This is a genomic window from Variovorax paradoxus, from assembly GCF_009498455.1.
Classification (GTDB): Bacteria; Pseudomonadota; Gammaproteobacteria; order Burkholderiales; family Burkholderiaceae_C; genus Variovorax; species Variovorax paradoxus_H.
In genome coordinates, this window is record NZ_CP045644.1 from 1 (window position 1) to 114763 (window position 114763).

General features: G+C 67.6%; 90 protein-coding genes, 1 tRNA gene and 14 pseudogenes. 46 read left to right on the forward strand and 59 right to left on the reverse strand.

What is annotated here, in order from left to right; all coding sequences use genetic code 11:
* Positions 1-86: 86 nt before the first annotated feature.
* The 4 pseudogenes from proB to rplU all read right to left on the reverse strand — a co-directional run bounded on the left by proB (position 87) and on the right by rplU (position 3023).
* Positions 87-1222, reverse strand: a pseudogene (gene proB, locus GFK26_RS00005) (glutamate 5-kinase).
* Positions 1223-1302: 80 nt separating this feature from the next.
* Positions 1303-2369: pseudogene (cgtA, locus tag GFK26_RS00010) on the reverse strand (Obg family GTPase CgtA).
* Between the two features lie 72 nt (positions 2370-2441).
* Positions 2442-2644, reverse strand: a pseudogene (locus GFK26_RS00015) (50S ribosomal protein L27).
* 68 nt (positions 2645-2712) lie between these two features.
* Positions 2713-3023 (reverse strand): annotated as a pseudogene (gene rplU / locus GFK26_RS00020) (50S ribosomal protein L21).
* Positions 3024-3266: 243 nt separating this feature from the next.
* Between rplU and GFK26_RS00025 the strand changes: the two are divergent.
* The 10 genes and pseudogenes from GFK26_RS00025 to GFK26_RS00070 all read left to right on the forward strand — a co-directional run bounded on the left by GFK26_RS00025 (position 3267) and on the right by GFK26_RS00070 (position 12616).
* On the forward strand, positions 3267-4196 hold the full coding sequence (locus tag GFK26_RS00025; protein WP_153285800.1) for a polyprenyl synthetase family protein: 930 nt from the start codon (positions 3267-3269) through the stop codon (positions 4194-4196).
* A 51-nt stretch (positions 4197-4247) separates the two neighbouring features.
* Positions 4248-4324 (forward strand) — tRNA-Pro (locus GFK26_RS00030).
* Between the two features lie 114 nt (positions 4325-4438).
* Complete coding sequence (pilB, locus tag GFK26_RS00035; RefSeq protein ID WP_101488972.1) at positions 4439-6172, forward strand: type IV-A pilus assembly ATPase PilB; 1734 nt, start codon at positions 4439-4441, stop codon at positions 6170-6172.
* A 24-nt stretch (positions 6173-6196) separates the two neighbouring features.
* Positions 6197-7428: pseudogene (locus GFK26_RS00040) on the forward strand (type II secretion system F family protein).
* A pseudogene (locus tag GFK26_RS00045) lies at positions 7428-8394 on the forward strand (prepilin peptidase). The pseudogenes GFK26_RS00040 and GFK26_RS00045 overlap by 1 nt, the downstream one beginning before the upstream one ends.
* Positions 8395-8407: 13 nt before the next feature.
* Positions 8408-9020, forward strand: a pseudogene (gene coaE / locus GFK26_RS00050) (dephospho-CoA kinase).
* Between the two features lie 77 nt (positions 9021-9097).
* Positions 9098-10591 carry an MBOAT family O-acyltransferase gene (locus tag GFK26_RS00055; RefSeq protein WP_153280310.1) on the forward strand — a complete coding sequence of 498 codons (1494 nt, stop codon included), beginning with the start codon at positions 9098-9100 and terminating at the stop codon, positions 10589-10591.
* Position 10592: 1 nt separating this feature from the next.
* Positions 10593-11624, forward strand: a complete 1032-nt coding sequence (locus tag GFK26_RS00060) for a hypothetical protein (RefSeq protein WP_153280311.1) — start codon at positions 10593-10595, stop codon at positions 11622-11624.
* 30 nt (positions 11625-11654) lie between these two features.
* A complete protein-coding gene (zapD, locus tag GFK26_RS00065) occupies positions 11655-12410 on the forward strand; it encodes a cell division protein ZapD (RefSeq protein ID WP_153280312.1) in 756 nt (251 codons plus the stop codon).
* Entirely contained in the window at positions 12407-12616 is a 210-nt protein-coding gene (locus tag GFK26_RS00070) for a DNA gyrase inhibitor YacG (protein ID WP_153280313.1), read from the forward strand. The genes zapD and GFK26_RS00070 overlap by 4 nt, the downstream gene beginning before the upstream one ends.
* Positions 12617-12636: 20 nt before the next feature.
* Here GFK26_RS00070 and GFK26_RS00075 read toward each other — a convergent pair whose 3' ends face one another.
* The 6 genes and pseudogenes from GFK26_RS00075 to secA form a co-directional block, all read right to left on the reverse strand.
* On the reverse strand, positions 12637-14604 hold the full coding sequence (locus tag GFK26_RS00075) for an acyltransferase family protein (RefSeq protein WP_153280314.1): 1968 nt from the start codon (positions 14602-14604) through the stop codon (positions 12637-12639).
* Between the two features lie 20 nt (positions 14605-14624).
* Positions 14625-16591, reverse strand: a pseudogene (locus GFK26_RS34640) (acyltransferase family protein).
* 7 nt (positions 16592-16598) lie between these two features.
* Positions 16599-17043 (reverse strand): annotated as a pseudogene (locus tag GFK26_RS00085) (NUDIX domain-containing protein).
* 8 nt (positions 17044-17051) lie between these two features.
* Positions 17052-17922, reverse strand: a pseudogene (locus tag GFK26_RS00090) (ATP-binding protein).
* Positions 17919-19148: a bifunctional glutamate N-acetyltransferase/amino-acid acetyltransferase ArgJ gene (gene argJ, locus GFK26_RS00095; RefSeq protein ID WP_153280315.1), complete on the reverse strand. Its 1230-nt coding sequence runs from the start codon at positions 19146-19148 to the stop codon at positions 17919-17921. Before argJ ends, GFK26_RS00090 begins: the two are co-directional and overlap by 4 nt.
* Positions 19149-19176: 28 nt before the next feature.
* Positions 19177-21962 (reverse strand): annotated as a pseudogene (secA, locus tag GFK26_RS34535) (preprotein translocase subunit SecA).
* 202 nt (positions 21963-22164) lie between these two features.
* On the opposite strand from secA, the gene GFK26_RS00105 reads away from it, so the two are divergent.
* Entirely contained in the window at positions 22165-22473 is a 309-nt protein-coding gene (locus GFK26_RS00105) for a DciA family protein (protein ID WP_056578205.1), read from the forward strand.
* 19 nt (positions 22474-22492) lie between these two features.
* Here GFK26_RS00105 and GFK26_RS00110 read toward each other — a convergent pair whose 3' ends face one another.
* From GFK26_RS00110 to GFK26_RS00125, 4 genes and pseudogenes are all read right to left on the reverse strand, one after another.
* Positions 22493-23407, reverse strand: coding sequence for a pyridoxal-phosphate dependent enzyme (locus GFK26_RS00110; RefSeq protein ID WP_265590119.1), 915 nt, complete (start codon positions 23405-23407; stop codon positions 22493-22495).
* Between the two features lie 421 nt (positions 23408-23828).
* Entirely contained in the window at positions 23829-24521 is a 693-nt protein-coding gene (locus GFK26_RS00115; protein ID WP_228121856.1) for a hypothetical protein, read from the reverse strand.
* An 80-nt stretch (positions 24522-24601) separates the two neighbouring features.
* Positions 24602-25606 (reverse strand): annotated as a pseudogene (locus GFK26_RS00120) (response regulator transcription factor).
* A gap of 20 nt (positions 25607-25626) precedes the next feature.
* Entirely contained in the window at positions 25627-28428 is a 2802-nt protein-coding gene (locus GFK26_RS00125; protein WP_416222533.1) for an ATP-binding protein, read from the reverse strand.
* Positions 28429-29354: 926 nt separating this feature from the next.
* On the opposite strand from GFK26_RS00125, the gene GFK26_RS00130 reads away from it, so the two are divergent.
* Genes GFK26_RS00130 through ureC form a run of 4 tightly spaced genes read left to right on the forward strand, consistent with a single transcriptional unit; the run spans position 29355 to position 32321 of the window.
* Entirely contained in the window at positions 29355-29657 is a 303-nt protein-coding gene (locus tag GFK26_RS00130) for an urease subunit gamma (protein WP_101488960.1), read from the forward strand.
* 32 nt (positions 29658-29689) lie between these two features.
* Entirely contained in the window at positions 29690-30286 is a 597-nt protein-coding gene (locus GFK26_RS00135) for a HupE/UreJ family protein (protein WP_153280316.1), read from the forward strand.
* A gap of 7 nt (positions 30287-30293) precedes the next feature.
* Positions 30294-30599, forward strand: coding sequence for an urease subunit beta (locus GFK26_RS00140; RefSeq protein WP_101488958.1), 306 nt, complete (start codon positions 30294-30296; stop codon positions 30597-30599).
* Positions 30600-30602: 3 nt separating this feature from the next.
* A complete protein-coding gene (ureC, locus tag GFK26_RS00145) occupies positions 30603-32321 on the forward strand; it encodes an urease subunit alpha (RefSeq protein WP_153280317.1) in 1719 nt (572 codons plus the stop codon).
* Positions 32322-32324: 3 nt separating this feature from the next.
* Here ureC and GFK26_RS00150 read toward each other — a convergent pair whose 3' ends face one another.
* Entirely contained in the window at positions 32325-32729 is a 405-nt protein-coding gene (locus tag GFK26_RS00150; RefSeq protein WP_153280318.1) for a type II toxin-antitoxin system death-on-curing family toxin, read from the reverse strand.
* The gene (locus GFK26_RS00155; protein ID WP_153280319.1) at positions 32726-32953 is read right to left on the reverse strand and encodes an AbrB/MazE/SpoVT family DNA-binding domain-containing protein; all 228 of its coding nucleotides are present in this window, start codon (positions 32951-32953) and stop codon (positions 32726-32728) included. The genes GFK26_RS00150 and GFK26_RS00155 overlap by 4 nt, the downstream gene beginning before the upstream one ends.
* A gap of 72 nt (positions 32954-33025) precedes the next feature.
* Between GFK26_RS00155 and ureE the strand changes: the two genes are divergently transcribed.
* From ureE to ureG, 3 genes are all read left to right on the forward strand, one after another.
* The gene (ureE, locus tag GFK26_RS00160) at positions 33026-33628 is read left to right on the forward strand and encodes an urease accessory protein UreE (protein ID WP_153280320.1); all 603 of its coding nucleotides are present in this window, start codon (positions 33026-33028) and stop codon (positions 33626-33628) included.
* Positions 33629-33776: 148 nt separating this feature from the next.
* A complete protein-coding gene (locus GFK26_RS00165) occupies positions 33777-34448 on the forward strand; it encodes an urease accessory protein UreF (protein WP_153280321.1) in 672 nt (223 codons plus the stop codon).
* A gap of 21 nt (positions 34449-34469) precedes the next feature.
* A complete protein-coding gene (gene ureG, locus GFK26_RS00170) occupies positions 34470-35120 on the forward strand; it encodes an urease accessory protein UreG (RefSeq protein ID WP_153280322.1) in 651 nt (216 codons plus the stop codon).
* 37 nt (positions 35121-35157) lie between these two features.
* Here the strand turns inward: ureG and GFK26_RS00175 are convergent.
* A pseudogene (locus tag GFK26_RS00175) lies at positions 35158-36034 on the reverse strand (pirin family protein).
* Positions 36035-36185: 151 nt separating this feature from the next.
* Here GFK26_RS00175 and GFK26_RS00180 point away from each other — a divergent pair.
* Positions 36186-37151: a LysR family transcriptional regulator gene (locus tag GFK26_RS00180; RefSeq protein ID WP_153280323.1), complete on the forward strand. Its 966-nt coding sequence runs from the start codon at positions 36186-36188 to the stop codon at positions 37149-37151.
* A gap of 11 nt (positions 37152-37162) precedes the next feature.
* On the opposite strand, the gene GFK26_RS00185 is transcribed toward GFK26_RS00180, so the two are convergent.
* Entirely contained in the window at positions 37163-38170 is a 1008-nt protein-coding gene (locus GFK26_RS00185; protein ID WP_153280325.1) for a bile acid:sodium symporter family protein, read from the reverse strand.
* A gap of 70 nt (positions 38171-38240) precedes the next feature.
* Here GFK26_RS00185 and GFK26_RS00190 point away from each other — a divergent pair, with 70 nt between their 5' ends.
* Positions 38241-39167, forward strand: a complete 927-nt coding sequence (locus GFK26_RS00190) for a LysR family transcriptional regulator (RefSeq protein WP_153280326.1) — start codon at positions 38241-38243, stop codon at positions 39165-39167.
* Here the strand turns inward: GFK26_RS00190 and GFK26_RS00195 are convergent.
* Both GFK26_RS00195 and GFK26_RS00200 read right to left on the reverse strand, forming a co-directional pair.
* Positions 39127-39549, reverse strand: a complete 423-nt coding sequence (locus tag GFK26_RS00195; RefSeq protein WP_153280327.1) for a response regulator — start codon at positions 39547-39549, stop codon at positions 39127-39129. The genes GFK26_RS00190 and GFK26_RS00195 overlap by 41 nt on opposite strands.
* Before the next feature lie 109 nt (positions 39550-39658).
* Positions 39659-40645: a quinone oxidoreductase family protein gene (locus GFK26_RS00200; protein WP_153280328.1), complete on the reverse strand. Its 987-nt coding sequence runs from the start codon at positions 40643-40645 to the stop codon at positions 39659-39661.
* Positions 40646-40754: 109 nt separating this feature from the next.
* On the opposite strand from GFK26_RS00200, the pseudogene GFK26_RS00205 reads away from it, so the two are divergent.
* A pseudogene (locus GFK26_RS00205) lies at positions 40755-41665 on the forward strand (DMT family transporter).
* Positions 41666-41684: 19 nt separating this feature from the next.
* Here the strand turns inward: GFK26_RS00205 and GFK26_RS00210 are convergent.
* The 4 genes from GFK26_RS00210 to GFK26_RS00225 form a co-directional block, all read right to left on the reverse strand.
* Positions 41685-42476: an SDR family oxidoreductase gene (locus GFK26_RS00210; RefSeq protein WP_153280329.1), complete on the reverse strand. Its 792-nt coding sequence runs from the start codon at positions 42474-42476 to the stop codon at positions 41685-41687.
* Positions 42477-42518: 42 nt separating this feature from the next.
* On the reverse strand, positions 42519-43382 hold the full coding sequence (locus tag GFK26_RS00215; RefSeq protein WP_153280330.1) for a DMT family transporter: 864 nt from the start codon (positions 43380-43382) through the stop codon (positions 42519-42521).
* Between the two features lie 109 nt (positions 43383-43491).
* On the reverse strand, positions 43492-45105 hold the full coding sequence (locus GFK26_RS00220) for a gamma-glutamyltransferase family protein (RefSeq protein ID WP_153280331.1): 1614 nt from the start codon (positions 45103-45105) through the stop codon (positions 43492-43494).
* A 15-nt stretch (positions 45106-45120) separates the two neighbouring features.
* Positions 45121-46095, reverse strand: coding sequence for a Bug family tripartite tricarboxylate transporter substrate binding protein (locus tag GFK26_RS00225; RefSeq protein ID WP_153280332.1), 975 nt, complete (start codon positions 46093-46095; stop codon positions 45121-45123).
* Between the two features lie 353 nt (positions 46096-46448).
* Between GFK26_RS00225 and GFK26_RS00230 the strand changes: the two genes are divergently transcribed.
* Together GFK26_RS00230 and GFK26_RS00235 are read left to right on the forward strand one after the other, a co-directional pair.
* Positions 46449-47726, forward strand: coding sequence for a porin (locus GFK26_RS00230; RefSeq protein ID WP_153285802.1), 1278 nt, complete (start codon positions 46449-46451; stop codon positions 47724-47726).
* A 30-nt stretch (positions 47727-47756) separates the two neighbouring features.
* Positions 47757-49094, forward strand: coding sequence for an amidohydrolase (locus GFK26_RS00235; protein ID WP_153280333.1), 1338 nt, complete (start codon positions 47757-47759; stop codon positions 49092-49094).
* 71 nt (positions 49095-49165) lie between these two features.
* Here the strand turns inward: GFK26_RS00235 and GFK26_RS00240 are convergent, their stop codons facing one another.
* From GFK26_RS00240 to GFK26_RS00270, 7 genes are all read right to left on the reverse strand, one after another.
* Positions 49166-50677, reverse strand: a complete 1512-nt coding sequence (locus tag GFK26_RS00240; protein ID WP_153280334.1) for a tripartite tricarboxylate transporter permease — start codon at positions 50675-50677, stop codon at positions 49166-49168.
* 19 nt (positions 50678-50696) lie between these two features.
* Complete coding sequence (locus GFK26_RS00245; protein WP_153280335.1) at positions 50697-51185, reverse strand: tripartite tricarboxylate transporter TctB family protein; 489 nt, start codon at positions 51183-51185, stop codon at positions 50697-50699.
* A gap of 135 nt (positions 51186-51320) precedes the next feature.
* Positions 51321-53108, reverse strand: a complete 1788-nt coding sequence (locus tag GFK26_RS00250; RefSeq protein WP_153280336.1) for a GspE/PulE family protein — start codon at positions 53106-53108, stop codon at positions 51321-51323.
* Between the two features lie 17 nt (positions 53109-53125).
* Positions 53126-53908, reverse strand: a complete 783-nt coding sequence (locus tag GFK26_RS00255) for a spermidine synthase (RefSeq protein ID WP_153280337.1) — start codon at positions 53906-53908, stop codon at positions 53126-53128.
* Positions 53908-54450, reverse strand: coding sequence for a DNA-deoxyinosine glycosylase (locus tag GFK26_RS00260; protein ID WP_153280338.1), 543 nt, complete (start codon positions 54448-54450; stop codon positions 53908-53910). The genes GFK26_RS00255 and GFK26_RS00260 overlap by 1 nt, the downstream gene beginning before the upstream one ends.
* A gap of 105 nt (positions 54451-54555) precedes the next feature.
* Positions 54556-55041 carry a hypothetical protein gene (locus tag GFK26_RS00265; protein WP_153280339.1) on the reverse strand — a complete coding sequence of 162 codons (486 nt, stop codon included), beginning with the start codon at positions 55039-55041 and terminating at the stop codon, positions 54556-54558.
* 131 nt (positions 55042-55172) lie between these two features.
* The gene (locus tag GFK26_RS00270) at positions 55173-56033 is read right to left on the reverse strand and encodes a TatD family hydrolase (protein ID WP_153280340.1); all 861 of its coding nucleotides are present in this window, start codon (positions 56031-56033) and stop codon (positions 55173-55175) included.
* A gap of 88 nt (positions 56034-56121) precedes the next feature.
* On the opposite strand from GFK26_RS00270, the gene GFK26_RS00275 reads away from it, so the two are divergent.
* The 4 genes from GFK26_RS00275 to GFK26_RS00290 are packed head-to-tail and all read left to right on the forward strand — an operon-like array spanning position 56122 to position 60176.
* Positions 56122-57120, forward strand: coding sequence for a S1C family serine protease (locus tag GFK26_RS00275; RefSeq protein WP_153280341.1), 999 nt, complete (start codon positions 56122-56124; stop codon positions 57118-57120).
* Positions 57121-57140: 20 nt separating this feature from the next.
* The gene (locus tag GFK26_RS00280) at positions 57141-58166 is read left to right on the forward strand and encodes an AAA family ATPase (RefSeq protein ID WP_153280342.1); all 1026 of its coding nucleotides are present in this window, start codon (positions 57141-57143) and stop codon (positions 58164-58166) included.
* A complete protein-coding gene (locus GFK26_RS00285) occupies positions 58147-59142 on the forward strand; it encodes a DUF58 domain-containing protein (protein WP_153280343.1) in 996 nt (331 codons plus the stop codon). Before GFK26_RS00280 ends, GFK26_RS00285 begins: the two co-directional genes overlap by 20 nt.
* Positions 59139-60176 carry a VWA domain-containing protein gene (locus GFK26_RS00290; protein WP_153280344.1) on the forward strand — a complete coding sequence of 346 codons (1038 nt, stop codon included), beginning with the start codon at positions 59139-59141 and terminating at the stop codon, positions 60174-60176. The genes GFK26_RS00285 and GFK26_RS00290 overlap by 4 nt, the downstream gene beginning before the upstream one ends.
* Here the strand turns inward: GFK26_RS00290 and GFK26_RS00295 are convergent.
* Positions 60160-60753: a TetR/AcrR family transcriptional regulator gene (locus GFK26_RS00295; RefSeq protein ID WP_153280345.1), complete on the reverse strand. Its 594-nt coding sequence runs from the start codon at positions 60751-60753 to the stop codon at positions 60160-60162. The genes GFK26_RS00290 and GFK26_RS00295 overlap by 17 nt on opposite strands.
* Before the next feature lie 153 nt (positions 60754-60906).
* On the opposite strand from GFK26_RS00295, the gene GFK26_RS00300 reads away from it, so the two are divergent.
* A complete protein-coding gene (locus tag GFK26_RS00300; protein WP_228121857.1) occupies positions 60907-61710 on the forward strand; it encodes an SDR family NAD(P)-dependent oxidoreductase in 804 nt (267 codons plus the stop codon).
* On the opposite strand, the gene GFK26_RS00305 is transcribed toward GFK26_RS00300, so the two are convergent.
* Complete coding sequence (locus GFK26_RS00305) at positions 61692-62342, reverse strand: TetR/AcrR family transcriptional regulator (RefSeq protein WP_153280347.1); 651 nt, start codon at positions 62340-62342, stop codon at positions 61692-61694. The two genes, GFK26_RS00300 and GFK26_RS00305, sit on opposite strands and share 19 nt — an antisense overlap.
* A gap of 71 nt (positions 62343-62413) precedes the next feature.
* Entirely contained in the window at positions 62414-63016 is a 603-nt protein-coding gene (locus GFK26_RS00310) for a phenylacetic acid degradation protein PaaY (protein WP_101493132.1), read from the reverse strand.
* A gap of 149 nt (positions 63017-63165) precedes the next feature.
* On the opposite strand from GFK26_RS00310, the gene GFK26_RS00315 reads away from it, so the two are divergent.
* The 15 genes from GFK26_RS00315 (at position 63166) to GFK26_RS00385 (ending at position 78148) form a co-directional block, all read left to right on the forward strand.
* Positions 63166-63969 (forward strand): enoyl-CoA hydratase-related protein, encoded by an 804-nt coding sequence (locus GFK26_RS00315; RefSeq protein ID WP_153280348.1) that lies wholly within the window; start codon positions 63166-63168, stop codon positions 63967-63969.
* A gap of 1 nt (position 63970) precedes the next feature.
* Positions 63971-64420, forward strand: coding sequence for a hydroxyphenylacetyl-CoA thioesterase PaaI (gene paaI / locus GFK26_RS00320; protein ID WP_099795401.1), 450 nt, complete (start codon positions 63971-63973; stop codon positions 64418-64420).
* Positions 64421-64433: 13 nt separating this feature from the next.
* Positions 64434-65744 (forward strand): phenylacetate--CoA ligase PaaK, encoded by a 1311-nt coding sequence (gene paaK / locus GFK26_RS00325; protein WP_153280349.1) that lies wholly within the window; start codon positions 64434-64436, stop codon positions 65742-65744.
* 42 nt (positions 65745-65786) lie between these two features.
* Positions 65787-66797 carry a 1,2-phenylacetyl-CoA epoxidase subunit PaaA gene (paaA, locus tag GFK26_RS00330; RefSeq protein ID WP_153280350.1) on the forward strand — a complete coding sequence of 337 codons (1011 nt, stop codon included), beginning with the start codon at positions 65787-65789 and terminating at the stop codon, positions 66795-66797.
* Positions 66794-67090 carry a 1,2-phenylacetyl-CoA epoxidase subunit PaaB gene (gene paaB / locus GFK26_RS00335; protein ID WP_056578133.1) on the forward strand — a complete coding sequence of 99 codons (297 nt, stop codon included), beginning with the start codon at positions 66794-66796 and terminating at the stop codon, positions 67088-67090. The genes paaA and paaB overlap by 4 nt, the downstream gene beginning before the upstream one ends.
* A gap of 16 nt (positions 67091-67106) precedes the next feature.
* Entirely contained in the window at positions 67107-67886 is a 780-nt protein-coding gene (paaC, locus tag GFK26_RS00340) for a 1,2-phenylacetyl-CoA epoxidase subunit PaaC (RefSeq protein ID WP_153280351.1), read from the forward strand.
* Positions 67883-68413 carry a 1,2-phenylacetyl-CoA epoxidase subunit PaaD gene (gene paaD, locus GFK26_RS00345; protein ID WP_153280352.1) on the forward strand — a complete coding sequence of 177 codons (531 nt, stop codon included), beginning with the start codon at positions 67883-67885 and terminating at the stop codon, positions 68411-68413. The genes paaC and paaD overlap by 4 nt, the downstream gene beginning before the upstream one ends.
* Positions 68414-68425: 12 nt before the next feature.
* On the forward strand, positions 68426-69520 hold the full coding sequence (gene paaE, locus GFK26_RS00350; RefSeq protein WP_153280353.1) for a 1,2-phenylacetyl-CoA epoxidase subunit PaaE: 1095 nt from the start codon (positions 68426-68428) through the stop codon (positions 69518-69520).
* A 52-nt stretch (positions 69521-69572) separates the two neighbouring features.
* Positions 69573-70718, forward strand: coding sequence for an ABC transporter substrate-binding protein (locus GFK26_RS00355; RefSeq protein WP_099795395.1), 1146 nt, complete (start codon positions 69573-69575; stop codon positions 70716-70718).
* Positions 70719-70943: 225 nt separating this feature from the next.
* Positions 70944-71972 carry a branched-chain amino acid ABC transporter permease gene (locus GFK26_RS00360; protein WP_153280354.1) on the forward strand — a complete coding sequence of 343 codons (1029 nt, stop codon included), beginning with the start codon at positions 70944-70946 and terminating at the stop codon, positions 71970-71972.
* Entirely contained in the window at positions 71969-73867 is a 1899-nt protein-coding gene (locus tag GFK26_RS00365; RefSeq protein ID WP_153280355.1) for an ABC transporter permease subunit, read from the forward strand. The genes GFK26_RS00360 and GFK26_RS00365 overlap by 4 nt, the downstream gene beginning before the upstream one ends.
* The gene (locus GFK26_RS00370; protein ID WP_153280356.1) at positions 73864-74595 is read left to right on the forward strand and encodes an ABC transporter ATP-binding protein; all 732 of its coding nucleotides are present in this window, start codon (positions 73864-73866) and stop codon (positions 74593-74595) included. The genes GFK26_RS00365 and GFK26_RS00370 overlap by 4 nt, the downstream gene beginning before the upstream one ends.
* Positions 74596-74748: 153 nt before the next feature.
* Positions 74749-76800: a phenylacetic acid degradation bifunctional protein PaaZ gene (gene paaZ, locus GFK26_RS00375; RefSeq protein WP_153280357.1), complete on the forward strand. Its 2052-nt coding sequence runs from the start codon at positions 74749-74751 to the stop codon at positions 76798-76800.
* A complete protein-coding gene (locus GFK26_RS00380; RefSeq protein ID WP_101493120.1) occupies positions 76800-77558 on the forward strand; it encodes an SDR family NAD(P)-dependent oxidoreductase in 759 nt (252 codons plus the stop codon). The genes paaZ and GFK26_RS00380 overlap by 1 nt, the downstream gene beginning before the upstream one ends.
* 29 nt (positions 77559-77587) lie before the next feature.
* Positions 77588-78148, forward strand: a complete 561-nt coding sequence (locus GFK26_RS00385; protein WP_153280358.1) for a methyltransferase family protein — start codon at positions 77588-77590, stop codon at positions 78146-78148.
* Here GFK26_RS00385 and GFK26_RS00390 read toward each other — a convergent pair.
* From GFK26_RS00390 to GFK26_RS00405, 4 genes are all read right to left on the reverse strand, one after another.
* A complete protein-coding gene (locus GFK26_RS00390; protein WP_153280359.1) occupies positions 78129-78746 on the reverse strand; it encodes a flavin reductase family protein in 618 nt (205 codons plus the stop codon). The genes GFK26_RS00385 and GFK26_RS00390 overlap by 20 nt on opposite strands.
* Positions 78747-78850: 104 nt before the next feature.
* Positions 78851-79327, reverse strand: coding sequence for a hypothetical protein (locus GFK26_RS00395; protein ID WP_153280360.1), 477 nt, complete (start codon positions 79325-79327; stop codon positions 78851-78853).
* A 47-nt stretch (positions 79328-79374) separates the two neighbouring features.
* On the reverse strand, positions 79375-80100 hold the full coding sequence (locus GFK26_RS00400; protein WP_153280361.1) for a DUF6585 family protein: 726 nt from the start codon (positions 80098-80100) through the stop codon (positions 79375-79377).
* 207 nt (positions 80101-80307) lie between these two features.
* A complete protein-coding gene (locus tag GFK26_RS00405) occupies positions 80308-81294 on the reverse strand; it encodes a LysR family transcriptional regulator (protein ID WP_153280362.1) in 987 nt (328 codons plus the stop codon).
* Positions 81295-81391: 97 nt separating this feature from the next.
* Between GFK26_RS00405 and GFK26_RS00410 the strand changes: the two genes are divergently transcribed.
* Positions 81392-82312 (forward strand): class I SAM-dependent methyltransferase, encoded by a 921-nt coding sequence (locus GFK26_RS00410; protein ID WP_194273997.1) that lies wholly within the window; start codon positions 81392-81394, stop codon positions 82310-82312.
* On the opposite strand, the gene GFK26_RS00415 is transcribed toward GFK26_RS00410, so the two are convergent.
* The 6 genes from GFK26_RS00415 to GFK26_RS00440 form a co-directional block, all read right to left on the reverse strand.
* Positions 82284-82466, reverse strand: coding sequence for a helix-turn-helix domain-containing protein (locus GFK26_RS00415; RefSeq protein ID WP_153280364.1), 183 nt, complete (start codon positions 82464-82466; stop codon positions 82284-82286). The genes GFK26_RS00410 and GFK26_RS00415 overlap by 29 nt on opposite strands.
* A gap of 101 nt (positions 82467-82567) precedes the next feature.
* Entirely contained in the window at positions 82568-82933 is a 366-nt protein-coding gene (locus GFK26_RS00420) for a DUF3325 domain-containing protein (protein WP_153280365.1), read from the reverse strand.
* Positions 82934-82937: 4 nt separating this feature from the next.
* Positions 82938-84617, reverse strand: a complete 1680-nt coding sequence (locus tag GFK26_RS00425) for a PepSY-associated TM helix domain-containing protein (protein WP_153280366.1) — start codon at positions 84615-84617, stop codon at positions 82938-82940.
* A 25-nt stretch (positions 84618-84642) separates the two neighbouring features.
* The gene (locus GFK26_RS00430) at positions 84643-84939 is read right to left on the reverse strand and encodes an iron uptake protein (RefSeq protein ID WP_153280367.1); all 297 of its coding nucleotides are present in this window, start codon (positions 84937-84939) and stop codon (positions 84643-84645) included.
* 110 nt (positions 84940-85049) lie between these two features.
* A complete protein-coding gene (locus GFK26_RS00435) occupies positions 85050-86351 on the reverse strand; it encodes an aminotransferase class V-fold PLP-dependent enzyme (protein WP_153280368.1) in 1302 nt (433 codons plus the stop codon).
* Between the two features lie 4 nt (positions 86352-86355).
* Positions 86356-87258, reverse strand: a complete 903-nt coding sequence (locus GFK26_RS00440; protein WP_153280369.1) for an amino acid ABC transporter substrate-binding protein — start codon at positions 87256-87258, stop codon at positions 86356-86358.
* A gap of 129 nt (positions 87259-87387) precedes the next feature.
* Between GFK26_RS00440 and GFK26_RS00445 the strand changes: the two genes are divergently transcribed.
* The gene (locus tag GFK26_RS00445; RefSeq protein WP_153280370.1) at positions 87388-88308 is read left to right on the forward strand and encodes a LysR family transcriptional regulator; all 921 of its coding nucleotides are present in this window, start codon (positions 87388-87390) and stop codon (positions 88306-88308) included.
* A gap of 37 nt (positions 88309-88345) precedes the next feature.
* Here GFK26_RS00445 and GFK26_RS00450 read toward each other — a convergent pair whose 3' ends face one another.
* The 9 genes from GFK26_RS00450 to GFK26_RS00490 form a co-directional block, all read right to left on the reverse strand.
* Entirely contained in the window at positions 88346-89815 is a 1470-nt protein-coding gene (locus tag GFK26_RS00450) for an N-acyl-D-amino-acid deacylase family protein (RefSeq protein ID WP_153280371.1), read from the reverse strand.
* A complete protein-coding gene (locus tag GFK26_RS00455; protein ID WP_153280372.1) occupies positions 89812-90729 on the reverse strand; it encodes a MurR/RpiR family transcriptional regulator in 918 nt (305 codons plus the stop codon). Before GFK26_RS00455 ends, GFK26_RS00450 begins: the two co-directional genes overlap by 4 nt.
* Before the next feature lie 12 nt (positions 90730-90741).
* On the reverse strand, positions 90742-92049 hold the full coding sequence (locus tag GFK26_RS00460; protein WP_153280373.1) for an amino acid deaminase: 1308 nt from the start codon (positions 92047-92049) through the stop codon (positions 90742-90744).
* Positions 92046-93032 carry an ABC transporter ATP-binding protein gene (locus tag GFK26_RS00465; RefSeq protein ID WP_153280374.1) on the reverse strand — a complete coding sequence of 329 codons (987 nt, stop codon included), beginning with the start codon at positions 93030-93032 and terminating at the stop codon, positions 92046-92048. Before GFK26_RS00465 ends, GFK26_RS00460 begins: the two co-directional genes overlap by 4 nt.
* Positions 93033-93185: 153 nt before the next feature.
* The gene (locus tag GFK26_RS00470; RefSeq protein WP_153280375.1) at positions 93186-94223 is read right to left on the reverse strand and encodes an ABC transporter ATP-binding protein; all 1038 of its coding nucleotides are present in this window, start codon (positions 94221-94223) and stop codon (positions 93186-93188) included.
* On the reverse strand, positions 94223-95062 hold the full coding sequence (locus tag GFK26_RS00475; protein ID WP_056573701.1) for an ABC transporter permease: 840 nt from the start codon (positions 95060-95062) through the stop codon (positions 94223-94225). The genes GFK26_RS00470 and GFK26_RS00475 overlap by 1 nt, the downstream gene beginning before the upstream one ends.
* 3 nt (positions 95063-95065) lie before the next feature.
* On the reverse strand, positions 95066-96022 hold the full coding sequence (locus tag GFK26_RS00480) for an ABC transporter permease (protein ID WP_153280376.1): 957 nt from the start codon (positions 96020-96022) through the stop codon (positions 95066-95068).
* Positions 96019-97215, reverse strand: a complete 1197-nt coding sequence (locus tag GFK26_RS00485; protein WP_228121858.1) for a lactonase family protein — start codon at positions 97213-97215, stop codon at positions 96019-96021. Before GFK26_RS00485 ends, GFK26_RS00480 begins: the two co-directional genes overlap by 4 nt.
* 99 nt (positions 97216-97314) lie before the next feature.
* On the reverse strand, positions 97315-98892 hold the full coding sequence (locus GFK26_RS00490) for an ABC transporter substrate-binding protein (protein ID WP_153280378.1): 1578 nt from the start codon (positions 98890-98892) through the stop codon (positions 97315-97317).
* A gap of 191 nt (positions 98893-99083) precedes the next feature.
* Here GFK26_RS00490 and GFK26_RS00495 point away from each other — a divergent pair, with 191 nt between their 5' ends.
* Positions 99084-99473 (forward strand): RidA family protein, encoded by a 390-nt coding sequence (locus GFK26_RS00495; RefSeq protein ID WP_153280379.1) that lies wholly within the window; start codon positions 99084-99086, stop codon positions 99471-99473.
* A gap of 18 nt (positions 99474-99491) precedes the next feature.
* Here GFK26_RS00495 and GFK26_RS00500 read toward each other — a convergent pair whose 3' ends face one another.
* From GFK26_RS00500 to GFK26_RS00525, 6 genes are all read right to left on the reverse strand, one after another.
* Complete coding sequence (locus tag GFK26_RS00500) at positions 99492-100112, reverse strand: ATP-dependent Clp protease proteolytic subunit (protein WP_153280380.1); 621 nt, start codon at positions 100110-100112, stop codon at positions 99492-99494.
* 76 nt (positions 100113-100188) lie between these two features.
* Positions 100189-100821, reverse strand: coding sequence for a sigma-70 family RNA polymerase sigma factor (locus GFK26_RS00505; protein WP_153280381.1), 633 nt, complete (start codon positions 100819-100821; stop codon positions 100189-100191).
* Between the two features lie 20 nt (positions 100822-100841).
* Entirely contained in the window at positions 100842-112142 is an 11301-nt protein-coding gene (locus tag GFK26_RS00510; RefSeq protein ID WP_153280382.1) for a filamentous haemagglutinin family protein, read from the reverse strand.
* Positions 112143-112242: 100 nt separating this feature from the next.
* Complete coding sequence (locus tag GFK26_RS00515; RefSeq protein WP_228122099.1) at positions 112243-113262, reverse strand: FecR family protein; 1020 nt, start codon at positions 113260-113262, stop codon at positions 112243-112245.
* Positions 113263-113361: 99 nt separating this feature from the next.
* Positions 113362-113880: an RNA polymerase sigma factor gene (locus tag GFK26_RS00520; protein ID WP_194273998.1), complete on the reverse strand. Its 519-nt coding sequence runs from the start codon at positions 113878-113880 to the stop codon at positions 113362-113364.
* A gap of 7 nt (positions 113881-113887) precedes the next feature.
* Positions 113888-114646 (reverse strand): hypothetical protein, encoded by a 759-nt coding sequence (locus GFK26_RS00525; protein WP_153280385.1) that lies wholly within the window; start codon positions 114644-114646, stop codon positions 113888-113890.
* Positions 114647-114763: the final 117 nt, after the last annotated feature.

The following is a 114763-nucleotide window of genomic DNA, read 5'->3' on the forward strand; positions in this document are numbered from 1 at the left end:
CGGTCAACGAGATGGTGCAGAACATCCGCAATCCGCTGCGCGAACTGCCGTGAAGTGGCGGCGGGGCATGGCGCCCGCCTTGGCGATCAACCGGGCATCAACACCATGTTGTCGCGGTGCACCATCTCCGGCTCGGCCGCGTAACCCAGCAGTCGCTCGAATTCCGCTGACGGCTTGCGGCACAGCAGCCGGGCCTCCACGCTCGAATAGTTGGCCAGCCCGCGGGCCAGCTCGACACCGTCGACATCGCGTACTGCGATCACGTCGCCGCGCGAGAATTCACCCGACACGCTCGTCATGCCGATCGGCAGCAAGCTCTTGCCTTCGCCGCGCACCTTGGCAGCCGCGCCGGCGTCGACGATGACAGCCCCACGCAGCTGCAGGTGATCGGCCATCCAGCGCTTGCGCGCCTGGTGCTTGGCGGTCTGCGCCACCAGCAGCGTGCCGATGGACTCGCCGCGCGTGAGCCGCAGCAGCGCGTCGGCTTCGCGGCCCCAGGCGATGACCGTCGAGGCGCCGGAACCCGCCGCACGCTTGGCCGCAAGGATCTTGGTGATCATGCCGCCCCGCCCGATGCTCGAGCCGGCGCCGCCCGCCATGGCTTCGAGCGCCGGGTCGCCTGCGGCGGCCTCGTGCACGAACTTGGCGTCGGGTCCTTGCGCGGATCGGCCGTGTACAAGCCCTTCTGGTCGGTCAGGATGACTAGCGCATCGGCTTCGACCAGGTTGGCGACCAGCGCGCCGAGCGTGTCGTTGTCGCCGAACTTGATCTCGTCGTTGACGACGGTGTCGTTCTCGTTGATGACTGGCACCACGCCCAGGCGCAGCAAGGTGACGAGGGTCGAGCGCGCATTGAGATAGCGCTCCCGGTCTGCCAGGTCGGCATGCGTCAGCAGCACCTGCGCGCTGCCGATCTGGTTCTCGCGCAGTTTGGTCTCGTACATCTGGGCCAGGCCCATCTGCCCGACGGCCGCCGCCGCCTGCAGCTCGTGGATCGCGTGCGGCCGGGTTTTCCAGCCGAGGCGCTTCATGCCTTCGGCGATCGCGCCGCTCGACACCATGACCACTTCGCGCCCGTCGCGCACCAGCTGCGCCAGCTGCCGGCACCACTCGCCGATGGCGGCTTGTCGAGGCCGCGCCCTCGTTGGTCAAAGGCTGGAGCCCACCTTGACGACGATACGGCGGGCATCCCGCAAGGCAGTGGAACCGGAATTCGAGGTCATGAAGGAAGAAGGCGTGTTTCAGGGATGCAGCCTGCGCTGCTTGCTATCCATTTTGCAGCACCGAAGGCGCCGCGACGCGCTCAGCTTCCTTCCGGCGGCAGCGGAACGAAGCGCGGATCGACCACGACGGTCTCGTGCTCGGCCACCTGCTGGGCCTTGACCTGCTGGTACACGGCCTTGATCAGGTGCTCGCAGCCTTCGCGCGTGAGCGCCGAGATCTCGAAGACCGGGCCCTTGAAGCGCAGGCGCTTGACGAAGTCCTTGACCAGCGCCGCGCGCTCGTCGCCAGGCACCATGTCGAGCTTGTTCAGCACCAGCCAGCGCGGCTTTTCGAAGAGCGCGGCATCGTACTTCTTCAGTTCACCCACGATGGCCTTGGCCTGGGCGACCGGATCGACGGCATCGTCGAACGGCGCCATGTCGACCACGTGCAGCAGCAGGCGCGTGCGCTGCAAGTGCCGCAGGAACAGGTGACCGAGGCCGGCGCCTTCGGACGCGCCTTCGATCAGGCCGGGCAGGTCGGCGACCACGAAGCTTTGCTCCGGACCGACGCGCACCACACCCAGGTTGGGGTGCAGTGTGGTGAAGGGGTAGTCCGCAATACGGGGACGGGCATTCGAGATCGCGCTGATCAGGGTCGACTTGCCCGCATTGGGCATGCCCAGCAGGCCCACGTCGGCCAGCACCTTGAGTTCGAGCTTAAGGCTCTTCTTCTCGGGCCAGCCAGGCGTCTTCTGGCGCGGCGCACGGTTGATCGCGCTCTTGAAGCGCATGTTGCCGAAACCGCCGTCGCCGCCCTTGGCGATCGTGACGACCTCACCTTCCGTGAGCATCTCGTACAGAACCTCGCCGGTTTCGGCGTCGGTGATGATCGTGCCGACCGGCATCCTGAGGACGATGTCATCGCCCGCGGCGCCGAACATGTCGGAGCCCATGCCGTGCTCGCCGCGCTTGGCTTCGTGCCGGCGCGAGTAGCGGAAATCGACCAGGGTGTTGAGGTTCGAGTCGGCCACCGCGAACACGCCACGGCCGCCGTCGCCGCCGTTGGGGCCGCCGAACTCTTTGTACTCTCATGTCGGAACGACACGCAGCCGTTGCCGCCATCGCCCGCGGCGATGTCGATGAAGGCTTCGTCGACGAACTTCATGGGATGTCCAGTTTACAATGAAGAAGCCCCGGCAATGCGGGGCCTCGGAAAGATCGAAGTGACTGGCGGGGCTTAGGCCGCGGGCGTCACGTTGACCATGTGCTTGTTCAGCGCACCCTTGTGACCGAACGACACGTGGCCGTCGACCAGGGCGAAGAGCGTGTGGTCCTGCCCACGCCGACGTTCACGCCGGGGTGGAACTGGGTGCCGCGCTGGCGCACGATGATCGAGCCTGCGCTGATCAGTTCGCCGCCGAAGGCCTTCACGCCGAGCATCTTGGGCTTGGAATCGCGCCCGTTTCGCGTTGAGCCGCCGCCTTTTTCTGTGCCATGGGATGTGCTCCTTAGCCGGCGATCGCGCCGATTTGCAGTTCGGTGAACTGCTGGCGATGGCCTTGACGTTTTTGATAGTGCTTGCGACGGCGCATCTTGAAGATGCCGACCTTGTCGTGCTTGCCGTGCGACAGTACCGTGACTGTCACCGTTGCGCCGGACACCAGGGGCGTGCCAACCTTGATTTCAGCGCCGTTTCCGACAGCCAGAACCTGGTCGATCACGATTTCTGGCCTACGTCCGCAGCAATCTGTTCTACTTTAATTTTTTCGCCGGAAGCAACGCGATATTGCTTGCCGCCGGTTTTTATGACCGCGTACATGTAAACCTCTTAGAAATGAGTCCCCGCAGCGAATTCCGCAGAGCCCAAGATTATAGCGCGCTTTGCGACCGCCCACCACCCCGACTCTGAGACGCGCCCGGGATTCGTGCACGGCTCCCTATAATTCCGGCGTTCCGCCCCCAGGGCCGCCCTCATCTTCGCAGCGCCCCGCGCCTTCGCTTTGCCAGTTCCCGCCGCCGACACCTCCCCACCGCCACCGTGCTGGACCTGATTGCCGGCGACATGGTCGAAGTCGACCGTGTGATCGCCCTGCGACTGAACACCGGCGTTCCGCTGGTCAGCCAGGTTTCGCAATACATCATCTCGGCCGGCGGCAAGCGACTGCGGCCGGCGCTCTTGCTGCTCATGGCGGGCGCACTCGGCTACACCGGCGACCAACGCTTCAATCTGGCGGCCGTGGTGGAGTTCATCCACACCGCCACCCTGCTGCACGACGACGTGGTCGACGAGTCGACTCTGCGACGCGGTCGCGCAACCGCCAACGAATCCTTCGGCAATCCCGCCAGCGTGCTGGTGGGAGACTTCCTGTACTCGCGCGCCTTCCAGATGATGTTGGATGCAAACAACATGCGCATCATGCAGATCCTGGCCGAAGCGACCAACGTGATCGCGGAAGGCGAAGTGCTGCAGCTGATGAACATGCACGACGCCTCGCTGGACGAAGCGGCGTACCTGCGCGTGATCCGCTCCAAGACCGCCAAGCTCTTCGAGGCGAGCACCCGGTTGGCAGCCGTGCTGGCCGGCACCACGCCCGAAGTCGAAGAAGCCTGCGCCACCTATGGACAAGCGCTGGGCACCGCCTTCCAGGTGATCGACGACGTACTCGACTACGCAGGCGACGCCCAGGAAACCGGGAAGAACGTCGGCGACGACTTGCGCGAAGGCAAGACGACCTTGCCGCTGATCTTCGCCATGCAACGCGGCACGCCCGAACAGAGCGCACTTGTGCGCGCTGCCATCGAGGCCGGCGACACCGCCCAGTTAGGGAAAATCGTCGAGATCGTTCGCGAAACCGGCGCGCTGGAAGCCTCGCGCGCAGCCGCAGCCGCAGAGGCCGAACGCGCAATTCATGCATTGCGCAACCTTCCATCGAATTTGCACGCTTCAGGTTTGCTACAATTAGCGGCTCAGTTGCTTGAGCGACGTGCCTGAAACACCTCCACAGAGTTGGCATCTAGGACGAGTTTTTTTCTTGCAACCAATCGGGGTGTAGCTTAGCCTGGTAGAGCGCTACGTTCGGGACGTAGAGGCCGGAGGTTCGAATCCTCTCACCCCGACCAGTTTTTCTCGACTGGTCCAGTTTTGTCAGCGCCTGTTGCTGTGTAACGATTTACAGCACAGGCGTGTTCAGCGATGATCGTGAAGCACTTTTTCACATCTTTTGCATTCGCTGAATGGCCGCTGCCGAAATTCCCGTTAAAGAAACTACGCAGATCGCCCTTCCCGGCTTGGCGCGCGCTTTGGTGTCCGCCGGCAAGCTTGCAGCGAAATCGGCCGAAGAGATCTATCAGAAGTCGCTGAGCGGCCGCACCAGCTTCATCGCCGAATTGACCGGCACCGGCGCCGTCTCTGCAGCAGACCTCGCCCACACCCTGTCGAGCGCTTTCGGCGCCCCATTGCTCGACCTCGACGCCATCGATCACCAGCGCCTGCCCAAGGACCTGCTCGATCCGAAGCTCTGCCACGCCTACCGCATCGTCGTTCTCAGCAAGCGCAACAACCGTCTGATCGTCGCCACGGCCGACCCGTCGGACCAGCAGGCTGCGGAAAAGATCAAGTTCGCCTCGCAGATGGGCGTCGACTGGGTCATCGCCGAGTACGACAAGCTTTCGCGCATGATCGAAGCCGCCGCAGCCAGTGCGGCGGAAACGATCAACAGCATCGTCGGCACCGAGTTCGAGTTCGACGATGTCACGGCCGACACGTCGGGCGACGCCAACGAGCAGGCCATCGCCGAAGTCGAAGACGCACCCGTGGTGCGCTTCCTGCACAAGATGCTGCTCGACGCAGTGAGCATGCGGGCCTCGGACATTCACTTCGAGCCCTACGAACACCACTACCGGGTCCGTTTCCGCGTAGACGGCGAACTGCGCGAAATCGCCAGCCCGCCCACGGTCATCAAGGACAAGCTCGCCTCGCGCATCAAGGTCATTTCCCGGCTCGACATCTCGGAAAAACGCGTGCCGCAAGACGGCCGCATGAAGCTCAAGATCGGTCCCGATCGCGTGATCGACTTCCGCGTGAGCACGCTGCCCACGCTGTTCGGCGAGAAGATCGTCGTGCGTATCCTGGACCCGAGCAGCGCCCGCATGGGCATCGACGCCCTGGGCTACGACGCCGACGAGAAAGAACGGCTCCTCCACGCCATCGGCCGCCCGTATGGCATGGTGCTGGTGACCGGCCCCACGGGCTCGGGCAAGACCGTGTCGCTGTACACCTGCCTGAACCTGCTCAACCAGCCGGGCGTCAACATCGCGACGGCGGAAGATCCGTCGGAAATCAACCTGCCCGGCGTCAACCAGGTCAACGTCAACGAGAAGGCCGGCCTCACCTTCGCGGCGGCGCTGCGCGCCTTCCTGCGGCAGGATCCCGACATCATCATGGTCGGCGAAATCCGCGACCTCGAAACCGCCGACATCTCGATCAAGGCCGCGCAAACCGGCCACTTGGTGCTCTCGACGCTGCACACCAACGACGCGCCGACCACGCTGACGCGCATGCGCAACATGGGCATCGCGCCCTTCAACATTGCGTCAAGCGTGATCCTGATCACTGCCCAACGCCTTGCGCGCCGGCTGTGCATGCTGTGTCGCGTGCCGATCGACATCCCGCGCGAAGCCCTGCTTGAAGCCGGCTTCAACGAGGAAGACATCAACGGCACCTGGAAGCCGTACCGCCCGGTCGGCTGTGCCGCCTGCAGCGGCGGCTACAAGGGCCGGGTCGGCATCTACCAGGTGATGCCGATTACGGAAGCCATCCAGGAAATCATCCTGCGCGATGGCAGCGCACTGGACATCGCGAACCAATCCGAAGCCGAAGGCGTGCGCTCGCTGCGCCAGTCGGGCCTTCGCAAAGTCATGCAGGGCCTCACTTCGCTCGAAGAAGTCGTGGCCTGCACCAACCTATAACGAACACACTGAACCGGAGATCGAATGGCAACAGTGGCATCCTCCCGCTCCCAGGTCACGCACAAGGAATTCGTCTTCGAATGGGAAGGCAAGGACCGCAACGGCAAGCTGGTGCGCGGCGAGCTTCGCGCCGCCGGGGAGAACCAGGTCCAGGCGGCGCTGCGCCGTCAGGGCGTGCTGGCGTCCAAGATCAAGAAGCGCCGCATGCGCTCGGGCAAGTCGATCAAGCCCAAGGACATTGCGATCTTCACGCGCCAGCTCGCGACCATGATGAAGGCGGGCGTGCCGCTGCTGCAGTCCTTCGACATCGTGGGGCGCGGCAACGCAAATCCGAGTGTGGCCAAACTACTGAACGACATCCGTAGCGATGTCGAGACCGGCACCTCGCTGTCGGCCGCGTTCCGCAAGTTTCCGAAGTACTTCGACAACCTGTATTGCAACCTGGTGGAAGCCGGTGAGGCCGCCGGTATTCTGGAAGACCTGCTCGATCGCCTGGCGACCTACATGGAGAAGACCGAGGCGATCAAGTCGAAGATCAAGTCGGCGCTGATGTACCCGACCTCGGTGGTCGTCGTGGCCTTCGTGGTGGTCGCGATCATCATGATCTTCGTGATCCCTGCGTTCAAGCAGGTGTTCTCCTCCTTCGGTGCCGACCTGCCCGCACCGACGCTGATCGTGATGGCGATCAGCGAGTTTTTTGTTTCCTACTGGTGGCTGATCTTCGGCGTGCTCGGCGGCGGCATCTACTTCTTTTTGCAAGCCTGGAAGCGCAACGAGCGCGTCCAGAAGGTCATGGACCGCCTGCTGCTGCGCCTTCCCATCTTCGGTACGCTGATCGAAAAATCCTGCGTGGCCCGCTGGACCCGCACGCTCGCCACCATGTTCGCAGCCGGCGTTCCGCTGGTCGAGGCGCTCGATTCCGTGGGCGGCGCATCGGGCAACTCGGTGTACGGAGACGCCACCGCCAAGATCCAGCAGGAAGTCTCGACCGGCACCAGCCTGACCACGGCCATGACCAACGTCAACCTGTTCCCCCCTCGATGGTGATCCAGATGACCGCCATCGGCGAGGAATCGGGCTCCATCGATCACATGCTGGGCAAGGCCGCGGACTTCTACGAGTCCGAAGTCGACGACATGGTCGCCGGCCTTTCCAGCCTGATGGAGCCCATCATCATCGTGTTCCTCGGCGTCATCATCGGTGGCATCGTGGTGTCGATGTACCTGCCCATCTTCAAGCTCGGCCAGGTCGTCTGATGCTGGTGTCGCAGGGGTTCGACACCGCGCTCGCCGGTGTGTTGGGGCTATTGGTCGGCAGCTTCCTGAACGTGGTGATCTACCGCACGCCGATCATGATGTACCGGGGCTGGCTGAGCGATGCGGTCGCCAATCTCATGTCGTCGAAGGACATGCCTTCGCTGTGGTCGCTGGTCTTCGGCCCGAAGTCGGTGCCGCCTGCGGGCCTCGAAGCGGCGGCCGACAAAGCGGCCGAAGCCCTCGAGAAGCTGCCACCCTTCGACCTTTCGCGCCCTGCTTCGCGCTGCGGTGCCTGCGGCCACCGGATCCGCTGGTACCAGAACATCCCCGTGCTGAGCTACCTTCTGCTGCGCGGCCGATGCGCCAGCTGCAAGACGTCGATCAGCCCGCGCTATCCCCTTGTCGAGCTGATCACCGGCGGGCTGTTCGCCCTGTGCGCGCATCGCTTCGGCATCACCCCGGCAGGCGCGCTCTGGGCGGCCTTCGGCGCGGTGCTGATCTGCCAGTTCCTCATCGACTTCGACACGCAGTTCCTGCCCGATTCACTGAACTACCCCCCTGCTCTGGCTGGGCCTGATCGGTGCTGCCATGGGCTGGACCGGCGTCGCCCTGAACGCCGCAGTCTGGGGCGCCGTGTTCGGCTACCTGAGCCTGTGGCTTGTGTACCATGCCTACCGCCTGGCCACAGGCAAGGAAGGCATGGGACATGGGGACTTCAAACTGCTCGCCGCACTGGGCGCCTGGCTCGGCGCCGACTACCTCATCGCGATCATCCTCGTGTCGTCGGTGGTGGGCGCCGTGATCGGCCTCGCGCTGCGTTTTGCCGGCAAGCTGGCCCACAAGGACATCCCCATCGCCTTCGGACCGTTCCTGGCCGGTGCCGGCCTGATCTGCCTCGTGGCCGGTCCCGCGGTCGTGAAGCAATGGATTCCTTTCGCCTTCCCCTTCGGCGCCCTGGCCCTCTAGGAACAGCAGCGGCATGGCAGTGAAGCGCATCGGCCTGACCGGCGGCATCGGCAGCGGCAAGAGCACGGTCGCATCGCTGCTGTTGGCCGAAGGGGCGGTGCTCGTCGACACCGATGCCATTGCGCGCAGCATCGCGCAGGCCGGCGGTATCGCGATGCCCGCCCTCGAGTCCGCATTCGGCCCTTCAGTCATTGCCCCCCGACGGCAGCCTCGATCGGGCGGCCATGCGCCAACTGGTGTTCGCCGATGCGGGCGCCAAGGCCCGCCTCGAAGCCATCCTGCATCCGCTGATCGGCACCGAGACCCAGCGCCAGGCCGCCGCGGCCGGCGACGATGCCGTTGTCGTGTTCGATGTGCCCCTGCTGGTTGAATCGGGCCGCTGGCGCGCCCTCGTGGACCGCGTGCTGGTGGTCGATGCCCGGGAAGAAACGCAGTTGCAGCGCGTCATGACCCGTTCAGGCTGGGCCCCCGAAGCCGTGCGCGCCGTGATCGCCCAACAAGCCCCGCGCAAGGCACGCCGGGCCGCCGCCGACGCCGTGATTTACAACGAGTCGTTGACGCTCGGGGAACTGGGCACCGAGGTGCGGGGTCTCTGGAAGCTGTGGGCCGCGGCCACCACGCGATAATCGGAGACCAGCCGCCCCGGCGGCTCTATAACGATTACGACAAAAAGGCGCTCGCCACTGCAGTGCCCTCCCCCGAGATGCTTTTCAACTCGTATCCCTTCATTTTTGTCTATTTCCCGCTGGTCCTGATCGGGTTCTTCCTGATCGGCAAACGCAACACCCGCGCTGCCGCCGGCTTCCTCGGACTGGCCTCGCTGTTCTTTTACGGCTGGTGGAGCGTGCAGGCCCTGCCGCTGCTGCTCGGCTCGATCTGCGTCAACTACTGGTTCGGCCTGCAGCTGACACCCGCGCCGGGCCGCAACGACCGCAAGCGCAAGACGCTGCTGATCGCCGCGCTGGTGATCAACCTGGGCGTGCTGGCCGTCTTCAAGTACGCCAACTTCTTCCTGGAAAACGTCGACGCCGGGCTGGTCGCGGCAGGTATGACGCCCATCGATCTGGTGCACATCGTGCTGCCGATCGGCATCTCGTTCTACACCTTCACGCAGATCGCCTTCCTGGTCGACTGCTGGCAGGGCAAGGTGCATGAGCGCAGCTTCATCCACTACATGCTGTTCGTCACCTACTTCCCGCACCTGATCGCGGGTCCGGTGTTGCACCACGCGCAGATGATGCCGCAGTTCAACAGCCCGGCGACCTACAGGTTCAACGCCAGCAACGTGGCGCTCGGGCTGGGCATCTTCGTCTTCGGCCTGGCCAAGAAGATGCTGATCGCCGACCCGCTCGGGCAGTACGCCGACATGATGTTCAAGGGCGTGCACGAGGGCGTGCTGCCCTCCCTGTACACCGCGTGGTTCGGTGTGCTGGCCTACACGCTGCAGATCTATTTCGACTTCTCGGGCTACTCCGACATGGCGGTCGGCCTGTCGCTGTGCCTGGGCGTGCAGCTGCCGCTCAATTTCCGCTCGCCCTACAAGTCGACCAACATGATCGAGTTCTGGCGCCGCTGGCACATCTCGCTGTCGACCTTCCTGCGCGACTACCTCTACGTGCCGCTCGGCGGCAACCGCAAGGGCCCGGCACGCCGCTACCTCAACCTCTTCCTGACGATGCTGCTTGGCGGCCTGTGGCACGGTGCCGCCTGGACCTTCGTGATCTGGGGCGCGCTGCATGGCGCCTACCTGATGGTCAATCACTTCTGGAACGCCAAGGTGCGCCGCGGCAACACCAAGACCACCTGGTACGGCCGCGTGATCGGCTGGTTCATCACCTTCCTGTGCGTGATGATCGCCTGGGTCGTGTTCCGCGCCGACAGCATGACGGCTGCCATCGAGATCTACAAGGGCATGCTCGGCCTGCACGGCGCCCCCGTGTCGGCCTTCGGCGAGTTCCGCGTTCCGTTCCGCAAGCCCGAATTCTTCCAGACCATCCTCGTGGGCCTCGTGATCTGCCTGGCGCTGCCGCCGACGATCACCCTCGACCGCTGGATTCCGAACGTCGCCGGCCTGGCCGGACGACCCCGCCTGCAACGCCTGGCCACATGGGTCACCGGACTGGGCTGCGTCTATCTTTTCGGTCTGTGCGTGTCGAAGTTCGGCAGCTACAGCCCGTTCCTCTATTTCCAGTTCTGACATGGAAGACACGAAATCGGCCAAGGTCTGGCTCCGCATCTTCGCCGCCGGCTACCTGGTGTGCTGCGCCCTGCTGGTCGTCAGCCTCTTCACGCCCATTCCGTACGGCGACCTGACCCGCATCGGTCGCATCTCGGAGCAAGAGTTCGGCTGGCACGTACCGCCTCCGCCGATCCCTGATGCCAACGTCAAGACCTGGCCAATCCAGGAATCCGACATCCTGGTGATCGGCGACAGCTTCTCGGTGCGCTACGTCTGGCAATCGGTGCTCGTGGGCGCCGGCTACAAGCTCACCACCACGCACTGGGACAACACCGGCCCGCTGTGCGAGGACTTCGCGAGCTGGCTCCAAAAGTCCGGCTTCAAGGGCAAGGTCGTCATCGTCGAAAGCATCGAGCGCCTGCTCGAAGACCGCATCGAGAAGTCCGCGGCCTGCAAGACGATGAAGCACGCCTTCAAGCCGACCCCGCCGCCCGGTGAGAATCCGTCCAAACCAGCCCCCGGCTTCCAGCTCAACTGGGACGCCCAGTTGCTCAGCGGCTGGTTCACTTATCACAACACCCGCGCCATCCTGCGCTCCGACAGCTGGACCAACACCCCCGAGCACTGGGGCCCGCTGATCGACGCGCGCAAGGTGCCCGACGGCTGCAAGCAGTTCAGCCACCGCGCGTGCGACAAGCTGCTGGTGACCGCCGAAGACCGCGTCAACGCCCCGTTGTCGGTCGAGTCGGCACGCTTCATGAAGCGCTTCGAGAACAGCGCCGCGCCCTACAAGGTGGTATGGATGGTCGTGCCCAACAAGAGCACGGTCTATTTGCAACAAAACCATGCCGATGCGTTCAGGGCCGAATTCAACCCGCAAAATATCGGGCCGGACCTGTTCGATCTTGCGGAGAAAAACCGCTTCAAGATGACGGATCTATTTCCCGCGAACGAGACCCACGTCTCGACCCAGGGTTACATTCTTTTCGGCCAGCGTATGCTGGAGGCTGTGCGTGAGGTGCTGCCGGCACCAATTGCAAAATCGCAATGAGCTCGAACCTGATCTGAAAAGCCGATACGCGTGATCCTCTACGAGTACCCCTTCAACGAGCGCACCCGCACCTACCTGCGGCTGGAGCACCTCTTCCGCCGGCTCGGTGAACTGGTGCCCTCCGAATCGCCGCTGTCCCATCACTACGCCCTGGTCACGATCTTCGAGATCATGGACGTGGCCGCGCGAGCCGACCTCAAGGCCGACGTCATGCGCGACCTCGACAAGCACAAGAACGTGTTCAACGGCTACCGGGGCAATCCGGCCATCGCCGAAGCCGTGCTCGACCAGGTGGTCGGCCAGCTCGAGCGCAACTTCACCACACTGAACGGCGTGGCGGGCAAGGCCGGCCAGGCGCTGACGGAAAACGAGTGGCTCATGAGCATCCGCAGCCGCGCCGGCATTCCGGGCGGCACCTGCGAGTTCGACCTGCCCGCCTATTTCGCCTGGCAACACCGCCCGGCCGCCAGCCGTCGCGCCGACCTCGAACGCTGGTCGAACACCCTGTCTCCGCTGGCGTCGTCGATCTACCTGCTGCTCAAGCTGCTGCGCGACGCCGACGTGCCCTACAAGGTGATCGCGACCAACGGCCAGTTCCAGCAGAACCTGCCGCAAGGCCGCAGCTTCCAGCTGCTGCGCCTGCGCATCGACCCGAAGCTGGGCCTGATTCCTGAAATCAGCGGCAACCGCCTCATGGTGTCCGTGCGCCTCATGCGGCACGACAAGGACGATCGCCTCCATCCAAGCTCGGACGACGCGCCTTTCGAGCTGACTCTCTGCGCATGACCGAGGTGAACGACAAGGGCGAGCGGATCGTCCGTTGCCCCACGTGCGGCGGCGACAGCGTCTATGCGCCGAGCAACAGCTACCGCCCGTTTTGCAGCGCGCGCTGCAAGGGCATCGACCTGGGCGCCTGGGCCAGCGAAGAGTTCCGGATGCCGACCGAGGCCCCGCCCGACGACGATCCGTTCGGCGACCCGAAGGTCCAGTAACCGCCCCGCCGCGCCGACGACTACTTGCCGCCTGCGTCCTCGTCCAGCAACGCCGGATCCATGTAGGTCGCAAAGCTGCGCGCATAGCGCGGCCGGAGGTGACCGATGTCCTTGTACGCCGGCGAACCATCGTCCGGCATGCTGCGCAGGCACTGGCCGTCAGTGCACAAGCTGGCGAACGGCGCAATCACCTGCGCGCCATTGGCTTCGGCCACCTGCTTCAGCCGCGCATTGAACTGCGCCTGGTCTTCCGGCAACGGGGCCTTGCCTTGCTCGCTGACGCGCATCCCGCCCAAGCGGCTGCCCTCGATCTGCTTGAGCGGATCGAAATCCATGCCGACCGGGTTGCCGAGCACCAGGTAGACCTTCTTGTGCGCCGCGGACAGACGCCTCAGCACCTCGCCCAGCGACTGGAGCGCCAGGTCAACGCCGTCGCCGTTCTGGAACGGGTGCACGACCTTCTTGTCGTCGACGAAATAGTTCACCGCAGGTCCGACGCCGGTGAAATAGCAGCTCCAGCAGGCCCCGAGCACCACCGAGTCGATTTCCGGTTGGAGCGCCAGATCGAGCACGGCCGCGCGCCGCGCGTCGCAGGCCGTGTCGGCACCGCTGAACAGGCCCGGCACCGGCGGGCACGATCCCTTGGTCGCAAAGTACACCGTGCGGGCCTTGTCGGGCTGCGTGCGCCCCAGCTCGAGTGCGCGCGGCGCATATTGCTCGACGTGGCTGTCGCCGATCAGCAGCACGTTGTGTTTGCCGTTGCCGGTGCGGTAAACGAACTGGCCACCGAGTGCAGATTCCTCGAAGCCCCCGTAGTAGTTGTCTTCGCGCGTCGCATCGGCCACGGCTTGCAGTGCCTGGCTGTCGTGGCGCGGCTGCGGCATGCCCAGGAACACCAGCACGCCGACCAGCGCCAGCGCCGCGCCGCCGGCGGCCAGCCCGCGCAGCATGCCCTGCGAGAGGTGCAGTTTGACAAAGCGCTCCACGAAACGGTACGTGACCCAGGCCAGGACGACCGAAGCCACCACCATCGCGATGCGCACCTGCAGCGAGGGCTCGCCGCCCGCGACGATGCGCGCATACGAAAGCAGCGGCCAGTGCCACAGGTACAACGGGTAGCTGATGAGGCCGATCCACACCATCACACGGTTCGACAGCAGGTACTTGTTCAGCACGCCGTTCGGACCTGCGGCGATGCAGCTCACCGCGCCGAGCACCGGCAGCAACGCCCACCAGCCGGGAAACGCCTTGGTGCTGCGCGTCATGAAAAGGCCCAGCACGATCAGTCCCAGGCCGACCACCGACTGCACGTGCTTCAGCATCGGCCGCGCATCCGCCGACGTCGACGTCGGCTGGAGGCGCATGACCGCCAGCAGGCCACCGGCCATCAGCTCCCACGCGCGCGACAGCGGCGAATAGAACGCCGCGGCGCGGTACGGCTGTACCGTGAGCACGTTGACCAGGAACGAAATGATGGCCACCGCCAGCGTCACCCGCAGGATCGGCCAGCGCTTGCGCCAGGCCAGCCCCAGCAGCAGCGGCCAGAAAATGTAGAACTGCTCCTCGATACCCAATGACCACAGGTGCAGCAGCGGCTTGGTCTCCGCCGTGGCATCGAAGTACCCCGCTTCACCGAGGAACACCAGGTTGGCGAAGAAAGCGGCCCCGCCGGTGGTCTGCTTGCCGAGCTGCGAGAACTCGCCGGGCAGCAGCACGTACCAGCCGAACGCCAGCGTGGCGAGCAGCACCAGCACCAGCGCGGGAAAGATGCGCCGAATGCGTCGCTCGTAGAAGTCGCGGTAGGTGAAGTCGCCCGCCGCAAGGCTCTGGAGAAGGATGGTCGTGATCAGGAAGCCCGAAATCACGAAGAAGACGTCGACCCCGATGAAGCCGCCGGGCAGCAGGCTCGGGAAGGCGTGGTACGCCAGCACCGAGCCCACCGCGATGGCGCGCAGGCCGTCAATGTCCGGGCGGTACTTGGGATGCATCGTCGGTCCGGCGGGCTCGCTCAGCGCGCCGGCTGTTGCGCGGCGGCTGGTGCGCTGCGCACCGTGCGGTCGAAATAGCTCGCCTCTTCCCGGGTGTAGCGCGGACGCAGGTGGTCAGCGTCCTTGTGTAAGCGGGGGCGCCGTCGGGCAGCGTGCGCAGGCACTGGTCGTTCTTGCACAGCACCGACATGGCGTCGATCGGTTCCGCCCCGCTCGCCTGCGCGATGGCGCGCAGCCGGTCGTTGAGCTGCTTCTGGTCGGCCGGCAGCGGCGCGGTCGGGGTCGAGGACATGGCCTCCATGTGCGTCAGGCGACTGCCTTCGATCAGCCGCTTGGGCGTGAACTCCGGGCCGCCGGGGTTGTCGAGCAGCAGGTAGACCTTCTTGTGCCGCGCGAGTTCGCGCAGCGTGAACTCCATCGACGCCAGGGAACGCTCGATGCCGTCACCGTTCTGGAACGGATGGCGCTTGTTGTCGGCGTCGCGGAAGTAGTAGTCCAGCGCGCCCTGGCCGATGAAGTAGCAGTTCCAGCAACCGCCGATCACCACCGAGTCGACCTCGGGGCCCATCGCGTAGGCCAGCATGGCATCGCGCCGTTCGGCGCAGCCGATATTCTTGTCTGCATGCACGCCCGGCACGGCCGGGCAGGCACCCTGGGTCACGAACCAGGCCGACTTGTCTGGCATCGACAGCGTGCGGGCCAGCTCCATCACGCGCGGTGCGTACTGCTGCACATGGCTGTCGCCCAGGAACAGCACGCGCTTCGGGCCACTGCCGACCTTGTAGACCAGCTGCTCGCCGATCTGATCGAGCTTGAAGCCCTCGTAGTCGCCGTCCAGCGTGGCGTTGGCCACGACCTGCAGCCGGGCGCTGTTATTGCGCGGCTCCGGCACGCCCAGAAAGATCGCGACACCCGCGGCGGCCGCCAGCACCATGCCCGCGCCCAGTGCCTTGAGCGTTCCCGCGCCGAGCCGGTTGCGTGCGAAGCGCTCGACAAAGCGGTAGGTCGCCCACGCCAGCAGCACGCTCGCCACCATCGCGCCCGCGCGATAGACCGGCGACGGGTGCAGCGGATCGGCTTCCACGATGCGCACGAAAGCCAGCAGCGGCCAGTGCCACAGGTACAGCGGGTAGCTGATGAGGCCGATCCACACCATCACACGGTTCGACAGCAGGTACTTGTTCAGCACGCCGTTCGGCCCGCGGCGATGCAGCTCACCGCGCCCAGCGTCGGCAGCAGCGCCCACCAGCCCGGGAACGCCTTGTTGCTGCGGATCATCACCAACCCGAGCACGATCAGGCCCACGCCCAGCACCGACTGCACGTGGCTGCGCCACGCATTCGGTGCCGGCGGCTTCAGGCGCATGCACGCCAGGATGCCGCCGACCATCAGCTCCCAGAAGCGGGAGGCCGGCGAATAGAACGACGCCGCGGGCAGCGGATGCACCGTCGTCACGTTGATCAGGAACGACACCGCTGCCACCGCGAGCACCACGCGCACCATCGGCCAGCGCTTGCGCCAGGCCAACCCCAGCAGCAGCGGCCAGAAAATGTAGAACTGCTCCTCGATGCCCAGCGACCACAGGTGCAGCAGCGGCTTGGTTTCGGCCGCCGTATCGAAGTAGCCCGACTCGCTCCAGAACACCAGGTTGGCGACAAGGCCGAGGCCCCACGGTCTGCTTGCCGAGTTCCGCGAACTCGTCGGACAGCAGCAGGTACCAGCCCGCGCACAGGGTCGCCAGCAGCACCACGATCAGGGCCGGAAAGATCCGGCGGATGCGGCGCGCGTAGAAGTCGCGGTAGGTGAAGTCACCCGCCGCGAGGCTTTGCAGAATGATGGTCGTGATCAGGAAACCCGAGATCACGAAGAAGATGTCGACCCCGATGAAGCCGCCCATCAGCGCGGTCGGGAACGCGTGGTACACCAGCACGGCGCCCACCGCAATGGCACGCAGGCCGTCAATGTCCGGACGGTACTTGGGGTGCATCAATCGGTCAGTGGGCCGGCGCGATGACTGGCGGCGGCACGAACGGCAGACCGCGCTCCTCCGACAGCCACTGCAGCACGGGAACGCCCCGGCAACACCGGCGCCACCTCGAGCGGCAACTGCTGCCAGGCCATGGACTGGCTCTCGCGCATTTCGAATTCGCCGGTCCAGTCCGTCACCTTGCACCAGTGCAGGCGCACCAGCGCGTGCGGGTAGTCGTGCTCCGTGACCTTCCAGACCTCGGCGCCGCCGATGGTGATGCCCAGTTCTTCCTGCAGCTCGCGGCGCAGGGCTTCTTCGACCGTTTCACCGGCCTCGATCTTGCCGCCCGGAAACTCCCAGTAGCCCGCGTAGGCCTTGCCTTCGGGCCGCGTGGTGAGCAGCAGCGCATCGTCGGCCAGCCGGATCAGCACGCCGACGGCCACTTCGGTGTGCTTGCGCGCCGATTTCACAGCCTCGCTCACGCGCCAGCCCGCCCTGCGTAGTCGCGCGCGAACTGGTAGGCCACGCGGCGCTGCGCGAGCCGCGCTCCAGCGCCCACACGAGCGCCTCAGGCCGCGCTGCGGCGATGGCCGCTTCGTCGACGCCGAACGACGAGAGCCACTGGCCCACGATCGTCAGGTATTCGTTCTGGCTGAAGGGGTAGCTCACCCAGAGGCCGAAGCGCTCCGACAGCGAAATCTTTTCTTCGATCACCTCACCCGGATGGACTTCGCCATCTTCGGTGTGGGTGTACGAGAGGTTGTCCTTCATGTACTCGGGCAGCAGGTGGCGCCGGTTGCTGGTCGCGTAGATCAGCACGTTGGGCGTCGAGGCGGCAATCGATCCGTCGAGGATCGACTTGAGCGCCTTGTAGCCCGGCTCACCTTCGTCGAAGCTCAGGTCGTCGCTGAAGACGATGAACTCTCGGGACGCTGCGAGACCACCTCGACGATGTCAGGCAGGTCGACCAGCTCGGCCTTGTCGACTTCGATCAGGCGCAGGCCCTGCGGCGCATAGGCCTGCAGGCAGGCGCGGATCAGCGACGACTTGCCCGTGCCGCGTGCGCCGGTCAGCAGCACGTTGTTGGCCGGCTTGCCTTCGACGAACTGGCGCGTGTTGCGCTCGATCTTTTCCTTCTGGACGTCGATTTCCTTCAGCGAATCGAGCGCCATCGTGGCCACGTGCTTCACGGGCTCCAGCACGCCATGGCCGGAGCTGCGGCGACGGTAGCGCCACGCGATGGAAGCGCTCCAGTCGGTCGGCGCAGCCAGCGGTTGCGGCAGGATCGATTCGATGCGGCCGATGAGCTGCTCGGCGCGCTCGATCAGCTTCTGGAACTGCTCGTTCATGACCGGTAGTCGGCGTTGATCGTGACGTATTCGTGGCTGAAGTCGCAGGTCCACACGGTTTCGGTGGCGGTGCCGCGGCCCAGGCCGATGCGCACGGTGATTTCGCTCTGCTTCATCACGCGCTGGCCGTCTTCCTCGCGGTACGACGGGTTGCGCCCGCCCTTCACGGCCACGTGCACGTCATCCAGGAACAGGTCGATGCCGGTCTGGTCAAGGTCGGCAATGCCGGCATAGCCGACGGCCGCCAGAATGCGGCCCAGGTTCGGGTCGCTGGCGAAGAAGGCGGTCTTGACCAGCGGCGAATGCGCCACGGCATACGCCACCTGGCGGCACTCGGCCGTGTCCTTGCCGCCGTCGACCTGGATGGTGATGAACTTGGTCGCGCCTTCGCCGTCGCGCACGATGGCTTGCGCCAGCAGGCGGGCCACGTCGCGCATCGCGGCCACGAGCGCCTGGCCGTCGGCCGAGTCGAGCGAGGTGATGGTCGCGTGCGCGGCCTTCTGCGTGGCGATGACCACGAACGAGTCATTGGTCGAGGTGTCGCCGTCGATGGTCACGCGGTTGAACGAGGCATCGGCCAGCTGCTTGGCCAGCGGCTGGATCAGCGACGGGTCGATCTTCGCGTCGGTTGCCATGAAGCCGAGCATGGTCGCCATGTTCGGGCGGATCATGCCGGCGCCCTTGCTGATGCCGGTGATGGTGACCGTGGCGCCGCCGATCTGCACCCGGCGGCTGAACGCCTTCGGGATCGTGTCGGTGGTCATGATGCCTTCGGCGGCACGGCCCCAGTTGCTTTCCGAGGCGTCGGCCAGCGCGGCCGGCAGGCCGGCTTCGATGCGGTCCACGGGCAGCGGCTCCATGATCACGCCGGTCGAGAACGGCAGGATCTGCTCGGGTGCCAGCTCCAGGTGGCGGGCCAGCGCGATGCAGGTCGAGCGCGTGCGCATCAGGCCGTCTTCGCCGGTGCCGGCGTTGGCATTGCCGGTGTTGATCACCATCGCGCGGATGCCGTAGTTGGCCGCCAGATGGTCGCGGCAGACCTGCACGGGTGCCGCGCAGAAACGGTTCTGCGTGAACACGCCGCCGACCGCCGAGCCTTCGTCGATCAGCACGACGGTCAGGTCCTTGCGGTTGGCCTTGCGCACGCCGGCTTCGGCCACGCCGATGCGGACGCCGGGCACCGCGAACAAGGCGGCAGGATCAGGGGCGGACAGGTTCACGGGCATGGGATTTCTCTCAATAAAAAGTGAGGCTTCAGTTCAGCTTGCCGTGGCACTGCTTGTATTTCTTGCCGCTGCCGCAGGGGCACGGGTCGTTGCGGCCGACGCGAGCAAAGGCAGCGGCTTCGGCGCTCAGGGCGCCGGTGCCGACGGCCGCGAGGCGACGCTGGTTCTCTTCGTCGACGCGCACCTCGACCTCGCCCGTCTCGGTGGGCGCGGTGTAGGTGATGTTCGAGACGTTCTCGCCGCGGCTTTCCATTTCTTCGGCCGCCTGCTCGAGCTGTTCGCCCGACTGCACGCGCACCGTCATGAGCTGGCGGGTGACTTCGTTCTTCACCGAGTCGAGCAGCTGGCCGAAGAGCTCGAAGGCCTCGCGCTTGTATTCCTGCTTGGGCTGCTTCTGCGCATAGCCGCGCAGGTGGATGCCCTGGCGCAGGTAGTCGAGCGAAGCCAGGTGTTCGCGCCAGTGGGTGTCGATGCTCTGCAGCAGCACCATGCGTTCGAACTGGGTGAAGTTCTCCTGGCCGATCAGCGTGACCTTGGCGTCGAAGCTCTCGTTGGCGTAGGCCACGATCTTCTCGACCACTTCCTCGTCGGAGATGGCTTCCGACGACTCGACCAGCTGCTTGAGCGGCATGTCGATGCCCCACTCGCTGAACAGGCTCTTCTCGAGGCCGTCGAGGTCCCACTGCTCTTCGACCGATTCGCGCGGCACGTACTGGCGCGCGAGGTCGGTGAAGCAGCCTTCGCGCAGCGCGGCGATCTGCGCCGTGAGGTCGGTCGCGTCGAGGATGTCGTTGCGCTGCTGGTAGATCACCTTGCGCTGGTCGTTCGACACGTCGTCGTACTCGAGCAGCTGCTTGCGGATGTCGAAGTTGCGCGCCTCGACCTTGCGCTGCGCGCTCTCGATGCTGCGCGTGACGATGCCGGCCTCGATGGCTTCGCCGTCGGGCATCTTCAGGCGGTCCATGATCGCCTTCACGCGGTCGCCCGCGAAGATGCGCATCAGCGGATCGTCCAGGCTCAGGTAGAAGCGCGAGGAACCGGATCGCCCTGGCGGCCCGAACGGCCGCGCAGCTGGTTGTCGATGCGGCGCGACTCGTGGCGTTCGGTCGCAATGATGCGCAGGCCGCCCAGCGACTTCACGAACTCGTGGTCCTTGGTCCATTCGGCGCGCACGTGCGCGATGTCGGCCTGCTTGGTGGCTTCGTCGCGGCCTTCGTCGGCCTCGATCGCCTCGATCATCTTCTCGATGTTGCCGCCCAGCACGATGTCGGTGCCGCGGCCGGCCATGTTGGTCGCGATGGTGATCATCTTCGTGCGACCGGCCTGCGCCACGATGTCGGCTTCGCGGGCGTGCTGCTTGGCGTTCAGCACCTGGTGCGGCAGGCCCGCCTTCTCGAGCAGGGCGTCGATGATTTCCGAGTTCTCGATCGACGAGGTGCCCACCAGCACGGGCTGGCCGCGCTCGTAGCACTCGCGGATGTCCTGGATGGCCGCTTCGTACTTCTCGCGCGTCGTCTTGTAGACGCGGTCGAGCTGGTCGTCGCGCTTGCTGATGCGGTTCGGCGGAATGATCGTGGTCTCGAGACCGTAGATTTCCTGGAACTCGTAGGCCTCGGTGTCGGCCGTGCCGGTCATGCCGGCCAGCTTGCCGTACAGGCGGAAGTAGTTCTGGAAGGTGATCGAAGCGAGCGTCTGGTTCTCGGCCTGGATCTCGACCCCTTCCTTGGCTTCCACGGCCTGGTGCAGGCCATCGCTCCAGCGGCGACCGCTCATGAGGCGGCCGGTGAATTCGTCGACGATGACCACTTCGCCCTGCTGCACCACGTAGTGCTGGTCGCGGTGGTACAGGTGGCGGGCACGCAGCGCGGCATTCAGGTGATGCATCAGCGTGATGTTGGCCGGGTCGTACAGCGACGCGCCCTCGGGAATCAGCTTCAGTTCGCCCAGGATGCGCTCGGCGTTCTCATGGCCGTCTTCGGTCAGGAACACCTGATGGGTTTTTTCGTCGACCGTGAAGTCGCCGGGCACCGTGACGCCCTCGCCCGTGCGCGGATCGGCTTCGCCTTCCTGCTTCTTGAGCAGCGGCACCACCTTGTTGATCGCCAGGTACAGGTCGGTGTGGTCTTCGGCCTGGCCGCTGATGATCAGCGGCGTGCGGGCCTCGTCGATCAGGATGGAGTCGACCTCGTCGACGATCGCGAAGTTCAGGCCACGCTGCACCCGGTCGCCGGGCTCGTAGACCATGTTGTCGCGCAGGTAGTCGAAGCCGTACTCGTTGTTGGTGCCGTACGTGATGTCGCTGCCGTAGGCGGCCTGCTTTTCCTCACGCGGCATCTGCGGCAGGTTGATGCCGACCGACAGGCCCAGGAAGTTGTACAGGCGGCCCATCCAGGTCGCGTCGCGGTTGGCCAGGTAGTCGTTCACCGTGACCACGTGCACGCCCTTGCCGGACAGCGCGTTCAGGTACACGGGCAGCGTGGCGGTCAGCGTCTTGCCTTCGCCGGTGCGCATTTCGGAGATCTTGCCGTTGTGCAGCGCCATGCCGCCGAGCAGCTGGACGTCGAAGTGGCGCATCTTCATGACGCGCTTGGAGCCTTCGCGCACGGTGGCGAAGGCTTCGGGCAGCAGGTCGTCGAGGCTTTCGCCCTTGGCGACGCGGTCCTTGAATTCCTGCGTCTTGGCGCGCAGCGCATCGTCGCTGAGCTTTTCGAACTCGGGTTCGAGCGCATTGATGCGCGTCACCGTCTTGCGATACTGCTTGAGGAGCCGGTCGTTGCGACTGCCGAAGATCTGGGTCAGGAAGTTGGTTGCCATGGGCGTGGAGAGGGGCGGGCACCTGACACGACAGGCACTGCGACCGGATTCCCTAAGATATGGTGAAAGCAGTTGGGCGCACCTTCTTCGAATGCAAGCTTGGCAAGTCTCGAAGTCGGATGGCCCCGTTCCGAACAAACGCCGACGCAAGCGTCGGCAAACCGGGCATTTTAGCTGTCTTGTTTCTAACCCTGGATTACCCATGTATCGCCGACTTCCCCCCGCCATTTCACTGCACGAAGCTGCGGCAGGCGCCCCCACCCTGGGGAGCCTGATGGCGCGCGCGCGGGACACGGCCGAGCGGCTGAAGGCCATCGAAGGGTTGATTCCGCCGGCCATGCGCGCGGCCATCCAGCCGGGGCCGGCCGAGGGCGATGTCTGGTGCCTGCTGGTCAAGGGCAGTGCCGCGGCGGCCAAGCTGCGCCAGCTGTCGCCGATGCTGGTCACGCGCCTGAAGAACCGGGGCTGGGACGTCGCGACGATCCGCATCAAGGTGTACACCGGGCGCTGAGCCCCGACCGCACACCGCTTCAAGCAACGACGGCGCGATCGGGCCAGCTCGGATCGCTCGATGCGTCGGAGGTCAGCACCAGCACGACGTGCGCATCGGCCGCGATGGTCTCGGCCTCGCGCAGTTGCCGCACCGCGCCCAGGCCCGCCGCCGCCGCCAATTCGGCGCTCACGCCGGCCGCCGTGAGCAGCCGCCGCGCCGCGCGGGCTTCGTCGTCGCCCACCACCACGGCACCGCCGCCGCTGGCCGTGGCGGCCTGCCACTGCAGATATGTGACCGTCGCGCCCGCGCTCGACAACTGCGCCGTGCGACCGGGATAGTTGCCATTGAGCGCCCCGCCCCCGAGCACGCGCGACAGCCGCGGGAACGGCTCGACCAGCCACATCCGCGGCAGGCGCGCGATGCGCCCCGCCGCCAGCAGCTCGCGAAAGCCGGCGTAGATGCCCCAGGCCATGTCGCCGCGCCCGGTCGGCACCACGACGTGGTCGGGCAGGCCGCCGTCCTGCAGGCACTCTTCGGCAATGGCCTTGTAGCCCTCCACGCCCAGCGGCGCGTTGCCGAGCGCCGGCAGGCGGTAGTTGGTCAGCGCGAAATAGCCCGGGTACTGGGAGCGCTCGCGCACGAAACCCCAGCGGCCGGTGTTGTCGGCAAACACATAACGCCGTGCGCCCAGCGCGTCGAGTTGGCGCGCGTAGGTCGCGGGCATCGCCTCGTACGTGGCCACTTCGCAGCCGAGCCCCGCCGCCCACGCGTAGTGCGCCGCCGACACCGCCGTGTTGCCCGACGACGCGAGCACCAGCGTGTGGGCGCCGGCGTCCAGCGCCTGCGCCACGCCCATCGCGGTCAGCCGGTCTTTGGGCGAGCCGGTCGGGTTGCGCGATTCGTCCTTGATGCTCAGGCGTGCCACGCCGAACTGCTGCGCCAGGTCGGGCATGTCGTGCTGTGGCGTGTTTCCCGCCGAGCGAAAAGCCCTGCAGGTACGGCATCGGCACCACGTCCGGCCCGCCGGGCCGGTAGCTCGCGCGCAGGCCGACGTGAAAGCCGGCCTGCCGGCAGGCCGGGCAGCCGTCGTTGGCCAGCGAAACCGGGTACAGCGTGTCGCAGCGCAGGCACTGCAAACCCTGCAGGCGCGGATTGCGCTCGGGCGTGAACGAGCGGCCGAGCACCCGGCCGGCCGGCCCGGCAGGAAGGTCTGCGCGGGCTCTCCGGCGGTGCGGTGAACTTGAAGTCCAGAACGGGCGATGGGGTCACGGATCGTTGACTCGTTAATAAATGTGACGGAATCTTATTCAAAATCAACCAATTTCCCGATACGGGAATTCATCCCATTGCAGTGGCTTTCAGTTTCTCTTCACTTATTTCCACGTGAACTCGTGGTTCAGCCCGATCACCACGCCGCGCGTGCCCTGCGGCCCGGTGCGCGACGTGCTGATGTCGAGGCTGATCAGCGGTGTCAGGCTGACGCGGCCGCCCACGCGCGAGGTCCACACGTCCCCGGCCCGGAGGCGCTCGGCGATCAGCGACACGGCATCGTTCAGCGCCCACTCCACCGCCAGGCCGCCGCGCGGCGCGCGCGCGCCGGTGCCCAGCGCCCAGTCGGCACCGAGGTTGGCGTGAAATTGCAGACTCTCGGTGGGCCGCCAGGTGAGCGGCACGACCAGCTGTCCACCCATGCGACCGCCGCGCCGCAGATCGGCCACTGCACCCATCGACACGGCGGCGCTGAAAGGCGCATCGGCGGCCGTGCCGGCAAAGGTCCATTTGAGTTGCGGGCCGCCCGTGACCGAGTGCACACCCTGCGCCGAGAGCCGGTCGACGTTCAGTCCCAGCTCGACTGGCCCGACCCGGCAGGCTGGCCCGACATGAAAGCCCGTCGTGACCGGCTCGGCGCCGCTGCGGCCCCACCAGGTTTCGTACTGGCACTGACCCGGATCGAGCGTGCCGGCATCGTCGACATCGAAGTGGCCGGCGGCCTGTGCGCCGAGGCCCGGCAGCGCCGCGCATGCAGCGAGCAGCAGGCGTGCGGTGCGCTTGTTGTTGTTCTTCATCTCGTGCTTCCCAGAGAGCCCTGCCTCATTCTAGGAAGCCGGAAAGTCCGCGCCATGACGCGGCGCCGCCTGCAGATCACTCAGAACTCGAACTGCGGCTGCAGCTCGCGGAGGCGCTTGATCGCCACGCCGGCCGCCGCCGTGCGCGTCTCGACGCCCAGCTTCACGTACACGCGCTCCAGGTGTTTCTTGGCCGTGGCCGGGCTGCTGCCGAGGATCTCGCCGATGTCCTTGTTGGTCTTGCCCTTGACCACCCAGTACAGCACCTCGGCCTCGCGCGCCGTGAGCTTCAGGCTCAGGCTCATGGCCTCGATCACGGCGGTGTCGGACACCTCGCGCATGACGATCATCCATTCGTCGCCGGCATCGTCTTCGCCGGTCTGGCGATGCAGCCGCAGGCTCAGGCTGCGCGCGCCCTGCGCGATGGTCAGCGCGGGCGGCTCGATGCGCGCGCGCGGGCTCCGGCGCGTGCTGGCGCAGCCAGTCGAGCACGGCCGGCGGCGTCTCGGGCGCCTGCGTTTCGCAGTAGCGCGACAGCAGGTCGCGCGCCAGCGCCGTCTGCCAGATCAGCCGCCCTCGGGCAGCCGCACCGTGATGCTCGCGTAGCCGAAGGCGTCGAGCGCATTGCGTGCCTGCCCGGCCTGGTGCGCCTCCTGTCGCGCGCGGCGGGCGCCCTGCAGATGCACGTTCATGCGCGCCAGCACCTCCTTCGGCTTGATCGGCTTGGTGACGTAGTCGACCCCGCCCGCCTCGAGCGCGGCCACGAGGTGTTCAGTCTCGGTGAGGCCCGTCATGAACACGATGGGGATGTGCGCGGTGGCCGCATCGGCCTTGAGCCGGCGCGCCACCTCGAAGCCGTCGATGCCCGGCATCATGGCGTCGAGCAGCACGATGTCGGGGCGCGCCTGCGCGGCGCGCTGCAGCGCCTGCTCGCCGTTGGTGGCGATGAGCACGGTGTAGCCCGATTCGTCGAGCGCGTCGTGCAGCACGGCGAGGTTGTCGGGCACGTCGTCGACGATCAGCACCAGGTCGCCGTGGGCGCCCTGCTGCTCACGCAGCGTGCGGGCGAGCGGTGAAGTCAGCATGGTCGGTGGAGACAAGAGAGTCATGCGGCGCCCTCGGCGGCTTCGGCCAGCGCGCGGCCCATGGCTTCGAACTGGAACTGGCGGGCCAGCGCGCGCTGGGCCTCGGTCCATGCAGCGCACTCGGGCTGCGCGGCGTCGATGTCGTCGAGCTGGTTCATGATGCCGCGAAAGTAGCCCAGGCTCACCGCTTCGTCGAGTGCACGCAGACGCGCCAGCGACGGCGGCTGCATCGCGCGCGGCGCGGCCACGGCGGGCGCAGGCCGCGCGGCGGTGTCGGTCCATGTCAAGGCGAGCCGGCGCTCCAGCCAGTCGAGCAGTTCGCTGTGGCGCACGGGCTTGACGAAGAAGTCTTCGGGCGCAATGCCCACGTCGTTGTCGAGCCCCTTGTCGAAAGCATTGGCCGAGACGATGGCCACCGACGCTTCGGCCAGCCCCAGCTTGCGCGCGCGTCGGATGGTTTCCCAGCCGTCGATGCCGGGCATCGCGAGGTCGACGAACATGGCGTCGGGCCGGTAACCCGCGGCGATGAGGTCCAGCGCGTCGTGCCCGCTGGCCGCGCTGCGCAGCTCGAAGCCCAGCGGCGCGAGCACATGGCCCAGCAGCTCGCGGTCGGCCTCCTCGTTGTCGACCACCAGCAGGCGCCGGCGCACGCCCTCGTAGCCTCGCCGTGCACGCGGTGCCGGTGCGACGCGCGCGGTGCCGGCTACCGCCTCATGCACCCGCGGCAGGAACAGCCGCACGCAGAACAGCGAGCCTTCGCCCGGCGTGCTGCGCACCTTCATCTCGCCGCCCATCAGGTCGGTCAGCATCTTCGCGATGGTCAGGCCCAGGCCCGCGCCCGGCGCCGACGACACCGCCGCGTGGCCGCGCGCAAAGGGCTCGAAGATGCGCTCGATGTCGGCGTCCGTCATGCCCGGCCCGGTGTCCTCGATCTCGATGGCGGCGAACTCGCGTGCGTAGGAAAGGCGCAAGGTCACCTGCCCCGCTGCTGTGAACTTGATCGCGTTGCCCAGCAGGTTGATGAGGATCTGGCTCACGCGCTTCTCGTCGGCGCGAACCACGTCGGGCAATGCGCCGGCCGCCTCGAAGCGAAAGCGCAGGCCCTTCTCGGCCGCCTGCAGTTCGAACATGTCGGCCAGCTCGCGCATGGCATCGGCAAAGCGCATCGGCCGCGCGTCCAGCGTGAGCTTGCCGGCCTCGATGTGGGCGATGGCCAGCGTGCCCTCGATGAGCGACAGCAGGTGCTCGCCGCCGCGCTTGATGACGGCCACCGCCTGCTGGCGGTGCGGCGGCACCGAGTGGTCTTCGCCCATGAGCTGCGCGTAGCCCAGGATGCTGTTGAGCGGCGTGCGCAGCTCGTGGCTGATGGCGCTGATGTAGCGGCTCTTAGCCTGGTTCGCGAGGTCTGCCGCGCGCCGCGCCTGGTCGGCCGCGAGCTTGGCGTGCTCGGCGATCTCACGGGCTTCTTCGGCGCTTTGCTTGGCATCCTGCAGCGCGCGGTCGGTCTCGCGGTGCAGCGCAATCTCTCGCACCAGCAGGTGGGTCTGCCGGTTCGATTCCTCTTGCGCCACCTTGCGGCTCTGGTGCGCCAGCACCAGCCACCACGCGACGATGCCCGCGATGACCAGCAGCGCCATGTAGGCCTTGAGAAACCCCGAACGCAATGAGGCCTGCTGCACGGCGGCCAGCGCCCCGGCCACGTCGGCCTGTGCCGCCAGCGCGAGCGCGCCCTCGCTCAGGGCCCGCAGCTCCTGCTGGTAGAGCACGCCGAACACCACGGCCAGCAGCGGCACGATGACCAGCATCAGCAGCAGGAAGTGCCCGAGCCCGGTGTCAAGGTAGCGCCAGCTGCGGCGCGGCAGCAGCCAGCGCAGCACGCCAGACCACTGCGCCGACAGGCTCGCGTGCGGTTTGCACAGATCGCCGCAGCGCGCATCGAGCGTGCAGCACAGCGAGCAGATCGCGCCCTGGTAGGCCGGGCAGTGCGCCATGTCGGGCCCTTCGTACTCGCGATCGCAGATCACGCAGTGCTGCACCTTCAATCGCTGGTAGCTGCCGCCGTCGTCCGACGACGATTCGACCCGCGTCCAGCGCACCTTGCGCCCGCCCGCGGCCGGCGCGAACAGCACCGAGCCGCCGGCGTCGGACGTGCGCGCGAGGTAGTACTTGCCGCCCGTGGCCCACGCCAGCAGCGGTGACGCGACCAGCGCCGTGCCGAGCGCGATCAGCGCCGAGAACGCCTGCGCCAGCGGCCCGAACACACCGAGGTGCGCCGTGATCGACAGCACCGACGCCAGCGCCATCGCACCCACACCCACCGGGTTGATGTCCCACAGGTGCGCGCGCTTGAACTCGATGCCCGGCGGCGACAGCCCCAGCGGCTTGTTGATGACCAGGTCGGCCACCACGGCCATCATCCAGGCGATGGCGATGTTGGCGAACAGCCCGAGCACGTCGCCCAGCGCCTCGAACACGTTCATCTCCATCAGCATGAAGGCGATGAGCGCGTTGAACACCACCCACACCACGCGCCCCGGGTGGCTGTGCGCCACGCGCGAGAAGAAATTGCTCCAGGCCAGCGAGCCCGCGTAGGCGTTCGTCACGTTGATCTTCAGCTGCGAGATCACCACGAACAGCGCCGTCGCTGCCACCGCCCAGCCGTAGTTCGGAAACACGTACTCGTAGGCCGCCAGGTACATCTGGTTCGGATCGACCGCGCGCTCGACCGGCACCATGTGCGTGATCGCCAGGTAGGCCAGCGCAGCCCCGCCCAGCATCTTGACCACCCCCAGCACCACCCAGCCCGGCCCGCCCGCCAGCACGCCGGCCCACCAGCGGCGCGCGTGCCCGCGGTGCGCGCCGGCATGAAGCGCAGATAGTCGGCCTGCTCGCCCATCTGCGTGATGAGCGCGATGCCGACCGTCAACGCAGCACCGAACAGGTGCAAATTGAATCCCTGCGCGCCCGGCTTCGCCCCGCTGTAGTGCGTGATACCCGCGAACGCACCAGGATCGCGCACAAGCACGAACACAAAGGGCACCACCAGCATCAGCAGCCACAGCGGCTGTGTCCACAGCTGCAGCCGGCTGATCACCGACACCCCGTGCGTGACCAGCGGAATCACCACCAGCGCGCACACCAGGTAGCCCCACACCGGCGGAATGCCCAGCGCCAGCTCGAGCGCATAGGCCATCACGGCCGCCTCGAGCGCAAAGAAGATGAAGGTGAAGCTCGCGTAGATCAGCGAGGTGAGCGTGGAGCCGATGTAGCCGAAGCCCGCGCCGCGCGTGAGCAAATCCATGTCCAGCCCGTAGCGCGCCGCGTACACGCTGATCGGCAGCCCTGCCAGGAAGATGATGAGCCCCGTCACGAGGATCGCCCAGAAGGCATTGGCGAAGCCGTACTGCACCAGCAGCGTGGCGCCGACCGCCTCCAGCACCAGGAACGACGCCGCCCCGAAGGCCGTGTTGGCCACCCGCCATTCGGACCATTTGCGAAAGCGCTGCGGCGTGTAGCGCAGCGCGTAGTCCTCGAGCGTTTCGCTCGCGACCCAGCTGTTGTAGTCGCGCCGCACCTTCACGATGCGCTGGGGCGCGTCGTCGGGAAGGAGGGGTGCGTCGGCAGGGTTCACACCGTTTCGGTGCAGCTTCCGTGCCACCGGGTACGTCATTTGGCGAACAGGGCACGACTGTTGCAAAGAGATTGCCTTGCCCATAATCACCGACCGCCACCCGACGAAGCCGCCGCCATGGAACTGACCCCGCGCGAAAAAGACAAGCTGCTGATCTTCACGGCCGCCCTGCTGGCCGAACGCCGCAAGGCACGCGGGCTCAAGCTCAACTACCCCGAAGCCATCGCGCTGATCACCGCCGCCGTGATGGAAGGCGCCCGCGACGGCAAGAGCGTCGCCGAGCTGATGAGCGAGGGCCGCAGCGTGCTCACCCGCGCCGACGTGATGGACGGCATCGCCGACATGATTCCCGACATCCAGGTCGAAGCCAGCTTTCCCGACGGCACCAAGCTCGTGACCGTCCACCAGCCGATCGTCTGAAGAACCTCCGCCACAAGAAGAAAGATCCCGCCATGCGCTTCGCAAAGACTTCCGCCCTGCTCGTCACCCTCCTGCTGCCGCTGGCCGCCAGCGCCCACACCGGCGTGGACGGCGGCGTGCACCACGGCTTTGTCACCGGCTTCATGCACCCGCTGACCGGCGCCGATCACCTCGCGGCGATGGTCGCGGTCGGCCTGTGGAGCGCGCTGGTCGCGCGCCGGGCCTGGCCCGACCTGCTGTGGGCGCCGCTGGCCTTCGCAGCCATGCTGCTCGCGGGAGCGCTGGCCGGGCTGGCCGGCGTGCAGCTGCCGGCCGTCGAGCCGATGATCGCCGCCTCGCTGCTGGTGCTGGGCCTGCTGGTCGCCACGCGCGTGCACCTGCCGGCCGGCGTTGCCATGGCCGTCGTGGGCCTGTTCGCCGTTTTCCATGGCGTGGCACACGGCCACGAGCTGGCGGGCGAACACGGCGCCGCCCTCACGCTGGCTGGCATGGTCAGCGCCACGCTGCTGCTGCACACCGCCGGCATCGCGCTGGGCTGGGCGCTGCGCCATGCCAACGCGTGGCTGCCACGCGTGGCCGGCGCTGCCGTCGTCGCCCTCGGCGCCACGCTGCTGGCCCAGGCGATCTGAGGCGGCCATGACGCCCGGCGAACTCCTCATCGACGACGGCGAGCACACGCTCAACCCCGGCCGCCGCGCGCTCACGCTGGTGGTGCGCAACACGGCCGACCGGCCGATCCAGGTCGGATCGCACTATCACTTCGCCGAAACCAACGGCGCCCTCGACTTCGACCGCGCCGCCGCACGCGGCATGCGGCTGAACATCGCCTCGGGCGCCGCGGTGCGCTTCGAGCCGGGCCAGCAGCGCACGGTCGAGCTGGTCGATTTTTCCGGCGATCGCATCGTCTACGGCTTTCGCGGCCTCGTTCAAGGGAAGCTCTGAAACATGGCCACCATCGGGCGACGCGCCTATGCAGAAATCTTCGGCCCCACCGTGGGCGACCGGGTTCGTCTCGCGGACACCGACCTGCTGATCGAAGTGGAAGCCGACTACACGCTGCGCGCCGGCGGCTACGGCGAAGAGGTGAAGTTCGGCGGCGGCAAGACGATCCGCGACGGCATGGCGCAGTCGCAGCGCACGCGCGCCCAAGGCGCCGTCGACACGGTGATGACCAACGCCCTCATCCTCGATCACTGGGGCATCGTGAAAGCCGACATCGGCCTGAAGGACGGCCGCATCGCCGCCATCGGCAAGGCCGGCAATCCCGACGTGCAACCGGGCGTGGATATCGTCATCGGCCCGGGCACCGAGATCATCAGCTGCGAAGGCACCATCGTCACCGCGGGCGGCATCGACAGCCACATCCACTTCATCTGCCCGCAGCAGATCGAGGAGGCGCTGGCCTCGGGCGTGACGACCATGCTCGGCGGCGGCACCGGCCCGGCCACCGGCACCTTCGCGACCACCGCGACGCCGGGCCCGTGGCACATCGAGCGCATGCTGCAGGCGGCCGATGCCTTCCCGATGAACCTCGGCTTTCTCGGCAAGGGCAACGCGAGCCTGCCCGATGCGCTGCACGAGCAGATCGAAGCCGGCGTCATCGGCTTGAAGCTGCATGAAGACTGGGGCACCACGCCCGCGGCCATCAGCAACTGCCTCGATGTGGCCGACGCCACCGACACGCAGGTGGCGATCCACAGCGACACGCTGAACGAATCGGGCTTTGTCGAGAACACCATTGCCGCCGTGGGCGGACGCGCCATCTGCGCCTTCCACACCGAGGGCGCGGGCGGCGGCCATGCGCCCGACATCCTGCGCGTGGTGGGCGAGGCGAACTTTCTGCCCTCGTCGACCAACCCGACGATGCCCTACACGGTGAACACGCTCGACGAGCACGTCGACATGCTCATGGTGTGCCACCACCTCGATGCCGGCATCGCCGAAGACCTGGCCTTTGCCGAGTCGCGCATCCGCAAGGAAACCATCGCCGCCGAAGACGTGCTGCACGACCTGGGCGCGATCAGCATGTTCAGCTCCGACAGCCAGGCCATGGGCCGTGTCGGCGAGGTGGTCATCCGCACCTGGCAGACCGCGCACAAGATGAAGCAGCAGCGCGGCGCGCTGCCCGAAGACAGCGAACGCAACGACAACTTCCGTGCGCGGCGCTACGTGGCCAAGTACACGATCAACCCCGCCCTCGCGCACGGCATCGCGCACGAAGTCGGTTCGATCGAAGTCGGCAAGTGGGCCGACCTCGTGGTCTGGAAGCCGGCCTTCTTCGGCGTGAAGCCCTTCACCATCATCAAGGGCGGTACCATCGCCATGGCCGCGATGGGTGACCCCAGCGCGTCGATCCCCACGCCGCAGCCGGTGCACTTCCGCCCGATGTTCGGCGCCTACGGCGGCTCGCTCGCCAAAAGCTCGCTGACCTTCGTCTCGCAGGCCGGACTGGCCGCGGGCATCAAGGAGCGCTACGGCCTGAGCAAGCACCTCAGCGCGGTGAAGAACATCCGCAACGTGCGCAAGCAGGACCTGATCCACAACGGCTACACGCCGAAGATGGAGATCGACGCGCAGACCTACGCGGTGCGCGCCGACGGGCACCTGCTGACCTGCGAGCCGGCGAAGGTGCTGCCGATGGCGCAGCGGTACTTTCTGTTCTGAATGTCAGGCGTGTTGCGACACCACGCGATCGCGAATCCATTGGGCGAAAGTTTCCTCCTCGACCTCGCCCGCAGCGAGGGCGAGCACCTGGAGCACGCACTCCTCGTCCGAGGCAGTGAACTCGAATCCGTTGAGATCGAGAAACACCTCCATCGCCACGAATGCCGTCCGCTTGTTGCCATCCACGAAGGGATGGTTGCGCGCGATGCCAAACGCGTAGCAGGCGGCCAGCGCCGCGGCATCGGGGGATTCGTACAGCGCCCGATGCTGAGGACGGCCCATCGCGGAAGCGAGCATGCCTTCGTCGCGAATTCCCGCGGGCCCGCCGTGTTCGGCGAGCTGTTCCTCGTGCACCAACGCCATGAGTTTGGCGCTGAGCCACATCCAAGGCTGGTTGGCGGCCGTCATTTAGCGAGCTCGCGCAGGACGTTGCGGCGCTTCTTCATGACGCGTCGCGCCGCTTCCATTTGCTGCTCGAATGCTTCGTCGTACGGCGTGATGTTGAAGCCGCCGTTCGAGGCCTTCGTGACGTAAAGCGTGTCGCCCTTGCCCACATTCATGCTCGACAGCAATTCCTTGGGCAGGATGACGCCAACCGAATTGCCGATCTGAGTGACTTTGATAGCGGACATGGTTTCGCTCCGAAGAACAAAAGTTATAACAAACGTTATATTAGCCGGTCAAACTTGGAGTCGCAACCCGCCATGCTCACCGCCAACAAACTCATGCCCCAGGGCCGCGGTCTCGCGCCCGTGCTGCTCAAGCGTGCCGCCACCATCGAACTCGATTGGGACGTGCGCCAGAAAAGCCGTTTCGACGCCACCGACTCGCAGGGCCGGCAGATCGGCATCTTCCTGCCGCGCGGCACCGCGGTGCGCGGCGGCGACGTGCTGGTCGCGGAAGACGGTTCGCTGGTGCGCGTGATCGCGGCGCCGCAGCCGGTGCTGCGCATCACGCACTGCACGGCCCACGGCACGCCCTTCGACCTGACGCGCGCGGCCTACCACCTGGGCAACCGGCATGTTCCGATCGAGCTCAAGCCCGATCACCTGAAGATCGAACCCGACCACGTACTGGCCGACATGCTGCGTTCGATGCACCTGATCGTCGTCGCCGTCGAAGAAGCCTTCGAGCCCGAAGGCGGCGCGTACGGATCGCAAGGACACTCGCACGGCGGCCACAGTCACGACCATGGCCATGACCACGGCAAGAGCGGTCCGAAGCCACTCGTGCTCGCCCCCGAACTGCTCGACGACGATCACGGCCACGACCACTCGCACGACCACTCTCACGGCCACTCGCATTGAAATGCCCCACCGCCCTTCCCGTGCGCAGGACACTGGGTGCTTCCCGCAGCGAAATCAAGGAGGAGGGCGAAGCCCGGGGGACATTCGCGGAGGGAAGTACCCGGTGGCCTGCGCACGCGCCCTGAACAGCGGCGCACGTTAAAAACAAATGCCCACCCCGCACAGCCTCCTACAGCTCATCTGGCTGGCCTCCCCCGCCCTGCCGGTCGGCGGCTTCTCGTACTCCGAAGGCATCGAGGCCGCCGTCGAATGGGCCGGCATCCAATCAGAAGCCAGTGCCACCGAGTGGCTCTCCGACCAGTTGCACCTGAGCTTCGCGCGCGGCGACCTTGCACTGATGGCCCAGGCCATCACCGCCTGGCGCGCGAACGACGCACAACGCCTCCGCACCCTCAACGACTGGGTGCTCCACACCCGCGAATCCGCCGAGTTCTTCCTGCAGACCGAGCAGATGGGCCGCTCCTTCGTCGAGTGGCTGAAGCTGCACCATGCCGACACGGCCGAGGTCTTTGCCGGCCTGCCTGCGACCTACCCCGTGGCCTTCGCGTTCGCGGCCAGCCGCACCGAAGCGACCGTGCAAGACGGCTGCCTCGCCTTCGCCTTCGGCTGGGCCGAGAACATGGTCGCCGCCGCCGTCAAGGCCGTGCCGCTGGGCCAGAGCGCGGGCCAGCGCATCCTCGCGCGGCTCGCGAACGAAATCCCCGCGGCCGTCGACCGCGCGATGACGCTGAGCGACGACGAGCGCCAGGCCTTCGCGCCCCTGCTGGCCGTGTTGTCGGCCCGCCATGAAACACAATATTCCCGCCTCTTCCGAAGCTGACCGAACCGGACCTTTCCGCCCATGACCTCCGCCCTGCACCACATCCCGAACCGCACCAAGAAGCTCCCGCCGCTGCGCGTGGGCATCGGCGGCCCCGTCGGCTCGGGCAAGACCACCTTGCTCGAAATGCTCTGCAAGGCGATGCGCGACAAGTACGACCTCGTCGCCATCACCAACGACATCTACACCAAGGAAGACCAGCGCCTGCTCACCGTGGCCGGCGCGCTGCCGGCCGAGCGCATCATGGGCGTGGAAACCGGCGGCTGCCCGCACACCGCGATCCGCGAAGACGCGTCGATCAACCTCGAGGCCATCGACCGCATGCTCGAAGACTTTCCCGACGCCGACATCGTGTTCGTCGAATCGGGCGGCGACAACCTCGCGGCCACCTTCAGCCCCGAGCTGTCGGACCTCACGATCTACGTGATCGACGTGGCGGCCGGCGAAAAAATCCCGCGCAAGGGCGGTCCCGGCATCACCAAGAGCGACCTGTTCGTCATCAACAAGACCGACCTCGCGCCCTACGTCGGCGCGAACCTCGATGTGATGGAACAGGACACCCAACGCATGCGCCGCCAGCGCCCCTACGTGATGACCAACCTCAAGACGCACACGGGCGTCGCCGAGGTGGTGGCCTTCATCGAGGCCCGGGGCATGCTCACCGCCGCCTGATCTTTCAATCAAGGCGGCGGCGAACCTGGCGTCGCGCTCAGTGCGCGACCGCCTCCGGCATCTGCCCGAACTTCCCGCTGCCGAAATCCTTCATCGCCTGCACGATCTCGTCGCGCGTGTTCATCACGAACGGGCCGTGGCCGACGATGGGTTCGTCGATCGGCTCTCCGCTCAGCAGCAGCACCACCGCGTCGTTGTTGTTGGCGTCGATCGTGAGCGCATCGCCCGCGCGGTCGAGCAGCACCATCTGCGCGTCACGCACCACCGTCTCGCCGTTCACCTGCACCGTGCCGCGCAGCACCACGATCGCGGCCGCATGGCCTTCGGGCACCGGCAGCGTCACCTGCGCCCCCTGGTTCAGGCGCAGGTCCCACACGTCGATGGGTGTGAAGGTGTGCGCCGGCCCCTTGTTGCCGAGGTAGTCGCCTGCAATCACGCGCACGCTGCCCGCGCCTTCAGGCAGCGGCACCGACGGAATCTGCGCATCGACGATGGCCTGGTAGCCGGGCGTGGCCATCTTGTCCTTGGCGGGCAGGTTGACCCACAGCTGCACCATCTCGAGCTCGCCGCCGTCGCGCGTGAACGCTTCGGAATGGAACTCATGCAGGATGCCCGCACCCGCGGTCATCCATTGCACGTCGCCGGGGCCGATGGTGCCGCCCTGCCCGGTCGAGTCGCGGTGCGACACCTCGCCCTTATAGACGATCGTCACGGTCTCGAAGCCGCGGTGCGGGTGCTGGCCCACGCCGCGCGGCTGCGCGGTCGGCGTGAACTGGGCGGGACCGGCGTAGTCCAGCAGCAAAGGGGCTGGCGTGGCGGCCCAGCGTGTCGTAGCTGAACAGCGAGCGCACAGGAAAGCCGTCGCCGACCCAGTGCGGGCGCGGGGCGCTGTAGGTGCCGAGGATCTTCTTCATGGGGTCTTTCCTTTCCATCTGGCGGCTCGCCCGGTGTGGGAAAGCCATGCATCAAGGATGGGGCCGCAACGATGCTTTGAGTAGATGCCAGAATTCGCCCTCATCGTTCCATCTGACGAACGATCAACGGCACGGAGGGCCCCCAAAAGCCATGCGCGACCTGAACGACCTTTACTACTACGCCCAGGTGGTCGACCACGGCGGTTTTGCCCCGGCCGGCCGCGCGCTGAGCGTGCCCAAGTCGAGCCTGAGCCGGCGCATCGCGCTGCTCGAAGAGCGGCTGGGCGTGCGCCTCATCCAGCGTTCCACGCGCCGTTTCAGCGTCACCGACATCGGCCGCCAGTACTACGAGCACTGCGTCGCCATGCTGGTCGAGGCCGACGCCGCGCAGGAGGCCATCGACCGCCTGCAGTCCGACCCGCAGGGGCTGGTGCGGCTGTCCTGCCCGTCGGCGCTGGTGTACTACCAGGTGGCCGAAATGCTCGCCCGCTTCATGACCGAATGCCCGCGGGTGACGGTGCAGCTCGAAAGCACCAACCGCCGCGTCGACGTGATCCGCGAGGGCTTCGACCTCGCACTGCGCGTGCGCTTTCCGCCGCTCGAAGACACCGACCTCGTGATGAAGGTGCTGGGCCACAGCACGCAGCGGCTGGTGGCCCACCCGCGCCTGCTCGAAGGCCTGACGGCGCCGGCCAGCCCCGCCGACATCGGCCTGCTGCCCAGCCTCGACCTCGGCCCGGCCCAGCCGCACCACACCTGGTCGCTCGAAGGCCCCGACGGCGCAAGCGCCGAGGTGCGCCACCAGCCCCGCCTGGTGACCGACGACATGGCCGCGCTGCGGCATGCCGCCCTGCAAGGTGTGGGCGTGGCCAAGATGCCGACGATGATGGTGCGCGAGGACCTGCAGGCCGGCCGCCTCGTCGATGCGCTGCCGCAATGGGCGCCGCGCAGCGGCATCGTGCACGCGGTGTTCCCGTCGCGCCGCGGCCTGCTGCCGTCGGTGCGCAAGCTGGTGGACTTCCTGGCGGTGGAATACGAGGCGCTCGAAGCCCTCGAACTTGCCGGTGTGTCGGCGTCGCCGACCGCGTCGGGGCCGACGCGGACCTCGGTCGACTGACCCCGGAAAAACTACTCGGCCGTCCGCAGCGCGGGTGCCGTGGCTGCGGCAGTGCGCCGCGCATAGCGCTGCGCCAGCACCGCGCAGACCATGAGCTGCATCTGATGAAACAGCATCAGCGGCAGCACGATCGCACCGACGGCGTGCGAGGCAAACAGCACCTTCGCCATCGGAATCCCGCTCGCCAGGCTCTTCTTCGAGCCGCAGAAGACGATGGTGATCTCGTCCTCGATGTTGAAGCCGAAGCGCCGCGCCATGAAGGTCGTGAGGCCCAGCGCGAGTGCCAGCAGCACACCGCACACCAGCAGCAGGCCGAGCAGCGCGCTCACGGGAATCTGCTTCCAGAGCCCTTCGATCACCGCCGCGCTGAACGCCGTGTAGACCACCAGCAGGATCGAGCCCTGGTCCACGAACTTCAGCACCGCGGCGCGCTTCTGGATCCACTTGCCGATCAACGGACGCGACAGGTGCCCGATGACGAACGGCACCAGCAGCTGCAGCAGGATGCGTCCGATCGCATCGAGCGAAGAAGACGACGCCACCGCGCCACCTTCCGGCAAGACCACCAGGCTCACCAGCACCGGCGTGATGAACACGCCCAGCAACGTCGACGCCGACGCACTGCAGATCGCGGCCGGCATGTTGCCGCGCGCCATGGCCGTGAACGCAATCGCCGACTGCACCGTCGCAGGCAGCACGCACAGGAACAGCACGCCCGTGTACAGCTGCGGCGTCACCAGCGGCCCCAGCACGGGCCGCAGCGCGAGCCCCAGCAGCGGGAACAGGATGAACGTGCAGGCGAACACCAGCAGGTGCAGCCGCCAATGCGTGATGCCCGCAAGGATCGCCTCGCGCGACAGCTTGGCGCCGTGCAAAAAGAACAGCAACCCGATCGCGACCGTGGTCAGGCCTTCGAAGAAATGCGCCACGCGGCCGCTGGCGGGCAACAGGCTGGCCAGGGTGACGACCGCGACGAGCGTGAGCGTGAAGTTGTCAGGAAGAAAGCGTGAACGTGCCATGGCCTGCATTGGACCGCTCGCCCATTCAAAAGAGAAATGGATTTATCGGATGGATATATGATTTGAGCGCATGAACGTCACGCTGCGTCAACTCCGTGTCTTCCGCTCGGTGGCCGAGGGCCGCAACTTCAGCCGCGCAGGCGACCAGGTGGGCCTGAGCCAGCCTGCCGTGAGCCGGTCGATCTCGGAACTCGAGGCCCAGCTGGGCCTGAAGCTGCTCGACCGCACCACGCGCGAGGTGGTGCTGACCGAAGCCGGCCACTCGTTCGCGGCCCGGCTCGACCGCGTGCTCGACGAACTCGACCAGACCCTGCAGGACGTGGCCGGCCTGGCCAGCGCGCGCGGCGGCAAGGTGCGCGTGGCGAGCAGCCCCACGCTGTCGGCCAACCTCATGCCCGACTGCATCGCGGCCTGCGCGGTGCAGGCGCCGGGCATCCAGTTTCTGCTGCTCGACCGCATCCAGCAGGACGTGCTGGACAGCGTGCGCAGCGGCGAGGTCGATTTCGGCGTGGTGATCGAGCCCTCCGAAGCCGACGACCTGCACTGCGAATCGATCCTCGCCGACCCCTTCATGGTGGTCACGTTGCCCGGCCATCGGCTGACGGAAAAAAAGGCTTCGGTGAACTGGTCGGCACTCGACGGCCAGCCGCTGGTGCTGCTCGATCACGCCTCGGGCAGCCGGCGCCTCATCGACCTGGCGCTGGAGCGGCACGGCGCGCGCTGCGACGTGAAGCAGCAGCTGGGCCATGCGACCACCGTGTTCCGCATGGTCGAGGCCGGCATCGGCATCAGCGTGATGCCGGGGCTGTCGCTGCCGCCCGAGGGGCTGGCGAGTCTGGTGGTGCGCCCGCTGGTGCCGAATGTGCAGCGCGCGATCATGCTCATACGGCGCCGCAACCGCGAGCTGTCGCCGCTCGCGCAGCGGGTCTGGCGCATGGTGCGCGAGACGGCCGCGCTCAGTGAGGCATCGGCCGCGCCGGCGACGAAGGCGCGCTGAAAAAACGCTCCTGCCGCTGGCGCACGCAGTAGTCGATCAGGTCCTCGACCTCGGTGGCCTTGTCGAACACCGCGTCGGCGCCGAGCTGCGCGCACTTGCGGCGCGTCTCGGGCGTGGCGTGGTTGCTCAGCACCACGATCTTCTGCTTCGGGTCGCGGTTGCGGCAGGCCTCGAGCACGCTGTAGCCGGTGCCGTCGCCCAGGAACAGGTCGACGATGGCCAGGTCCCACAGCGCCGGGTTGTGCGTGAGCCAGCGCGTGCCCTCGGCCTCCGACTCGGCCTGGCCGACCGGATCGATGCGCGCCATCTCGCGCAGCGTGCCCGCCAGGCTCGCACGGAGCGCGGGGTTGTCTTCGACGATGAAGGCGCGGACGGTGGTCATGGCGGGAGGTGCGAAGGGACAAGTGCAGGCTACAAATTGCGCCCGCCACAAGTCGAAGGTGTGACACCTCACCGCGCGTAGGACATCACCCGCCGGCCTCTGCGCTGGTTCAGAGCGTGAGGATGGTGCAGCCCGTGGTCTTGCGTGCCTCGAGGTCGCGGTGCGCCTGCTGCACGTCGGCCAGGGCATAGCGCTGGTCGATGGGGATCTTCACCGCGCCGCTTCGCACCACCGCGAAGAGGTCGTCGGCCATGGCCTGCGTGCTTTCGCGCGTGGCGATGTGCGTGAACAGCGTCGGACGCGTCACGTAGAGCGAGCCCTTCGAGGCCAGCAGGCCGAGGTTGATTGGCGGCACCGGGCCCGAGCCGTTGCCGAAGATCGCCAGCAGGCCGAAGGGGCGCAGGCTGTCGACGGAGCCTTCGAAGGTGTCCTTGCCCACCGAGTCGTACACCACCTTCACGCCCTTGCCGCCGGTGATCTCCTTCACGCGCGCCGCGAAGTTCTCCGTGCTGTAGTTGATGGCGTGCGCTGCGCCGTGCGCCAGCGCGAGCTTGCACTTGGCGTCGCTGCCGGCCGTGCCGATGAGCTGCAGGCCGAGCGCCTTGGCCCACTGGCACGCGATGAGGCCGACACCGCCGGCCGCCGCATGGAACAGCACGAAGTCGCCGGGCTGCAGACCTTCGGCCGGCAGCGTCTTCTTCAGCAGGTACTGCGCGGTGAGGCCCTTGAGCATCATGGCCGCGCCGGTCTCGAAGGAGATGTCGTCGGGCAGCTTGCACACGCACTTGGCGGGCATCACGCGCAGCTCGCAATAGGCGCCGGGCGGCTGGCTCGCGTAGGCGGCACGGTCGCCGGCCTTCAGGTGCGTCACGCCCTCGCCCACCGCCTCGACGACGCCGGATGCTTCCATGCCGAGTTGCAGCGGCATCTGGAACGGGTACAGACCGGTGCGCTGGTAGGTGTCGATGAAGTTCAGGCCCACGGCCTTGTGGCGGATGCGGATCTCGCCGGGGCCGGGCTCGCCCACCTCGACCTCGACGACCTTCAGTTCCTCGGGACCGCCATGGCGGTCGATACGGACGGCTTTGCTCAACATCGTTGCTGTCTCCACGCAGGGGAAAAAAGAATGGGACGGGCATCGTGCCACGTTTGCTCTTTTCGCGACGGGCCACGGGCACTGCGCGGGCCCGGTAGAGTCGGCGGCCATGTCGTCCGCATCGCACCACCGCCTCACGCCCCTCACCGCCCTTCTGCTTACCGTTCCGCCGCTGCTGTGGGCCGGCAATGCGGTGGTCGGCCGTCTGGTGCGCGCGCTGGTGTCGCCGCTGACGCTGAACTTCGTGCGCTGGTTGATCGCGTTCGTGCTGCTGCTGCCGCTGGCGGCGTGGGTGCTGCGACGGAGCAGCCCGCTGTGGGCGCACTGGAAGCGCTACGCGCTGTTGGGCCTGCTGGGCATCGGCCTGTACAACGCGTTCCAGTACCTGGCGCTGCAGACTTCCACGCCGATCAACGTCACGCTGGTGGGCTCGAGCCTGCCGCTGTGGATGCTGGCCGTCGGCACGCTGTGCTTGGCGCGCGCGCCAGCCGGCGCACGGTGGGCGGCGCGCTGCTGTCGATGCTCGGGGTGCTGTTGGTCCTGAGCCGCGGCGAGTGGCAACAGCTGCTGGCGCTGCGACTGGTGCCGGGCGACCTGTACATGATCGTGGGCACCATCGTCTGGGCCTTCTACAGCTGGCTGCTGGCGCGCACGAACGAGCCTGCCAATGTGCGCGCAGACTGGGCCGCCTTCCTGATGGCGCAGCTGGTGTTCGGCCTCGCATGGTCGGGCGCACTGGCCGCCGGCGAATGGACGCTGACCGACGCCCACATCGACCTGGGCTGGCCGCTCATTGCGGCGATGCTGTTCATCGGCATCGGCCCCGCCGTGCTGGCCTACCGCTGCTGGGGCACCGGCGTGCAACGCGCGGGGCCGCAGGCGGCGAGCATCTTCATGAACCTCACGCCGCTGTTCGCGGCCGTGCTGTCAGCGGCCTTCTTGGGCGAGGCACCGCACTGGTACCACGGCGCCGCCTTCGTGCTGATCGTCGGCGGGATCGTGGTGTCGTCGCGGCGCTGAACGCGCGCCGCTGCGTCGGTCAGTACGTGCCCGGGTAGGCGCCGCCGTCGGCGAGCACGTTTTGCCCTGTCATGTAGCCGGCCTGCATGCTGCACAGGAACGCGCAGATCGCGCCGAACTCCGCCGGGTTGCCGAAGCGCTTGGCCGGAATGTTCTTCTTGCGCGCTTCCCATACCGTGTCGAAATCCTGGCCCGACTTCTGCGCCGCGCCGGCCATCGTGCCCTTGAGGCGGTCGGTCTCGAAGGAGCCCGGCAGCAGGTTGTTGATGGTCACGCCCTGCGCCGCCACCGACGTGCGCGCCACGCCCGCCACGAAGCCCGTGAGGCCGCTGCGCGCGCCGTTCGACAAACCCAGGATGTCGATCGGCGACTTCACCGAGCTCGACGTGATGTTGACGATGCGACCGAAGCCGCGCTTGGCCATGCCGTCCACCGTGGCCTTGATGAGTTCGATCGGCGTGAGCATGTTGGCGTCGACCGCCTTGATCCACGCCTCGCGGTCCCAGTTGCGGAAGTCGCCGGGCGGCGGGCCGCCGGCGTTGGTGACGACGATGTCGAAGTCGTGGCCCAGCGCGAACACGGCCGCGCGGCCGGTTTCGGTCGTGATGTCGGCTGCCACGTGCTTGACGAACGGACCCGACGGGCCGGCCGCTGCCACCAACTGCTTGGCTGCAGCGTCGAGCGCCTCGGCGCCGCGCGCCACGATCACCACGTTGACGCCTTCGCGCACCAGCGCCTCGGCGCAGCCGTAGCCCAACCCCTTGCTCGCGCCGCACACCAGTGCGGTCTTGCCTGCAATGCCCAGATCCATGTGTTTGCTCCAGTCGATCGATCGATTGATCGTGCAGGGCGGCTAGCGCCCCTTGCGTGTGAAAACGAAGATGCCCGCGATGACGAGCACCGTGCCGGCCGCGATCCACGCGGTGAACGGCTCACCCAATATGACCACCCCCATGAGGATGGTGGACAGGGGCCCGATCATGCCGGTTTGCGCCGCAATGGCGGGGCCGATGCGCTCGATGGCCATCATCACCATGAGGACAGGCACAGCCGTGCACAGCGTGGCGTTGAGCACCGACAGCCAGATCACCTCGGGCGCCACCGCCATCGCCGCACTCATCGGCCGCGTGAGCACGAACTGCAGGATGCACAGCAGGCAGGCCACGGTGGTGGCCAAACCCACGAGCCGCAGCGAGCCCAGGCGCTTGACGAACTCGCCGCTGTACACAAGGTAGCCCGCGTAGCTCACTGCGCTCAGGAACACGAGGAACGCGCCCCATGCGGCCGCACCGCCGCCCTTGCCGTCGCCACCGGTCCAGAGCTCGTGGCCGAACACCAGCAGCACGCCGGCGTAGCTCACGACCATGCCGAACACCTGCGGGCGCGTCGGGCGGCGCCGGTACAGCAGCCAGCCGAAGAACAGCACCAGCGTGGGGTTGAGGTACAGGATCAGCCGCTCGAAGCTGGCCGAGATGTAGGCCAGCCCGGCAAAGTCGAGAAAGCTCGCGAGGTAGTAGCCCGAGAAGCCGAGCCCCAGGATGCCGAGCCAGTCGCGCGTCGTGAGCGCGGGCTTGCCGCGGCCGGCCCACCACGCCATGAGCGCGAACAGCGGCAGCGCGAAGAGCATGCGCAGCATGATGAGCGTGATGGCGTCGACGCCATAGCGGTACGCCAGCTTGACGATGATGGCCTTGCCGCTGAAGGCGATGGCGCCCAGCGTGGCAAGGACGAGGCCGGTGACGTAGCCCTTGCGGGCGGCCTCGTGGGGTGCGGGGAGTGCCGGCCGATGCGGCTGCTTTGTTCATCCCCCGATCATCCCTTGATCCTCAGTAGCCTGCAGCGAGGCCGTCGCGGCGCGGATCGCTCGCGGCCACGTAGCCTTCGACCGACGGCTCGCCCGCGCGCCAGATGAACTGGCCGGCGCCGAAGTCCTGGTAGGAGTCGTTGATCACGTCCAGGTGATGGCCCAGGTCGCGCAGGCCCTGCACGGTGTCGGCCTTCATCGCGGCCTCGACGTTGATCTCGAGCCCCGCGTTGAAGCGCCAGCGCGGTGCGTCGCACGCAGCCTGCGGGTTCTGGCCGTAGTCGAGCATGCGCACCAGCGTCTGCATGTGGCCTTGGGGCTGCATGTTGCCGCCCATCACGCCGAAGCTCATCACCGGCTGGCCGTCCTTGGTGAGGAAGGCCGGAATGATCGTGTGGAACGGGCGCTTGCCTGGTGCCACCACGTTCGGGCTCTCGGCCTTGAGGCTGAAGCCGTGGCCGCGGTTCTGCAGGCTGATGCCGAAGTCGGGCTCCACGCAGCCCGAGCCGAAGCCCATGTAGTTGCTCTGGATGAAGCTCACCATCATGCCGCTCTCGTCCGCCGCGGTGAGGTAGATGGTGCCGCCCTTGACTGGGTTGCCGGCCTTGAAGTCCTGCGCCTTGTTCACGTCGATGAGTTTGGCACGCGAAGCCAGGTACGCGTCATCGAGCATTTGCGCGGGGGTCACCGTCATCGACGATGGCTCCGACACGTAGCGGTACACGTCGGCGAAGGCCAGCTTCATGGCTTCGATCTGCAGGTGCTGCGACTGTACCGAGTCGACCGTCAGCGAAGCGATGTCGAACTTCTCGAGGATGCCCAGCGCGATCAGCGCCGCGATGCCTTGGCCGTTCGGCGGAATCTCGTGCAGCGTGTGGCCGCGGTAGTCGCGCGAGATGGGCTTGACCCACTCGGGCTGGTAGGCCGCCATGTCGGCCACGGTGAGCGCACCGCCCTGCGCCTGCGAGAACCTGGCGATCGCTTCGGCGATCTCGCCGTTGTAGTAGGCCTCGCCCTTGGTGCGGGCGATGGCCTTGAGCGCGCGGGCCGCCGCGGTGAAGCGGAACAGTTCGCCGATCTCGGGCGCGCGGCCCCACGGCAGGAAGGCCTGGGCAAAGCCCGGCTGCGACTGCAGCAGCGGCGTGGCCGCGGCCCACTTGCCCTGCACTACCGGCGGCACGAGGTAACCGCGCTCGGCGATGTCGATGGCGGGCGCCATCAGGTCGGCAAAGGGCAGCTTGCCGAAACGGTCGCTCATCGCGACCCAGCCGCGCACCGCGCCCGGCACGGTGACCGAGTCGATGCCGCGCATCGGCGGCGTGGCGGCGTCGGCGCCGTACTTGGCCTTGAAGTACTCCGGCGTCCAGGCCTTCGGCGCGGGGCCCGAGGCGTTGAGGCCGTGCAGTTCCTTGCCGTCCCACAGGATGCAGAAGGCGTCGCTGCCCAGGCCGTTGCTCACGGGCTCGACAAGCGTCATCACCGCGGCCGTGGCAATGGCCGCATCGACCGCGTTGCCGCCCTGCTGAAGCATGCGCAAGCCGGCCTGCGCCGCCAGCGGGTGCGACGTGGCGACCACGTTGCGTGCGAACACCGGCAGGCGGGTCGAGAGGTAGGGGTTGTTGAAGTCGAAGTTCATGTCGGCGTGCTCTCGTTAGTCGTTGGTGATCTTGCGATCGACGACGATCTTTTTCCATTTGGCGGCGTCAACGGCCACCATCTTTGCGAACTGCTCGGGCGTGCCCGCGTTCGCCGGCTCGATGCCCAGGCGGGCGAGCTTGTCTTTCAGCTCAGGGTCGGCCAGCGCTTCGTTGGCGGCCTTGTTCACGCGCGCCACGATGTCGGCCGGCAGCCCCTTCGGACCATAGAAGCCGAACCAGGTGTTCGACTCGAAGCCCGGCAGCGTGTCGGCAATGGGCGGCAGCTCGGGCGCGAGCGGGCTGCGCTTGAGCGAGGTGACGCCCAGTGCGCGCAGCCGGCCGTCGCGCACGTGCGGCATGCCGGTGGGGAGCGAATCGAACAGCACGTCGACCTTGCCGCTGATGAGGTCGGGCACCGCGAGCGCCGTGCCGCGGTAGGGAATGTGCGTGACGAACACGTCGGCCTGCGCCTTGAAGAGCTCCGCCGTGAGCTGCACGATGGTGCCGTTGCCGCTCGATGCGTAGTTGAGCTTGCCGGGGTTCTTCTTGGCGTGGTCGATCCACTCGCGCACCGTCCTGGCGGGCGTGTTGACAGGCACCAGCATGATGCTCGGCGCATCGCCGACGTGGGCAATGGGCGCGAAGTCGCGCACCGTGTCGTAGGGCAGCCGGGCCGTGATGGCCGGGCCGATGGCGTGCGTGCTCGTGGTCGCGAGCAGCAGCGTGTAGCCGTCGGGCGGCGCCTTGGCCGCGAGGTCGGAGCCGATGGCGCCGCCCGCGCCGGGCTTGTTGTCGATGATCAGCTGGGCGCCGAGCTTCTCGCTCATCTTCTGGCCCAGCGTTCGGGCGAAGAGGTCGGTGGCGCCGGCCGCCGGGAACGGCACGATCAACCGGATCGGACGGTTCGGATAGGGCTGCTGGGCCAGGGCAGGCACCGCGGCCAGCACCAGCGCGGCCGCGGCGAGCGCGATACGGGTGGTTCGTTTCATGGAATTCATTGTGTCCGAGGTGGTGTGTCGAGGGCGCGCCTTGTCCGACGTGGCCGCAGGATTGGACTCGCAGGGCATTGAAAAGGGAAATGGATTTATCGGATAGATATATAAATTGAGTGCATCAATCGTGCCACGGCCATCACGCGGCGTGAGGCATGCCCACTCGACCATCAGAAATAGCGATGGCGCCGCATCAGCAAACGGTATTTCCTCCATCGCGCCCTGCCGCCCGATAGTCGCGCCAGTCCACTCGACACCGAAGTGGCGCACAGGAGAACTCCCCCTTGAACTTCCCTTCCATCGAGGGCGCCGATGCCGGTGCCCTCTGCTTCAGCTCGCGCGTTCTTTTCATGAAGCGGCACCCACTCGGCCTGGCCCTGGTGACCCTGGCCGGCACGGCGTCGGCACAGTCCTCTGTGACGCTGTTCGGCGTCGTGGACGCGGGTGTCAGCCATTTCGAGGCCGTTAGCGAGTACCGCCCGGCGTTCGATCCGCGGCGCCCTGCCGCCGCGCTGCTTGCGGCGGGCGTGCCGAAGGTGACGCAGAGCCAGACCACGCTGTCGCGCGGCGGCTACCGCGGCAGCAGCCTGGGCTTTCGCGGCACGGAAGACCTGGGCGGCGGCCTGGCGGCGAGCTTCTGGCTGGAGTCGAACATCAGCAACGACGACGGCAAGACAGGCCTGGCCTCTTTCGCCAAGCGTTCCACCGTGAGCCTGTCGGGCGGCTTCGGCGAGCTGCGGCTGGGCCGCGACTACACGCCGATCTTCCGCAACGACTCGCTGGCCGACCCGTTCGCCGTTCAGGGCGCCGGCCTGTCGGTGATTGCGCGCGTGAACAGCGCCTCGTCCGCATTGCTCGGGGGCGCACCGGCCGGCGTGGCCGCCGGCGACAACTACGCGCGCGCCAGCAACAGCATCGGCTACTTCCTGCCGCCGAACCTCGGCGGCTTCTACGGACAGGTCCAGTACGCCTTGCCCGAGAACATCCGCTACAGCCCCGAGCTCACGCCGACGAACGCGCGCGGGCGCTACATGGGCGGGCGCTTCGGCTATGCCAAGGGGGCGCTCAACGTGGCGCTGGCGCTCGGTGAAGACAACAAGGATCGCCTGCCCTCGGGTTCCGCGGCCAAGCCGCCCGTCGACGCCGGCGGCGAAGACCGGCTGAAGACCGTCAGCCTGAGCGCCACCTACGACCTCGGCCCCGTCAAGCTGCTGGGCGAGCTGTCGCAACTGCGGCACCGGCGCGCGCAGGCACAGCCCTGGGCACCGGAGCGCACCGACCGGTACGACGGCTACCTCGTGGGCGCCACGGTGCCCGTGGGCCCGGGGCTCATCCGCGCCTCCTTCGGCCGCGTGAAGTACCGCGCCGGCGGCACCGGCCTGCCAGGCGACGCGGCACAGGGCGCGAGTGCCAGCCAGTGGGCGCTGGGTTACGTGCACCACCTGTCCCGCCGCACGGCGCTGTACGCCACCTTCGCGCGCGTTCGCATCCGCGACGGCCAGAACGACAAGGCCATCGGCTCCGTGACGAGCGGCAGCGACGCACCCTATCCGGGCTACGTGGCCGCCAGCGGCTGGCGCCCGCGCAGTGCCATGGGCTACGACTTCGGCATCCGGCACATCTTCTGACCCCGTTCTCACTCCTCTACGCATTCACTCATGTTGATCCACTCACCCACCTTCGCCCTTCGCTCACTGGCCGTGGCCGCCCTCCTCGCCTTCGGCGCGGGCGCACACGCGCAGCCCGCTGCATCGTCGCCCGCTTCGGCGATCACGCCGCTCGTCGATGCGATGTACCCGCGGCTCGACGCGATCTACAAGGACCTGCACGCCCACCCCGAGCTTGCCTTCAAGGAAACGCGCACCGCCGCGAAGCTGGCCGCCGAGATGCGCGCGATCGGTTTCGAGGTGACCGAGAAGGTCGGCGGCACGGGCGTCGTCGCGCTCTACCGCAACGGTCCGGGGCCGGTCGTGATGGTGCGCACCGACATGGACGGCCTGCCGATGGAAGAAAAGACCGGTCTGCCCTACGCCAGCCAGGCCCGCACCGACTGGGGCGGGCGCGACAGCTTCGTGGCCCACAGCTGCGGCCACGACATCCACATGGCCAGCTGGCTCGGCGCCGCGCGCGCGCTGGTCGCACTCAAGGGGCAATGGAAAGGCACGCTGATGTTCATCGGCCAGCCCGCCGAAGAAACCGTGTCGGGCGCCAAGGCGATGCTCGCGGACGGCCTGTTCACGCGCTTTCCGAAGCCCGACGCCGCGTTCGCGCTGCACACGGCGCCCACGCCGCACGGCGCCATCGGCTATGGCGTCGGCATCAGCAGTTCCAACTCCGATTCGCTGGAGATCGTCTTCAAGGGAAGCGGCGGCCACGGCTCGCGGCCGCACACCACCCTCGACCCGATCGTGATGGCCGCGCGCTTCGTGACCGACGTGCAGGCCGTGGTGAGCCGCGAGAAAGACCCGGCCGAATTCGGCGTCGTGACCATCGGCGCCATCCAGGGCGGCAGCGCCGGCAACATCATTCCCGACACTGTCACGCTGCGCGGCACCATCCGCTCGTACAAGCCGCAGGTGCGCGACAAGCTGCTGGCCGGCGTGCGCCGCATGGCCATGGCCGCTGCCGCGACGAGCGGCGCGCCCGAACCCGTGGTGAAGCTGGTGCAAGGCGGAGAAGCCCTGGTCAACGACGAAGCCGTGGTGACCCGCGCGGCTGCCGCGCTCAAGCAGGCGTTGGGCGCGGCCCATGTCGTGCAGTCCACGGTGCCGTCAACGGGCAGCGAAGACTTCTCGGCCTTCGTCAACGCCGGCGTGCCGTCGATGTACTTCACGATCGGCGTGCTCGATGCGCGCGACATCGCGGCCTCCGCCCAACCCGGCGGCAAGCCGCTGGCCCGCAACCATTCGCCCTTCTTCGCACCGGTGCCCGAGCCGTCGATCAAGACCGGTGTGCACGCGATGACCGTGGCGGTGCTCAGCGCATTGGGCAAGTAGCGCCGCAGGCATTCCCCCAAAGAAAAACGGCGCCCGAGGGCGCCGTTTTTCGTTCAGGCAAAGGCCGTCGATCAGTCTTCGACGAAGGCCTCTTCGCGCTTGGACTTCACCGCGGGCAGCAGCACGATGACCAGCAGCAGCGCTGCGGCGATCAGCAGGCCGGCCGAGATCGGGCGCGTGACGAACACGCTCCAGTCGCCCCGCGACAGCAGCAGCGAACGGCGCAGGTTCTCTTCCATCATCGGCCCCAGGATGAAGCCCAGCAGCAGCGGCGCAGGTTCGCAGCCGAGCTTGAAGAAGGTGTAGCCGACGAAGCCGAACACACCCACCATCCAGATGTCCCAGGTGTTGTTGTTGGTCGAGTACACGCCGATGGCGCAGAACAGCACGATCGCCGGGAACAGGAACTTGTAGGGCACCGACAGCAGCTTGATCCACAGGCCGATCAGCGGCAGGTTCAGGATCACCAGCATCGCGTTGCCGATCCACATCGAGGCGATCAGGCCCCAGAACAGCTCGGGGTTGCTGGTCATGACCTGCGGACCCGGCTGGATGTTGTGGATCGTCATGGCACCGACCATCAGCGCCATCACGGCGTTGGGCGGAATGCCCAGCGTCAGCAGCGGAATGAAGGAGGTCTGCGCGCCGGCGTTGTTGGCGGCTTCAGGCGCGGCCACGCCGCGGATGTTGCCCTTGCCGAAGGGCACTTCGCCCGGATGCAGCTTGGTCTTCTTCTCGATGGTGTAGGCCGCAAAGGCCGACAGCAGCGCACCGCCACCGGGCAGGATGCCCAGCGACGAACCCAGCGCGGTACCGCGCAGCACGGCGGGCAGCATGCGCTTGAAGTCTTCCTTGGTCGGGAACAGGCCCGACACCTTGGCGGTGAAGACTTCGCGCTCTTCGTCGGGACGCGACAGGTTGGCAATGATTTCGCCGTAGCCGAACACGCCCATGGCGATGGCCACGAAGCCGATGCCGTCGGTGAGTTCAGGCACGTCGAAGCTGAAGCGCGCGACACCCGAGTTCACGTCGGTGCCGACCAGGCCCAGCAGCAGGCCCAGCACGATCATCGCGATCGCCTTGAGCAGCGAACCCGATGCCAGCACCACGGCGCCGATCAGGCCCAGGATCATCAGCGAGAAGTATTCGGCCGGGCCGAACTTGAAGGCCAGTTCGGTCAGCGGCGGTGCGAAGGCGGCCAGGATGAGCGTGCCGACGCAACCAGCGAAGAACGAGCCCAGGCCCGCAGCGGCGAGCGCCGGACCTGCACGGCCCTTGCGCGCCATCTGGTAGCCGTCGATCACGGTCACCACCGACGACGATTCGCCCGGCAGGTTCACCAGAATCGCGGTGGTCGAGCCACCGTACTGCGCGCCGTAGTAAATACCGGCCAGCATGATCAGCGCCGACACGGGCGGCAGTGCGTAGGTGGCGGGCAGCAGCATCGCGATGGTTGCGACCGGGCCGATGCCCGGCAACACGCCGATCAGCGTGCCCAGAATGCAACCGGCCAGGCAGTACAGCAGGTTGGTGAAGGTGAAGGCAACGCCAAAACCCAGCGAGAGGTGTTCAAACAGTTCCATGGTGTGAGCAGCTTTCTTCTCAACCGGTGATGAAGGTCGGCCAGACCTGGATCTGGAGCTTCAACGCCCAGATGAACGCGACGTAGCTGCCGACGGCCAGCACGGTGGCCAGGATCAGCACGGTGGGCAGCTTGAACTCATGGCCCGCCAGGCTCGAGATGATCACGAGCGCGTAGATGGCGATGATCATGCCCATGGCCGGCACGCCGAGGCTCGGCAGGCCGCCGAGCAGCACGCCGAAGGCGAGGTTGGCGCCCAGGATGAACACCACTTGCTTCCAGGCCCACTTGCCGATTTTTTCGCCGTCGGTCGTTTCAACGGTGAGCCCGCTGAACATGATGCCCAGGCCGATGAAGGACATCAGGATGCCGAGCATCAACGGGAAGTAACCCGGACCCATGCGGGCGCCGCTGCCCACGCTGTAGGTGGTGGCGCCCCATGCGAACGCCACGCCCACGACGGTGAACATCAGTCCCGAGAAAAAGTCTTTCTGACTTTTGATTTTCACGAACAGTCTCCTCGAACAATTTCGATGCGGAATTGTCGAGTCAGCCTCCGGTCAGGCCGATGTGGATTCCACTAACCAAGGGACTAGGGATAACCCGAAATGACTCATGCGCCGTCGCGCGGGGGGCCGGTGTTTCTACTCGAGCGGAGGCGTGGCGCTGAGCACTTCCTCGATGGTCGTCACGCCCTCGGCCACGCGCAACGCGCCGGCCAGCCGCAAGGGGCGCATGCCGTCGATCACGGCTTGGCGCCGCAGGCCCGTGAGGTTGGGCTCCTTGGTGACCTTGTCCTTGAACGGCTCGGTCACGCTCAGCAGTTCGTACAGGCCCATGCGTCCCATGTAGCCGGTCATGCGGCAATCGACGCAGCCCACCGGCTTGTAGGCGCGCACCGGGCCGGTGATCTGCCACGGCTTGACGATGGCTTCGAGGCTCTCGCGCGTGACTGCGTCGTCGGGCTGCTTGCAGTGCGGGCACAGCGTGCGCACGAGGCGCTGCGCGAGCACGCCCAGCATCACGGCGGTGATCAGGTACGAGGGCACGCCCAGTTCCATCATCCGCGTGATGGCGCTCGGCGCGTCGTTGGTGTGCAGCGTGCTGAACACAAGGTGGCCGGTGAGCGCGGCCTGCACGGCCATCTCGGCGGTGGCGAGGTCGCGGATTTCGCCGACCATGATGATGTCCGGGTCCTGCCGCATCAGCGCGCGCAGGCCTTCGGTGAAACCGAAGTCCAGCTGCGGCTGCACCTGTGTCTGGTTGAACGACGGCTCGATCATTTCGATCGGGTCTTCGACCGTGCTCACGTTGACCTCTTCGGTCGCCACGCGCTTGAGCGTGGAATACAGCGTGGTGGTCTTGCCCGAGCCGGTGGGCCCGGTCACCAGGATGATGCCGTTGGGCCGCGTGACCAGCTGCTCCCAGCGCTGCGCATCGTGCTGCGCGAAGCCGAGTGCGTCGAGGTCTTTCACCGCGGTGTCGGGGTCGAAGATCCGCATCACCATCTTCTCGCCGAAGGCGGTCGGCAAGGTCGACAGGCGCATTTCGACTTCGTCGCCGCGCATGTTGCGCGTCTTGATGCGGCCGTCGAGCGGGCGGCGCTTTTCGACCACGTCCATGCGGCCCAGCAGCTTGATGCGCGCGACCATCGCGTTCATCACGCCCATGGGCATCTGGTAGGCGGGGTGCAGGATGCCGTCGATGCGAAAACGGATCACGCCCTGCTCGCGGCGCGGCTCCAGGTGGATGTCGCTGGCGCGCTGGTCGAAGGCGTACTGCCACAGCCAGTCGACCACCTGCACCACGCTCTGGTCATTCGCGTCGAGCTGCTTGGTGCTCTTGCCGAGTTCGACCAGTTGCTCGAAGCTCGCGCCGCCGGTGTTGCCGCCGGCCTTCTGCGCGGCGCGCACCGACTTGGCGAGCGCAAAGAACTCGGCCGTGTAGCGCTGGATGTCCGACGGGTTGGCCACCACGCGGCGCACGGTGCGCTTCGACTGGCGCTCGACCTCGGCGATCCAGTCGGTGAGGAACGGCTCGGCCGTGGCCACCACCACCTCGTTCGGCAGCACCTGCACCGGCAGCACCTTGTGGCGCTCGGCGTACCCGGCGCTCATGGTGTCGGCCACCTTGCCCACGTCGACCTTGAGCGGATCGATGCGCAGATAAGCCAGGCCGGCGCGACCGGCGAGCCATTGCGTGAGCGCTTCGAGGTCGAGCGGCTTGCCGTCGGCCTCGCGCGTCATGGCGACATTGGCCAGGCGCACCAGCGGCGCCTGCCGGCTCTCGGCCTGGGCGCAGCGCGCGATGGTGCGCTTGGCCTCCATCGGCGAGATCACGCCGTCGGTGGCGAGCCATTCGATCAGGCGACGCAGGTCGAGCGGACCTTCGTGGCGGGCAGCGGCGGAGGCGGCGGCGGGTACAGCGCTCATGAACCGGGGTCAGGTGATCAGGTGGAAAGGGAAAGCGTCATCGGCTTGAACACCCGCAGCCACTTGGGCGCGGGCAGGGCCCAGCGAGTCTGGATGGTTTGGGCGCGCTCGGCAAGCACCTCGCGCTTCGGTCGCGACGGCGTGCGCTGGGCCAGCACCACCGTGTTGCCTTCGCGCGTCGGCTTGAAGGCCCACACCGCATCGGCGCCGAACGCGGCGGCGATTTTCTCGAGGCTGCGCTCGTAGCTCGACGAACGGCCGAACAGGTTGACCGTCATGCAGCCGTCTTCGGTGAGCAGCGCGCGGCAGTCGGCATAGAAGTCTTCGCTGTCGAGCACCGGCGCGGCCGCTTCGTGGTCGTACAGGTCGACCTGCAGCGCGTCGACCGTGCCCTGCCATTCGGGCTTGCGGATTTCCTCGGCCGCATCGGCGATCACGACGCGCAGCTTCAGGTCGTCGGCCGGCAGCTTGAACCAGCCACGGCAGGCCGACACCACCTGCGGGTTCAACTCGACCGCGGTGGTGCGCATGCGCAGCGTCTTGCGGCTGAACTTGGTGAGCGTGGCCGCGCCCAGGCCGAGCTGCATCGCGTGGCGGTTGCCCACGCCCTTGCTGTCGACGAACAGCAGCCAGGCCATCATGCGCTGCACGTACTCGAGCTCGATCTCGAACGGCGCGTCGAGCTTCATCGAGCCCTGGACCCATTCGGTGCCCAGGTGCAGGTAGCGGATGTCGCCCCAGTCGGAAAAATTGACTTCGGGCAGGACGGGGGTTTTCTTGGAAGAAGCGGAGGAAGCCATCAGAGAAGGTGGTGAGCGACGAAGACCTCGCGCCAGGCCGCGAGCTTGCGCTCGAAGGACCATGACGCGTTGGCGGGGCTGGTGGATGGCAATGAATAAACCGGCACCCCGAGGGTGCGCGTGTGGCGTGCGTGCTTGAAGCTCTCGCCACCGTTATGGGCGATGGCCGCGAGCTTCGGCAGCCGCAGGCCGGCGATGTCGTTCACGACCGGCGAGCGGATCGCCGTGTCGAGGCTGCCTTCGCGCTCGCAGGCGCCGTACACGTCCCACACGCCGAGGCCGCGATCGAGCAGCCATGCGCAGCGCGCGCGGTAGCTGTCGGCGCCTGGAAGCGCAGGGTCGGGCCAGAGGGCTTGCAAGATCTTCCAGAACTGATTTTGGGGATGCGCATAGTACTGCTGCTGCGTGAGCGACTTCACGCCCGGGAAGCTGCCGAGGATGAGCACACGTGTGTTCGGCGAGACCAGGGGCGCAAGGCCGGTCAGCACCGTGCCGGCAACGGACGCAGCAACGGTCGGGGACGGGGCGGCGGTCGGTTTCATGGGCGGTATCTTGGCATTGCGACACGGTGTGCAGGAACGCCCATGAAAAAACCCGCCGAAGCGGGTTCTTTCTTCAAACACGGGCCGAAGCCCGGTGCGTGAAATTTACGGCTTCTTGGCCGCGTCGTGCTCGGCCGTGCCCGGCACCTTCTCGCCGATCGCCTTGCCGGTGCTGCGCATGCCGTCGGCCGTCTTGTGGCCGGCGTTTTCAACCGCGTCGCCGGTCTTCGCAGCCACGTTCTTGGTGGCGGTGGTCGCCTTTTTGGTGGTGTTCTTCGTTGCGTTCCAGGCCTTCTTGGTGCCGCGCTCGGTGGCGTTGGCTGCCTTCTTGGTGCCGCTCTTGGTGGCATCCCAGGCCTTCTCAGCGCCGTTTTCGGTGGCGTTCACGGCCTTCTTGGTCGTGCTCTTGGTGGCGTCCCAGGCCTTCTCGGTACCGCGTGCGGTCGCGTCGACGGCGTCCTTGCCGGCTTCCTTCACCTTCTCGGTGGTCGTGGGCTCGGCCGCGGTGGTCTGCGCAACGGCCGACACACCGATGGAGGCCAGCGCCAGGGCCAGCGCGACGGGCAGGGTGCGAACAAAAGATGTGGTCATGAAAGACTCCTTTTTTGAGTGAACTAGCGGAGTGACGACAGTGCCACTGAGCAACCAACGCCACTTCGAACTTCAAGGATGACATCAAAACCAGCCTCGCAGCCTGCGCTGGCGCAACTCGGGAACTTGACCTACGCGGCGGGCGGACGCCCCTCCGACACGTTCAGCAGACTTTGGAGCTTCGGCAGGGCCGCGACCGCATTGCGCGTGGTGTTTTCGGCCAGCGACGCGATGTCGATGCCCCGCAATTGCGCGACCACTTCGGCGATGCGCGGCAGTTCGCCGGGTTCGTTGCGGCCCTGCGCTTCGCCCGCATCGCGCTGCGCCTGCGTGCGGTAGAGCCAGTGCGGCTGGATGTCGGGCGCATCGGTTTCCATGACCAATGCGTCCATCGGCAGCGTGGATGCAAGGCGGCGCAGCTGCAGCGCGCGCTCGAAGGTCACGGCACCGCCGAAACCCAGCTTGAGCCCGAGTTCGATGCAGGCGTTGGCCTGCTGCTCACTGCCATTGAATGCGTGCGCGATGCCATGCCACGGCCGACCGCCCGCGGTCTGCCGCAAATGCTTGAGCACCTTGTCGACCGAGCGCCGCACATGGATGAGCACGGGCAGCCCATGCTTGCGTGCCAGTTGCAACTGAGTGTGAAAGAAGCGTTCCTGTTTATCGGCGTCCAGGCCTTCGACGAAGTAGTCGAGCCCGATCTCGCCGACCGCCACCAGGCGCGGATCGTCGCGGCGTGCGTGCAGTTCGGCGTCGAGCGTCTGCAGGTCGGCGTCGCTCGCCTCGCCCGTGCACAGCGGGTGGATGCCCAGCGCGTAGGCGTCGCCCTGCGTGTGCGCCAGCTCGCGCACGGTGGCAAAGTTGAAGGCGGCCACGGCCGGAATGACGCACAGCACCACGCCCCGCTCGGCGGCGCGGGCGCGGATCGTGGGCATCTCCGCACCGAATTCGGGCGCATCCAGGTGACAGTGGGTATCGACAAACGCAGCCATCGCGCCATGATGCCCGAAGGGATGCACAGGCGCGGAAAGCGTGCTACTGTGAACTCCTTCACGCGTCTTTTTTGCCGGAGGTGCTCCGATGCGCAGGCCCGCTTTCTACAGCCGCTCGCCCCGCACGCTGCCACCGGCCGCAGAACCGGCGGCCGGGTCGCCGGCGGATGCCGCAGCTGTGGCCGGGGCCGTGCAAGCCACACCACCGCCGCCACGCGCACGCTGGCAGCCCGGGCGCCGCGCCTTCGCGCTGCTCACCGTCAGCTGCATCGCCATCGCCGCCGGCGGCGCCTACTGGGCACCGCGCCAAGGCGGCAAGGCGCTCACGCAAAAAGACATCGACGCCGCCGTGCTGCGCACGCTGCAGACCAACACCCTCCCCTCGCCCGCCGCCAAGGCCGCCGACATCGTGCGGCCCTCCGTGGTGCGCGTGGTCGGCTACGGCCCCGAAAAGGCCACGCCCGAAGCCAAGACCCAGAAGCGCGGCCGCAACATGGCCAAGGGCAAGCCGCCCGAGGCGCCGCTCGACGGTGCCGCGCCCGGCGAAGTCGAGCGCGGCGTGGGCACGGGCGTGGTGATCGTCGACAAGGGCGTGATCCTCACCAACCTGCACGTGGTCGCCGGCGCCGAGAAGATCAAGGTCACCTTTGCCGACGGCCTCGAAGCCACCGCCGTCATCACCGGCGTGCAGCCCGAGAACGACCTCGCGGTGCTGCAGGCGCAGAAGATTCCCGACGACCTGATTCCCGCCGTCATGCGTTCCACCGCCGACCTGCGCTCCGGCGACCAGGTGGCCGCCGTGGGTTTTCCGTTCGGCATCGGGCCCTCGGTGTCGGCCGGCGTGGTGTCGGGCCTGAAGCGTTCCTTCCGTTCGCCCGAAGGCAAGCAGGAGCTGGGTAACCTGATCCAGTTCGACGCCGCCGCCAACCCCGGCAACTCGGGCGGGCCGCTCATCAACATGGACGGCGAGGTGCTCGGCATCGTCACCGCCATCCTCAACCCGACGCAGCAGCGCACCTTCATCGGCATCGGCTTCGCGGTGCCGATCGAGAACGCCGCCTCCGCGGCCGGCTCACCGCCTTTCTGATTTCCTCGAAAGCCCTTCGCATGAGCACAGAAAACCCGACCTCCGCCACATTCACCACGGCCCCCGCCACCGCCGAGCTGATGGAGCAGATCCTCTACGAGGTGAAGCGCGTGGTCGTGGGGCAGGACCGCTTTCTCGAGCGCGTGATGGTCGCGATGCTCGCCGGCGGCCACCTGCTGGTCGAGGGCGTGCCGGGGCTGGCCAAGACGCTCACCATCAAGACGCTGGCCGACACCGTGCGCGGCCAGTTCAAGCGCATCCAGTTCACGCCCGACCTGGTGCCGGCCGACCTCGTGGGCACGCGCATCTACAACCAGAAGACGGGCGAGTTCAGCACCTCGCTGGGTCCGGTGTTCGCCAACCTGCTGCTGGCCGACGAAATCAACCGCGCGCCGGCCAAGGTGCAGAGCGCGCTGCTCGAAGTGATGCAGGAGCGCCAGGTCACCATCGCCGGCGAAACGCACAAGGTGCCGCGCCCCTTTCTCGTGATGGCCACGCAGAACCCCATCGAGACCGAGGGCACCTACCCGCTGCCCGAGGCGCAGGTCGACCGCTTCATGATGAAGGTGATGGTCGACTACCCGAGCGACGAGGAAGAGTTCGTGATCGTGCAGCGCGTGATCGGCCCGCCCGTCTCGGCCACGCCGGTCGCCACCACCGAGCAGCTGGCCGAGCTGCAGGCTGAAGCGCGGCGCGTGTACGTCGATCCCTCCCTGATCCAGTACGCCGTGAAGCTGGTGTCGGCCACGCGCACGCCCGAGAAGCACGGACTGAAAGACCTGCGCCGCTTCATCACCTTCGGCGCCAGCCCGCGCGCGAGCATCAGCCTCACCGAAGGCGCGCGCGCCCTGGCGCTGCTGCGCGGCCGCAGCTACGCGCTGCCCGAAGACATGAGCGCGCTGGTGCCCGACGTGCTGCGCCACCGCGTGACGCTGTCCTACGAAGGCCTGTCCGAAGGGCTCACGCCCGACGGGCTGATCGAGAAGATCATGAAGGCCGTCCCCGCTCCCCCTAAGCCCCTCGAACATGAAAAGCTGGTGGCGTAAGGCCCCCGAGGCCGCGAACGACGAACGGCTCGCGCTCGAAGCCGGCGGGGCCGAACGCGCACTGCGCCGGCTCGAATGGACCGTGATCCGCCGCCTCGACGGCCTGCTGCAGGGCGACTACCGCACGCTGATGCGCGGCAGCGGCCTCGACCTGGCCGACCTGCGCGAGTACCAGCACCACGACGACGTGCGCCACATCGACTGGAACGTCACCGCGCGGCTGCAGACGCCGCACGTGCGCGTGTTCACCGAAGACCGCGAGATGTCCGCGTGGTTCGTGCTCGACCTGAGCCGCTCGGTCGATTTCGGCTCGGGCCTGAAGGCCAAGCGCGAGATCTCGGCCGGCTTTGTCGGCGTGCTCGCGCGGCTGCTCACGCGGCATGGCAACCGGGTCGGCGCGCTGGTCTACGGCCGCGACCTCGAGGCCGTGATTCCGCCGCGCACCGGCCGCCGCCATGTGCTGCACCTGCTGCACGCGATGGAAAAACGCGCGAACCAGGCCGAGGCCGCGCCCACGCAAAAAGGCATGACGCGCCTGTCGGACCTGCTGACCTCCGCCGCCTCGCTCATGCCCCGCCGCTCGACCGTGTTCGTCGTGTCCGACTTTCTCAGCGAGCCCGGCTGGGAGCGCCCGCTGGGCCAGCTGGTGCAGCGGCATGAAGTGATTGCCGTGCGCCTGTTCGATCCGCTCGAGCTCGAGCTGCCCGACCTCGGCCTGGTGCCGCTGCGCGATGCCGAAACCGGCGAGCAGCTGTGGGTCGACACCCATGACGCGGGGTTCCGCAAACGCTTTGCGCGGCTGGCCGCCGAGCGCGAAACCACGCTGCGCGAGACGCTGGCCCGGGCCGGCGTCGACGCCCTCGAACTCTCGACCAGCGACGACCTGGTCGAAGCCATCGTGCGATTCGCGGACCTGCGCAAGCGCCGGGTCCGCGGGGTTGCGGCGGGTGGCGGGAAGGCGATGGTGGCGGCATGACATTCCTCTGGCCTCAATTCCTCTGGCTGCTGGCGGCGTTGCCGCTGCTGGTGCTGCTGTATGTCTGGCTGATCCGCCGCAAGAAGAAGATGGCGGTGCGCTACGCGAGCCTGTCGATCGTGCGCGAGGCCATGGGCCCGGGCCAGAGCCTGCGGCGCCACATTCCGCCGCTGCTGTTCCTGGTGGCGATGGCCGCGATGCTCGTGGCGGCGGCACGGCCGATGGCGGTGGTGGTGCTGCCGTCGAACCAGCAGACCATCATCCTGGCGATGGACGTGTCGGGCAGCATGCGCGCGGCCGACGTGCTGCCCAACCGGCTGGTGGCGGCGCAGGAGGCGGCCAAGAGCTTCATCAAGGACCTGCCGCGCCACGTGAAGGTGGGCATCGTCGCCTTCGCGGGCAGCGCGCAGGTGGCGCAGCTGCCCACCACCAACCACGACGACCTCGTGACGGCCATCGACAGCTTCCAGCTGCAGCGCGCCACGGCCACCGGCAACGCCATCGTGGTGTCGCTGGCCACGCTGTTCCCCGACGCGGGCATCGACATCTCGCAGTTCAGCGCGCCGAGCCGCCAGCGCGGCATCGCGATCGACCAGAACGAGAAGCAGCTCAAGGAGTTCACGCCCGTGGCGCCCGGCTCGTTCACGTCGGCCGCCGTCATCATGCTGACCGACGGCCAGCGCACCACCGGCGTCGATCCGCTCGATGCCGCCAAGGCCGCGGCCGACCGCGGCGTGCGCATCTATACGGTGGGCGTGGGCACGGTCGACGGCGAAACCATCGGCTTCGAAGGCTGGTCGATGCGCGTGCGGCTCGACGAAGACACGCTCAAGGCCATCGCCAACAAGACCAGCGCCGAGTACTTCTACGCCGGCACCGCGAGCGACCTGAAGAAGGTCTACGAAACGCTGAGCTCCAAGCTCACTGTCGAGAAGAAGGAGACCGAGGTGTCGGCGCTGTTTGCGCTGGCCGCCGCGGTGCTCACGCTGCTGTCGGCGGGGCTGTCGCTGCTCTGGTTCAACCGGATTCTCTAGCGCGCGGAGCGCGAGGTTTTGGCGCGGCCTCAAGGCCGGCCAGCACCTCGCGCAGGATTTCTTCCGACAGGGCCTCGTCATCCACCGCGCGGGCCATCACCACGCCGCCGTACATCGATGCCAGCGTGCGGATCGCATCGCCCCGTGCGTTCTTTTTCGAACGCCACGGAAAGCGGCGCGTGAAGCGGTCGATGACCAACCGCAGGTACGCCGTCAACGACGCATTCACGCCTTCGCCGTTGCCCGCCTGGCCGGCGAACGCCGCCATCAGGCAGCCCTCGGCACGCGCGTCGCGGTGCTCGTGGCTCAGGTAGCGCTGCACGTAGGCGCGCATGCCCTCGGGCGTTTCGCCGGCCGTGTCGAGGTCGGCGAGCGCGGACCCCGCGGAGTGCGTGATGCACTCGGCCATCAGCGCCTCTTTCGAGTCGAAGTGGTTGTAGAAGGGCCCGTGCGTGAGGCCCGTGGCTTTCATGATCTCGCTCACGCTCACGCCGAAGCCGCGCTCCTTGAACAGGCGCGACGCTTCCTCGAGGATCTTCTGGTGCTTTTCGGCGGTTTCTGCTGCGGGGTATCGCATCTGACCTCTTTCTGTTCCGGGGTAATCCGATCCCCCGTTTGACGCTATTCATGATAGTCGTCATGCTTCGACACCTCAAACATGATGGTCATCATGCTTGAAGCGACAACGGCTTTTCCGGCCTGCCCCTTATCTTTTTTGAACGGATTCGAAATGAGCGATCAAGCAACTCCCGGCACCGCCGTCGTCACCGGCGCTTCGGCCGGCCTCGGCAAGATCTATGCAGACCGCCTGGCCCGCCGCGGCCACGACCTGCTGCTGGTGGCACGCCGCGCCGAACTGCTGGAAGAAGTCGCCGCCGGCCTGCGCGCCAGCTACGGCGTGAAGGTGCAGACGCTGGCCGCCGATCTGGCGGCCCCCGACGACCTCGAACGCGTGGCCCAGGCCGTGGCTGCCGACCCGTCGATCACGCTGCTGGTCAACAACGCCGGCCTTTCCACGCTCGCGCCCGTTGCGCAGACCACGGCCGCGCAGCTGCAGAGCATGCTGGACGTGAACATCAACGCGCTCGCACACCTGAGTCGCGCCGCACTCACCGCCTTCAAGTCGCGCGACCGCGGCACGCTGGTGAACATCGGCTCGGTGCTGGGCTTCCACACGCTGCCGATCAGCAGCATCTACAGCGGCACCAAGGCCTTCGTGGTCGCCTTCACGCGCGGGCTGCAGGACGAAGTGGCGGGCACGGGCGTGAAGGTGCAGCTGGTGCTGCCGGCGGCCACGGCCACCGACATCTGGGAGCTGTCGGGCGTGCCGGTGTCGGCACTGGCCGAAGGCACGGTCATGGCCGCCGAAGACTGCGTGGATGCCGCGCTGGTCGGGCTCGATCTGGGAGAGGCGATCACCCTGCCCTCGGTGAACGAGGCGAAGCTGCTCTCGGCGTTCACCGACGCGGGCGCCGCGCTGTTCGGCGCGTCGCAGACCGGCCAGCCGGCAACGCGCTACCTGGCAACGGCCTGATCGGCCGCGGCGGCGGGAGTTGTTGCCGCGGTGTCCGGCAGCTTCACCGCCCCCACCCCGCCCAAAAACAGGTCGGCCACGATCGGCGCAATGGCCGCGTGGTCGAGCCGGCCACCGGGCTTCATCCAGGTGAACATCCAGTTGATCATGCCGAACAGCAGCATGGTCAGCGGCTTGGCGAGTTCGTCGCTCGGCGCGCCGGGGCGCAGCGCCGACACGGCGCGCGCAAAGCCCGCGACCACGGCGCGCTCCTGGTCGAGCACGCGCTCGCGGTCTTCGGCTTCGAGAAAGCGCACGTCGTCGGTCAGCACGCGGTGCGCGTCCTGCGCGCCGGCGTACTCCTCGACGATGCGGTAGATGAAGCGGCGCAGCCGCTCCTCGTCGGTGTGGGGGTTGGCCTCTTCCTCGGCCACCAGCGCCGCCAGCTTCGAGACATGCGTCTCGGCGATGCTGATGAGCAGGCTGCTCTTGTCCTTGTAGTAGTGGTAGAGCGTGGCCTTCGAGAGGTTGCAGGCCTCGGCGACCTGGTTCATCGAGGTCGCGGGGTAGCCACGGCGGGCGAACAGCTGGGCGGCCTGCGCAAGGATCAGTTCGCGCTGGTCGTCGTAGGTGGCGGATCTTCCACGCGGCATCGGGTCTTCTTCCTGGGTTGTCTGTCGGTTGCTGGCGTGCAGCAGGCTCGATCTTGCATGAAGCCGCAGGGCTACCCGCGGCGGGTGGCGATCAACGATTTCACGTCGGTGGCGGGCAGGCGCGGCCGGTCTTTTTCCACCTCGGCGAGCGGCGCCACCTCGTGCAGGCTGGCCAGGCTGCGCACCGTCAGCGCCTGGTAGGTGTGCGTACCTTCGAGCTTCCAGGCGATCTCTTCGTCGCTGAGTTCGCGCCGCACCTTGGCCGGAATGCCCGCCGCGAGCGAGCGCGCGGGCACCTTCATGCCGGCGGGCACGAAGGCGCAGGCCGCAACGATGGCCTGCTCGCCCACCTCGGCCTCGTCCATCACCACCGCGTTCATGCCGACCAGCGCATCGCGCCGCACGATGCAGCTGTGCAGGATCGCGCCGTGGCCGATGTGGCCGTTGACCTCCACCACCGTGTCGTTGTCGGGAAAGCCGTGGATGCAGCAGTGGTCCTGCACGTTGGAGCCCTCCTGCAACACGATGCGGCCGAAGTCGCCGCGCAGGCTGGCGCAAGGGCCCACATAACAGTGCGGTCCGACGATCACGTCGCCGATCAGCACGGCCGTGGGATGCACGTAGGCGCTCGGGTCGACGACGGGGATCACACCGTCGATGGAATAGCTGGGCATTCGGTCTCCTTGTTTTTTGCGAGTCTCAGGGTTTGCCCTGAAGGCACCCCGCTTGTGCCGGAATCGAGGTCGATCCTAAAATCAACCGAACGGTCGGTCAATAGTGTTTGCCTGCCGATCCGGCCCCACAAAGGATGAAAGAGACACGCATGACTGAGCCTTTGGTACTCATCAGCGACAGCGGCGCCGTCCGTACGCTGAGCCTGAACCGCCCCGCGGCACTCAACAGCTTCACGACCGGGTTGCACGCCGAACTGCTGGCCGCGCTCGAAGCCGCTGCCGCCGACAGCAACGTGCGCTGCGTGGTGCTCACCGGCGCCGGCCGCGCCTTCTGCGCCGGGCAGGACCTGGCCGACCCGTCGGTCGCGCCCGACCCCACGCCGGGCGCCGCGCCCAAGGACCTGGGCCACGTCATCTCCACCTACTACGGCCCGCTGGTCGCGCGCCTGCGCTCGATGCCGGTACCGGTCGTCGCCGCCGTGAACGGCGTGGCGGCCGGCGCGGGCGCCAACCTCGCGCTGTGCTGCGACCTCGTCGTGGCCGGCCGCTCGGCCAGCTTCATCCAGGCCTTCACCAAGATCGGCCTCGTGCCCGACACCGGCGGCACCTGGCTGCTGCCGCGCCTCGTGGGCCCGGCGCGCGCGCTGGGCATCGCGATGCTGGGCGACAAGCTCCCCGCCGAAGAAGCCGCGCGCATCGGCCTGATCTGGCAGTGCGTGGACGACGCGGCCCTGGCCGACACCGCCGCCGCGCTGGCCTCGCGCCTGGCCGGCATGCCGACACGCGCCTTGGTCGCCACCCGCGAGGCCATGGCCGCCGCGCAGAACCTCGACCTCGGCGCGGCACTTGCCGAAGAAGCGCGCATCCAACGTGAGATGGGCCATGCCGACGACTACCGCGAAGGTGTCGAGGCTTTCCGCGCCAAGCGCGCCCCGGTGTTCAAGGACCGCTGAGATGACCGACGCTTCCTCCCGCACCCCGCAACAGACCGCCGAGTACGTGCGCGACGGCATGTTCGCGAACGACAACGCCAGCAAGGGCCTGGGCATGCGCATCGTCGAGGTCGGCCCCGGCCAGGCCACGCTCGAAATGCGCGTGCGCCCCGACATGCTCAACGGCCACGCCATCTGCCACGGCGGCTTCATGGCCACGCTGGCCGACTCCACCTTCGCCTTCGCCTGCAACTCGTACAACGAGCTGACCGTGGCCTCGGGCTTCGCCATCGACTTCCTCGCGCCGGCGCGCGAGGACGACGTGCTCACCGCGCGCTGCTTCGAAGTGTCGAAGGCGGGCCGCACCGGCGTGTACGACACCGAAATCACCAACCAGCGCGGCGAGCGCATCGCGATGTTCCGCGGCCGCTCCTACACGGCCAAGGGCCGGCCCGCCGTACCCGCCGCCTGAGGAGACACACACCATGACCGTCAAACGCCCCGCCCCCGGCGACCTCGACCCGATCGAAACCGCCAGCCGCGACGAGATTGCCGCGCTGCAGCTCACGCGCCTGCGCGCCACGCTGCGCAACGCCTATGACAACGTGCCGCACTACCGCAAGGCCTTCGATGCGAAGGGCGTGCATCCCGACGACCTGAAGTCGCTGGCCGACCTGTCGAAGTTCCCGTTCACGGTGAAGACCGACCTGCGCGACAACTACCCCTTCGGCATGTTCGCCGTGCCGCGCACGCAGGTGGCGCGCATCCACGCGTCGTCGGGCACCACCGGCAAGCCGACCGTGGTGGGCTACACCAAGAACGACATCGACACCTGGGCCGACCTCGTGGCGCGCTCGATCCGCGCAGCGGGCGGACGGCCGGGCGACATGATCCACGTGGCTTACGGCTACGGCCTCTTCACCGGCGGCCTGGGCGCGCACTACGGCGCCGAGCGCGCGGGCTGCACGGTCATCCCGATGTCGGGCGGCCAGACCGAGAAGCAGGTGCAGCTCATCCAGGACTTCAAGCCCGACATCATCATGGTCACGCCCAGCTACATGCAGGTGATCATCGAGCAGTTCGAGCGCCAGGGCCTCGACGCCAAAGACAGCTCGCTCAAGATCGGCATCTTCGGCGCCGAGCCGTGGACCGAGGCCATGCGCCGCGACATCGAGACGCGCGCCGGTATCGACGCCGTCGACATCTACGGCCTCTCCGAAGTGATGGGCCCGGGCGTGGCCAGCGAATGCGTCGAGAGCAAGGACGGCCCCGTCATCTGGGAAGACCACTTCTACCCCGAGATCATCGACCCCGAAACGGGCGAACTGAAGGCCGACGGCGAAGAAGGCGAACTCGTCTTCACCTCGCTGAGCAAGGAGGCCATGCCCATCGTGCGCTACCGCACGCGCGACCTCACGCGCCTGCTGCCGCCCACTTCGCGGTCGTTCCGCCGCATGGGCAAGATCGTCGGGCGCAGCGACGACATGATGATCATCCGCGGCGTGAACGTCTTTCCCACGCAGGTGGAAGAGATCGTGCTCGCGCACAGCGCGCTCACCGGCCTGTACCAGGTGCGCGTGAGCCGCGAAGGCCTGCTCGACCAGGTCGAGGTGCACTGCGAACTCACACCGCACGAGGCCCCCGCGGCCGACCGCACCGCCATCTCCGACTGGGTGCAGCACCGCGTGAAGACGCTCATCGGCATCTCCACCCGCGTGGTCGTGCACGGCCCCGACGAAATGGAACGCACGCAGACCGGCAAGGCCCGCCGCGTGATCGACACGCGCCCGCGCTGAGCCGCCCGCGCGCCCCACACACCGCACCGAAAGGACACGCACATGTACACCCAGGCCATGGACACGATGGGCAAGGACGCAGGCGACGGCAAGCAGAAGGCCGTGCGCTCCGCCGACGAGCTGCGTCTCGAGGAACGCTTCGACGCCCGCATCGACGCCGGCGATTTCATCGAGGCGAAAGACTGGATGCCCGAGCACTACCGCAAGACGCTGGTGCGCCAGATCAGCCAGCACGCGCACTCCGAAATCGTCGGCATGCTGCCCGAGGGCAACTGGATCAGCCGCGCGCCCACGCTCAAGCGCAAGGCGATCCTGCTGGCCAAGGTGCAGGACGAAGGCGGCCACGGCCTCTACCTGTACGCCGCCGCCGAAACGCTGGGCACCTCGCGCGACCAGATGTTCGACGCGCTGCACACGGGCAAGGCCAAGTACAGCTCGATCTTCAACTACCCCACGCTCAGCTGGGCCGACATGGGCACCATCGGCTGGCTGGTCGACGGCGCGGCCATCATGAACCAGGTGCCGATCTGCCGCTGCTCGTACGCACCGTATGCGCGCGCCATGATCCGCATCTGCCGCGAAGAAAGCTTTCACCAGCGCCAGGGCTACGAAGCCCTGCTGACGATGATGAAGCAGGGCACCGACGCGCAGAAGGCGATGGTGCAGGACGCGGTCAACCGCTGGTGGTGGCCCTCGATCATGATGTTCGGCCCGCCCGACGACCAGTCGCCCAACTCGGCGCAGTCGATGCGCTGGGGCATCAAGCGCTTCAGCAACGACGAGCTGCGCCAGAAGTTCATCGACGCCACCGTCGAACAGGCCGCGATCCTCGGCGTGACCCTGCCCGACCCTGATCTCAAGTGGAACGAAGAACGCCAGTCGCACGACTTCGGCGTCATCGACTGGAGCGAATTCTGGCGCGTGATCGCCGGCGACGGCCCCTGCAACCGCGAACGCCTGCAGGCCCGCGTCGATGCATGGGACGACGGCGCCTGGGTGCGCGAAGCCGCCCTCGCCCACGCCAACAAACAACCGATGAAGGAAGCAGCATGAGCACCGAAGTGAAGCAAGAGTGGCCCCTGTGGGAAGTGTTCGTGCGCAGCAAGGCCGGCCTCGATCACAAGCACTGCGGCAGCCTGCACGCGGTCGATCCGAAGATGGCGATCCAGATGGCGCGCGACGTCTACACGCGCCGCCAGGAAGGCAGCAGCATCTGGGTCGTGCGCTCCGACCAGATCGTGGCCAGCGACCCGGGCGACAAGGACATGTTCTTCGACCCGGCCGAAGACAAGGTCTACCGCCACCCCACCTTCTACGCACTGCCCAAGTCCGTGGACCACATGTGAGCCAGGACGGCACGCCATGCAAGCCTCGATCGAACTGAACCGCACGCCCGCCGTGCACTACCTGCTGCGCATCGGCGACACCTGCCTCGTGCTCGCGCAGCGCCTGGGCGAATGGTGCGGCCACGCACCGGTGCTCGAAGAAGACATCGCGATGGCCAACATCGCGCTCGACCTCGTCGGCCAGGCCCGCGCGGTGCTCACGCACGCCGGCAAGCTCGAAGGCGCTGACCGCGCGCACGACGAAGACCAGCTCGCCTACCTGCGCGACGAGCGCGACTACTTCAACCTCACGCTGGTCGAGCTGCCGCGCGGCGACTTCGCCTTTGCCGTGCTGCGCAACACCATGGTCGCCACGCTGCTCAAGCTGCTGTGGCAGCGCCTCTCTGCATCGAGCGACGCCGAGGTGGCCGCCATCGCCGGCAAGGCGCTGAAGGAAGCGCGCTACCACCAGCAGCACTCGGCCGACTGGGTCGTGCGCCTGGGCGACGGCACCGACGAATCGCGCCGCCGCACCGAGAAGGCGCTCAAGCAGCTGTGGCTCTACGTGCCCGAGCTGTTCGAAAGCGACGACGTCGATGCGCAAGCCAGCGCCAGCGGCCTCGGCCCGGCCTGGAGCGAACTGCGCGAGCCCTGGCTCGCCGACATGCAACAGGTGCTCGACGCGGCCGGCCTCGCCATGCCGAAGGAAGCCGCTTTCCGCAGCACCGGCAAGCATGGCGTGCACAGCGAGCACATGGGCTACATCCTGGCCGAGATGCAGCACCTGCAGCGCAGCTTCCCTGGAGGCGTGTGGTGACCACGAACGTGTTGGCATCGCGTGTCGATGCGGCATGGGCCGTACTGCACACCGTGCCCGACCCCGAGGTGCCGGCCGTGTCGGTCTGCGACCTGGGCATCGTGCGCGAGGTGATCGAGCACGACGACGGCCTCGAGATCGTGCTCACGCCGACCTACTCCGGCTGCCCCGCGACGGAAGCCATCGAGCACGACGTGCTGGCCGCGATCCAGAACGCCGGCTTGGGCCGCGCCCGCGCCACGCTGCGCCGCGCCCCCGCCTGGACCAGCGACTGGATCAGCGACGAAGGCCGCGACAAGCTCAGGGCCTACGGCATCGCGCCGCCCGCCCACCTCACGCCCGAGCAGGCCGCCAACACCGCCGTGCCGATCAAGCTCTTCGGCCGCATGGCCGGCGAGCGCATCGCCTGCCCACGCTGCGCCAGCGAGCGCACCGAGCGGCTCTCGGCCTTCGGCTCGACCGCCTGCAAGGCGCTCTACCGCTGCATGGCCTGCCGCGAACCCTTCGAACATTTCAAGCCTATCTGAGGCACGCCCACGATGAGCACCCTCTTCCACCCCCTGCGCGTGAAGGCCATCGAGCCCGACACGCACGAGGCCGTCATCGTCTCGTTCGAGGTGCCGGCCGACCTGCAGCAAGTTTTCGGCTTCACGCAGGGCCAGTACCTCACGCTGCGCCATGACATCGACGGCCAGGACCTGCGCCGCTCCTATTCGATCTGCGCCGGCATCGACGACGGCGAGCTGCGCGTCGGCGTGCGCAAGGTGCGCGGCGGCGTGTTCTCCAACTGGATCAACGCGCACCTGCAACCCGGCGACAGCCTGCAGGTGATGGCGCCGCAAGGCCGCTTCTTCGTGCCCATCGAACCCGAGGCCGCGCGGCACCATGTGGGCATTGCGGGCGGCAGCGGCATCACGCCGATCCTGTCGATCATGAAGACCGTGCTGGCGCGCGAGCCGATGAGCCGCTTCACGCTGATCTACGGCAACCGCCAGCTGCAGTCCACGATGTTCAAGGAAGAGATCGAGGACCTGAAGAACCGCTACATGACGCGCCTCGTGCTTCAGCACGTGTTCTCCGACGAGCACACCGATTCGCCGCTGGGCTTCGGCGTGATGAACCGCGAGAAGATCGGCGAGTTCCTGGCCTCGGTGGTGCCCGCCGCGCAGATCGACCAGGTGTACGTGTGCGGCCCGTTCCAGATGAACGACGAGGCCGAGGCCGCGCTGCTCGCCGCGGGCGTGCCCGAAGACCGCATCCACATCGAGCGCTTCGGCGTCGCGCTGCCGTCGGCCACGTCCGCCAACCAGGTCGGCGCGGTGGTGCACGAGGCGCAGCCGGGCGACGCCAAGCAGGCGCGCGTGACCATCGTGCGCGACGGCCTGCAGCGCGAGATCACCTACACCGAGGGCCAGCCCAGCATCCTGGATGCGGCGTCGGCGGCCGGGCTCGAGGTGCCGTTCTCGTGCACCTCGGGCGTGTGCGGCACCTGCCGCGCGAAGTGTGTGGACGGGGAAGTCCGCATGGAAAGAAACTTTGCGCTCGACAAGAATGAAGTGGCCGCGGGATTCGTGCTGACCTGCCAAGCCCACCCCCTGACCGAGCGCGTCACGCTGTCTTTCGACGAGCGCTGAACGCTCGCGTTTCCCTCGGCCTTTCCCATACCAACCCGGAGACAAACCAACCATGACATTCTTCAAGCCCCTGCTGATCGCCGCCCTGTGCGCCACGGCCCTCTCGGCCTGGGCCGACGTCAACGTCGGCGTGACCATCTCGGCCACCGGGCCGGCGGCGTCGCTCGGCATCCCCGAGAAGAACACCATCTCGCTGATGCCCAAGACCATCGGCGGGCAGAAGATCAACTACATCGTGCTGGACGATGCCTCCGACACCACGGCCGCGGTAAACAACACGCGCAAGCTGATCGCCGAGAACAAGGTCGACGTGATCCTGGGCTCGACCACCACGCCGGCCTCGCTCGCGATGATCGACGTGGCCAGCGAAGCGCAGACGCCGATGATCTCGGTGGCCGCCTCGGCCCGCATCATCGAGCCGATGGACGCCAAGAAGAAGTGGGTCTTCAAGACGCCGCAGAACGACATCATGATGTCGCTGGCCATCGCCGAGCACATGGCCGCCAACGGCGTGAAGACGGTCGGCTTCATCGGTTTCTCCGACGCGTACGGCGAAGGCTGGTCGCAGGAATTCGCGAAGGCCGCCGAGCTGAAGAAGATCAAGATCGTGGCCAACGAACGCTATGCGCGCTCCGACACCTCGGTCACCGGCCAGGCGCTGAAGCTCATGTCGGCCAAGCCCGACGCGGTGCTCGTCGCAGGTTCCGGCACGCCGGCCGCGCTGCCGCAGAAGACGCTCAAGGAGCGCGGCTACACCGGCAAGATGTACCAGACGCACGGCGTGGCCAATGCCGACTTCCTGCGCGTGGGCGGCAAGGACGTCGACGGCACCTTCCTGCCGGCCGGCCCGGTGCTCGTGGCCGACCAGTTGCCCGCCAGCAACCCGGTGAAGAAGTCTGCGCTCGCCTACGTCGCCGCCTATGAAGCCGCCTACGGCAAGGGCACGGTCTCGACCTTCGGCGCACACGCCTGGGACGCGGGCCTCTTGATGAGCTCGGCCGTGCCGGTCGCGCTGAAGAAGGCCCAGCCGGGCACGCCCGAGTTCCGCGCCGCCCTGCGCGATGCGCTCGAGCAGACCAAGGACGTGTCGGGCGCGCATGGCGTGTTCAACATGACGGCAGCCGACCACCTGGGCCTGGACCAGCGCGCGCGCGTGATGGTGAAGATCGAAAACGGCGCCTGGAAGTACCAGCCCTGAGCGTTCTCTGACTTGCTCCCTCCCCGCTGGGGGAGGGCCGGGGTGGGGGCACGACGGCTTTGAATGCCGCGCAGCCTTGAACGCAGTGGCTGCCCCCATCCCAACCTTCCCCCAGAGGGGGAAGGAGCAATGCAACGCAGACGCAGACAGAAAACAGCGCGCGCGACCAACGGCGCTGGCAACAGACACTGACTCGACACACGGGCCCCGCCCGAAGGTTTTCATATGGACTTGCAGATTGCCCTGTTGCTCGGGCAGGACGGCATCGTGAACGGCGCGGTCTACGGACTGATGGCGCTCGCGCTGGTGCTGGTGTTTTCGGTCACGCGCGTGATCTTCATTCCGCAGGGCGAGTTCGTCGCCTTCGGTGCGCTCTCGATGGCCGCGCTGCAGGGCGGGCGCACGCCGGCCACGCTGTGGCTGCTGGTGGCGCTGGGCGCCATGGCGCTCGTCGTGGAGGTGTGGCGCTGGAAGCGCGGCGCAACGATCGACTGGCGCTCGGCCTTCACGTGGTGCGTGGCCTTCCCGGCCGTTGCCGCGGTGCTGGTGCTGGGCGTCAAGCCCACGTCGATGACGATGCAGGCCATCACCACGCTGGTGCTGATCGCGCCGCTGGGGCCATTGCTCTATCGCCTGGCGTACCGTCCGCTGGCCGACGCCACGGTGCTGATGCTGCTGATCGTCTCGGTCGCGCTGCACGGCGTGCTGGTCGGCCTGGGCCTGTTCTTCTTCGGCGCTGAAGGTTCGCGCACCACGCCGTTCTCCGATGTGCGCTTCGACATCGGCGGCATCCCCGTGAGCGGCCAGTCGATCGTGGTGGTCGGCGTCACGCTGCTGCTGGTGATTGCCATGTTCTGGTTCTTTGGCCGCTCCATGGTCGGCAAGGCGCTGCGCGCCACTGCCATCAACCGCGTGGGCGCACGGCTCTCGGGCATTCCCACCGAGCTGTCGGGCGACCTGAGCTTTGCGCTCGCGGCGCTCATCGGCGCGGTGTCGGGCCTGCTGATCGCACCGATCACCACGGTCTACTACGACACCGGCTTTCTCATCGGCCTGAAGGGCTTCGTGGCCGCCATCGTCGGCGGGCTCGCGAGCTACCCGCTGGCGCTCGCGGGCGCGCTGCTGGTCGGCCTGCTGGAAGCTTTCTCTTCGTTCTGGGCCAGCGCCTACAAGGAGGTGCTGGTGTTCACGTTGATCATTCCGGTGCTGTGGTGGCGTTCGCTGCGCAGCCACCACGTGGAGGACGAGGAATGAGCGCGTCGCCCACCACCTCCTCCACCACGGCCCACGCGGGCCGTCCGCTGATCACGCCGCGCACGCTCACGCTGGTCTGCATCGTCGCGCTCGCGCTGGCCTGGGGCTGGCTGCCCGACTTCACGGTCGCGGTGCTCAGCAACATCGGCCTGTATGCGCTGGTGGCCGCCGGCCTGGTCATGCTGACCGGCGTGGGCGGCATGACCTCCTTCGGCCAGGCCGCGTTCGTCGGCATGGGCGCGTATGCGACCGCGTGGATCTGCACCTCGCCCACCGCCGCGGGCTGGCTCGGCGGCATCGCCGGTTCGGCGCTGGTGCCATGGCTCGGCCTGCTGCTCGGGCTGGTGCTGACTTTCGCGCTGGCCTGGGCGCTCGGCGCGGTCACGCTCAAGCTGTCGGGCCACTACCTGCCGCTGTGCACCATCGCCTGGGGCCTGAGCCTGTACTTCCTGCTCGGCAACATGGAGTTCCTGGGCGGCCAGACCGGCATCACGGGTGTGCCGCCGCTGGTGGTCGCGGGCATCTCGCTGGCCTCGCCGCGCGCACTCGGCGTGGTGATCTGGGCCGTGCTGCTGCTGGCGCTGTGGGCGCTGCACAACCTGCTCGACTCGCGCGAAGGCCGCGCCATCCGCGCGCTCAAGGGCGGCCGGCTCATGGCCGAGTCGATGGGCGTCGACACGGCGCGTCACCGCATCAAGCTGTTCGTGCTGGCCGCACTGCTGGCGGCCGTGTCGGGCTGGCTCTACGCGCACATGCAGCGCTTCGTGAACCCCACGCCCTTCAACCTCAACATCGGCATCGAGATGCTGTTCATGGCGGTGGTCGGCGGCGCAGGCCACCTGTGGGGCGCGGTGCTCGGCGCCACGCTGATCACGCTGCTCAAAGAGAAGCTGCAGGACATCCTGCCCGCGCTGCTGGGCACCAGCGGCAACTTCGAGGTGGTGGTGTTCGGCCTGCTGATGCTGTTCGTGCTGCAGCGCTTTGCCGACGGCCTGTGGCCCACGCTGGCGCGGCTGGTGAGCCGATGGGTGCGGCCGGTGGCCAAGGCCCCCGCGGCCGGTTCGTCAACGGCCCCGGCGGCGCAGCTCGCGCAGCGCGTGCTGCCTGCGGCGGGCACGATGCTGCTGCAGGCCGACGCGGTCAGCAAGCGCTTCGGCGGCCTCATCGCCAACAACGACATCTCGATGACGCTGAAGGCCGGCGAGATCCACGCGCTGATCGGCCCGAACGGCGCGGGCAAGAGCACCTTCTTCAACATGATCTCGGGCGTGGACGACCCCAGCGCGGGCCAGGTTCGGCTCGAAGGTGATGCCATGTCGGGCCGCCCCTCGCGCGCCTTCGCGGCGCGCGGCCTGGGCCGCACCTTCCAGCACGTGCGCCTGCTGGGCCAGCGCAGCGTGGTCGAAAACGTGGCACTCGGTGCGCACCTGCGCGCCAAGCGCGGCTGGCTCGCGGCGATGCTGCGGCTGGACCGCGCCGAAGAAGCCGCGCTGATGGCCGAAGCCCGCAAGCAGATCGAGCGCTGCGGCCTCGGCGCGCATGCCGACACGCCGGCCGCGTCGCTCTCGCTGGGGCAGCAGCGCGTCGTCGAGATCGCACGCGCGCTCGCCGGCCAGCCCTCGGTGCTGCTGCTCGACGAACCCGCCGCCGGCCTGCGCCATCTTGAAAAGCGTGCGCTCTCCGAACTGCTGGGCCAGCTGCGCGCCGAAGGCCTGGGCATCCTCGTGGTGGAGCACGACATGGAGTTCGTGATGAACCTCGCCGACCGCATCACCGTGCTGGAGTTCGGCACCGTGATCGCCACCGGCACGCCGGCCGAAGTGCAGGCCAACCCACGCGTGCTCGAGGCCTACCTGGGCGGCGCCGACGACGAATTGCTGGAGGACGCCCGATGAGCCATCCCATTCTCCAATTGGACGACTTCTGCGTCGCCTACCGCTCGGTGGAGGCGGTGCACAGCGTGCGCCTGCACGTGAACGAAGGCGAGATCGTCACCGTGATCGGCCCCAACGGCGCCGGCAAGACCACGCTGCTGTGCGCGGCCATGGGCCTGCTGGTGTCGAGCGGCAAGCTGTCGCTCGACGGCGAGCGCATCGCGCGTCCCGGCGTCGAGACCATGGTGGCGCGCGGCGTGGCGCTGGTGCCCGAGCGGCGCGAGCTGTTCGGCGAGATGTCGGTCGAAGACAACCTGCTGCTCGGCGGCTTCTACCAGTGGCGCAAGGGCAAGCGCGACCAACGCGCGCGCATGGACGAGATCTTCGAGATCTTTCCGCGCCTGAAGGAACGCCGTCCGCAGATGGCCTCCACGCTCTCGGGCGGCGAGCGCCAGATGCTGGCCATCGGTCGCGCGCTCATGGCGCGCCCGCGCCTGCTGATGCTCGACGAGCCCTCGCTCGGCCTCGCCCCGCTGGTCGTGCGCGAGGTGCTGCGCGTGGTGTCGCAGCTGCGCAAGCACGGCGTCTCGGTGCTGCTGGTGGAACAGAACGCCCGCGCCGCGCTGCAGGTGGCCGACCGCGCCTACGTGCTCGAGATGGGCGCGGTAGCGCTCGAAGGCAATGCCGGCGATCTGCTGCACGACCAACGAATCATCGATACCTACCTGGGCATCGGGAACAAGAAATGACGCTGCCCCCGTTTTCCTCCCTCCCCTTCCGGGGGAGGGTCGGGGTGGGGGCAAGCGGCGTTTGATAGCGCACTGCGCCGAACGAAAGCCGCTTGCCCCCATCCCAACCTTCCCCCAGCGGGGGAAGGAGCAACACCTCGAAAGGACATCCTCATGACCACCCTTCAAAGCTACATCGCCGGCCGCTGGATCGGCCAGGAAGCCGCGCAATCGCTGCGCAGCGCCGTCAATGGCCAGGCCGTCGCGAGCACGCACGCCGAGGCCATCGACTTCGCCGAGGCGCTGGCGCACGCGCGCCGCGTCGGCATTCCCGCGCTCATGAAGCTCGACTTCCAGCAGCGCGCCGAGCGCCTCAAGGCACTGGCCAAGTACCTCGCCGCGAACAAGGAAGCGCTGTATGCCGTGTCGGCCCACACCGGCGCCACGCGCGCCGACGGCTGGATCGACATCGAGGGCGGCGCCGGCACGCTGAGCGCCTACGCCAGTATCGGCACCAACGAGCTGCCCTCGGGCAACCTCGTGCACGAAGGCCCGGCCTTCCCGCTCGGCAAGAAGGGCGGTTTCGCGGGCACCCACATCCTGGTGCCGCGCGGCGGCGTGGCGGTGCACATCAACGCCTTCAATTTCCCGGTGTGGGGCCTGCTCGAAAAGTTCGCGCCCAGCTTCCTCGCGGGCATGCCCTGCATCGGCAAGCCGGCCACGGCCACCAGCTACCTCACCGAAGCGCTGATGAAGCTCATCGTGCAGTCGGGCATCCTGCCCGAGGGCAGCCTGCAACTGGTGATCGGCAGCACGGGCGATCTGCTCGACCGCCTCGAAGGCCCCGACGTGGTCACCTTCACCGGCTCGGCCGACACCGCCGCCAAGCTGCGCGTGAACGCGAACCTGGTGCGCCAGTCGATCCCGTTCAACGCCGAAGCCGACTCGCTCAACTGCGCGATCCTCGCGCCCGACGTGACGCCCGACGACGAGGAGTTCGATCTCTTCGTGAAGGAAGTGGCGCGCGAGATGACCATCAAGGCCGGCCAGAAGTGCACGGCCATCCGCCGCGCGATCGTGCCGCGCCAGCACCTCGATGCGGTGGCCGAGAAGCTGCGCGCACGCCTGGCCAAGACCGTCATCGGCGACCCGTCGCGCGAAGACGTGCGCATGGGCGCCCTCGCCTCGCGCGACCAGCAGGCCGACGTGGCCGAGCGCGTCGCCACGCTGCTGCAGGGCGCGGAGCTGGTGTACGGAGAACGCGACGGCTTCTCGCCCGTGGGCGACGGCGTGAGCGAAGGCGCGTTCTTCGCGCCCACGCTGCTCCTGAGCCGCAAGCCGCTCGAACACGATGCCGCGCACGACATCGAGGCCTTCGGCCCCGTCAGCACGCTCATGCCGTACGACGGCATCGACGAAGCGCTGGCGCTGGCCGCACGCGGCAAGGGCAGCCTCGTGGGCACGCTCGTCACGCGCGACCCGGCCATCGCGGCCAAGGCCATTCCGGTCGCTGCCGCCTGGCACGGCCGCCTGCTGGTGCTCGACCGCGAGGCCGCCGCCGAGTCGACCGGCCACGGCTCGCCGCTGCCGGTGCTGAAGCACGGCGGCCCGGGCCGCGCGGGCGGCGGCGAAGAGCTCGGCGGCCTGCGCGCCGTGAAGCACTACCTGCAGCGCGCCGCGCTGCAGGGCTCGCCCACCATGCTCGCAGCCGTGACCGGCGAGCACGTGCGCGGCGCCGCGCTGCGCGAGAGCGAGGTGCATCCCTTCCGCCGCTACTTCGAAGAACTGCGCATCGGCGACTCGCTGCTCACGCACCGCCGCACCGTGGGCGAGGCCGACATCGTCGCCTTCGGCGGCATCTCGGGCGACTACTTCTACATGCACTTCGACGAAGAGGCGGCCAAGGCCTCGCCCTTCGGCAAGCGCATCGCGCACGGCTACTTCGTGCTGTCGGCGGCCGCGGGCCTGTTCGTCTCGCCCTCGCCCGGCCCGGTGCTGGCCAACTACGGCCTGGACACGCTGCGCTTCGTCAAGCCCGTGGGCATCGGCGACACCATCCAGGCGCGCCTGACCTGCAAGCGCAAGATCGACCGCAACAAGAAGGACGCGAGCGGCCAGGGCCAGGGCGTGGTGGCCTGGGACGTGGAGGTGACCAACCAGCTCGGCGAACTGGTCGCGAGCTACGATATCCTGACGCTCGTCTCCAAGAAACCAGAAACCCACTGATGTTCGATCTCACAGGAAAAGTCGCGCTCGTCACCGGCGGCAACGGCGGCATCGGCCTCGGCATGGCACAGGGCCTCGCCAAGGCCGGCGCCCGCGTCATCGTGGCGGCGCGCAATGCACAGAAGTCGGCCGCCGCGGTCGAATCGCTGAAGGCATTGGGCAGCGACAGCTTCGCGCTCGCACTCGACGTGACCGACGAAGCCTCGGTGCAGAAGGCCTTCGACGAGGTCGTGGCGCGCTGCGGCCGGCTCGACATCCTCGTCAACAACGCCGGCACCACGGTGCGCAAGCCCGTCGACCAGCTCGCGCTGGCCGAGTGGCACCAGGTGATGGACACCAACCTCACCAGCGCCTTCCTGTGCAGCCGCGCCGCGCACCCGCACCTGAAGGCCGCGGGCGGCGGCAAGATCATCAACATCGGCTCGATGATGTCGATCTTCGGCGCGCCCTACGCCCCGGCCTATGCCGCAAGCAAGGCCGGCATCGTGCAGCTCACCAAGTCGACCGCGCTCTCGTGGGCGGCCGACCAGATCCAGGTCAACGCCATCCTTCCGGGCTGGTTCGAGACCGAGCTCACCGACGGTGCGCGCACCCAGATTCCGGGCCTGTACGAACGCGTGAAGACGCGCGCCGCCGCCGGCCGCTGGGGCCAGCCCTCGGACATCGCAGGCACCGCCGTGTTCCTGGCGAGCGCCGCGTCCGACTACGTGACCGGCACCGCCATTCCCGTCGACGGCGGGTTTTCGATCTCCGGCTGAGCCCTGCGGGCCGTGTAAATTCGGCCGCCATGCTCCTCTGGTTTCAGCTCTTTCTTCTTGTCGCCGGCACGGCCGCGCTGCTGTACGTGTCGCGCGGCCCGCTCAGCCAGCCCGGTTCGCACGGCTTCTACCGCTTCTTCGCGTGGGAATGCATGCTGGTGCTGATCGTGCTGAACCTGCCCGTGTGGCATGTCGATCCGCTCTCGGCCACGCAACTGATCTCGTGCGTGTTGCTGGCGCTGTCGATCTGGCTGCCCATCCACGCGGTGCGGATGCTCAAGGCGCACGGCAAGCCGAGCGAGGCGCGCAGCGACGACCCGGCGCTGTACGGTTTTGAAAAGACCTCGGCGCTGGTGACCACCGGCGCCTTCCGCTACATCCGTCACCCGATGTACACGGCGCTGATGCTGCTGGCCTGGGGCGCCTTTCTCAAGCAGTTCACCTGGCTCACGCTGGCGCTGGTGCTGGCGGCCACGCTGTTCCTGTTCCTGACGGCGCTGCGCGACGAAAAAGAATGCCTCGCGCATTTCGGCGACGCCTACCGCGACTACATGCGCGGCACGCGGCGCTTCATTCCTTTCGTGGTGTGACCGGCGACAGCGCCTTCGCATCGACGGCCTCGCCATCGACGATGAAGTGCCCGCCCGCCACGTGGTGCAGCGTGCGCAACTCGTCATGCCCCTCGAAATGCCAGCGCCCCTCGGAGAACACGCGCGCGTCGGCCTGCGCCGCGATCACCTCGCCCAGGAACAGGTCGTAGCGTTGCTGGATCGGCGGCTCGGGCAGCAGCCGGCATTCGAGCCAGGCCGCGCAGCCTTCGAGCAGCGGCGCGCCGGTGGCTTCGCCCGCAAAGGTCGAGAGGCCGTAGGCGGCGAACTTGTCGCTGCCGTCGCGCTCGGCGATCTCACGGCCCGAGCTGTTGCCCAGTGCGTCGGTCAGGTCGAGCTGCGCGCGCGTGGGCACCTGCAGCGCGAAGGTGCCCGCGCCTTCGAGCAGCACGCGCGTCCAGGTGGTCTTGTCGAGCACGACCGCCACCTTGGGCGGATCGAAATCCAGCGGCATTGCCCAGGCCGCGGCCATGATGTTGCGACGCCCGTCGTGCGCGGCGCTCACGAGCACGGTGGGCCCGTGGTTCAGAAGTCGGTAGGCCTTGTTCAGCGGAACCGGCCGGCGGTGAGAAGCGTTCATGCGCGTGGGGCCCGCGAAGGCGAGCCCGGAGGATGGAGGCCCGCCAGCCTACCAGCAGGTGCCGCGCCCTGCCCTGCGGAGGGGCTCAGGCGCGGCGTGGCTCGTCACGCCGCGTAGGCGTCGCACAGGGCGAGGTACTCGTCGCCCGAAATTTCCAGTGCCGTCGCACGGCGCAGCACGCGGGCCTTCGGCTTGGGCAGGTCGGTCTTGATCTGGATCTGCTTGCCGATGGGAATGCCCATGTAGTCCTGGTTGACCCAGGTGTTCTCGACGATGTTGCCCCACGGCAGCAGCAGGCCGTTCTCGAAGGTCAGGCCCTGGCGACCGATGACGAAGGCGGGCGTGGCGATGTTGGCCAGCGTGCGAATGCACTTCACGGCCAGCCATGCGGCCAGCAGGCCGAAGCCCGCCGCGATGAGGATGCCGATGTTCTTGTCCTGCGCGCGGATGCACAGCACGGCCAGCACGACCGTCACCACCACCCAGAGCGTGGCGCCGGCGATCAGCCGCGTGCGCGAGTAGAAGACGGGGCGGTCCTGGCGGGTTTTTTCCTGTTGGCTGGCGGAGCTGTAGATTTCCATTTGTGAGTCCCTGTACTTTGGAGATGAAGAAAAATTTGAGAGAAGGCTCAGGCCGACGGCAGGCGCTGCATGAGGCAGCCCATCAGCACCGGCTCGTTGTCGATCTTCGAGCGATCGATCTTGCGGGTCTTGCCGTTGGCCACGATCACCAGGTGCTCGTCGACATCCATCGCTTCAGCATCGGACTGCGTGCGGATGGTGTCGATGCTCGACCACGCGATGAGCTGGCCCTTGTGCACCAGCCCTTCCGCATTCAGCGCCAGTGCGCCAAAGGGCACCGTGTCGCCCGCATGCAGTCGCCGCTCCACGTCGTGCCGCAGCACTTCGCCCACGGCCTCTTCGAGTTCAGCGACGAGCGCGTGCGCGTCGTCCCACAGGTCGAGCCGCAGCCGCAGCGTCTGGCCATCGCGGGTGGTGATCAGCAGGTGGTTGCGGTTGTGGCGATGGCGCAGCCGCGTCACGTCGGCGAAGGCGACGGTCTGCGTGCCGAGCTGCAGGCCCTGCGCGTTCAGCGTCAGTTCCTGCGGCGTGCGCAGCCACGCGAAGAAGTCGCTGCCCTTCCAGCAGATCAGGTAGATCGCGGCCGGAACCGCCAGCACGAGCACGAAGAACGCGCCCTTGTAGCGCACGAAGTCCGGCGTGATGAGGTAGGGAAGGATGTAGATCTTTGCCGGCACCAGCACCATGGCGCAGAACACATAGATCGCGGCCAGGCCGGCCAGCACACAGTAGAACGCGTAGCGCGGAAAGATGCGGTCGTGACGAAGGGGCATGTGAAGCAAGCACCCAATGCGTCGACAACGGGCGTGGTGGCGTGAAGCTGAATTGCGCGCACGAAGATACCAGCGAGAAGCCTCACTCTCGAGGCGCGACAAGCGTTCACGCATCTTTTTTTTGAGCAAGCAACGCGTGATGCGAAGCCGGTTAACCGAGAAGATTTAAGTTTGATGCGTGGTTCGGCACAACCGCTGCTTAAGCATTCATGGCAACTCGGCAAGCAGCGCGCGGTGTGCGGCCAGCGCGCGCCCGCGCATCGGGGCCTGCGCGTCGCGCCCCGTGAGCGGACCGAAGCGCACATCTTTCGACACGGCTTCCACCGCATCGCGAAGACAGCGGTGCGCCGGGTCCACCTCGTCGCGCGGATGCCAGGCCTGCAGCACCTGCTCAGGCGGCACGGCCACCGGCAGCTTGAACATCGCCAGGCCGAGGCTCGCGGCCACGGTGCGCGCCAGCGGCTCGGGCACGCAGGCCACCAGCGACGAGCGCGCGGCCGCCATCAGCGCGCCATAGGCGCTGGGCACGGTCAATGCGATCTGCCGCGCACAACCTTGTGCCGCGAGCAGGCTGTCGAGGGGCTCGACCGACCTGGCGCGCCGCGTGACCGCCACATGCTGCTGGGCCGCCAGGCGCTTGGGCGTGACGCGCGCCTTGAGCAGTTCGTGCCCCGCCCCGACCACGCCGACGATGCGCTGCTCGTACAGCAGCGCGGTCTGTGTCTCCGGCCCTCGGTCGGGCAGCGTGCCCACGTCGAGGTCGATGCGCCCTTCGCGCAAGGCCAGCGCATCGCTGTCGCTTTCGGGCACGAAGCGCAGGCGGGCCAGCGGCATGTCGCGCCGCAACGCAGCCAGCAAGGTGGCGCCGTAGACGATGCCCATGCCTTCGGGTGCGCGCACCGTGAACTCGCGCGTCACACGCGCCAGCGGCACGCCGCCGTCGGGCTGCATCAGCAGGCGCGCGTCGGCGATCAGGCGGCGCACCGGATCGCGCAACGCCACCGCCCGCGGCGTCGGCACCAGCTTGCGGCCGGCCCGCACGAGGATCGGATCGCCCAGCGCCTCGCGGATGCGCGCGAGCGTGTGGCTCATGGCCGGCGCGCTCAGATGCATGCGCTCGGCCGCCGCGCTCACGCTGCCGGTGCTCAGCAGAGCGTCGAGTGCGGCCAGCAGGTTCAAGTCCATGGAGTTCATTTGGTGCAGGTCATTGCTTTGAACAATGCACTGTACAGACGCGTCGCGCGGGCAGAAACTTCGCGCCCTTGCCCCCTCGCACCATCGGAGCCCGTCCTTGAATCCTTCTTCGCAAGCCAGCCGCACCGCCCTCGCCACCGCGCTCATGCGGTCCATCCATTCGCGCAGCGCACCCGCGCCGCTGCTGGACGACACCTGGGGCGAGCGCCTCGTGCCGGACGCCGTGCGCACCGCCTTCCGTGAACGCGCGCTGGTGCGGCGTGATGCATCCGCGACGGGCACACTCGAGGCAGCACTCGACGACGCGATGCGCGCCAACGCCGCCTACCCCGATGTGATCCTGCGCTCGCGCTACACGGAAGACGCGCTGCAGGATGCGGTCGCACGCGGCATCACGCAGTACGTGCTGATCGGCGCGGGCTTCGACAGCTTCGTGTGCCGCGTCCCCGACTGGGCGCAGGGCCTGGACATCTACGAGGTCGACCACCCGGCCACGCAGCCGCTGAAGCGGCAGCGCCTCGCGGCCTGCGGCGTGCCACCTTCCGCATCGGTGCATTTCGTCGAAGCGGACCTGTCGGCCGAAAGCCTCGGCGCGGCGCTCGCGCGCTCGCCGTTCAACACCACGCAACCGGCCTTCTTCTCATGGCTCGGCGTGACCGTGTACCTGACGCGCGAGGCCAACCTTGCCGCGCTGCGCGACATCGCCACGTGCGCGGCGCACGGGAGCGAACTCGTCTTCACCTACATCGACGAGGCCGCGCTGCACGCCGGCCCCGAAGCATTCCAGAAGCTGCGCAGCGACGTGGCCGCGGTCGGCGAGGAGTTCCTGTCGGGCTTCGATCCGAAGACGCTGGGGCCGCTGCTGCGCGGCACCGGGCTCGAGTTGCTCGAAGACATCGACGGCCACGCGGCACTGGCGCGCTACGACCCGGCCGGACGCAACGGCCTGCAGCCGGCCGGTGCGGCGCACATTGCGCACGCGCGCGTGCTCAGCGCGGCACCATCGCCTGCCGCCTGAACTCGCTCGGGCTGCCGCCCGTGTGCGCGCGGAACACGCGACTGAAGTGCGAGAGGTTGCTGAAGCCCGCGCCCAGCACGATGTCGGTGATCGAGCGCGCGGCGTTCGCGGGGTCGATGAGGTCGCGGATGCGGGCTGCCAGCCGCTGGTGCACGGCGGCGTCAAGTCATCGGGCTACGGGCGCTTCGGCGGCCGGGCCGGTGTGGAGGCATTCACCGAGCTGCGCTGGATCACGGTGCAGACGACGCCGCGGCACTACCCGTTCTGATCAATCGCGTCGGGCTGCGACGGCCGGCCGGATTGTCCCGGTGCGGTCGTCGCAGGTATCCACATCACCAGCGGACGGAGCCAGCGCGGGCGCCAGCTGAGCGTGAACGTCACGACCAGTGCCGCGCCGGCGAGCGTCATGAACCAGACCAGCGAGGCCATCGAGACATGGTCCGAGGCAAGGCACAGCACGAGCGATGCGAACAGGCACACAGCCCCGAGGGTGCGCAGGAGCCGGACCATCCGCGGGGAGCACTGCGGATCGGTGCGCACCTGCTCCCAGTGCACATCCATCGACAGCGCGAGAAGGCCGGCGCCGGCAACGCTTGCGACCATGGCGATGAACAGGAGCATGGCGTCAGGCACGGGCGGCCGAGGTGGGGGTGTCGGGCGCGAAACGCGCGGAGGCGGCCGTCGCCGCATCGGCACGGCGCTTGAGCATGCGTGCGGCCACCACGGCCAGCGCCGCGCTCGCGAGCATGGAAAGATCCACGCCCGCCACCGGCCAGTAGCCGCTGCCGACGGTGCGCAGCAGATGGTCGCCCGTGGTGACCCAGTTGAGCAGCACCGCGGCCACGGCCATCACGGCCACGGCCCAGCATTGCTCGGCCCAGGCGGGCGACAGGCGCCCTTCGGCGGTGGGCGCGGTGCGCCAGATGCCGTGCGCGAAAGCCAGCAGCCAGGCGCCCAGGAAGATGCCCTTCTCCCAGCTGCCGCGCAGCGGCAGGTCGTCGGGCAGCAGGCGGTTGCCGATGAGCATGGCGAAGGTCGCGACCAGCAGGCCGGTCACCGTGGCGACCGCGCAGGCGTCGACCCAGCGCGCGCCGCCCACGCCCTGCTTGGCGTGCTGGCGCTTGCGCTTTTCCACGAAGAAGATGAAGCCGGTGGCAATGCAGATGCAGCCCGCGAGCCCGCCGAGCACATACAGCCAGCGCAGGAGCCAGTGCTCGAAATGCTGCAGGTGCAGGCCGGTCAGGAAGTCCACGATGCCGGCCACGACCGTCGGCGGCGGGTCTTCACGGATCACCTCGCCCGTGGCCCCCTTGAAATGGATGCCTTCGCCGGTGAGGGTGACGCGGTCGCTGCCCGCGCGGTACACGCTGACATAGGCGTTGGCATCGTTCACATGGCGCACCACGAGCAGGCCCACCTCGCCCGCCACGTCGCGCGCGGCCCAGCGCCGCTTGGCCTCGGCCACCATCGCGTCCACCGACGCCAGCGTGCCGGGAACACCCGCGCGGTCGTGCGGGAGGCCGGTCTTCTGGGCGTCCAGCTTCTCGTGCAGTTCGTGCAGCGGCTCCAGCTGCGTGTGCGTGACCGGAAAGTAGACGCCCGCGAACACCACCAGGCCCGACAGCGCGAAAATGAAGTGGAACGGCAACGCCACCACGCCCGTCAGGTTATGCAGGTCGAGCGCGCTGCGCTGCGTGTGCTTGGCGGGGCGGAAGGTGAAGAGTTCGCGGAAGATCTTGCGGTGCATCACCACGCCGCTCACCAGCGCGGCCAGCATCACGAGCGCCGCGAGGCCGACGATCCAGGTGCCCAGGTTCAGCCAGTCCAGGTGCAGGCTGTAGTGCAGCGGATAGAAGAACTGGCTGCCGATCTTGAGCCGGTCGTCCGGCAACGCCTTGCCCACGCGCGGGTCGATGGTCCGGTTGCCGAACACGCCGTCTTCCGGGTCCTTGGCATTGGGCAGCGTGTAGCTCGTGAACAGGCTCAGCACCGGATCGCGGTGCGTGGTGTAGGCGGCCCACTGCTTCGGACTGAAGGTCTCGGCCATCGGCCCGTTCACCCGGCTGCGCGCCTGCTCGATGCTTTCGGCGGTGGGCTTGATGTCCTGGAAGATGGGCAGCAGCATGCGGTCGAACGACGGCATCGGTTGCGGCTCGAAGCGCGTTTCGGGAATCGCCCAGCGGTCGATCTCGCGGTCGAACACCGACAGCGAGCCGAAGAAGAAGACGACCATCAGAACGAAACCGAGCGTCAGGCCGAACCAGGTGTGCAGCCAGGCCATGGAGAGCCGGAAGTTCTGATTCACGGGAAGACTCCTGGAGAGATAAAGGTCAGAGCAGCGCCCACTGCACCAGTGAGGCGGCCCCCGTCATCGCGAGCCCTCCTCCCAGCAGCACGGACCACACGCGCGCCAGGCTGCCGGCCGCAAAGGCCCACAGGAACGCGACGAGGAACACGAGAAAGGCCAGCATGCTGCTGAGCGACTCGGCATCGTGGAAAGGCATGCCGGCGCTGAACAGCAGGCCGACGCCCAGGGCGATGAAACCCCAGCAGAAAACGTAGCTGCCCAGCACGCCGGCAGCGATGCGGGAGATGACGTGGACAGCGGACGCAGCGCTACGGGCCATGGCTTGGACGGGGACGGAGGGGACCGATTCAAATGAGAACGGCTCGCATTATCATCGATGCCCCGGCGCCCCGTTCGATCAACCCTACGGTGCGGACTTGATCCCGCGCGTCACAAGGCCGTCGCGATCTCCTGCGTGACCTTGAGGAAGCGCTCCATCTCGCCCACCGTGTGGCAGTGCAGCGGCGACACCCGCACCGTGCCTTCGAGCCCGAAGGATTCGAGCATCCGCTTCGAATAGATGCTGCTGGCCACGCGCTCGTACACGGTCACGCCGCGCTTGCCGTACTCGACCACGGCCTGCGTGCAGTCGAGGCCATCGAAGCCGATGCCCAGGATCAGGTCGCGCTGCGTCAGGTCTTCGTGGTCGAGAAACACCTGCACGCCGTCGAGCGCGCGCAGGCCCGATGTCTGCGCGGTGCCGTCGAGCAACGTCGCCAGCAGCGCGCGCTCGTGCAGCTCGATGCGCTCGATGCCCGCCACGAAGCGCGCGCGGCGGTCGGTGGCGTCGGTCGCATCGTTGAAATGGCCGCCGATCCAGCCCACGTAGTCGACGATTTCGGTGAGCACCGCGAACTGCCAGGGCGCCGAACTGCCCAGCTCCCAGTGGCCGGGCTTCTTGCCGGCCAGCTTGTGGTGCGGCAACGCGGCCGCACGCTCCGACATCCACGCGAAGCCCGAGCCGCGGCAGCCGAAGAACTTGTAGGGCGCGAGGTTGATGCCGTCCACCGGCGTCTGCTGCAGGTCGATGACGCCGTGCGGCGCATGCTGCACGGCATCGACGAGGATGTACAGGTCGGGCTTGATCTCGCGCGCACGCCGCACGATGGCCGCCATGTCGAGCTTGGCGCCCGAGATGTTCGACGCATGGATCACGTTGAGCACGCAGGTGTTCTCGTCGATCAGCCCGACGATGGCGTCCACGTCGACACCGCCGGTGACGGGGTTGCTCTTGGCCACGCGCAGCTCGCGCCCGAGGCGTTCGGCATACAGGCGCATGGCGTCGAAGGCCGACGGGTGCTCGAGCGCGGTCGTGACCATGTTCGTGCCCGGCACGTTCTCGGCCACCGCGCGCACCATGTCGAACATGGCGCCCGAGGCGGTGAGCGACGGGTACACGCTGCCGCCGGTGGCGTTGAGGATGGTGCGCAGGTCGTCGGCGCCGCGCGCCTGCATCGCCTGCAGCTCGACGGCCGTTTCGTGGATGCGCTCGGCGTTGTCGGGAATGGCGTCGACCTGCGCGAAGCGCTCGACCGCGGCCTTCAGTCGGAACGAACCGCCCGCGTTGTCGAAGTACAGGCGCTCGCGGCCATGGTGGTCGCGCTCGATGCCCAGGAAGCGCTCGCGCACCTCGCGCATCAACGCTTCGGAAAAGAGCTCGCCCCGGGGCAGGTCGGCACGTGTGGCTGCCATGGTGTCAGACGCCCTTGTTGTTGGGGTTCTTGTAGATCTCGCGCACCGCGTCCGTCATCGGGAAGTTGAGGTTGCCGTTGCGCGGCGGGATCGGCGAGAGGAACCACTTGCTGTACAGCTGCTCGATGGCGCCCGACTTCATGAGCCCGTTGACGGTCTCGTCGACCAGCGCCTTGAACTCGGGGTCGTCCTTGCGCAGCATGATGCCGTAGGGCTCCTGGCGCAGCGACTCTTTGAGGATCTTGTAGTCGCCCGGGTTCGGTGCGCTGGCGATCATGCCGGCCAGCTGCACGTCGTCGAGCACGTAGGCATCGGCGCGGCCCGTGGACAGCAGCAGGAAGCCGTCGGACGTGTCCTTGCCCGCGATCTCGTTCACCTCGATGGTGCCGCTCTTGCGTGCGCCGCGCAGCAGCTGGATCGAGGTGCTGCCCGAGACGGTGGCCACGTTCTTGCCGTTGAGGTCGGGCAGCGCGTTGATGCCCGAGCTCTTCTTCACGGCCGCGGTGATGTTCGTGACGAAGTGGCTCGGCGCGAAGTCGACCTGCGCCTGGCGCTGCGTGGTGTTGGTGGTGGTCGCGCAGTCGAGGTCCACGGTGCCGTTCTGCAGCAGCGGAATGCGGTTGGTCGAGTTGAGCATGGTGTAGCGCACCTCGATCTTCGGCAGGCCCAGCTTGGCCTTCACCGCGTCGACGATCTTCAGGCAGATGTCGTTGGTGAAGCCGATGGGCGCGCTGTCGGCGCTGAGCTTGTACGAGAACGGGATCTGGCTGTCGCGCGCGCCGATCTGGATCGTGCCGCTCTCCTTGATCTTGCGCAGCGTGCCGGCGTCCTGGGCGCTGGCGGCGCCGCAGGCGAAGACAAGGGCGAGTGCTGACGCGAGAGGTGCAAGAGGCAGTTTGAAGTCCATGGTGTGTTCCTTGGGTTGCAATGGCGGGGGCCTGGCGCGCATCTTGTGCGTCTCGACGAATTTCTAAAAGCGATTTTTTGTGATCGAATCGCATGAAGAAAAGCGTTCTTTCAGGAGCCGACCGCCGTGATGACCTTCAAGCAACTCGAAGCCCTGTACTGGATCGCCCGGCTGGGCGGCTTCGCGCAGGCGGCCAACCAGCTGCACACCTCGCAGTCGGCCATTTCCAAGCGCGTGCACGAGCTGGAGCAGCTGTTCGACACCGAGCTGTTCGACCGCAGCCAGCGCACCGCGCGGCTCACCGACAAGGGCGAAGAGATGTTCGTGCTCGCCAAGAAGCTGCTCGACCAGCGCGACGCTGCGGTCGAACAGTTCGGCAAGCCCGGCGTGGTCGAGCGGCGCATCCGCATCGGCGTGACCGAGCTCACCGCCATGACGTGGCTGCCGCGCCTGGTCGGCCTGATCCAGCAGCACTACCCCAAGGTGATTCTCGAGCCCGACGTGGACGACAGCCTGCAGCTGCGCGACAAGCTGCTGGCCGACGAGCTCGACGTGGTCATCGTGCCCCACACCTTCGCCGACGCGCGCATGCAGAGCAAGGTCATCGGCCGCGTGAAGAGCGCATGGATGTGCAAGCCCGGTGTGGTGCAGTCCACCGGCACCGTGCGCCTGCACGACCTTGCGCGCCACCGCATGCTGGTGCAGGGCAACAACTCGGGCACCGGCCGCGCCTACGACGCGTGGATGAAGGACCAGGGCGTGCAACCCGCCCACGCGATCGTGGTGAGCAACCTCGTCGCGCTCACGGGGCTGGCCGTTTCGGGCCTCGGCGTGAGCTACCTGCCGCGCGAATGCCTCGCGCCGCTGGTCGACGCCGGCATGCTCGAGGTGATCGACGTGACGCCCGCGCTGCCCGTGGTGCGCTATGTGGCCATGCACAAGGGCGAACACCGCAGCGCGCTCACGTCGTCGATCGTGATGCTGGCGCAGGAATGCTGCGACTTCACGCGGATGTTCCAGGCGCAGGCGGAGGACGAACAGGCTTCGTAGGGCGCACTGGTGCGCGCTGGAGGCCTCTTCCCCGTCGCTAGCTTCCTCGCGTGAGCATCCGCCCCGCGCGCGCCAGCACTTTCGCTTCGCCCTCGCCGCCGCGGTAGGCCAGCACGCCGTTCACGAACACGCGCTCGACGCCTTCGCTCACCCCGTGCGGCTGGTCGTAAGTCGCCGTGTCGGTGATGGTCTCGGGGTCGAACACCACCACGTCGGCCATCGTGCCGACGCGCAGAAGGCCGCGGTCCGCGATGCGCAGGTTGCGCGCGGTCATGCCCGTCATCTTGTGCACGGCCTGCTCCAGCGTGAAGAGCTTGCGCTGACGCCAGTAACGCGCGAATACGCGCGGGAACGCGCCCCACAGCCGCGGATGCGGGTGCCGGTCGTGCGGCAGGCCGTCGCTGCCGATCATGGTGAGCGGGTGCGCAATGACGCGCTCCACGTCTTCTTCCTGCATCTGGAAGTAGCAGGCGCCGCCGGGCTTCAGGCGCAGGCAGGCTTGCTGCTCGGTGGTGCCCCACTCGCGCGCGATGTCGGAGAGGAGGCGGCCGGTCATCTCAGGGTGCGGGTCGGACCAGGTCAGCAGCACATCGATGACACCGTCGACGAGGTCTTCGCGCAGCACGGTGGAGCCGGCCACGTAGGGGTAGACGTCCATCGCGATCTGCTGGCGCTGCGACAACGCCTCGATCAGCGGCATCGTTTCCTTGGTGCGGCCCCAGTTCGCGGGGCCGGCGCACTTGTGGTGCGAGATGACCAGCGGCACGCCCGCGCTGAAGGCCGTGTCGCCAGCCTCGTGCAGCGCTTCGATGATCTGCTGCATCTCGCTGCGCAGGTGCGTGGCGTAGACGCCGCCGTGGCGCGCGACGACGCGTGCGAGCGCGGTGACTTCCTCGGCCGGTGCGGCAAAGGCTTCTTCGTAGAACAGCCCGGAAGACATGCCATGCGCGCCCGCGGCCATGCAGTCGTCGAGCAGCGCTTCCATGCGCGCCAGTTCGTCGGCGTTCGCGGGGCGGTCGAGCGCCTGCATCGCCGCGAAGCGCAGCGTGGTGTGGCCGACCAGCGCAGCCACGTTGAGCGTGGGCTGCACCGCATCGACCGCAGCGCGGTACTCGGCCATGGTCGCGTGCTTGAACGAGTCAGCACCCAGCAGCGTGAGCGGCGGCTTCGACTGCGGCGTGCGGTAGGGCGCCAACGAGATGCCGCAGTTGCCCGTGACCACGGTCGTGATGCCCTGCGACACCTTGGGCAGGCACAGCGGGTCGCGCAGCACGATCGCGTCGTCGTGCGTGTGCGCGTCGATGAAGCCGGGCGCGATCACCTTGCCGCGGCAATCGACCACGTCGACGTCTGCGATGCTCAGCCCTTCGGGCAGCCGCGTGCGCAGGCCTTCGCCGAGCGCGAGGATGCGATCGCCCTGCAGCAGCACGTCGCCGGGCCACGAAGGGCCGCCCGAGCCATCGACCACGAGGCCGGCTTCGAGCAGAACGGCTGGGGTGTCGCTCATGGTTCGCCGCCTCCCTTTTTCGCATTGATGCCGCCACCGTCCCAACTCTGCAGCGGGTGCGTGGTGGCGTCGATGCCGTGCCGCTGAAAGGCCTCGCGCGCGCGCTGCAGGCGCAGCACGGCGGGTTCGCCGCGGCGCTGCGCCACCAGCACAGTGAGGATCTCGATGACGGTGAGGTGCGTGAGGTAGGCGTCGATGCCCACGTGCATCACGGCGTCGTCGGGCACCGACAGGCCGATGAGGAAGTCGGCCTTGGCTGCGAGGGCAGTGCCCGGCCGCGTGATCGCGACCACCTGGGCGCCTTGCCCGCGTGCGATGTCGACCGCATCGAGCAGCGACGGCATGCCGCCCACGTGCGAGATGGCGATGACCACGCCGCCCGGGCGTTGTGCTGCACCGGCCACCTGCTGCAGGTGGTAGTCGGCCCAGGCGTTGGCCGAGAGGCCGAGGCGGAACAGCCGCGCCTGCAGGTCGTTCGCCATGAACCACGAGGTGGCGCCCGCGCCGTACAGGTCGACGTGCGGTGCGGACGCGATGGCGCGCACGGCGCCATCGAGCACCTGCATGTCGAGCTGGCCGCGCACGCCCGAGACCGAAGCCGCGGCGCTGCGTGCGATCTTGCTGACCACTTCGTCGGCGGCGTCTTCGATGTTGACGCGGCGGTGCAGCGGCGAACCGCCGAGTGCCAGTTCCTGCGCAAGCGCGAGCTTGAACTCGCGCAGCCCGGCAAAGCCGAGGTCGCGGCAGGTGCGCATGATGGTGGGCACCGAGCTGCGCGAGCGCTCGGCCAGCTGCTCGAAGCTTTCTTCGAGCGCGCGGTCGGGGTCTTCGAGGATCAGGTCGAGAATCGCGCGCCGCGTGGCCGGCGCGTCGCCACGCGCCTCGGCGATTCTCTTGAGCAATGAGGGCGTCATCGGTGCGTTTTTTTAGAAGTGCATGGCGACGGCGTCGCTCACGCGGTAGTCGTTCTCGACCACGGGCATCCAGTGCCATTTGTCGAAGGTGGTGCAAGGGTGCGAGATGCCCAGGCCCACGCGGTCACCGACCTTGGGGGCATCTGCTTCTTCGCTTGCGTCCCAGCGCAGGTAGGCGTGCTGGTCGTTCAATGCGGTGATCTTCCAGCCGGCGGGAACGCCCTGCGGCTGCAACGCGCCGCGCGCCGCACGCGCAATCGGCACGGGCAGCGAGAGGTCGAAGGAGATGTCGCGCTTGCCGACCGACAGGATCGCCAAGCCCGGTTCGGGGCGCGACTGCACGTTGGCCCAAACCTCCATCGCCGGTGTCAGGCCTTCGCCGCACTCGCAACCCAGGCGCTGGTCGACCACGCTCACCATGCGCTTGTAGAAGCCGTGGTCGTGCGTGACGTAGCAGCCCGAGCGCAGCAGGCCGCGCACCGGTGAGCCCAGCGCAGGCTTGAGCCGCCCGGCCACGAGATCGAAGATGGCCGAACCGCCGGCAGAGACCAGCACTTCGTCGGTCTCGAACAGCTTGTGCGTGTCGCAGTGACGCGCGACGGCTTCGACGCGGTCCATCAGCGTGGTGGCGTAGGCCGTGTCGGGCTCGCTCTCGCCCGTGGCGCCCTGCCCTTCATACGTCTCGATGCCCACGAGTTTGGCCGCGTCGCTCGCGCGCACCCGCGTGGCGAGCGCGATGGCTTCGTCGTGCGTGCGGCAGCCCGTGCGTGCGCCTTGCACGCCGATCTCGAGCATCACTTCAAAAGGCACGCTCGCAGGGTTGCGCCGGGCCCAGTCTTCGATCAGCGCCAGCTGCGCGATCGAATCAACGAGGAACACGACACGCAGGTCCGCATGGTCCGCCAGCAACAGCTGGATGCCCGCCAGGTCTTCGTCGCTCACCACCTGGTTGGCGATGAGTGTGCGGCGCGCACCGGCCGCCACGCCGACGGCCAGTTGCGTGACAGTGGCGAAGGTCAACCCCCAGGCGCCGGCGTCGAGCTGGCGCTGGAACAGCTGCGGCGACATGGTGGTCTTGCCGTGCGGCGCGAGGTCGATGCCCCACTCGCGCACGCGCGACTGCATCCATTGGAGGTTGTGCTCCAGCGCCTCGCGCTTGAGCACGGCCAGCGGCAGCGGCAGGTCGCCGGCCAGCACGTTCCAGCCGGCAGCGCCGACTTCGCTGCGCCGGCGCGGTGCCTGGGTGCGCGGGTAGCCCTTGAAGTTGCTGCCCAGCAGCGGGTCGATGAAGTCTTGGGTAGCAGAAGCGGTATCGGTCATGGTCGTGCAACGGCGATGTGGGAGAGCAGTTCTTTGCGGATGCAGGCGCTGTAGTGTCCCGTGGAAATCTCATCCAGGCTGGGCACCGTCTGCGCACAGGCCTCGATGGCATGCGGGCAGCGCGTGCGGAACACGCAGCCCGAGGGCGGCGAGATCGGGCTGGGAATGTCGCCCTTCAGGGCAATGCGTTCGGTGGCGAGCGTGGGGTCGGGCCTCGGGCTCGCGGCCAGCAGCGCCTGCGTGTAGGGGTGCAAAGGCCGCGCGAACAGCTCGTCGGTGGTCGCCACTTCCATCACCTTGCCCAGATAGAGCACCACCACGCGGTCGCACAGGTACTCGACCACGTCCAGGTCGTGCGAGATGAAGAGCATGGTGAGACCGAGGCGCTCGCGCAGGTCGGCCAGCAGGTTGATGACCTGCGACTGGATGGACACATCGAGCGCCGACAGCGGCTCGTCGGCCACAATGAACTCGGGCTCCACGGCCAGTGCACGCGCCACGCCGATGCGCTGGCGCTGGCCGCCAGAGAACTCGTGCGGGAAGCGGCTGGCATGCTCGGGGCGCAGGCCCACCGTTTCGAGCAGCTCGGCGATGCGCTTGTCGCGTGCCGCCGCGCCCTTGTGCAGCCCGTGCGTGGACAGCGCCTCGCCGAGGATCGCGCTGATGCGCATCTTCGGGTTCAGGCTCGCGTACGGGTCCTGGAAGATGATCTGCAGCTTGCTGCGCAGCTTGCGCATGCGTTCGCCCGAGAGGCCGCCGATGTCGTCGCCGCGGTACAGCACCTGGCCCTCGGTGCGCTCGACGAGGCGCAGCACGGTGCGGCCGATGGTGCTCTTGCCCGAGCCCGATTCGCCGACGAGGCCGAGGGTCTCGCCGGGGTGGATGGCGAAGGACACGTCGTCCACCGCGCGCACGGGGCGGTCGCTGCTGCCGAAGTATTTTTTAAGTCCGCGGACTTCGATGAGGGGGACGGCGGTGGTCATCATCGTGGGCTTCTTGTATTAGCTCCCTCCTTCCGGGGAGGGTTGGGGTGGGGCACGACGGCACGGATGAAGCACTGCGCCGAACGAACGCCGCTTGCCCCATCCCAGCCTTCCCCGGAAGGGGAAGGAGCAACACGCCAGGCGGTGCGCTTGTCATGCGACTCTCACCAAAGGCTGGTCCGGCTGCACGCGCACGCAGCGCGCCTGGCGGTCCTGGCGGATGTCGATCAGCGGCGGCATCGCACTGCGGCATTCCGGCAGCGCCTGGTCGCAGCGCGGCTCGAAGGCGCAGCCCGGCGGCGGCGCCAGCGGACTCGACACCTGCCCGCGAATGGCAAACAGCCGCTTGGGCTTGGGCTGCCCAGGAACCCGCGCCTTGCCCGGCAGACACGCCAGCAGGCCCTGCGTGTACGGATGCTCAGGCTGTGCAAAGAGTGGCCGCACGGGCGCTTGCTCGACCACGCGCCCCGAGTACAGCACCACCACGTCGTCGGCATGGTGCGCCACCACGCCCAGGTTGTGCGTGATGAACAGGATGCTCATGCCCGTCTCGGCCTGCAGCCGGCGCATCAGCTCCAGGATCTGCGCCTGGATGGTCACATCAAGTGCCGTGGTGGGTTCGTCGGCGATCAAGAGCGTCGGGTCACAGGCCATCGCGAGCGCGATCATCACGCGCTGGCGCATGCCGCCCGAGAGCTGGTGCGGGTACTCGTGAATGCGTTGGGCAGCAGCCGGAATCTCGACCAGCTCCAGCATGCGCAGCGCATGGACCAGCGCCGCCTTGCGATCGAGCCCCTTGTGCAGGCGCACGCTCTCGGCGATCTGCTCGCCGATGGTGAACACCGGGTTCAGGCTCGTCATGGGCTCCTGGAAGATCATCGACAGCTGGTTGCCGCGCAGCGAGCGCATCTCGCGTTCGCCGATCTGCAGCAGGTCGAGCGTCTTGCCTTCGCGGGTGACGAAAGAAGCCGATCCGCTGACCTGCGCGTTGGCGGTCTTGGGCAGCAGGCGCATCAGCGTGAGGCTGGTGACCGACTTGCCCGAGCCGGACTCTCCGACGAGTGCTGTGGTCTTGCCGGGTTGGATGGAGAAGCTCACATCGGCCACCGAACGGATCAGGCCGTCTTCGGTAGGGAAGCTGGTGCTCAGGTTGGTGACCGTGAGACGTGGGGTGGTGTTCGTGGTGTTCATCACGAGGTCTTCTTGAGCTTCGGATCGAGCAGGTCGCGCACGCCATCACCGAGCAATTGCAGCGACAGCGCCGTGAAGATGATCGCCAGCCCCGGGAACAGCACGACCCAGAAGGCCTGGTGCGCGTACTGCTGGCTGCCCGCGACCATGGTGCCCCAGGTCGGGATCTCGGGCGGCACGCCGACGCCGAGGAACGACAAACCCGCTTCGGCCAGGATCGCGTAGGCAAAGATGAACGACACCTGCACGAGGATCGGCGACATCAGGTTCGGCAGGATGTGGCGCCACAGGATGCGCGAGGTGCGCACGCCCAGGGCGCGCACGGCTTCGACGAACAGCAGCTCGCGCACCACCAGGGTCGAGGCCCGCACCACGCGTGCGACACGCGGCGTGTAGACCAGCACCAGCGCAAGAACGGTGTTCATCAGCGAGGGCCCCAGGATCGCCACCAGCGCGATGGCCAGCAGGATGTCGGGAAAAGACATCATGGCGTCGACCACGCGCATCAGGGGTGCGTCGAGCCGGCGGAAGAAGCCCGCCATCAAGCCCAGCACCGTGCCGGCGATGACCGAGCCCAGGGCGGTGAGCGCGGCAATGGCCAGCGAGTAACGGGCACCGTGCACGATGCGCGCGTACATGTCGCGGCCCAGTTCGTCGGTGCCGAGCAGGTGTTCGGCACTCGGCGCCTTCAGGCGCTGCAGCACTGCCGTGTCGTTGGGGTCGGCCGAAGCAAACAGCGGCGCACCCACAGCGAGCACGGCGATCACCAGCAGCACCAGGGCGGAGACCATCACGATGCGGCGGTGCATCAGCTGGCGGAGCATTCGAGGCATGCGCATCGTTCAGACCTTCACGCGCGGATCGACGACGGCATACAGCAGGTCGATCGAGAAATTGATGAGCACATAGATCGCGGCGATCACGAGCAGCGCGCCTTGAATGACGGGGTAGTCGCGCCGCAGCACGGCGTTGACCACCAAGTTGCCCACGCCCGGCAGGCCGAACACCGTCTCGGTGATGACGGCGCCGCCGATCATGAGTGCGACCGTCAGGCCGATCACGGTGACGATGGGCACCAGCGCGTTGCGCAGCGCGTGCTTCAAGACGACGGTGCTCTCGCTCAGGCCCTTGGAGCGCGCGGTGCGCACGTAGTCTTCACCGAGCACGTCGAGCATCGAGGCGCGCGTGAAGCGGATGATGAGCGCGGAGTTCAGCAGGCCCAGCACGGTGGCCGGCAGCACCAGCGCATGCAGCCGCTCGGCAAACGGCGCATCGGGCGCGCCGTAGCCCGACACCGGGAACCATCCGAAGGACACCGCGAAGATCTGGATCAGCACGATGCCCATCCAGAAGCTCGGAATGCTCGCGCCCAGCATCGCGATGCCGGTGAAGAACTGGTCGACCACACGCCCGCGAAACACCGCAGAGACGATGCCGCAGGGCACGCCGATGAGCGCGGCGATGGCCACGGCCATCAGGGCCAGCAAGGTGGTGGGTTCGGCGCGCTCCCACAGCGCCTGCGTGACCGGGCGCTGCAGGAAGATCGAGGTGCCCAGGTTGCCCTGCAGCACTTCGCGCAGCCAGTAGCCGAACTGCACGGGCAGGGGTTTATCGAGGCCGTACTCCTTCTGCACGCGGGCGATGTCGGCGGCGGTGGCCTGGTCGCCCAGCAGCACGGAGATGGGGTCGCCCGAGGCGGCGCGGGTGAGCACGAAGACCAGCACGGCGACGAGGGCCAGCACGGTGAGCATGCCGCCCGCGCGCGAGGCGATGTAGCGAAGCGATCCGCTCCTGGTCATGACGAGAACTCGATGGCGGCGGCGCTGCCGACGGCCACGTACTGGCCGGTGAACTGCACGTCGCCGTTCTTCTTCACGCGGAAGATGGTCACGTTGTCGCCCTGCTTGTTGTGGCACACGTAGAGAAAGCGCCCGCTCGGCTCGAGCGTGCAGCTGCGCGGGTAGTTGCCGCGCGTCCACTCTTCGCGCACGAGCGTGGGCGCGCCGGTGCGCGCATCGACCTTGAAGATCGAGATCGAATCGTGCAGCCGGTTGAGCGACACGAAGTGCGTGCCGCCCGGCAGCATGCGGATGCCCGAGGCGTAGCTGGTGCCCTTGAAGCCGGCGGGCAGCGCCGAGGTTTCGCTCACGAGCGTGAGCACGCCGGTGGCGCCGTCGTAGCGCAGGAAGGCGATGGTCGAGGCTTCCTCGTTGACGAGGTAGACCCAGTGGCCATTCGGGTGGAAGGCGAAGTGGCGCGCGCCCGAGCTCTCGGACACGGCCACCGTGCTCGGCTGGCTCAGCGCGCCGGTGGCGCGGTCGAAGCGGTACGAGATGACGCGGTCGAGCCCCAGGTCGGCCACGAGCACGAAGTTGCCGGCCGGGTCGGCCTGCACCATGTGCGCGTGCGGGCCGTCGTGGTCGCTGGTGGCGAAGCCTTCGTGCACGCGCGCGATGAGCGGCACGACGTCGGCGCCGGGCTTGCAGGGCGTGGCGGCACCGCATGCGGCCACGTCCTTGTAGACGACGGCGGCGCGGTCGGTGTCGAAGGTGCCGTCAGTGCGCAGCGCGATCACGCTGACATCGCCGCTGGCGTAGTTGGCGGTGAACACGAAACGGCCGTCGGGGTGCACGCTCAGGTGCGCGGGGTCCTTGCCGCCGCAGGGCATCTCGGCCACGAACGACAACGCGCCGTTCGCGCCAATGCGAAAGGCCGAGACCGAGCCGGCCTCGAACTCGTTGGCCGCATAGAGCATCGGCAGGCTCGGGTGGCGTGCGAGCGAAGCGGGGTTGCGCAGCTTGGCATCGCTGCCTGCGCTGGCCACGGCGGGCGGTGCGCCCGGAATCGGCTTGAGCGCCCCGGTCGCGCCGTCCACCACGAACTGGTGCACGCCGAGCCCGCGCCCGCCGCGCCACGGCTTGCCGCCGTCGCTGTAGGTGCCGACATAGGCATACACGGGACCCGACGTGGCGGCTTGAGCGGTGGTGGCCATGGATGAATTGAGTCCGAGGGCGCCGAGGCCGGAGGCCACAGCGCTGACTTGCAGGAGTTGACGACGCGACGGCATGGCGGTGCTTGCTTGCTTGCGGCCTTACTTGATCTTCGCGTTCCAGAAGAACGGCCAGGTCGCGGGCTGGTAGTTGTCCAGCGCCGGGCTCTTGGCCGAGAGGCCGTTGAACTTGCCGACGTTGATGTACGGCACCTCGTCGTACACCACCTGCTGCACCTTGGCCCACAGCGCGCCGCGCTTGGCCGGGTCGCTCTCGGTGTTGAACGCGCTGAGCGCGGCCTTCTTGGCGGGCGAATCCCACCAACCGGGTGCGCCGTCGCCCAGTTGCGGCGGCGAGAGCATGGGCTCGGGGAACTGGCCCGAATGGGTCACGTAGATGTCCCACAGCTTCGGGTCGTTGCGGCGTTGCACGAGCGTGGCCCAGTCGACCACGTTGAGGTCGACCTTGAAGCCGGCGCGCTTGAGCTGCTCGGCCATCAAGAGCGACATGTTGTAGTGAAAGTCGTACTGGCGGCTGGTGAGCACGCGGATCGGCTCGCCCTTGTAGCCAGCCTTGCTCGCGGCATCCTTCGCCTTGGTGGCGTTGCGCTGGTTGTACTGGTCGGCACCGGCGGTCGAGTAGAACGGCGAGCCCTTGGGGAAGTGGTTGGCCTCGGCCACGAAGAAGCGCGTGTCGCCGAAGCCGGCCGCGAGCATCTCGCCCTGGCCCAGCGCGGTCTGCACGGCCTGGCGCACCGGCTGGCTCGCGGCCACGCCTTCCTTGGTGTTGAGCACGAGGTACGGGAAGCCGAACGACGGCGTCATGATCGGCAGCGTCTTGCCGCCGGCCTTCTCCAGGCGCGGCAGGGCTTCCACCGGCAGCAGGTCGGCAAAGTCGTACTGGCCGGCCAGCGCACCTTCGACGCGCGTGCTGGCGTTGGGCACGGGCACGAAGCGCAGCTCTTCGATGGCCGCTTCGCGTTTGCCGCCGTAGCCGCTCGCGGGTTCCTTGCGTGCGCTGTACTTGTCGAAGCGCGAGAGCAGCACGAACTGGTCGGGGCGGCGTTCCTTGAACTTGTAGGGGCCGGTGCCGACGAAGTCTTTCAGCGGCGAAGCGATCGAGTCCTTGGCCATGATGGCCGCCATGCCGCTGGGCAGCGCGAGCTGCGACAGCAGCGGTGCGTACGGCGCCTTCAGCACGATCTCCACGCCCAGCGGGCCCTTGGCCTTGAGGCTTTCGATTTCCTTGCCCACGGCCTTGCCGCGCGGCGACTGGTCCATCCAGCGCTGCAGGCTGGCCACCACGTCGTCGGCCGTGAGCTCGCGGCCGTTGTGCAGCGCCACGCCCTTGCGCAGCGTGATCGCGTAGGTCTTGCCGTCGACCGAGATCTTGGGCATGGTCTCGGCCAGCATCGGCACCACGTTCCACTTGGCATCGAAGGTGTAGAGCGTCTCGTACACGTGCTGCATGATGGTTCCGACCAGGTCGGCGGTCGATGCCATCGGGTCGAGCGTCTGCGGCTCGGCCACCATCGCCAGCGTGGCGAAGTTGCGCGGGCCCTGCGCCTGTGCGCTCGGGTGCGGCAGTGCGGTGCACAGCATCGCGAGCAGGGAAGCGCCCAGCAGGCTGCGCTTGGACAGGCGGGGCAGGCGCTGGACAACAAGACCGGCGTGGGACATGGAGAACTCCTTCGTGGGTCGGACTGATTTATGAAAGAAATTTTCTTTCTAGGCCCAACTCTGAAGCAGACTTCGTGCCAAATCATCCGTGTTAACCCTTGTTGAGGGGTTATTCTGAAAAAGTCTTTCAGATCAGACGGATACTGCGGCCCTCACCCGTCCTCACTCAACCCACCTTCACAGGAGTTTCCATGCCCCTCGAATACCTCGGCGCCCCACCCGTCGCCTCCGACCGCCAGGCACGCCCCTTCTCCCCCGCCGTGCGCGCGGGCGACTTCGTCTATGTGTCGGGCCAGGTGCCCGCCAATGCGCAGGGCGAGATCGTGGCGGGCGGCATCGAGGTGCAGACGCGCCAGGTGATGGAGAACCTCAAGACCGTGCTCGCGCTGGCCGGCGCCACGCTCGACGACGTGTGCAAGAGCACCGTCTGGCTGCACGACGCGCGCGACTTTGGTGCCTTCAACCGCGTCTACATGAGCTACTTCGGTGAGAACAAGCCGGCACGCTCGACCACCGAGGCGCGCCTCATGGTCGATGCGAAGGTCGAGATCGACGTCGTCGCGTACAAGCCCAAGGCCTGATCAGGCCAATCAGGCTCTTCAGGCGTTACGCAGTTCGGTCTTGCGCTGCACGATGCGCGAGACCAGCCCGTACTCCACGGCCTCCGTGGCCGACAGCCAGCGGTCGCGCTCGATGTCGGCCAGCACCACCTCGAGGGGCTTGCCGGTTTCGCGCGCAATCTCGTGCGCGATGCGCTGGCGGGCCTTGAGGATTTCCTGCGCCTGAATCGCGATGTCGGTCGCCTGCCCGCCCGCGCCGCCGCTGGGCTGGTGGATCAGAAAGCGCGTGTTCGGCAGGCACACGCGGCGCTCGCGCGGCGCCGCCAGGAACAGGTGCGTGGCCGCGCTGCCGACCCAGCCGGTGCCGATCATGTGCACCGGCGCGCTGATGAAGCGCACCACGTCATGAATGGCGTCGCCCGACTCCAGGTGCCCGCCCGGCGAGCTCACGAGGATGTCGATGGGCTTGTCGCTGCTGTCGGCATCGAGCGCGATGAGCCGGCGCGTGACATCGGCCGCCACGCTGTCGGTGATGCTGCCGAAGATCAGCAGCGTGCGCGACTTGAACGCTTTCTCCTCGAGGTAGGAATTGCGCGGCTCGGCGGTGGCCGCGGGCGGCGTGTCGTCGTCGGTTTCCAGCGTTGAAAACATGGGCTGCATGAAGAAAGCTCCTGTGGTTGATCGGTCCTGGCGAACAAGCCCACAGTTTCGTGACATTGCGCGTGCCGTGGCAAGCTCAGGCGGCCATCCGGGGCGACACCACGGCCCGTCGGGGCGTACCGACGCCGGCCAGCACCGCGCGCCCCGTCATCGCGCCGCAATGGTCCAGCGCCTGGCGCAGGACGGTGTCCACGTTGCGCAGCGACAGGCCGTAGTGCGAGGCCACCTCCTGGCGTGTCTTCTCCTCGATGCGCAAGGCCTCGAGCACGGCCCGGTGACGCCGCGGCAGGCCCTGCATCGCGCGATCGACCGAGCCGACTTCGGCGCGCACTTCGGCCATGTCCTCGGGCCCGGGCGCGTGGTCGATGGCCGCCTCGACGGCGGTGTGCGGGTCGTCCACATAGCGCCATGCCCCCTCGCTGCGCAACCGGTCCATGGCCACGTTGCAGGCCACGCGATAGACATAGGCGCTGGGGTTCTCCACGGGCGCGCACACCCGCAGGTGACCCAGCCGCAGCCAGGCGTCGTGCAGACATTCGCTGGCCATCTCGGCGCACCCGAGATGGCGGGTCAGCTTGCGCCGCAGCCCTTCGTAGTTGGCGCAGAGAAAAACCTGCAGCGCCAGGCGACGCTGCGCTTCGTCCCGCAGTTCGCCGGCCGCGTCGTCGCGCGCCGGCGCTGGCTGTTCACAAAGGACACTGGGTGCCATGACATGCCGCCCCTGCCCGCCTAGCGGTCCTGCTGCAGGCGACGACGCTCGTCGCTGCTCAGGCCGGCCCAGTGCTTCGGGTCGATCTTGCGGCCCATGCCCACCACCTGCACGGGGTTCTGCGGGTCGTAGTCGACCTGCGCCCCGGATTGCAGCCCCGACCGCGGCGGCGGCGCGTCGCGCCCTTCTTGTGCAGGCTCGTTGCCGAAGCCGAGCACACGCACCGTGAAGACCGACGCCAGCGCCTGCCGCGCGGCCGTGCGCTCGCGCTGCACCGCGTCCTGCGCCGCGGCCGTCGCCTGCGCAGCGGCGGCGCTCGCGTTGGTGAGCGCGCCGATGTTCACTGCCGCGATCACCGGCAGGCCCTTGGTCTCGCCCTTGACCTGGATGTTGTCCGCGTTGAGCACCTGCAGCGCTGCAATGTTCAGGTTGCCCGCCACGCGCAGGCCCGCGTCGCCGGCGTTCACGGTGCCGCGCGGCGCCACCAGGTCGACGTCGCCGTCGCCCACGGTGCCGATGCCGCTGCCGCTCATGTCCGACTTCTCGCGGATCACCGTCACGCCGTCCAGGTCGGTGACCACCTCGGGTGCCGACGGCACGCGCAGCGTCTTGGAGCCGCGGCCCGCATCGATGTCGCCGTCGGTGGCCCAGATGATCTGGTCGCTGCCCTGCTGGGTGACCTCGGGCACGAAGGACAGGATGCGCGACTGGTTCACCGTCACGTCGTCCTTCGCGAAGATGCCGATGTGCCCCGAGGCCAGCGTCACCAGGCCATAGCCGGCCGGCACCGTGGCCCCCAGCGCCGCCACCTGCAGGCCCCCGCCGGGCGTGAGCACGCCGATGTCGCCGCCGGCCATCGTGCGCAGCATGAGCTTGTTGGCCGCGACGTCGCCCTTCCAGCCGTCGCCCGGGAACAGCGTCTTGATGGCCACATAGCCGCGGTTGTAACCGCCGTTGCGCGGCAGCCCGCCGGTGCCCGGTTCGTTCTGGTCGCGCCCCGCTTCGCGCAGTTCGATCAGGTAGATCTGCCGCAGGAACTGCTGCTGCGCGAGCGCAGGCAGCTGCTGGAAGCGCGCCCACGCGTCCAGCGGTGCCAGCGTCTCGCCGGTCATGTCCTTCATGTACGACACAAGGCCCCGGCGCACGGTTTTTTCCTGTCCGCCCGGGCGGGTCTCGACCCGATCGGTCAGGTAGGCCGGAAGCACGCTGCCGTCCGCGCCGGCGCTTTGAAGGTACGAAGGCATGGAGGCCACCCTCGACGGGTCGAGGTAGGCGCTGGCGAACGCGCCGTAGCCCACCGCGCCGTTCATGCCCGCCATCACCGTGATCGAGGCACCCTGTTCGGGCAGGCCCTTGATCTGCGTCCCGTCCATGGGTCGGTTGTTCAGGTCATATTGCTGGTTGCCCAGGGTCTGGACCTTCAGGTTGTCTGCATAGACGTCACGCCCGGCGGACAGCACCAGGGTGCCGGGCCCTTGTATCGCAATGCTGCCCGTGTCCTCGATAACGTTCATGGTCGCGGCACGCACGTTCGCCATCGCCAGGATGTCGTTGCCGGCTTCCAGCAAGGTCACGTCGCTGGCCCGCACATTTCGCGCATTGACACGCATGCCGCGGATATCCGTTCCGGCCCGCACCCAGGTCTGCTCATTGGTCGTCAGGTCGAGCCCCAGGATGGAACCCTGTCCGGCATAAAGGCGGCTCGGTTCAAAGTCGCTTGCCAAGGGCAACACATCCGGATTGTTGACTGAGGTAGCGATGACATGGGACCCCATCTGGTTGGCAAGCAACCTTTCCATCGCCTCAGAACCCGTAGCTCCAGCGCTGGGCAAGAACGCGGAAGGCAACATGCCGGGTGTGGCACGGGGCATGGCCAGCTGAGCTTCCAGATCTCCGCGACTGCCCAACTGAAAAAGAGCTTCGCGATTCTGTGTCGCAAAGCGTATGTCACCTTGCGCAATGAATTGCACATCGTTCGTCGCGGCTGGCATGACCCACAAAGGCCCTTGTATTTCAAGGCTGCCGTTCATGGCAAAAGCAGCTGTGTGCGCCGGGAAACGGTTGCCACCCGCGCCGATCAGGTTGTTCTGGCCCGTGTCGCCGAAGCGCAGGGACAGGTCGTGGAATATGAATTCGGGCTGATTGACAAACGTGATATTTCCGCCGGTGGACACCAGCTTGAGTGCCGTGCGATCCGTGTAGCCGCTCATGTAAGCGCCGTAATCCAGTTTCGGCAAGGCACCTGCACCGCTCCCGTCGTCACCATAGCGGACAAGGAGAGGGTCCACCACCGTCTGCACGCGCAAGTCGCCCGCCGTGCGCACCTTCAGGGTGGCATCGCCCAAAGCCAATACCGGTGCCACAGAAAAGGTGTAGGTACTGCTATCAACGGCCCCTTCGTTCCATATGACCGATACCGTGTTGCCGACCGCTGTTTCACCGGCCTTGATGTCACCCGCACCGCGTGCCACGTAGTACTGACCACCGCGTATCGCGCCGCCGGCCTCGACCGTCAGGGTGCCGCCGTTGCGCACCTCCATCGCCATCGCTTCGGTGGCCGAGCGGCCGCCGCGCATGCGCATGGTCGTGGGCAACACCACCACCAGGTTGCCCAGGTCGCCGCCGGCGTTGACCGTCACGTTGCCGCCACCCAACGCGCCCACACCCTGCTTGAACGCGCCATGGTTGATCCACCAACTCGATTGCTCGGGCGGCAGCGTCAGAGGGCCCCAGGAGCCGTCCGGCCGCGTACCGTACTCACCACTCTCGTATTCACCGAAGTAGCCCTGTGAGTTGAGGGCGCCCTGCCGGTTCAACCACTCCGTGAATCGCTGGCCGGCCGGCTGCGCCACGACGCTGCCCTGCGCACTGATGTCCAGGTTGCCGCCGTCAGTGCCGTAGATCGCGGCCGCATGGGCCGTCGTGAAGTCGCTCCAGGCCGTCATGTCCTTGCGTCCAGCCGTGTAGATCACCGACTCCTTGTGCGCCAGCGTCAGGTCTCTGCCCGCACGCACCTCGAGGTCACCGGTACCGGTGCGAACCAGCTTGCCTGCACCGTTGTCGATGGCGGTGTCTGGATCCGTGTCGGCCGTGCCGATGGTGAGGGTGCCGCCACCGGCTGCTTGTGCTGCCAGCGGCTTGACCGCCAGCGTGTGGGCCGAGTCCAGGTCGGCGCCTGCAACCAGGCGCAGGTTCCACGAAGCGCCTTCCTGCAGCTTGCCTGCGCGGTCGGCGGTGTCAAAGCCGTCACTCAGGTGACCATTGACGACCAGGTTGCCACCAGCCCTGAGCGTGAGCGTGCCTTCCCTTGCGTTGGCAAAGTCGCTGCGCAGGTTCCAGTCGCTGTTCATGGCCAGGTCGCCGGCGCTTTCGATCGTGATGCCGGGCATGACGGCCAGGCTGGTGCCCAGGCGTGCCGCCACAGCGGGCGCCGCTGCGCTGAACTGGTTGGCATCGGCAATTGCAGCGGCTTTGACGGAGTCGACCGTGCTGCTGTTGTAGGTGGCAACACCCTCGAGCACCGCCGAGCGCGCACCGGCGATGCTGACGTTGACGGCGGTGGCGTGGAGGTCGTTGTGAGCCGCATTTTGCTGCGCACGCAGCCTGACCTTGCCGCCTTCGTTGCCGGCCACGTCGATGGCGCCGCCCCGCAGGTCCAGTTGCCCGCCCGCCGCTTCAAGGGTGACGCGGCCGCTGCCCAGCTCACCGGTGGCGCCGGCCAGCAGCTGCGCGCCGGCATTCATCGTCACCCCATTGCCGCCGGTGATGCGGATGGCGCCGCCGTAAGCGGCCCTTGCATCGACGGTGCCTGCAATCGTGATCCTGCCCTGGTCGGTGGTCAGGCCGAAGTCTTCCACCGTGGTGGTGCCGTCCAGCGTGATATCGCCCTGGCGGATGCGGAACTGCCGTGAGCGGTTGAAGCCCGCAGCGTTCAGACGCTGACTGAAGCTGGCAAAGCCGGCCAGCTCGGCAATATCGAGCGAGAAGGCGCCGGCTTTGCCGCCCGTGCCCGCTCGTGCATTGATCGTGCCGTCCAGCACGACGGTGCCGCCGTCGGCGGCCGCGACGTTCAAGGCGCCGGCGTTGCCGCCGTCCTTGTGGGCCGCGAGGTTGAGATGGCTGCCGCTGCTCAGCCGCACGTCGCCGCCCACAGCCGAGAGCTTGATGCTTCCCGCATCGGCATACGCGGCCACGTCGAAGAACTGTTTGGCAAAGCCGCCGACGTCGATCTGCGCGCCATCGCCCAAGGTCAGGCTGCCGGCAGTCGCCGTCATGTCGACGCTGCCGCCAAGCGCCACAGCGCGGCCGCCGAACACAATGCTGGCGCCGGACAGGCTCAGGCGTGAACCGAGGCTGTCCTGCAGATCTTGTGGGGCTGAATCACCCCCTGCTGTTGCCAGGACTTGCAATGCACCGGTGGTGGTGATGCTTTGTGCGGCACCGCCACGGCCTGTGAGCAGCGGGGTGTTCAAGGTCAGCGCGATGGCGCCGGTGTCGATGCCGCCTTTGCCAGTACCGACGATGCGATCACGGCCACCCAAGGCAATGCGATGGAAGCCGGCGAAGTTCTTCTGGCCCGCCCCCAGGACCAGGGTCGTGGCGTCCAGCGTGAAGCTGCCGGTGCCGTTGCCTGTTGCGGCCAGGTTGGCGCCGCTGTTCTCCAGTGCAATCGTGTCGCCCTTGATGACGATGTCGCCGCCATGACCGGTGAAGGCAGCGCCGTCGAAGGTCAACGAAGCCAGGCCCGCCGCACCGAGGTCGACGGGTTGGTGGAAGTCGAAGCTCGAGTAGCTGCGCAGGGTCAGGTGTTTTGAATTGGCCAACTGGGCCAGACCGGCGCTGTCCAGCACCATGCCGCTGCCACCGCCGAAGCCGATGCGACCGGCGGCCACCGAGAGGTCAACGCCCGATATCTGCGCCGACGCTGCAAGCTCCGTGGTGCGCGTGGCGTCGATCAGCAGGGAGTCGCCACCGTTCAGGACTGCACCGGCACCGAGGGTGACCACACCGCCTTGCGTGGTGTCCACGTTCTGGCGCACAACCTTGATCGCATCGCCATTGGCCACGCGAATCAACGCACCCCAGTCTTTGGCCGGCGTCACCAGGACATCGTCGGCGGTGTCGGGTGTGCCTTTGCTGTCGTAGACCGCAGCCTGCTGCGGCTTCATGATCAGGTTGCCGCTGCTGCTGGCGCCCGTGCCCTTGGCGCTGACGAGGCTGCCGGCGTCCACGGCGACCTTGTCGGTGGCGGCCAGGATGATCTCCGGCGCAAACAATTCGGAGCCGGTGCCGTTCCTCACGACGATGTCGGTGGCCGTCACGTCGAGTTGCGTGCCCAACAGGTCTCCCTTGCGCGTGCCGCCCACCAGCAGGCTGCCGGCACCGAAATTCGAGAGGCTGGCGGCATCGATCGTGAGGTAGCCGTCTGCCTGCAGCGTGCCTGCGTCCCGGCCGGCACCGACGATGGCGATCTTCTTGCCGGCGATGTCGACCAGGCCGCCGCGGCCGCCCTTGTCGGCCTGCGACAGCAGCGTGCCGTCCAGCGTCAGGCGCGTGGTTGCGTCGAACACGACAGCGCCGCCGTCGCGCGACAGGCGCGGGGTCACCACGTCCTGCCCTGTCAGGCGGTATTGCGTGAGCTTGAAGGCGTCCGATGAGAAGAAGTCGTTGGCGAAGGCTTCGTTGTATTCGCTGTATTTGCGCAGGGTGCTGCCGGACATGACGCGCCAGACAGAGGCGTGCGCCTCTTCGCTGTGGCCGTAGGCGTTGCTGTTCCTGCCTTGCATGATGATGCTGCCGTCGCGCGTGGCGAAGCCGGGCGCGGCCTCGCCCGCCCAGGCTTTGCCGGTGGCCTGCACGGCAAAGGCGCCGGGCAGCAGGGCGTAGCGCGCAGGCAGCAAGGTGTACCAGCCGGCCGCCAGGCCGGGGCCACCGGCCAGCCAGATTCGGCTGCCAGCCTCCACACCGCTGACGGGCGCAGTGGCCTGCTGGCCCGGCATGACGGCATACATGCCGGGCCGCGTCAGCACATCGTTCGAGCCGCCCGGGCCGGGAACAAATTCCCAGGCGTACAGATCGCCGCCGCCGGCGATGTCGATGACCGCGCCTTTGGCGAGGTCGACATTCGGCGACTTCATCGTGATCCGCTTCTCGGGCGGCGACGTCAACGAACCGCTCGAGGGATTGGCGCCATCGCTCGCCTTCGTCGGGTCGTTCCAGTGCTCGTTGTTCGACAGCGTCCCGTAGGGCACCGTCAGGCCCGCGCCCGAGACCGACGTGATGCTGCCAGCGCCCAGCGTCAAACGATCACCGGCCACCAGTTCGATCTGCCCGAACGGGGCCCGCAGCACGCCGTTCTGTTCGATCACCGGCGCCTCCAACCGCAGCGTCCCTCCTGCCGACAAAGGCAGCACGGAAGAATTTCCGGAACGCCCCACGGTGATGGATTCACCGGACAGGATTTTTGCGTTCACGGCGACGGACGGGTACACTAGGCCGGCGGTGATGGCCAATGCACCGTCCACATCCAGTGTTGCCGTGGCGGCATCCGCAGCCATGCCTGGATCCACTGCGGCGTTCTTCGCGCTGAAGCGCAGTTCCGACGCATTCAACGACGTTTTCGCAAAGCTGCGAATGCTCGCGGGCCCGAAGGTGGACCCCGGTCCATTGACGCCGCCCACGACATCGATCACGTCCGCGTTCACGGTCAAACTTCCCGTGCGATGGGCCGTGGCAGCCGGCGCAATGAGGGAAGCCGTTTGCTTGAGCCCGATATAGGCCGCCGCCAGGCTTGCGTGTCCGGATTCCCCGACGGCATGGCGCAGCGTGCCATCGACCGTGATGCTCCGGTTCGCGGAAAGCCGCACATCACCCAGCTCGATCGCCCCCCCCTGGGAGGCCAGAGCGAGATTGGCAAAACCACCCTCGGCAAAAGATGTGGGACGCGCCACCAGCAATGAACTCGACGGGGTCAGGGCACGCAGGTCGATGGAGAGTTCGTTCTTGAACAAGTCCACGACTTCGTCGCTCATTCCAAGCGCAGCGTAGTCAATTCCGGGCCCACCCTGCCCTGCGCCGGAAGACGCCGTGTTGGAGACGACCAACGAATTCCTGGAGGCCGAGCCCAGATGGTCAAGCACCGCCTGGGTGATGACCATGGGTGCTTTTTCGCCGGGGCCGTATCCCAGCAGCAGCGCGAAATCGACGCCGACGACGCTTTCCGGCGTACAGAAGGACGAATCGATCTGGCAAAAGGACTGCAGGAGCTGGTCGGCCAGGTTGGTGCTCGCACCGGCGGCCACTTGCTGGATCGACACGGAGCCGCCTTGCGCGCCCTTCCCCCCGGCCTTTCCGACCAGCGTGGAAGCAATCAGTCCTTCGCCACGAATGTTGATTGCACCGCCGTCACTGGCCAGCCCCCGCTTTTTGTAGCTGATCCGCCCGAATGCACCACCTGCCTGCGCCTGTTCAATCTCCCCGCTCGCGCCCGACACGTCGATCAGCGAACCCGCCGCCAGCTGCACATCCGCGGCATGAATATCGACGACACCACCCGACAACACATTGCCTTGAAGGTGCCCGGTCTTGTCCAGGTCAATCGCAGGGAGGCCGCGTGCCAGCAACTGCGCCTCCGACTCCAGCCTGACGGTCTTGCCGCTCAGGTCGATCCGTCCCGCAGGCGCTTCCAGGCGGCCCCGTACCGTCAGCGCACCGACGCCACCCGCAGCCAGTGTCAACTTGCCGCCGGTATCGGTCACGATGGATGCACCCGACCCGACATGGATGTCGCCGGCTTCCGTGCCCAGGGTCAGTCCGCCCGGTCTGCGCTCGAGACGCTCCTGCGGGCTCAGCACGGCAATCGGCGCTACCGCGGCAAGGCGCGTGCCGGTCGCCACGTCCTGGTAGGCAAAGGAAGAATTCAAATCGATACCGACCGCCTGCTGCGTCACGGTCGCACCGTCAGGCACCACGATGCCGCCGTTGCCGCGGACCGCGACCGACACGGTGCCAAAACCGCGGTCGCCAAACAGGTTGGCGGGCAAGACCACGACCGCGGGATCGGTGCTTGCACCGCCCACTTGCACGGACGAAGGCGTTTCAAGGAACAGGCTGCCGGCTGAACCCGCTGCATACGCACGCAGGTTCAATGAGCCCAGATCCATGTCCGGCGTGACGCCCGTCAAGCGGAGGGAGCCGGCGTTGCCAACACGCAATGCAGGCAGGCCCTTCTTGCCGATATCGATGCGGCCGCCACCGGAAACATCCAACACGGCGTTCTTGTCGGCAAGGATTTTCCCGGCATTGAGGGTGATGGCACCGCCATCCATGGCCCAAGGCCCGGAGGACCTCCCGTCACGCCAGGCATTGATCCATTGGCCGGAAACATCCAGGCTGCCCTGCGCGCCCATCTCCAGTTGTCCGTAGAGCGAATCAAGGGAGATGGAACCGCCTGCCGACCGGACCCTGCCGTTGACACGGATGGTGCCGGTCGAATTTTCACCACCGGTCACAACCAACGAGGTGGCGGGCGAGAACTCGAGTTTGGCGCCCGTGGCCAGCTCGACGTCGCCGTTGATGATGAAGAAATTGACCTGGCCCATGCCCGAACTGCCCAGCATGTCGTCGGACAGAAAAGTCAATTTCTTTGACCTTGGCGTGGCGGGGTCCAGGGGAACGTAGAAGTCCTCGCCCAGCGCGGTACCGGCGTTGAATGCACTGCCCAGGCGTTGGGGATCATGGCTGACGATGAGGGTGCCTGGCGACCAGGCTTTGTCCTCCACCCTGCCGCCACCCAACACCAACTGGCCCCCTTTGTTGCTGGCCGGTTTATTTTGTTGGCGATCCCCCGTGATGACACCGCCCCACATGTCGCCTTCGAGCACCATGGCGTCACCGGCGAATATCTGGACCGCGCCCGCCTTGCGGCCTTCGGTGTACCCGGCTTCCTTGAAGTCGCCGCCGATCAACGCGCTGCGCCAGGTCGTGTTCACGCCCCAACGCGCATGCGTTTGCGCAAACCGGCCGGCAAGCCCCGTGTATTCCATGTCGGGCATGGCGCTGCTCATCGTGTAGATGCCGCCATTGGCGCCCGCGAGTTTTGTGGCGGTGTTCATGCCGTCCGAATAGCGCACCGAACCGCCGGAGATGTCGAGCAGCGAGCCGGCACGCGTGATGACGGCGCCGCCAGCACGCAGCATGATGCTGCCGGCGTCGGCCGACAGCTCCCGCAGGTCGGTCTTGCCCACGCCGATCCAGCCGGTCACATCCGCCAGGGGGGTGCCTGCCCACTCGCCTGGCATGTAGACCATCTGGCCGTTGCCGTCCGTCCTCTGGACCCACTTCACGCCCGCCATCGGTCCGTTGCCGAACACGCCGTTTTCCCGGCGGTCGACGATCACTTTCTGGCCGCGCAACCAGGAGTTCAGCAGCAGCGGTGAATCGCGCAACTCGTTGATGCGCAACTCCGCCTCGACGAAGTTGCGCGACATCGGCACCCGCATGTCGCGCAGACCCGCCACGCTGAGAAAGGCATCGCTGTCGAGGTAGATCCGGCTGTCGTCTCCCGCACTCCGCAGCACGCCCCCGAACAACGGGTTGGCCGCCGTTTCGATGTTGATCTTGCCTGCGGGTGCCAGCACGCCGGCTTTCGACTGGATGTCGATCAGCTTGCCGTACATGCCGATCCAGCCCGGCTGGTAGCGGGTGCCCAGCGCGGACGCTTCGATCTCGCTGGTGTCGGTGGCGTCCGGCATGATTTGCGTCACGCTGCCACTGCCCAGCGTCAAGGTGCCTGCCGACCAGTTGTAGAACCGGTCAATGTCGCTGCCGTACTCGCGTGTCCCCAAACCCCAGGCACGCAACTGGATGGAACCATTGCGGTTGTTCAAAGCGGTGGTCGACAGCAACACGCCGTTCTGGCGAACGTCCTGTGCCTGCAGGGTGATGTTGCCCCGGTCGGACTGCACGACGCCGTGATTGACCACTTCGTAACCCACCGCCTTCGCGCGCGCGGCCATTTCCGGCATCACGACATCGCGCACGCCGTTGGCGTAGGGATAGGGGACCTGCGACAAGCCAAGCGCGGCATTCAAAAACGAACTATTCAATGCCCAGCCCGGCACTGCCGACACGGCAACGTCCAGCCCGCGCACCGGATTCGGGTCCTGCGCCGAGGGGGTTTTGAGGTAGACGTTTTCGCCGGCCGCCAGGATGACCTGGCCGTCCGGCGCAGAGAGGCGCCCGGCATTGCTCACCTTGGGCGCGAAGAGCATGATCTTGCCGCCGCTGCTCACACTCAGCCCTGCGCCTGCCGCGACCGTGACGGCACCGGGCGGCAAGCCGGGGTCGAATCGATCGACCTCACCGAGGCGGTCCGGCACCACACCGTGGCCCGGAACATAGCCGCCGTCCTGGCTGTAAACCCAAGGCTTGTGCGCGGTGAATTCCCCGAATTGCGGAATGGGGTACTCAGCGCTCTGGTGCTCCATCAGCTGCGCGTTGTTGATGCCCAGCTTGAATTGCTGGTCGGTCAGGCGCAGCGAGCTGGCGACCAGGCTGCGCGTGTTCACCTGGCTCGATCCATGGAAGACGATGCCGTTGCGGTTGATCAGGTACACCGACCCGTCGGCCTGGATCTGCCCGGCGATCTGGCTGGGCCTGCCGCTCGGGTCGTTGATGCGGTTCAGCGCGATCCAGCTGTTGGTGCCGTCCTTCACGTTGCGCCCCTTCGACTGGTCGAACTTCACCGTGGTGTTCTTGCCCACGTTGAAGCTCTCCCAGTTCAGGATCGCCTTCTCGTCGGTCTGCTCGATACCCACCACCGTGCGCCCGCCCGCGGCCGTCTGCACCGGCGCCTTGGCGTTGAGCCAGCCGGCCGTCAGGCTGTGGGTGTCGACCTTCAGGCCGCCGTCGGCCAGGCCGTCGGGCACGTCCGAGGCGCCGGCCAGCGCGGCATTGCGCGCCGCCTCCTGCGTGGCCTGCTGTGCGGCGATGCCGCGAGCGGCCAGGTTCAGGTTGTCGATGGAGCGCTGCAGCTGGGCGTTGTCACGCTGTTGCACGGCCAGCGGGTTGGTCAGCATCGATGCCGGCATGCCGTTGGGCAGGCGGCCCGTCGCCGAGGCGGTGCTCTGCATGGCACTCTTGTTGGCGAACCAGGCGCCGCTGAAGGCCTGTTGGGCCTGGGCATCGAGCACCATTGCGCCGTTGGCCGCCAGCGTCATGGCAATGGCGCGCGCGATCGGCGCCATGCGAAAGCGCCGCGCCTGCCGCCGGGTGCGCGCCTTCGTTGCGTGGATCGGTGTGATTGGCCCGCGTGTGCTCATGAGTCGTGTCCGCCGGAAAGTTGAGTCGATGCACTACGACGAACGGGCGCCCCATGACCCCGCAACTTATTTTTCAGGCCGCGCACCACGGCCACTCGATTCAGCTGAGAACGGTCAACCCGCCCGGCAACGAACGGGCGTCGAGATCGAAGGCATGCTGCAGCTGCGCCAACGCCAGGTCGAGCGAGGCGATGTAGAAGCTGCCCGTGACCAGGCGGCTGCGCGCGGCCGTGTTCATCAGCACCACGCGGCCGCGCCGGTAGCGGTTGATCTCGTCGAGCACGTCGGACAAGCGGGCCTGCGTGAACACCAGCTCGCCCTTGCGCCAGGCCGACAGGTTCGCGGCGCCGACCAGCGCCACGCTGCTCACCGACGTGCCGTCGTACACCGTCTGCTGGCGCGCGCGCAGCTCACGCGCGCCCGCGGGGTGCTCCACGCGCACCGCGCCTTCGATGCAGGTCACGCACACCTTGGCGTCCAGGTAGCGGACCTCGAAACGCCCCGACTCGGCCAGGCTGCGGCCGGCCCCGGCCACCACGCCGAAGGGCCGCGCGCCGCTGCCGGACGACAGATCGAAGGCGGCCTCGCCCTCGAGCAGGTCGACGCCGGTGGTCCGGCCGTCCACCGTGCGGCGCCGGATGCGGGTCTGCGTGTTCAGCGTGACCTGCACCCGCTCGGTGAGGCCCACTTCCAACTGCTCGCCGGTGGCGGTGCGGTAGTCGGCGCCCCATGCCGCCGGCGCGGGCCACAAGCCCGCGGGCGGATGGAACACCGCCACGCCCGCGACGCCGGCCATGGCCGCCGCGCCCGCCGCCGCACCGAGGAAGCCGCGGCGCGCGAGCACCGGCCGGGTCCGGTGACGCGCATGAAACGCCGCCGCCTCGGCATTGGTGCGAAGCACGGCGGCAGAGGCCGGGCCGAGCACGGCCCATTGCGCCTTCGCTTCCCTGAAGACCGCCGCGTGCGCCGGGCTGCGCGCCAGCCAGTGCTTGAAGCGCTGGGCGTCCTGCGGCTTGACGGCACCCGAATGAAACAGGCGCAGCCACTCCCAGGCCTCGTGCCGCGTCGTGTCGGGCCCGAGGGCGGGATCGTCGGCGGTTGCCATCAGGGGGTCGTGCATCACGGCCGCGGCCCTTCTTCGGGGCCTCGGCCCGCTGCGAGCGCCAGGGAGATTCGAGTCTTCACTCCGTACGACGAACGGGCCGCGCCGATCCCGCAACTAATTTTTGTCATGGGCCATCCGGGCACTCAGGTAGTCGTGCGCATGCTTGAGTTCGTACTCGACGGTGCGCAGGGAAATGTCCAGGCGCCGGGCCACCTCGGGCTGCGTCAGCCCCTCCATGTGCACGAGCACGACGACCTCGCGCCGCCGCGCCGGCATGCGGTCCAGCAGCTTGACCACGGCGTCCAGCTGCGAACGCGCCTCGGCGATCCGCGCCGGACCGGGCGCCGTGTCGGCCAACTCCATCAGCGCGTCGATCTCGTCGAACGGCAGGTTGCGGCTCTGGCGACGCTGGATGTCCAGCGCGATGTTGAAGGCCATGCGCACGAGATAGCCGCCCGGCCGCTGGATCGGCCCCGCGTCGCTTGCGCCCTGGTCGTTCACGCGCAGCCAGGTGTCGTGCAGCGCGTCCTCGGCCAGGTCTGCATTGCGCAACGCGCGGCCCAGCTGGCGCTTGAGGGCGTCGTAGTGCCTGGACAGGTAGTCCATGAGCACGGGGCGGACGTCTTCGGCCATGGACGGGTCAGGACGGCGCGCGGCCGACCGCGTCGCGGCAGCGCGTTCCGCCGCGCGCATCGGTGGGCAGGATGAGCAGCGTCAGGGGCTGCGGCATGTCTGGCGGCGGCGCATGCGCGAGGCGCACGCTGCGCAGGACCTCCAGCATCTCGGCGTCCCGGGCCGCGTCGCCGGTCAGGCCAAGCAGGCGCGGCCGGCGCAGCTGGCCCGCCTCGTCCACCTCGAAGCGCAGCAAGGACCGGTACGTTCCCGGCCGTGTGCGCGCGTTGCCGCACAACGCGTCCCAGACGCGCGCCTGCAGCAGGCTGGGGTAGCCCGCGAGGCTTCCAAGGCTGGCCGCGCGCGGGACCTCCGCCCGGGCCTGCGCCGGCTTCAGCGCGAGCGTGATGGCCGAACCCGTGCGGACCTTTTCGGCCACCAGGCCGGTGCCCTCCAGCAACAGTTCAAGTGCGACGTCGGGGGCGTAAAGCCCGCGCACCGCCGAGGACGTCAGCTCGGCCAGGATTTCGCTGCGAAAGAGTGCCGGCTGCCGCGTGACGGCGGCATAGCGCTTGAGCGCATCGGCCAAGGGAAGCGAGGGAATGTCGAACGCCAATGCGGCGTCATCCGTGCCGGGCACGGCACCGGCGGGGACCTCGCCCTCACGCAGCGGGGATGCAAGCCCGTCGCTGGCCCAGGCCGTGCCGGCCAGCCAGGACAGCGCGAGCGCGCAGAGTGCGACGCTGCGGCCTGCCGAGCCCGCGAACCCAGGGTGCACCTCGCTCACCCCCGAGGCGCAACGATGCCGCGCGCATCGTCACTCGCGCCGTGAGGATGCGAAAGCCATGGCAGGGGAAAGAGTCGAGTCGGCAAGGAACGCACGCCAGTCGGGAAACTTGCATGC

What these genes read in the sequence shown, in the direction of transcription:
- GFK26_RS00365 (WP_153280355.1), top strand. Translation starts at nt 71,969, where the DNA reads ATGAGCGCGTCGCCCACCACCTCCTCCACCACGGCCCACGCGGGCCGT.
- GFK26_RS00515 (WP_228122099.1), bottom strand. Translation starts at nt 113,262, where the DNA reads ATGCACGACCCCCTGATGGCAACCGCCGACGATCCCGCCCTCGGGCCC.
- GFK26_RS00070 (WP_153280313.1), top strand. Translation starts at nt 12,407, where the DNA reads ATGACCGAGGTGAACGACAAGGGCGAGCGGATCGTCCGTTGCCCCACG.
- GFK26_RS00440 (WP_153280369.1), bottom strand. Translation starts at nt 87,258, where the DNA reads ATGGACTTCAAACTGCCTCTTGCACCTCTCGCGTCAGCACTCGCCCTT.
- GFK26_RS00430 (WP_153280367.1), bottom strand. Translation starts at nt 84,939, where the DNA reads ATGGCCCGTAGCGCTGCGTCCGCTGTCCACGTCATCTCCCGCATCGCT.
- GFK26_RS00255 (WP_153280337.1), bottom strand. Translation starts at nt 53,908, where the DNA reads ATGGCTTCCTCCGCTTCTTCCAAGAAAACCCCCGTCCTGCCCGAAGTC.
- argJ (WP_153280315.1), bottom strand. Translation starts at nt 19,148, where the DNA reads ATGCCCGTGAACCTGTCCGCCCCTGATCCTGCCGCCTTGTTCGCGGTG.
- GFK26_RS00405 (WP_153280362.1), bottom strand. Translation starts at nt 81,294, where the DNA reads ATGAACTCCATGGACTTGAACCTGCTGGCCGCACTCGACGCTCTGCTG.
- paaZ (WP_153280357.1), top strand. Translation starts at nt 74,749, where the DNA reads ATGACCACCCTTCAAAGCTACATCGCCGGCCGCTGGATCGGCCAGGAA.
- GFK26_RS00150 (WP_153280318.1), bottom strand. Translation starts at nt 32,729, where the DNA reads ATGACGGCCGCCAACCAGCCTTGGATGTGGCTCAGCGCCAAACTCATG.
- paaC (WP_153280351.1), top strand. Translation starts at nt 67,107, where the DNA reads ATGCAAGCCTCGATCGAACTGAACCGCACGCCCGCCGTGCACTACCTG.
- GFK26_RS00110 (WP_265590119.1), bottom strand. Translation starts at nt 23,407, where the DNA reads ATGCCCGACCTGGCGCAGCAGTTCGGCGTGGCACGCCTGAGCATCAAG.
- GFK26_RS00315 (WP_153280348.1), top strand. Translation starts at nt 63,166, where the DNA reads ATGACTGAGCCTTTGGTACTCATCAGCGACAGCGGCGCCGTCCGTACG.
- GFK26_RS00140 (WP_101488958.1), top strand. Translation starts at nt 30,294, where the DNA reads ATGACGCCCGGCGAACTCCTCATCGACGACGGCGAGCACACGCTCAAC.
- GFK26_RS00220 (WP_153280331.1), bottom strand. Translation starts at nt 45,105, where the DNA reads ATGAACTTCGACTTCAACAACCCCTACCTCTCGACCCGCCTGCCGGTG.
- GFK26_RS00195 (WP_153280327.1), bottom strand. Translation starts at nt 39,549, where the DNA reads ATGACCACCGTCCGCGCCTTCATCGTCGAAGACAACCCCGCGCTCCGT.
- GFK26_RS00055 (WP_153280310.1), top strand. Translation starts at nt 9,098, where the DNA reads ATGCTTTTCAACTCGTATCCCTTCATTTTTGTCTATTTCCCGCTGGTC.
- GFK26_RS00510 (WP_153280382.1), bottom strand. Translation starts at nt 112,142, where the DNA reads ATGAGCACACGCGGGCCAATCACACCGATCCACGCAACGAAGGCGCGC.
- GFK26_RS00025 (WP_153285800.1), top strand. Translation starts at nt 3,267, where the DNA reads ATGGTCGAAGTCGACCGTGTGATCGCCCTGCGACTGAACACCGGCGTT.
- GFK26_RS00165 (WP_153280321.1), top strand. Translation starts at nt 33,777, where the DNA reads ATGCCCACCCCGCACAGCCTCCTACAGCTCATCTGGCTGGCCTCCCCC.
- GFK26_RS00130 (WP_101488960.1), top strand. Translation starts at nt 29,355, where the DNA reads ATGGAACTGACCCCGCGCGAAAAAGACAAGCTGCTGATCTTCACGGCC.
- GFK26_RS00465 (WP_153280374.1), bottom strand. Translation starts at nt 93,032, where the DNA reads ATGACCACCGCCGTCCCCCTCATCGAAGTCCGCGGACTTAAAAAATAC.
- GFK26_RS00495 (WP_153280379.1), top strand. Translation starts at nt 99,084, where the DNA reads ATGCCCCTCGAATACCTCGGCGCCCCACCCGTCGCCTCCGACCGCCAG.
- GFK26_RS00240 (WP_153280334.1), bottom strand. Translation starts at nt 50,677, where the DNA reads ATGGAACTGTTTGAACACCTCTCGCTGGGTTTTGGCGTTGCCTTCACC.
- GFK26_RS00290 (WP_153280344.1), top strand. Translation starts at nt 59,139, where the DNA reads ATGACATTCCTCTGGCCTCAATTCCTCTGGCTGCTGGCGGCGTTGCCG.
- GFK26_RS00520 (WP_194273998.1), bottom strand. Translation starts at nt 113,880, where the DNA reads ATGGCCGAAGACGTCCGCCCCGTGCTCATGGACTACCTGTCCAGGCAC.
- GFK26_RS00135 (WP_153280316.1), top strand. Translation starts at nt 29,690, where the DNA reads ATGCGCTTCGCAAAGACTTCCGCCCTGCTCGTCACCCTCCTGCTGCCG.
- GFK26_RS00285 (WP_153280343.1), top strand. Translation starts at nt 58,147, where the DNA reads ATGAAAAGCTGGTGGCGTAAGGCCCCCGAGGCCGCGAACGACGAACGG.
- GFK26_RS00400 (WP_153280361.1), bottom strand. Translation starts at nt 80,100, where the DNA reads ATGCCCCTTCGTCACGACCGCATCTTTCCGCGCTACGCGTTCTACTGT.
- GFK26_RS00370 (WP_153280356.1), top strand. Translation starts at nt 73,864, where the DNA reads ATGAGCCATCCCATTCTCCAATTGGACGACTTCTGCGTCGCCTACCGC.
- GFK26_RS00295 (WP_153280345.1), bottom strand. Translation starts at nt 60,753, where the DNA reads ATGCGATACCCCGCAGCAGAAACCGCCGAAAAGCACCAGAAGATCCTC.
- GFK26_RS00210 (WP_153280329.1), bottom strand. Translation starts at nt 42,476, where the DNA reads ATGGATCTGGGCATTGCAGGCAAGACCGCACTGGTGTGCGGCGCGAGC.
- GFK26_RS00355 (WP_099795395.1), top strand. Translation starts at nt 69,573, where the DNA reads ATGACATTCTTCAAGCCCCTGCTGATCGCCGCCCTGTGCGCCACGGCC.
- GFK26_RS00190 (WP_153280326.1), top strand. Translation starts at nt 38,241, where the DNA reads ATGAACGTCACGCTGCGTCAACTCCGTGTCTTCCGCTCGGTGGCCGAG.
- GFK26_RS00385 (WP_153280358.1), top strand. Translation starts at nt 77,588, where the DNA reads ATGCTCCTCTGGTTTCAGCTCTTTCTTCTTGTCGCCGGCACGGCCGCG.
- GFK26_RS00395 (WP_153280360.1), bottom strand. Translation starts at nt 79,327, where the DNA reads ATGGAAATCTACAGCTCCGCCAGCCAACAGGAAAAAACCCGCCAGGAC.
- GFK26_RS00105 (WP_056578205.1), top strand. Translation starts at nt 22,165, where the DNA reads ATGTATCGCCGACTTCCCCCCGCCATTTCACTGCACGAAGCTGCGGCA.
- paaE (WP_153280353.1), top strand. Translation starts at nt 68,426, where the DNA reads ATGAGCACCCTCTTCCACCCCCTGCGCGTGAAGGCCATCGAGCCCGAC.
- GFK26_RS00300 (WP_228121857.1), top strand. Translation starts at nt 60,907, where the DNA reads ATGAGCGATCAAGCAACTCCCGGCACCGCCGTCGTCACCGGCGCTTCG.
- GFK26_RS00500 (WP_153280380.1), bottom strand. Translation starts at nt 100,112, where the DNA reads ATGCAGCCCATGTTTTCAACGCTGGAAACCGACGACGACACGCCGCCC.
- GFK26_RS00260 (WP_153280338.1), bottom strand. Translation starts at nt 54,450, where the DNA reads ATGAAACCGACCGCCGCCCCGTCCCCGACCGTTGCTGCGTCCGTTGCC.
- GFK26_RS00480 (WP_153280376.1), bottom strand. Translation starts at nt 96,022, where the DNA reads ATGACCAGGAGCGGATCGCTTCGCTACATCGCCTCGCGCGCGGGCGGC.
- GFK26_RS00305 (WP_153280347.1), bottom strand. Translation starts at nt 62,342, where the DNA reads ATGCCGCGTGGAAGATCCGCCACCTACGACGACCAGCGCGAACTGATC.
- GFK26_RS00060 (WP_153280311.1), top strand. Translation starts at nt 10,593, where the DNA reads ATGGAAGACACGAAATCGGCCAAGGTCTGGCTCCGCATCTTCGCCGCC.
- GFK26_RS00200 (WP_153280328.1), bottom strand. Translation starts at nt 40,645, where the DNA reads ATGTTGAGCAAAGCCGTCCGTATCGACCGCCATGGCGGTCCCGAGGAA.
- GFK26_RS00155 (WP_153280319.1), bottom strand. Translation starts at nt 32,953, where the DNA reads ATGTCCGCTATCAAAGTCACTCAGATCGGCAATTCGGTTGGCGTCATC.
- GFK26_RS00275 (WP_153280341.1), top strand. Translation starts at nt 56,122, where the DNA reads ATGCGCAGGCCCGCTTTCTACAGCCGCTCGCCCCGCACGCTGCCACCG.
- ureC (WP_153280317.1), top strand. Translation starts at nt 30,603, where the DNA reads ATGGCCACCATCGGGCGACGCGCCTATGCAGAAATCTTCGGCCCCACC.
- ureG (WP_153280322.1), top strand. Translation starts at nt 34,470, where the DNA reads ATGACCTCCGCCCTGCACCACATCCCGAACCGCACCAAGAAGCTCCCG.
- GFK26_RS00490 (WP_153280378.1), bottom strand. Translation starts at nt 98,892, where the DNA reads ATGTCCCACGCCGGTCTTGTTGTCCAGCGCCTGCCCCGCCTGTCCAAG.
- GFK26_RS00280 (WP_153280342.1), top strand. Translation starts at nt 57,141, where the DNA reads ATGAGCACAGAAAACCCGACCTCCGCCACATTCACCACGGCCCCCGCC.
- paaA (WP_153280350.1), top strand. Translation starts at nt 65,787, where the DNA reads ATGTACACCCAGGCCATGGACACGATGGGCAAGGACGCAGGCGACGGC.
- GFK26_RS00420 (WP_153280365.1), bottom strand. Translation starts at nt 82,933, where the DNA reads ATGCTCCTGTTCATCGCCATGGTCGCAAGCGTTGCCGGCGCCGGCCTT.
- GFK26_RS00235 (WP_153280333.1), top strand. Translation starts at nt 47,757, where the DNA reads ATGTTGATCCACTCACCCACCTTCGCCCTTCGCTCACTGGCCGTGGCC.
- GFK26_RS00310 (WP_101493132.1), bottom strand. Translation starts at nt 63,016, where the DNA reads ATGCCCAGCTATTCCATCGACGGTGTGATCCCCGTCGTCGACCCGAGC.
- GFK26_RS00180 (WP_153280323.1), top strand. Translation starts at nt 36,186, where the DNA reads ATGCGCGACCTGAACGACCTTTACTACTACGCCCAGGTGGTCGACCAC.
- GFK26_RS00460 (WP_153280373.1), bottom strand. Translation starts at nt 92,049, where the DNA reads ATGACCGATACCGCTTCTGCTACCCAAGACTTCATCGACCCGCTGCTG.
- ureE (WP_153280320.1), top strand. Translation starts at nt 33,026, where the DNA reads ATGCTCACCGCCAACAAACTCATGCCCCAGGGCCGCGGTCTCGCGCCC.
- GFK26_RS00485 (WP_228121858.1), bottom strand. Translation starts at nt 97,215, where the DNA reads ATGGCCACCACCGCTCAAGCCGCCACGTCGGGTCCCGTGTATGCCTAT.
- GFK26_RS00390 (WP_153280359.1), bottom strand. Translation starts at nt 78,746, where the DNA reads ATGAACGCTTCTCACCGCCGGCCGGTTCCGCTGAACAAGGCCTACCGA.
- GFK26_RS00225 (WP_153280332.1), bottom strand. Translation starts at nt 46,095, where the DNA reads ATGAAACGAACCACCCGTATCGCGCTCGCCGCGGCCGCGCTGGTGCTG.
- GFK26_RS00360 (WP_153280354.1), top strand. Translation starts at nt 70,944, where the DNA reads ATGGACTTGCAGATTGCCCTGTTGCTCGGGCAGGACGGCATCGTGAAC.
- GFK26_RS00450 (WP_153280371.1), bottom strand. Translation starts at nt 89,815, where the DNA reads ATGAGCGACACCCCAGCCGTTCTGCTCGAAGCCGGCCTCGTGGTCGAT.
- GFK26_RS00230 (WP_153285802.1), top strand. Translation starts at nt 46,449, where the DNA reads ATGAAGCGGCACCCACTCGGCCTGGCCCTGGTGACCCTGGCCGGCACG.
- GFK26_RS00445 (WP_153280370.1), top strand. Translation starts at nt 87,388, where the DNA reads ATGACCTTCAAGCAACTCGAAGCCCTGTACTGGATCGCCCGGCTGGGC.
- GFK26_RS00475 (WP_056573701.1), bottom strand. Translation starts at nt 95,062, where the DNA reads ATGCGCATGCCTCGAATGCTCCGCCAGCTGATGCACCGCCGCATCGTG.
- pilB (WP_101488972.1), top strand. Translation starts at nt 4,439, where the DNA reads ATGGCCGCTGCCGAAATTCCCGTTAAAGAAACTACGCAGATCGCCCTT.
- GFK26_RS00115 (WP_228121856.1), bottom strand. Translation starts at nt 24,521, where the DNA reads ATGAAGAACAACAACAAGCGCACCGCACGCCTGCTGCTCGCTGCATGC.
- paaI (WP_099795401.1), top strand. Translation starts at nt 63,971, where the DNA reads ATGACCGACGCTTCCTCCCGCACCCCGCAACAGACCGCCGAGTACGTG.
- GFK26_RS00505 (WP_153280381.1), bottom strand. Translation starts at nt 100,821, where the DNA reads ATGGCACCCAGTGTCCTTTGTGAACAGCCAGCGCCGGCGCGCGACGAC.
- GFK26_RS00075 (WP_153280314.1), bottom strand. Translation starts at nt 14,604, where the DNA reads ATGCATCCCAAGTACCGCCCGGACATTGACGGCCTGCGCGCCATCGCG.
- GFK26_RS00270 (WP_153280340.1), bottom strand. Translation starts at nt 56,033, where the DNA reads ATGGCTGCGTTTGTCGATACCCACTGTCACCTGGATGCGCCCGAATTC.
- GFK26_RS00250 (WP_153280336.1), bottom strand. Translation starts at nt 53,108, where the DNA reads ATGAGCGCTGTACCCGCCGCCGCCTCCGCCGCTGCCCGCCACGAAGGT.
- GFK26_RS00470 (WP_153280375.1), bottom strand. Translation starts at nt 94,223, where the DNA reads ATGAACACCACGAACACCACCCCACGTCTCACGGTCACCAACCTGAGC.
- GFK26_RS00265 (WP_153280339.1), bottom strand. Translation starts at nt 55,041, where the DNA reads ATGACCACATCTTTTGTTCGCACCCTGCCCGTCGCGCTGGCCCTGGCG.
- GFK26_RS00185 (WP_153280325.1), bottom strand. Translation starts at nt 38,170, where the DNA reads ATGGCACGTTCACGCTTTCTTCCTGACAACTTCACGCTCACGCTCGTC.
- paaK (WP_153280349.1), top strand. Translation starts at nt 64,434, where the DNA reads ATGACCGTCAAACGCCCCGCCCCCGGCGACCTCGACCCGATCGAAACC.
- paaB (WP_056578133.1), top strand. Translation starts at nt 66,794, where the DNA reads ATGAGCACCGAAGTGAAGCAAGAGTGGCCCCTGTGGGAAGTGTTCGTG.
- GFK26_RS00435 (WP_153280368.1), bottom strand. Translation starts at nt 86,351, where the DNA reads ATGGCAGCCACACGTGCCGACCTGCCCCGGGGCGAGCTCTTTTCCGAA.
- GFK26_RS00380 (WP_101493120.1), top strand. Translation starts at nt 76,800, where the DNA reads ATGTTCGATCTCACAGGAAAAGTCGCGCTCGTCACCGGCGGCAACGGC.
- GFK26_RS00455 (WP_153280372.1), bottom strand. Translation starts at nt 90,729, where the DNA reads ATGACGCCCTCATTGCTCAAGAGAATCGCCGAGGCGCGTGGCGACGCG.